Source organism: Pseudomonas sp. BP11-1-1, from assembly GCF_052112105.1.
GTDB classification, from domain to species: Bacteria; Pseudomonadota; Gammaproteobacteria; order Pseudomonadales; family Pseudomonadaceae; genus Aquipseudomonas; species Aquipseudomonas alvandae.
Genome location: NZ_JAUTYU010000018.1, coordinates 1 through 95,898, shown reverse-complemented (window position 1 = coordinate 95,898; position 95,898 = coordinate 1). Strand labels below are relative to the sequence as shown.

The 95,898-nt window shown below is 61.1% G+C and carries 75 protein-coding genes, 1 tRNA gene, 2 pseudogenes and 1 riboswitch; of the genes and pseudogenes, 55 read left to right on the top strand and 23 right to left on the bottom strand.

Going from position 1 to position 95,898, the window contains the following annotated elements; genetic code table 11:
• Window positions 1-324: 324 nt before the first annotated feature.
• Together Q7C33_RS24370 and Q7C33_RS24365 are read left to right on the top strand one after the other, a co-directional pair.
• Window positions 325-714 (top strand): hypothetical protein, encoded by a 390-nt coding sequence (locus Q7C33_RS24370; RefSeq protein WP_030140928.1) that lies wholly within the window; start codon window positions 325-327, stop codon window positions 712-714.
• A gap of 61 nt (window positions 715-775) precedes the next feature.
• On the top strand, window positions 776-988 hold the full coding sequence (locus tag Q7C33_RS24365) for a hypothetical protein (protein ID WP_198797241.1): 213 nt from the start codon (window positions 776-778) through the stop codon (window positions 986-988).
• A 1,072-nt stretch (window positions 989-2,060) separates the two neighbouring features.
• On the opposite strand, the gene Q7C33_RS24360 is transcribed toward Q7C33_RS24365, so the two are convergent.
• Complete coding sequence (locus Q7C33_RS24360) at window positions 2,061-2,414, bottom strand: DUF6124 family protein (RefSeq protein ID WP_030140925.1); 354 nt, start codon at window positions 2,412-2,414, stop codon at window positions 2,061-2,063.
• 508 nt (window positions 2,415-2,922) lie between these two features.
• Between Q7C33_RS24360 and Q7C33_RS24355 the strand changes: the two genes are divergently transcribed.
• On the top strand, window positions 2,923-3,762 hold the full coding sequence (locus Q7C33_RS24355) for a 23S rRNA (adenine(2030)-N(6))-methyltransferase RlmJ (RefSeq protein WP_217861100.1): 840 nt from the start codon (window positions 2,923-2,925) through the stop codon (window positions 3,760-3,762).
• A 284-nt stretch (window positions 3,763-4,046) separates the two neighbouring features.
• Here the strand turns inward: Q7C33_RS24355 and msrA are convergent, their stop codons facing one another.
• The 5 genes from msrA to aceE form a co-directional block, all read right to left on the bottom strand.
• Window positions 4,047-4,694 (bottom strand): peptide-methionine (S)-S-oxide reductase MsrA, encoded by a 648-nt coding sequence (gene msrA / locus Q7C33_RS24350; protein ID WP_030140923.1) that lies wholly within the window; start codon window positions 4,692-4,694, stop codon window positions 4,047-4,049.
• 84 nt (window positions 4,695-4,778) lie between these two features.
• Window positions 4,779-7,472: a putative bifunctional diguanylate cyclase/phosphodiesterase gene (locus Q7C33_RS24345; protein ID WP_030140922.1), complete on the bottom strand. Its 2,694-nt coding sequence runs from the start codon at window positions 7,470-7,472 to the stop codon at window positions 4,779-4,781.
• Between the two features lie 193 nt (window positions 7,473-7,665).
• Window positions 7,666-9,060, bottom strand: coding sequence for an alkaline phosphatase D family protein (locus tag Q7C33_RS24340; RefSeq protein WP_030140921.1), 1,395 nt, complete (start codon window positions 9,058-9,060; stop codon window positions 7,666-7,668).
• Between the two features lie 300 nt (window positions 9,061-9,360).
• Window positions 9,361-11,007 carry a dihydrolipoyllysine-residue acetyltransferase gene (aceF, locus tag Q7C33_RS24335; RefSeq protein WP_198797238.1) on the bottom strand — a complete coding sequence of 549 codons (1,647 nt, stop codon included), beginning with the start codon at window positions 11,005-11,007 and terminating at the stop codon, window positions 9,361-9,363.
• Between the two features lie 11 nt (window positions 11,008-11,018).
• Entirely contained in the window at window positions 11,019-13,664 is a 2,646-nt protein-coding gene (gene aceE / locus Q7C33_RS24330) for a pyruvate dehydrogenase (acetyl-transferring), homodimeric type (protein WP_030140218.1), read from the bottom strand.
• A gap of 382 nt (window positions 13,665-14,046) precedes the next feature.
• On the opposite strand from aceE, the gene glnE reads away from it, so the two are divergent.
• The 11 genes from glnE to Q7C33_RS24275 all read left to right on the top strand — a co-directional run bounded on the left by glnE (window position 14,047) and on the right by Q7C33_RS24275 (window position 28,563).
• Entirely contained in the window at window positions 14,047-16,986 is a 2,940-nt protein-coding gene (gene glnE, locus Q7C33_RS24325) for a bifunctional [glutamate--ammonia ligase]-adenylyl-L-tyrosine phosphorylase/[glutamate--ammonia-ligase] adenylyltransferase (RefSeq protein WP_198797237.1), read from the top strand.
• Window positions 16,987-17,331: 345 nt separating this feature from the next.
• Window positions 17,332-18,366, top strand: a complete 1,035-nt coding sequence (waaF, locus tag Q7C33_RS24320; protein WP_030140216.1) for a lipopolysaccharide heptosyltransferase II — start codon at window positions 17,332-17,334, stop codon at window positions 18,364-18,366.
• Between the two features lies 1 nt (window position 18,367).
• Window positions 18,368-19,426, top strand: a complete 1,059-nt coding sequence (gene waaC, locus Q7C33_RS24315) for a lipopolysaccharide heptosyltransferase I (RefSeq protein WP_030140215.1) — start codon at window positions 18,368-18,370, stop codon at window positions 19,424-19,426.
• Window positions 19,426-20,547, top strand: a complete 1,122-nt coding sequence (locus tag Q7C33_RS24310) for a glycosyltransferase family 4 protein (protein WP_030140214.1) — start codon at window positions 19,426-19,428, stop codon at window positions 20,545-20,547. Before waaC ends, Q7C33_RS24310 begins: the two co-directional genes overlap by 1 nt.
• Complete coding sequence (gene rfaP / locus Q7C33_RS24305; RefSeq protein ID WP_030140213.1) at window positions 20,547-21,353, top strand: lipopolysaccharide core heptose(I) kinase RfaP; 807 nt, start codon at window positions 20,547-20,549, stop codon at window positions 21,351-21,353. The genes Q7C33_RS24310 and rfaP overlap by 1 nt, the downstream gene beginning before the upstream one ends.
• Entirely contained in the window at window positions 21,353-22,087 is a 735-nt protein-coding gene (locus Q7C33_RS24300) for a lipopolysaccharide kinase InaA family protein (protein ID WP_030140212.1), read from the top strand. Before rfaP ends, Q7C33_RS24300 begins: the two co-directional genes overlap by 1 nt.
• On the top strand, window positions 22,084-22,836 hold the full coding sequence (locus Q7C33_RS24295; protein WP_030140211.1) for a lipopolysaccharide kinase InaA family protein: 753 nt from the start codon (window positions 22,084-22,086) through the stop codon (window positions 22,834-22,836). The genes Q7C33_RS24300 and Q7C33_RS24295 overlap by 4 nt, the downstream gene beginning before the upstream one ends.
• The gene (locus Q7C33_RS24290; RefSeq protein ID WP_407684283.1) at window positions 22,836-24,296 is read left to right on the top strand and encodes a lipopolysaccharide kinase InaA family protein; all 1,461 of its coding nucleotides are present in this window, start codon (window positions 22,836-22,838) and stop codon (window positions 24,294-24,296) included. Before Q7C33_RS24295 ends, Q7C33_RS24290 begins: the two co-directional genes overlap by 1 nt.
• Window positions 24,297-24,633: 337 nt before the next feature.
• Window positions 24,634-26,382 (top strand): carbamoyltransferase family protein, encoded by a 1,749-nt coding sequence (locus tag Q7C33_RS24285; RefSeq protein ID WP_407684282.1) that lies wholly within the window; start codon window positions 24,634-24,636, stop codon window positions 26,380-26,382.
• Window positions 26,375-27,280: a glycosyltransferase family 2 protein gene (locus Q7C33_RS24280; RefSeq protein ID WP_030140208.1), complete on the top strand. Its 906-nt coding sequence runs from the start codon at window positions 26,375-26,377 to the stop codon at window positions 27,278-27,280. Before Q7C33_RS24285 ends, Q7C33_RS24280 begins: the two co-directional genes overlap by 8 nt.
• A complete protein-coding gene (locus tag Q7C33_RS24275; RefSeq protein ID WP_407684281.1) occupies window positions 27,277-28,563 on the top strand; it encodes a capsule biosynthesis protein in 1,287 nt (428 codons plus the stop codon). Before Q7C33_RS24280 ends, Q7C33_RS24275 begins: the two co-directional genes overlap by 4 nt.
• Before the next feature lie 17 nt (window positions 28,564-28,580).
• Here the strand turns inward: Q7C33_RS24275 and Q7C33_RS24270 are convergent, their stop codons facing one another.
• A complete protein-coding gene (locus Q7C33_RS24270; protein ID WP_030140206.1) occupies window positions 28,581-29,213 on the bottom strand; it encodes a phosphotransferase in 633 nt (210 codons plus the stop codon).
• 152 nt (window positions 29,214-29,365) lie between these two features.
• Here Q7C33_RS24270 and Q7C33_RS24265 point away from each other — a divergent pair, with 152 nt between their 5' ends.
• From Q7C33_RS24265 to Q7C33_RS24220, 10 genes are all read left to right on the top strand, one after another.
• The gene (locus Q7C33_RS24265; protein WP_258648772.1) at window positions 29,366-30,478 is read left to right on the top strand and encodes a capsular polysaccharide export protein, LipB/KpsS family; all 1,113 of its coding nucleotides are present in this window, start codon (window positions 29,366-29,368) and stop codon (window positions 30,476-30,478) included.
• A 5-nt stretch (window positions 30,479-30,483) separates the two neighbouring features.
• Window positions 30,484-31,671 (top strand): O-antigen ligase family protein, encoded by a 1,188-nt coding sequence (locus Q7C33_RS24260; protein ID WP_187293325.1) that lies wholly within the window; start codon window positions 30,484-30,486, stop codon window positions 31,669-31,671.
• 127 nt (window positions 31,672-31,798) lie between these two features.
• Window positions 31,799-33,589: a lipid A export permease/ATP-binding protein MsbA gene (msbA, locus tag Q7C33_RS24255; protein ID WP_030140203.1), complete on the top strand. Its 1,791-nt coding sequence runs from the start codon at window positions 31,799-31,801 to the stop codon at window positions 33,587-33,589.
• On the top strand, window positions 33,589-34,485 hold the full coding sequence (locus Q7C33_RS24250) for a GNAT family N-acetyltransferase (RefSeq protein ID WP_030140202.1): 897 nt from the start codon (window positions 33,589-33,591) through the stop codon (window positions 34,483-34,485). Before msbA ends, Q7C33_RS24250 begins: the two co-directional genes overlap by 1 nt.
• A 35-nt stretch (window positions 34,486-34,520) precedes the next feature.
• The gene (locus Q7C33_RS24245; RefSeq protein ID WP_407684280.1) at window positions 34,521-35,954 is read left to right on the top strand and encodes a PIG-L deacetylase family protein; all 1,434 of its coding nucleotides are present in this window, start codon (window positions 34,521-34,523) and stop codon (window positions 35,952-35,954) included.
• Between the two features lie 80 nt (window positions 35,955-36,034).
• A complete protein-coding gene (gene cysC / locus Q7C33_RS24240; RefSeq protein ID WP_030140200.1) occupies window positions 36,035-36,634 on the top strand; it encodes an adenylyl-sulfate kinase in 600 nt (199 codons plus the stop codon).
• Window positions 36,635-36,731: 97 nt separating this feature from the next.
• Entirely contained in the window at window positions 36,732-38,153 is a 1,422-nt protein-coding gene (gene hldE, locus Q7C33_RS24235) for a bifunctional D-glycero-beta-D-manno-heptose-7-phosphate kinase/D-glycero-beta-D-manno-heptose 1-phosphate adenylyltransferase HldE (protein ID WP_030140199.1), read from the top strand.
• Window positions 38,154-38,254: 101 nt separating this feature from the next.
• The gene (locus tag Q7C33_RS24230) at window positions 38,255-39,229 is read left to right on the top strand and encodes a glycosyltransferase (RefSeq protein WP_407684279.1); all 975 of its coding nucleotides are present in this window, start codon (window positions 38,255-38,257) and stop codon (window positions 39,227-39,229) included.
• Between the two features lie 5 nt (window positions 39,230-39,234).
• Window positions 39,235-39,939 carry a hypothetical protein gene (locus Q7C33_RS24225; protein ID WP_030140197.1) on the top strand — a complete coding sequence of 235 codons (705 nt, stop codon included), beginning with the start codon at window positions 39,235-39,237 and terminating at the stop codon, window positions 39,937-39,939.
• Between the two features lie 72 nt (window positions 39,940-40,011).
• Window positions 40,012-40,818: a hypothetical protein gene (locus Q7C33_RS24220; protein WP_407684278.1), complete on the top strand. Its 807-nt coding sequence runs from the start codon at window positions 40,012-40,014 to the stop codon at window positions 40,816-40,818.
• A gap of 2 nt (window positions 40,819-40,820) precedes the next feature.
• On the opposite strand, the gene Q7C33_RS24215 is transcribed toward Q7C33_RS24220, so the two are convergent.
• The 4 genes from Q7C33_RS24215 to Q7C33_RS24200 all read right to left on the bottom strand — a co-directional run bounded on the left by Q7C33_RS24215 (window position 40,821) and on the right by Q7C33_RS24200 (window position 44,421).
• Window positions 40,821-41,786, bottom strand: coding sequence for a hypothetical protein (locus Q7C33_RS24215; protein ID WP_030140195.1), 966 nt, complete (start codon window positions 41,784-41,786; stop codon window positions 40,821-40,823).
• 33 nt (window positions 41,787-41,819) lie between these two features.
• The gene (locus tag Q7C33_RS24210) at window positions 41,820-42,632 is read right to left on the bottom strand and encodes an aldo/keto reductase (RefSeq protein WP_030140194.1); all 813 of its coding nucleotides are present in this window, start codon (window positions 42,630-42,632) and stop codon (window positions 41,820-41,822) included.
• Window positions 42,629-43,804, bottom strand: a complete 1,176-nt coding sequence (locus Q7C33_RS24205; RefSeq protein WP_030140193.1) for an NAD(P)/FAD-dependent oxidoreductase — start codon at window positions 43,802-43,804, stop codon at window positions 42,629-42,631. The genes Q7C33_RS24210 and Q7C33_RS24205 overlap by 4 nt, the downstream gene beginning before the upstream one ends.
• Before the next feature lie 284 nt (window positions 43,805-44,088).
• Entirely contained in the window at window positions 44,089-44,421 is a 333-nt protein-coding gene (locus Q7C33_RS24200; RefSeq protein ID WP_030140192.1) for a DMT family transporter, read from the bottom strand.
• 103 nt (window positions 44,422-44,524) lie between these two features.
• Between Q7C33_RS24200 and Q7C33_RS24195 the strand changes: the two genes are divergently transcribed.
• Both Q7C33_RS24195 and waaA read left to right on the top strand, forming a co-directional pair.
• A complete protein-coding gene (locus tag Q7C33_RS24195; RefSeq protein ID WP_030140191.1) occupies window positions 44,525-45,415 on the top strand; it encodes a LysR family transcriptional regulator in 891 nt (296 codons plus the stop codon).
• A 22-nt stretch (window positions 45,416-45,437) separates the two neighbouring features.
• Window positions 45,438-46,712, top strand: a complete 1,275-nt coding sequence (waaA, locus tag Q7C33_RS24190; protein ID WP_407684277.1) for a lipid IV(A) 3-deoxy-D-manno-octulosonic acid transferase — start codon at window positions 45,438-45,440, stop codon at window positions 46,710-46,712.
• Between the two features lie 190 nt (window positions 46,713-46,902).
• Here waaA and Q7C33_RS24185 read toward each other — a convergent pair whose 3' ends face one another.
• Window positions 46,903-48,342: a TolC family outer membrane protein gene (locus Q7C33_RS24185; RefSeq protein ID WP_030140189.1), complete on the bottom strand. Its 1,440-nt coding sequence runs from the start codon at window positions 48,340-48,342 to the stop codon at window positions 46,903-46,905.
• A 156-nt stretch (window positions 48,343-48,498) separates the two neighbouring features.
• Window positions 48,499-48,604: riboswitch (TPP riboswitch) on the top strand.
• A 161-nt stretch (window positions 48,605-48,765) separates the two neighbouring features.
• On the opposite strand from Q7C33_RS24185, the gene thiC reads away from it, so the two are divergent.
• Together thiC and cytX are read left to right on the top strand one after the other, a co-directional pair.
• Window positions 48,766-50,655 carry a phosphomethylpyrimidine synthase ThiC gene (gene thiC, locus Q7C33_RS24180; protein ID WP_407684276.1) on the top strand — a complete coding sequence of 630 codons (1,890 nt, stop codon included), beginning with the start codon at window positions 48,766-48,768 and terminating at the stop codon, window positions 50,653-50,655.
• A gap of 174 nt (window positions 50,656-50,829) precedes the next feature.
• Complete coding sequence (gene cytX, locus Q7C33_RS24175; RefSeq protein ID WP_407684285.1) at window positions 50,830-52,119, top strand: putative hydroxymethylpyrimidine transporter CytX; 1,290 nt, start codon at window positions 50,830-50,832, stop codon at window positions 52,117-52,119.
• On the opposite strand, the gene Q7C33_RS24170 is transcribed toward cytX, so the two are convergent.
• Window positions 52,088-52,831 carry a DUF3298 domain-containing protein gene (locus Q7C33_RS24170; RefSeq protein ID WP_217861110.1) on the bottom strand — a complete coding sequence of 248 codons (744 nt, stop codon included), beginning with the start codon at window positions 52,829-52,831 and terminating at the stop codon, window positions 52,088-52,090. The two genes, cytX and Q7C33_RS24170, sit on opposite strands and share 32 nt — an antisense overlap.
• Before the next feature lie 214 nt (window positions 52,832-53,045).
• Between Q7C33_RS24170 and Q7C33_RS24165 the strand changes: the two genes are divergently transcribed.
• The 9 genes and pseudogenes from Q7C33_RS24165 (at window position 53,046) to Q7C33_RS24125 (ending at window position 63,198) form a co-directional block, all read left to right on the top strand.
• Window positions 53,046-53,663, top strand: a complete 618-nt coding sequence (locus Q7C33_RS24165; RefSeq protein WP_030140185.1) for an NUDIX domain-containing protein — start codon at window positions 53,046-53,048, stop codon at window positions 53,661-53,663.
• Entirely contained in the window at window positions 53,654-54,106 is a 453-nt protein-coding gene (locus tag Q7C33_RS24160; protein ID WP_024618006.1) for a DUF1249 domain-containing protein, read from the top strand. The genes Q7C33_RS24165 and Q7C33_RS24160 overlap by 10 nt, the downstream gene beginning before the upstream one ends.
• Before the next feature lie 111 nt (window positions 54,107-54,217).
• Window positions 54,218-55,033 carry a 3',5'-cyclic-AMP phosphodiesterase gene (gene cpdA / locus Q7C33_RS24155; protein WP_030140184.1) on the top strand — a complete coding sequence of 272 codons (816 nt, stop codon included), beginning with the start codon at window positions 54,218-54,220 and terminating at the stop codon, window positions 55,031-55,033.
• Window positions 55,034-55,808: 775 nt separating this feature from the next.
• Window positions 55,809-56,164: pseudogene (locus tag Q7C33_RS24150) on the top strand (DUF6124 family protein).
• Window positions 56,165-56,408: 244 nt separating this feature from the next.
• Entirely contained in the window at window positions 56,409-57,017 is a 609-nt protein-coding gene (locus Q7C33_RS24145; protein WP_030140183.1) for a YqiA/YcfP family alpha/beta fold hydrolase, read from the top strand.
• Window positions 57,018-57,059: 42 nt separating this feature from the next.
• Entirely contained in the window at window positions 57,060-58,964 is a 1,905-nt protein-coding gene (parE, locus tag Q7C33_RS24140; protein ID WP_030140182.1) for a DNA topoisomerase IV subunit B, read from the top strand.
• Window positions 58,964-59,950, top strand: coding sequence for an esterase-like activity of phytase family protein (locus tag Q7C33_RS24135; RefSeq protein ID WP_030140181.1), 987 nt, complete (start codon window positions 58,964-58,966; stop codon window positions 59,948-59,950). Before parE ends, Q7C33_RS24135 begins: the two co-directional genes overlap by 1 nt.
• A gap of 100 nt (window positions 59,951-60,050) precedes the next feature.
• Window positions 60,051-62,315, top strand: coding sequence for a DNA topoisomerase IV subunit A (gene parC / locus Q7C33_RS24130; protein WP_030140180.1), 2,265 nt, complete (start codon window positions 60,051-60,053; stop codon window positions 62,313-62,315).
• A gap of 178 nt (window positions 62,316-62,493) precedes the next feature.
• Window positions 62,494-63,198, top strand: a complete 705-nt coding sequence (locus tag Q7C33_RS24125) for a PqiC family protein (RefSeq protein WP_030140179.1) — start codon at window positions 62,494-62,496, stop codon at window positions 63,196-63,198.
• A 236-nt stretch (window positions 63,199-63,434) separates the two neighbouring features.
• On the opposite strand, the gene Q7C33_RS24120 is transcribed toward Q7C33_RS24125, so the two are convergent.
• A complete protein-coding gene (locus Q7C33_RS24120; protein ID WP_407684275.1) occupies window positions 63,435-64,952 on the bottom strand; it encodes an AhpA/YtjB family protein in 1,518 nt (505 codons plus the stop codon).
• A 133-nt stretch (window positions 64,953-65,085) separates the two neighbouring features.
• On the opposite strand from Q7C33_RS24120, the gene serB reads away from it, so the two are divergent.
• Window positions 65,086-66,300 (top strand): phosphoserine phosphatase SerB, encoded by a 1,215-nt coding sequence (serB, locus tag Q7C33_RS24115; protein WP_217861115.1) that lies wholly within the window; start codon window positions 65,086-65,088, stop codon window positions 66,298-66,300.
• A gap of 168 nt (window positions 66,301-66,468) precedes the next feature.
• Here serB and Q7C33_RS24110 read toward each other — a convergent pair whose 3' ends face one another.
• From Q7C33_RS24110 to Q7C33_RS24095, 4 genes are all read right to left on the bottom strand, one after another.
• Entirely contained in the window at window positions 66,469-68,229 is a 1,761-nt protein-coding gene (locus Q7C33_RS24110; RefSeq protein ID WP_198797223.1) for a molecular chaperone, read from the bottom strand.
• 122 nt (window positions 68,230-68,351) lie between these two features.
• On the bottom strand, window positions 68,352-69,212 hold the full coding sequence (gene asd, locus Q7C33_RS24105; protein ID WP_258648776.1) for an archaetidylserine decarboxylase: 861 nt from the start codon (window positions 69,210-69,212) through the stop codon (window positions 68,352-68,354).
• Between the two features lie 17 nt (window positions 69,213-69,229).
• Entirely contained in the window at window positions 69,230-70,045 is an 816-nt protein-coding gene (gene rhdA / locus Q7C33_RS24100; protein WP_407684274.1) for a thiosulfate sulfurtransferase, read from the bottom strand.
• Between the two features lie 43 nt (window positions 70,046-70,088).
• Complete coding sequence (locus Q7C33_RS24095) at window positions 70,089-71,627, bottom strand: HDOD domain-containing protein (RefSeq protein WP_407684273.1); 1,539 nt, start codon at window positions 71,625-71,627, stop codon at window positions 70,089-70,091.
• Between the two features lie 166 nt (window positions 71,628-71,793).
• Between Q7C33_RS24095 and motA the strand changes: the two genes are divergently transcribed.
• Both motA and motB read left to right on the top strand, forming a co-directional pair.
• Window positions 71,794-72,645 (top strand): flagellar motor stator protein MotA, encoded by an 852-nt coding sequence (gene motA, locus Q7C33_RS24090; protein WP_198797221.1) that lies wholly within the window; start codon window positions 71,794-71,796, stop codon window positions 72,643-72,645.
• 162 nt (window positions 72,646-72,807) lie between these two features.
• The gene (gene motB / locus Q7C33_RS24085; protein WP_217861118.1) at window positions 72,808-73,848 is read left to right on the top strand and encodes a flagellar motor protein MotB; all 1,041 of its coding nucleotides are present in this window, start codon (window positions 72,808-72,810) and stop codon (window positions 73,846-73,848) included.
• Between the two features lie 178 nt (window positions 73,849-74,026).
• Here motB and rsgA read toward each other — a convergent pair whose 3' ends face one another.
• Window positions 74,027-75,058 carry a small ribosomal subunit biogenesis GTPase RsgA gene (gene rsgA / locus Q7C33_RS24080; RefSeq protein ID WP_053117887.1) on the bottom strand — a complete coding sequence of 344 codons (1,032 nt, stop codon included), beginning with the start codon at window positions 75,056-75,058 and terminating at the stop codon, window positions 74,027-74,029.
• Window positions 75,059-75,167: 109 nt separating this feature from the next.
• Here rsgA and orn point away from each other — a divergent pair, with 109 nt between their 5' ends.
• Complete coding sequence (gene orn / locus Q7C33_RS24075) at window positions 75,168-75,710, top strand: oligoribonuclease (protein WP_030140170.1); 543 nt, start codon at window positions 75,168-75,170, stop codon at window positions 75,708-75,710.
• 246 nt (window positions 75,711-75,956) lie between these two features.
• Window positions 75,957-76,571 (top strand): trimeric intracellular cation channel family protein, encoded by a 615-nt coding sequence (locus tag Q7C33_RS24070; RefSeq protein ID WP_170866829.1) that lies wholly within the window; start codon window positions 75,957-75,959, stop codon window positions 76,569-76,571.
• Here the strand turns inward: Q7C33_RS24070 and queG are convergent.
• Window positions 76,553-77,632: a tRNA epoxyqueuosine(34) reductase QueG gene (queG, locus tag Q7C33_RS24065; protein ID WP_407684272.1), complete on the bottom strand. Its 1,080-nt coding sequence runs from the start codon at window positions 77,630-77,632 to the stop codon at window positions 76,553-76,555. The genes Q7C33_RS24070 and queG overlap by 19 nt on opposite strands.
• Before the next feature lie 63 nt (window positions 77,633-77,695).
• On the opposite strand from queG, the gene Q7C33_RS24060 reads away from it, so the two are divergent.
• The 13 genes and pseudogenes from Q7C33_RS24060 to Q7C33_RS24000 all read left to right on the top strand — a co-directional run bounded on the left by Q7C33_RS24060 (window position 77,696) and on the right by Q7C33_RS24000 (window position 92,703).
• Window positions 77,696-79,195 carry an NAD(P)H-hydrate dehydratase gene (locus tag Q7C33_RS24060; protein ID WP_323155668.1) on the top strand — a complete coding sequence of 500 codons (1,500 nt, stop codon included), beginning with the start codon at window positions 77,696-77,698 and terminating at the stop codon, window positions 79,193-79,195.
• Window positions 79,183-79,650, top strand: coding sequence for a tRNA (adenosine(37)-N6)-threonylcarbamoyltransferase complex ATPase subunit type 1 TsaE (gene tsaE / locus Q7C33_RS24055; RefSeq protein WP_030140166.1), 468 nt, complete (start codon window positions 79,183-79,185; stop codon window positions 79,648-79,650). The genes Q7C33_RS24060 and tsaE overlap by 13 nt, the downstream gene beginning before the upstream one ends.
• A 4-nt stretch (window positions 79,651-79,654) precedes the next feature.
• Window positions 79,655-81,085 (top strand): N-acetylmuramoyl-L-alanine amidase, encoded by a 1,431-nt coding sequence (locus Q7C33_RS24050; RefSeq protein WP_323155669.1) that lies wholly within the window; start codon window positions 79,655-79,657, stop codon window positions 81,083-81,085.
• Window positions 81,082-82,995, top strand: a complete 1,914-nt coding sequence (gene mutL / locus Q7C33_RS24045; protein ID WP_407684271.1) for a DNA mismatch repair endonuclease MutL — start codon at window positions 81,082-81,084, stop codon at window positions 82,993-82,995. The genes Q7C33_RS24050 and mutL overlap by 4 nt, the downstream gene beginning before the upstream one ends.
• Window positions 82,995-83,966 carry a tRNA (adenosine(37)-N6)-dimethylallyltransferase MiaA gene (gene miaA / locus Q7C33_RS24040; protein WP_407684270.1) on the top strand — a complete coding sequence of 324 codons (972 nt, stop codon included), beginning with the start codon at window positions 82,995-82,997 and terminating at the stop codon, window positions 83,964-83,966. The genes mutL and miaA overlap by 1 nt, the downstream gene beginning before the upstream one ends.
• A gap of 91 nt (window positions 83,967-84,057) precedes the next feature.
• Entirely contained in the window at window positions 84,058-84,318 is a 261-nt protein-coding gene (gene hfq / locus Q7C33_RS24035) for an RNA chaperone Hfq (RefSeq protein ID WP_003186419.1), read from the top strand.
• Between the two features lie 12 nt (window positions 84,319-84,330).
• Complete coding sequence (gene hflX / locus Q7C33_RS24030; protein ID WP_030140162.1) at window positions 84,331-85,632, top strand: ribosome rescue GTPase HflX; 1,302 nt, start codon at window positions 84,331-84,333, stop codon at window positions 85,630-85,632.
• An 85-nt stretch (window positions 85,633-85,717) separates the two neighbouring features.
• Window positions 85,718-86,890, top strand: coding sequence for an FtsH protease activity modulator HflK (gene hflK / locus Q7C33_RS24025; RefSeq protein WP_030140161.1), 1,173 nt, complete (start codon window positions 85,718-85,720; stop codon window positions 86,888-86,890).
• Window positions 86,890-87,759, top strand: a complete 870-nt coding sequence (gene hflC / locus Q7C33_RS24020) for a protease modulator HflC (protein ID WP_030140160.1) — start codon at window positions 86,890-86,892, stop codon at window positions 87,757-87,759. The genes hflK and hflC overlap by 1 nt, the downstream gene beginning before the upstream one ends.
• A 323-nt stretch (window positions 87,760-88,082) precedes the next feature.
• Window positions 88,083-89,270 carry an ATP phosphoribosyltransferase regulatory subunit gene (locus tag Q7C33_RS24015; protein ID WP_198797214.1) on the top strand — a complete coding sequence of 396 codons (1,188 nt, stop codon included), beginning with the start codon at window positions 88,083-88,085 and terminating at the stop codon, window positions 89,268-89,270.
• 55 nt (window positions 89,271-89,325) lie between these two features.
• On the top strand, window positions 89,326-90,618 hold the full coding sequence (locus tag Q7C33_RS24010; RefSeq protein WP_030140158.1) for an adenylosuccinate synthase: 1,293 nt from the start codon (window positions 89,326-89,328) through the stop codon (window positions 90,616-90,618).
• A 486-nt stretch (window positions 90,619-91,104) separates the two neighbouring features.
• Window positions 91,105-91,797: pseudogene (locus Q7C33_RS24005) on the top strand (methyl-accepting chemotaxis protein); the annotation flags it as partial.
• A gap of 21 nt (window positions 91,798-91,818) precedes the next feature.
• A complete protein-coding gene (locus Q7C33_RS24000) occupies window positions 91,819-92,703 on the top strand; it encodes a methyl-accepting chemotaxis protein (RefSeq protein WP_407684284.1) in 885 nt (294 codons plus the stop codon).
• A gap of 49 nt (window positions 92,704-92,752) precedes the next feature.
• Here the strand turns inward: Q7C33_RS24000 and Q7C33_RS23995 are convergent, their stop codons facing one another.
• From Q7C33_RS23995 to Q7C33_RS23985, 3 genes are all read right to left on the bottom strand, one after another.
• A complete protein-coding gene (locus Q7C33_RS23995; RefSeq protein WP_407684269.1) occupies window positions 92,753-94,318 on the bottom strand; it encodes an ABC transporter permease in 1,566 nt (521 codons plus the stop codon).
• On the bottom strand, window positions 94,318-95,328 hold the full coding sequence (locus tag Q7C33_RS23990; RefSeq protein WP_407684268.1) for an extracellular solute-binding protein: 1,011 nt from the start codon (window positions 95,326-95,328) through the stop codon (window positions 94,318-94,320). Before Q7C33_RS23990 ends, Q7C33_RS23995 begins: the two co-directional genes overlap by 1 nt.
• Before the next feature lie 241 nt (window positions 95,329-95,569).
• A tRNA-Leu gene (locus Q7C33_RS23985) sits at window positions 95,570-95,656 on the bottom strand.
• Window positions 95,657-95,898 lie beyond the last annotated feature (242 nt).

The following is a 95,898-nucleotide window of genomic DNA, read 5'->3' as shown; positions in this document are numbered from 1 at the left end:
CATCAAGGCTGGGGGGTGGATTGGAATTGGGTTGGGGGCGGCGGCTTGGGGGTTGAAGGTGAAGGAGACGTGTCGGGTGGGCAGTGCGGAGGAATGTGAGCGGGTTAAGTTTACTGAGGCTGGGAAGTTTAGTGGTGCGCTTGGGGGTGGCGCTGTAGGCACTCTAGGTGGAGCCGGCGTTTGTGTTGCTATTGGGGCCGGCTCGCTTGGATGGGGAGGAGTTATTTGTGCCATCGTTGTTGGATCGTCAACATTAGTGGGCGGAGAAATAGGGGCGATGGCAGGAGAAGGAATTGGCGAAATAATATACGAGGCTAATAAGTAATGGCTCTTTGGGTTGATGCTTATAAGGTTGCACTCGTTTTGGTGGGTTTTATTATTCTGTTTGTTGCAGGTGTCTATTTTTATTTGGCTGCATTTCGACTGGCTGTTTTTATGTGTTTTTTTAAGCGGTCTAAAGCGATTAGTTCCATGCGCTGGCTTTTGGGGACGTTCTGGGGGGGCTTTTTAATACTGGCTATTATGTCTGCAATGGTGACGTTTCCGAGCGGACAGATAAAAAAGGGACTGTTAGACCAACAAGATTTCAATGAGTTGCCCAGAAAAATTGTTTGGCTGTTTAGGGGGGGTACGTTGGGTGCAATTTTCCTGTTGGGATTGATGTATCTATTAGTTGAGGTCGGGAAAAATATGGGTTGGATATTAAAGCCATAAACGTCCGCTGTTCAGTTATGGAAGCTGGAAAAAACTTGGAGACGTAGCGGGTGGAGGCTGGATGAGTGCGCAAAAAGAAATTTATGCATTGTTCTGGGTGTTTGTTTTGGCTTCAACTTTAGTCGTTGTGTTCTGTGGCTTGTATCTGATATTTTTTCGAATGAATGAGTTGCTAAGGAATTTAAGTCGTAGTTTGTATATTCAAAAGATCAAGTGGATGGCCGATGTCGGAGAAGGCGCCGGAGAGATTATTTACGATGGAATAACCAAATGAGAAGTGAGCAGGAAACTAATTTTTTGCTTGTCGCGGGAGGAGGGATTTTTTGCTGGGTGCGGTATTTTTCGTTGGGCAAATATATTTGGTTTTCTTTCGAAAGGATGAGGTGTTTGGGGCGCTGCACAGCTCAAGCGGTCTAAGGCGGAGGCGGACGGCGGTGGGTGAAGGAGTGCTTGGTGACTACTTTACGATGTTAAGTGTCGGTGCTTTCTTGCTGTTTCCTGAGCGAGCGATCAAACAAGGCGAGTTGAGTCGAGAGGATTTTATATATTTTCCAAAAAGCCTGCTCAGGGTGGTTAGGTTTCTTTACTCAGTGGGGTTGGTGGGAGCCGTATTTTTATTGGGTGTAGGTGTGGTTGGGGTAGTGGCAGGTTGGCTGAAATAATCCGATGCCAAGCGCGAGTAATGGAATAACGACATTGGGCCAGCCGGTGTGACTGGTATCTCAGGGTGAGGAAGGGGCTCGATGATGAAGCAGGCAGATCCCAGGGAGGTACTTACTGGTGAGAAGCGATATTGAATTACTGTATTTCCTGAGCGTCGGAATAATTATGTTGGTAGAGCTTATAGTCGTCGTCCTGTTATTGTATTTTTCATATTTTCGAATGGATGAGATCGTTTCTGGTTTTAGCCGGAGCAGGTTCTTTTTGTCGCGAAGGATATTTAATGGTAGAGATCCTTGCTCCCGGTTTTTTTTGATGATCAGCGTGGGTGCTACTCTTCTGTTCTCATCGCGCGCTTTGAAGAGTGGTGAGTTGGATTGCGAGGATTGCAAGGAGTTTTCAGCGCGATTGAGACGAAAGATACAGTTTATTTATTTAGTTGGGCTGGTTAATGGTTTTTTCCTGTTTTCCATGACCGGATTAGGCAAATGGGTAGGTTGGGTTCGGTGATAGTTCGGTTCGGTGGGAGGGGGCTTGCTGCCGTGTCGATCCGATTTCTATATCACGCGCGGGCTGGGTTTTTGTTGCTCCTGTCCGGGTACGTGTCGATTCACTGAATCCCACTCGCGCCATATAGCTGCCTGGGTTTGTCCATTTGTTATCGAGCAAACCCAGGACCGCAGACCCTATCTCGGGTCAACCACATCCAATGCCCGGTTCGCCAGCAACTGGCTCAACTCGATCATCTGTTGCACCCCCAGCGCGATATGTCGTCGGGAACCGTCCAGGTCGAAGGCCAGGTCGCTGACCATGGCGTTGGCCGAGGCCAGGGTTTCGCTGAGGTTGGCGAGCAGGCATTCGGCGTCGATGTCAGGGGCGATGACGAAAAGGGTATCAGGGGTGTTGGACATTTTTTTCTCAGCTTTTGGCTTCAGGTAATAGTCCAGGGCGCGGGTGGCGGCTTCGTCGAGTTTCTTGGCGTTGGTCGATTGAGTGCGGGAAATGTGGTCTTTCGGGGGATTCGGCGTTGGCTTGGACATAGTCTTGGATCCTTAAGTTGGAGCCACTGCCAATCCGCTACTAAACGAGATGGGCGGCAGCTGTACGCAGGTTAGTAGACCGGGGATCCAAGGAACCGGCGCGCCCGAGGGCGCCCTGCGCACAGCCACCATTGAGCACAGGTAAAAAACACCCAGCTGAATGGAGCGGTGAGCACCTTGGAATACCGAGCTACTAAACCCGATCACTGATGGGCAGTGACGGAATCAAAGTACCGGTGGCCTCCAAGGCGCACAAGCCGGCGGATTCTGGCTTAGTTGTAGGCAACGGCGCAAGGCACTGTAGCCTTCCGTTGTAGTTCCGATAGGGGATGAGTGTAGGACGGCGTAGGTTCGGATCGGTAGCGGGCGGCCGGATGGAAAAGGGGCTGCTGCGCAGCCCAGCGGGAGCAAGCTCCCTCGCCACGGCGGGCGGTTCTGCCGCTCGGCCGCGAACCCCTGACGTTCGACGCGCTTCAAGGTAAACTCGTCGCCCTTCGCAGGAGCCGCCATGAATTATCGCCACGCCTTCCACGCCGGCAATCACGCCGATGTGTTCAAACACCTGACCTTGACTCGCCTCATCGCCTTGATGTCGCGCAAGGAACAGCCCTTCGCCTATCTCGATACTCACGCGGGCATCGGGCTTTACGATTTGCAGGGCGACCAGGCCAATCGCACCGGTGAATACCTGGAAGGCATCGCGCGGTTATGGGATCAGGACGATCTGCCGCCCCTGACCGCCGATTACATGAAGGTGCTGCACGAGATGAACCCGGACGGCCAGTTGCGCTATTACCCGGGCTCACCGGAGCTGGCGCGGCGCCTGACCCGGTCGCAGGATCGGGTGTTGCTCAACGAGAAGCATCCGGAGGACGGCGTGCTGCTCAAGGACAACATGAAGGGTGATCGTCGCGTGGCGGTGCATCTGGGCGAAGGCTGGCACGTTCCTCGTGCGTTGCTGCCGGTGGCAGAGAAGCGCGCGCTGATGTTGATCGATCCGCCGTTTGAACAGCTGGATGAGATGCAGCGCTGCGCCGCCTCGCTCAAGGAGGCCGTCGGCCGGATGCGCCAGACGGTGGCGGCGATCTGGTATCCCGTGAAAGACCAACGCATGTTGCGTCGTTTCTATCAGGACCTGGCGGGCACAGGCGCGCCGAAGTTGTTGCGGGTGGAGTTGCTCGTGCATCCGTTGGCCACGCCCAACAGCCTGAACGGCTCCGGCCTGGCCATCGCCAACCCGCCATGGGGGCTTGAGGAAGAGTTGCGTGAGTTGCTGCCGTGGTTGTCGAAGAAGCTTGGGCAGACCCAGGGTGGCTGGCAGATGGATTGGTTGATCGCTGAAAGCTGATCGCTGAGCCGATGCATTCAGGTCGTCAGGCAGGACGCCTTCGCGAGCAAGCCCGCTCCCACATGGGGTGTCGAGGTGTACGCAACATCTGTGTCCGCCCCGGGCCCCTGTGGGAGCGAGCTTGCTCGCGATGGCGGCGGCACATCCAACATCACCGCCCCAGATCCACCGCTATCGCGAGCAAGCTCGCTCCCACATGGGGATCTGAGGCGTACGCAAGAGTTGTGTACGCCACCGGACCTGTGGGAGCGGGCTTGCTCGCGAAGCTTTTCAGGACCAGAACGTCAGATCGGGCAAGTCACGCCCGTGCCGCCAATCCCGCAATACCCCTCAGGGTTCTTGGCCAGGTATTGCTGGTGATACGCCTCGGCAAAGTAGAACGTCGGCGCTTCGTCGATTTCGGTAGTGATTTCGCCTTTACCGGCCTTGTTCAGCTCAGCCTGGAACACGTCTTTGCTGTTCTTCGCCGCTTCCAGTTGCTCGGGCGTGGTGCAATAGATCACCGAGCGATACTGGGTGCCAATGTCATTTCCCTGGCGCATGCCCTGGGTCGGGTTGTGCAGTTCCCAGAACATTTTCAGAAGCTGCTCGTAGCTGACCTTCGCCGGCTCGTAGACCACCAGCACCACTTCGCTGTGGCCGGTCAGGCCCGAGCAGACCTCCTCATACGTCGGGTTCGGCGTAAAGCCGCCCGCATAACCCACTGCGGTACTGACCACGCCTTCACGTTGCCAGAACTTGCGCTCCGCGCCCCAGAAGCAGCCGAGGCCGAAGATGGCGAAATCCACGTCCATGGCAAACGGGCCCAGCAGCGGCGCGTCGTGGACGAAGTGTTTTTCCGGCACGGCCATCGGGGTTTCACGGCCGGGAAGAGCTTGATCGGGAGTAGGGAGCACGTTTTTGTTCACCAGGATTTCCGAGCGCAAGACCATCATCAGTCCTCTCAGTCAGATTGAGTTGAGCGAAATAGACCGTCAGTGTGCCTCAGAAAAGCCGCCGCAAGCTATAAGCGACTGTCAGACCAGCGGGCCGCGCGGGTAGCGCTTGAGCTTCTCGATAAGCTCTGTGCCGGGGATCGGCCGGTCGAAGAGGTAGCCTTGGCCGACGTCGCAGCGATGGCGGCGCAGGAAGGCGAGCTGCTGGGCGGTTTCGATGCCTTCGGCCACGACCTTGAGTTTCAGGTTGTGGGCCATGGCGATCACCGCGGAGGTGATTTCCATGTCGTCCTGGTTGTCCGGGATCTCATGGATGAAGCTGCGATCGATCTTGATGATGTCGATCGGGAATTTCTTCAGATAGCTCAAGGACGAATAACCGGTGCCGAAGTCATCCATCGCCAGGGTCAGGCCCAGGCGCTTGAGCTGGTCGAGCTGCAGGTGGGTGTCTTCGGTCGCTTCGAGCAGCAGGCCTTCGGTCAGTTCCAGCTCCAGCAACCGCGCGGGCAATTGTTCTTCCTTGAGGATGCTGGCAATCGAGGCCACCAGGTCCGGATCGGAAAACTGCTTGGGTGACAAGTTGATCGCCACTTGCAGGTTGCCCAGGCCGGCGGCGGTCAGCTGTTTGCTCATACGGCAGGCCTGGCGGGCGATCCATTTGCCGATGGGGATGATCAGGCCGGTTTCTTCGGCCACGCTGATGAACTGGTCCGGGCGGATCATGCCCTTCTCTGGGTGGTTCCAGCGCAGCAGCGCCTCCATGCCCAGCAGGCGACCGCTGCGCAGGCAGAGCTTGGGCTGGTAGAAGACATCCAGTTCATTCTGAGTCAGGGCCCGGCGCAGGTTGTTTTCCACGAACAGCTTGTAACTGGCCTCGGCGTTCAGGGCCTCGGTGAACACCTGGACCTGATGCTTGCCGTTGGCCTTGGCCTTGTGCAGGGCGAGGCCGGCGTTGCGCATCAGCGTCTGCGGGTCGCGACCGTGCAGCGGCGCGCAGGCCAGGCCCACGGAGCCGGTCACGCTGATCAATTGGTTATCGACGAACATCGGCTTATCGAGTGTCATCAGCAACTGGCTGGCGATCTGTTGCCCGGCCTCGAGGTCGGTGTCGTCCAGCAGTACCGCGAATTCGTTACTGGCGAAGCGCGCCAGGCTGCCGCTGGGGCTCAGGCTGTTGCGCAGGCGCCGGGCCAGGCTGATCAGCAGTTTGTCGCCGGTCTGGTGGCCGAGGCTGTCGTTGATGCGCTTGAAGTTGTCGATGTCCACCAGCAGCAGGCTGATGGGCGAGTCGCTGTCCCGGGCGAAGCGTTCATCGAGGTTGCGAATGAACGCCGGTCGGTTGCCCAGGTTGGTCAGGTTGTCGGTATAGGCCAGGCGCTCGATGCGCTGCTGGGCCAGTTTGGTCTGGGTGATGTCTTCGTAGATGCCGATGTAGTGCGTCAGTTCGCGGTTGTCGCCATAGACCTTGGAAATCGACAGCTGGCCCCAGTAGGGTTCGAGGTTCTTGCGCCGACTCTTGAATTCGCCCTGCCAGCTATTGCTCTGGGCCAGGGCTGAGGGCGCATCGAACAGCAGCTCGCTGAGATTCTCCAAGGCTGGCAGCTCGGACAGCCGTTGGCCGTGGACCTCCTCGGTGGTGTACTGGGTGATGGCGGTGAAGCTCGGGTTGACGTATTCCACCACGCCGTCGCAGTTGACCAGCAGGAACGCATTGGCGCTCTGTTCCACGGCGCGCTGGAACAGATGCAGGGCGCTGGTGGCGGTGCGGCGGTTGTGGTTGTTGATGACCTGGGCGAATTGGTCTGCCAGTTCGCCGGCGAAGGCGATTTCGTCCGACTGCCAGGCGCGGGTGACGCCCACTTGTTCCAGGCATAGGACGCCGACCACCTGGCCATCGATCCGGATGCTGGCGTCGAGAATGGCGTTGACGTCGCGGGCCCGCAGGTTCTCGGCCATTTCCCGGGTGCGCGGGTCGCGCATCGCATTGTGCGCATCGATGGCTCGGCAGGTCTGCAGTGCCTCCATGTAATTTGGAAAGTCGTTGGCGTTGATGACATCCGGAAGGAAGTAGTCCTGGGAGGCGCGGTTATAGGCCGAGATCGGCACCAGTTTGCCGTCTTCCAGGTTCCAGATGCTTGCGCAGTCGATCTGGTAGATATCGCAGGCGCTGCGGGTAATCAGCTCGGCGGCCTCTTGCAGCGAGTTGTTGGCGCTGTAGCGCTGGCGGGTCAGCAGCAGGATCAAGTCTTGTTGGGCGCGGACCCGGTCCAGGTGCTGGAGCTGTTCCTGCTGGGCGCGCTGGTTCAGTTCCAGGGCAATCTGCAGTCGTGAGTTCTGGGTTTCCAGATCGACGGCCGGCAAGGACGGCTCGTCTTGCAGCAGGTCGTCGACGACCAACAGATAACCGCGCAGCAGGTGACGATTGTGCTGCCTGTAGGCCTCACCGGTCTCCAGCAGGTTCATCGGCCCCTTGGCGGTGTGCAGCGTATAGCGGATCAGGTAGTGGGACGCCTGGGCCAGTTGCTGCTGGATTGCGTCATGCAACTGATAGCGCGCTTCCGGCTCCATCAGGCTGGCGTATGGCGAACTGACCAGTGAGCACAGTTCCACGGCCGGCAGGCCGAAGTAGCGTTCGCAGTTGGGGTCGAGGAACAGCAGCGCCCAGCTTGCTTCATTCAGCCGTTCGAAACGCAGCATACCGAGCCGCGAGGGCACCGGTAACTGCGTCACTACCTCGGCCGCCATACGGCTGGCGGCATCGGGTTGGCTTTTCATGGGGAAACTCGCTTCGAAAATGCTGATCGCGCCGGGCTGACGCCCTCGTCATTACGGATTGCCGCAAGGTTGCATCATTGCGGCCCTGGCTGACAAGAGACATGAAGGCCAAGTGCTATAAACCTTTTATCGGCCGACAAAGGGATTTCTCCAGTTGCCAACCGATCAGAGGTATTCATTGGCCTGCCGCCAATCAGCGCAGCGGTATATCGACGACCTCCAACGGAGCGCCGTCACGGTCATGAAACGTTACCTGAACGCTCTGGGCCGTGACTTTCAGCTGAGCGAAGTTGTCCTGGCTGATCACCTTGCTGGTCAGTTCATATTGGTACTCACCGCTTGGAGCCCGGGCCATGGGTTTACCAAAAATAAAAGTCGAGGCCTTGGCGTAGGGCAGCAGCTTGCTGTTGCAAAACGGCGACGAAACGATGGTATGAACCTGGAAGTCAGGATCCTGGCTATGCGCCAACAGGCTCGTCAGGGAGCCATGCACGTCACCAGACACGAAAATCACGTTCTTGATTCGATGGCTGCGGATGGCCTCCAGCAGTCGCAGGCGCTGCGCCGGAAAGGTCTGCCAGGCGTCCCCGCCATTGAGTCGACGGTCGGGGTAGAACATGACGCTGGTGACGACGAACTTGACGCGGGCGGTGCTGTTGATCAGCCAGTCGAGCAGCGATTGTTCCTGTTCGGCATCCAGGATGCGCCGGTCTTCCATCGACAGGTTGCGGCGAGTCCGACTGTCGGTCACGAACCATTCGATATCGCCGTGGGCAAATAAATACCAATAACGGGGCAGGGCTTGGCTTAGCGTGCCGTCGCTTAAAAGTTCATGGGCCGGGCTATGGCTGGCTTGATAAGTCTCATAGGCGTCCAGGGCATTTGCATAAAGTGATTCATCGTTCTTGTTTCTGTTGGTCGGCCAGTTGTCTTCTATTTCATGATCGTCGAGCATCATGTAAGTGGGAACGCTGGACATCAACTTCTTTATGTGGGGTTGGGAAAACGCCGTGCGGTATTTGAATAACATGTCCTTGTGGCTGCGGTCCGGGGCAATGATGTTCAAGTCGTCGAGATAAACCTGGTCTCCGGTCATCAGCACGGCGCTGATTGGCGGATCGGCCTGTTCGACGATTCGGTTGATGCCGGCGAACGTGCGGTCCCCCAGCGCTGGTCGCGATGGGACGCCAGCGGTGATCCGAAGGTATCGGCAAGAGCCGACGATATAGCTGCGCGCTGCGTCGCTCTTGTCGGGTGGTGTGCGCAGTTGATAAACGTCCTTGGGCCATTGCAATGGTAATTCCAGGATGGTTTCGACGGTATGGGCCGGGCTCAAGGTGGATTTCCAGCCGGCCTGGTATTCATAAGCGGTATTGGACTGGAGACCTTTCAATACGATGACGGCGGAAAAGTCGCGGTAGGAAAACAGTCGGACAAACTTTCCTCTTGACCAGGCGATGTCGCCTTTTCGCCTGTAGCGAATGCCGGCGAAGACGGGATTGTTATTGTCTTTATCGCCTCGTAGAAATACACGCGCGTGATCGGTTGTTGTATGGCCAAGAAGAGGGCCGACAGTAGGCTTTAACATGTTCGAATCCATTCGAAGTTATAAGAAGTGTTTGGTGGTTGAGGGCTGTTAGTAGGCGGTCGGAACTATGCTAAAGCGTTGCGCGCGATAAAGAGTTAGAGGGGAGGGGGCGTCTGTTGTGGGCAATGGCTAATAGAAGAAGTAGGTCTTGTTGCGTAACGGAGTAGGAAAAGTCGTGGTTGGATAAGACAGTTTTATCCAACCCAAAAAAAGCCCCGCCAAATGGGCGGGGTTGAGGTACGAGCGTGGCGCTCGGAAAACGACTGCCGAACGGCCCTCCGCGAAGAGGGCCTTTCGGTGTTACAGCAGGATGGTACGGATATCGCCCAGCAAGTCGCTCAAGCGCTTGGTGAAGCGCGCGGCGGCGGCGCCGTTGATCACACGGTGATCGTAGGACAGCGACAGTGGCAGCATCAGCTTCGGCTGGAAGGCCTTGCCGTCCCAGACTGGCTGGATAGTTGCCTTGGAAACGCCCAGGATCGCCACTTCCGGCGCGTTGACGATCGGCGTGAAGCCGGTGCCGCCAATGTGGCCGAGGCTGGAGATGGTGAAGCAGGCGCCCTGCATGTCGTCGGCGGTGAGCTTCTTGCTCCGGGCTTTTTCGGCCAGGGCAGCGGCTTCGGCAGCCAGTTGCAGCAGGCTCTTCTGGTCGACGTTGCGGATGACCGGTACCAGCAGGCCTTCCGGGGTGTCGACGGCAAAGCCGATGTGCACGTATTTCTTGCGGATCACCGCCTTGCCGCTTGGGGCCAGGGAGGCGTTGAAGTCCGGCAGTTCCTTGAGCAGGTGCGCACAGGCCTTGAGCAGCAGCGGCAGTACGGTCAGCTTGACGCCGGCCTTTTCCGCCACGGCTTTCTGCGCGACGCGGAAAGCTTCCAGCTCGGTGATGTCAGCCTGGTCGAACTGAGTCACGTGCGGGATGTTCAGCCAGCTGCGATGCAGGCTCGACGCGCCGATCTGCATCAGGCGAGTCATGGCCACTTCTTCGGTTTCGCCGAAGCGGCTGAAGTCCACCGCCGGGATCGGCGGGATGCCCGCGCCGCCGGTGGCGCCTTCGGCTGGAGCGTTCTTGGCCTTCTGCATCATGGCCTTGACGTAGGCCTGCACGTCTTCCTTCAGCACGCGACCGTGAGGACCGCTTGGGCCGACGGCCGACAACTCGACACCGAATTCACGGGCCAGCTGACGCACCGCAGGGCCGGCGTGCACCTTGGCACCGCTAGGCGCAGGCGCGGCGGCGACAGGGGCAGGCGCAGGCGCTGCTTCGGCCTTGGCCGCAGGCGCGGCGGCTGGCGCTGGTGCTGCTTCAGCCTTGGCGGCCGGCGCAGCGGCCTGGGCTGGTGCGGCAGGTGCCGAGGCACCCGCTACTTTCAGCTTCAGGATCAGGTCGCCAGTGCCGACTTCGTCTTCCAGCTTGACCTCGACGCTTTCCACCACGCCGGCGGCTGGCGAAGGGATTTCCATGCTGGCCTTGTCGGATTCCAGGGTGATCAGCGACTGGTCGGCTTCGACGGTGTCGCCGGCCTTGACCAGGACTTCGATGATCTTGGCCTTGCCCGACGAGCCGATGTCCGGGACATGAATGTCCTGGACCGTGGCAGCGGCAGGCGCGGCGGCCGGAGCGGGAGCCGCTTCGGCAGCCGGTGCGGCGGCAGGTTTTTCAGCCGCGGCCGGGGCAGCCGCAGGGGCGGCCGCTTCAGGCGCCGCAGCGGCGCCCTCGACTTCCAGCTCCAGCAGTTCGTCGCCTTCTTTCAGGCGATCGCCCAGCTTCACTTTCAGGCTCTTGATCACACCGGCCTTCGGCGCAGGCACTTCCATGCTGGCCTTGTCCGACTCAAGCGTCAGGATGCTCTGGTCGGCTTCGATACGGTCGCCGACCTTCACAAACAGTTCAATTACTTCACCTTCACCGCTGCCGATGTCAGGTACGCGAATGAGTTCGCTCACGAAAATTCTCCTCAGCAGTCCAGTGGGTTGCGTTTTTCTGGATCGATGCCGAACTTGGCGATGGCTTCGGCCACCACTTTAGGTTCGATATCGCCACGGTCAGCCAGGGCTTCCAGGGCTGCCAACACAACGAACTTACGGTCGACTTCGAAGAAGTGACGCAGCTTCTTGCGGCTGTCGCTACGGCCGAAACCGTCGGTGCCCAGCACTTTGAATTCCTTGGAAGGAACCCACTGGCGGATCTGCTCGGCGAACAGCTTCATGTAGTCGGTGGAGGCGATGACCGGACCTTTGCGGCCGTTCAGGCACTCTTCGACGTAGCTCAGCTTTGGCTTCTGGCCAGGGTGCAGGCGGTTGCTGCGCTCTACGGCCAAGCCGTCGCGACGCAGCTCGTTGAAGCTGGTGACGCTCCAGACGTCGGCGCCAACGTTGAACTCTTCACGCAGGATCTTCGCTGCTTCACGCACTTCGCGCAGGATGGTGCCGGAGCCCATCAGCTGGACGTGGTGCGCCGCTTCGCGGGTGTCTTCCTCGAGCAGGTACATGCCCTTGACGATGCCTGCTTCCACGCCGGCCGGCATGGCTGGCTGCTGGTAGGACTCGTTCATCACGGTGATGTAGTAGAAGACGTCCTGCTGCTCTTCGGTCATCTTCTTCATGCCGTCCTGGATGATCACCGCCAGCTCGTAGCCGTAGGTCGGATCATAGGTGCGGCAGTTCGGGATGGTCCCGGCCAGCATGTGGCTGTGGCCGTCTTCGTGCTGCAGGCCTTCACCGTTGAGGGTGGTGCGGCCGGCAGTGCCGCCGATGAGGAAGCCACGGGTACGGCTGTCGCCAGCGGCCCAGGCCAGGTCGCCGATGCGCTGGAAGCCGAACATCGAGTAGAAGATGTAGAACGGCAGCATCGGCTGGTTGTGGCTGGAGTACGAAGTACCGGCCGCAATGAAGGAGCTCATGGCGCCCGCTTCGTTGATGCCTTCCTCGAGGATCTGGCCCTTCTTGTCTTCCTTGTAGAACATCACCTGGTCTTTATCGACTGGCTCGTAGAGCTGGCCGACGGACGAGTAGATGCCCAACTGGCGAAACATGCCTTCCATACCGAAGGTACGGGCTTCGTCCGGGATGATCGGGACGATGCGCTGGCCGATTTCCTTGTCCTTGACCAGTTGCGCGAGGATCCGCACGAAGGCCATGGTGGTGGAGATTTCACGGTCGCCCGAGCCGTCCAGGATCGCCTTGAGGGTTTCCAGTGGCGGGGTCGGGATGCTGAAGCTCTTGGCGCGGCGCTGTGGCACGAAACCGCCCAGGGCTGCGCGGCGCTCGGCCAGGTAGCGGGCTTCGGCGCTGCCTTCTTCGGGCTTGAAGAACGGCAGGTTTTCCAGCTCGCTGTCCTTGACCGGAATGTCGAAGCGGTCGCGGAACAGCTTCAGGCTCTCGACATCGACCTTCTTGGTGTTATGCGCGGTGTTCTTCGCTTCGCCGGCACCGGTGCCATAACCCTTGATGGTCTTGGCCAGGATGACAGTCGGTTGTTCTTTGTGGTTGACCGCCTGGTGGTACGCCGCGTAGACCTTGTACGGGTCGTGGCCACCACGGTTGAGCTTCCAGATCTCGTCGTCGGACAGGTCCGCAACCATGGCCTTGAGTTCAGGCGAGTTGAAGAAGTGCTCACGGACGAACGCGCCGTCCTTGGCCTTGTAGTTCTGGTATTCGCCGTCGATGACTTCGTCCATGCGGCGTTGCAGGATGCCGTCGACGTCCTTGGCCAACAGTGGGTCCCAGAAACGGCCCCAGATGACTTTGTTGACGTTCCACTGGGCACCACGGAACACGCCTTCGAGTTCCTGGATGATCTTGGCGTTGCCGCGAACCGGGCCGTCGAGGCGCTGCAGGTTGCAGTTGATGACGAAGATCAGGTTGTCCAGCTTCTCGCGGCCGGCCAGGGAGATCGCGCCCAGGGATTCCGGCTCGTCGCACTCGCCGTCGCCCATGAAGCACCAGACTTTCTGCTTGCCTGGCTGGATGAAGCCACGGGCTTCCAGGTACTTCATGAAGCGCGCCTGGTAGATCGCCTGGATCGGGCCCAGGCCCATGGAAACGGTCGGGAACTGCCAGAAATCAGGCATCAGCCAAGGGTGCGGGTACGAGGACAGGCCGTTGCCGTCCACTTCCTGGCGGAAGTTGTTCATCTGGTCTTCGGTGATGCGGCCTTCCATGAACGCACGGGCGTAGACGCCTGGCGATGCGTGACCCTGGAAGTAGATCAGGTCGCCGCCGTGCTCGTCGGTCGGGGCCTGGAAGAAATAGTTGAAGCCGATGTCATACAGCGTCGCGCTGGAGGCGAAGCTGGAGATGTGACCGCCCAGGTCAGAATCTTTCAGGTTGGTACGCATGACCATGGCCAACGCGTTCCAGCGCACCAGCGAGCGAATGCGGCGTTCCATGAACAGGTCGCCAGGCATGCGTGCTTCGTGGGTAACGGGGATCGTGTTGCGGTACGGCGTGGTGATGGCGTAGGGCAGTTGCGAACCGCTGCGGGTTGCGAGTTCACCCATACGGGTCATCAGATAATGAGCACGGTCTTCGCCTTCTTTGTCGAGAACCGATTCCAGGGCGTCCAGCCATTCCTGGGTTTCGACGGGATCGAGGTCTTGCATGGCTTGCTCCAGGGCGGAAAGGCTACCAGAATCGGTTGCCTGAGTTTGCGACTGGCCTTGTGGGCAGACGATATAAATTCTTGGATTGCCGAAGGTTGTTTCGGCGGCGTGTAGTTTTACTACAAATCGTCGGCCGTTTCAGCCTTTCGAATGTATAGACGAGTAGTAAAACTACACATGAGCGGCTGATGGCCCCTCGTTTCGTTGTGAGAATAATCGTTACTGTTGGTCATTTGCCAACTCGAACAGGTAAAAACTTGATGCCGGCTGCCAATAAAATCAGAAAATCAGCTATTTATCATCTTTGTTCGACAGTCGATCAGGTAGTGTCTTCTGTAAAAACACTACATCCAGCCTTTCCCGCGCCGATCAAGGATAGACCATGAGCCTGCCCTCGCTTGCCGAAATGCCGGCAATTCTCCAGTCATTGGTCAGTCGCGCCGAGCAGTCGTTCCGCGCGGCGGTCGCGCTCCTTGACGACGATCATGGATTGTCGACCTGGACGCCGCAGCGTTGGGCCGAGTTCAACCGCGTTACCGCCGCCAGTGACTTCGTCATCGAGCAAAGTGTACGAGATCCTTTGATGCTGTTGGCACTGGTGCGCAGCGGCGAACTGGACCGCAGCCTGGCGCCCGGTGAAATGTGCGCGCAGATTGGTGCCGCCGTACAGGCCGCCGAAACCGAAGACGAACTGGGCCGCGTCCTCCGTCGCCAGCGTACCCGCCAGCAGGTGCGGATCATCTGGCGTGACCTGACCCGCCAGGCCGATCTGGTCCAGACCTGCCGGGACCTCTCGGACATGGCCGACACCTGCATCGACCAAGCCTATCAATGGTTGTATCAGCGTCTCAGCCAACAGTTCGGCACACCCACCGGTCGACGCAGTGGCGAGCCGCAGCAGATGGTCATCCTGGGCATGGGCAAGCTCGGCGCGGTGGAGCTGAACCTGTCGTCGGACATCGACCTGATCTTCGCCTACCCCGAGGGCGGCGAAACCGTCGGCGCCAAGCGGCCGCTGGATAACCAGGAGTTTTTCATCCGCGTCGGCCAGCGCCTGATCAAGGCCCTCGACCCGATGACCGTCGATGGCTTTGTGTTCCGCGTCGACATGCGCCTGCGTCCCTACGGCTCGGCCGGTGCGCTGGTGCTGAGCTTCAACGCGCTGGAGCAGTATTACCAGGACCAGGGGCGCGACTGGGAACGCTACGCCATGATCAAGGCGCGGGTGGTGGCGGGCGACCAGGTGGCCGGCGCGCAACTGCTCGACATGCTGCGCCCGTTCGTCTATCGCCGTTACCTGGATTTTTCCGCCATCGAAGCGCTGCGCACCATGAAGCAGTTGATCCAGCAAGAAGTGCGGCGCAAGGGCATGGCCGACAACATCAAGCTGGGTTCGGGCGGCATTCGCGAGGTGGAGTTCATTGCCCAGGCGTTCCAGTTGATCCACGGCGGTCGCGACTTGAGCTTGCAGCAGCGGCCGCTGCTCAAAGTGTTAAGCACGCTGGAGGGGCAGGGGTACTTGCCGGCCAAGGTGATTGATGAGCTGCGCCAAGGTTATGAGTTCCTGCGTTATACCGAACATGCGATCCAGGCCATCGCCGACCGCCAGACCCAGATGCTGCCGGACAGTGCCCAGGATCAGGCGCGCATTGCGTTCATGCTGGGCTTTGCTGATTGGAGTGCGTTTCACGAACAACTGATGTACTGGCGCGGGCGCGTGGCCTGGCATTTTGGCCAGGTCATCGCCGATCCCGATGAAGAAGAGGGCAGCGAAGGCGAAGTGGCGGTGGGGGGCGAATGGTTGCCGCTGTGGGAAGACAGCCAGGATGAGGAAGCGGCGTGTCGCCAGTTGGAAGAAGGCGGTTTCGCCGATGCGTCCAAGGCACTGAAGGCCCTTGCGGCGCTGCGCTCGAGTCCGCAGTTACGCGCCATGCAGCGCCTGGGACGTGAGCGCCTGGACGCCTTCATTCCGCGCCTGCTGGCCCAGGCGGTGGAACATGCTGATCCGGACCTGGTGCTGGAGCGGGTATTGCCGTTGGTGGAGGCCGTGGCTCGTCGCTCGGCTTATCTGGTGTTGCTGACAGAAAACCCCGGTGCACTGCGTCGCTTGCTGACGCTGTGCGCGGCGAGTCCGTGGATCGCTGAACAAATCACCCGTTTCCCCTTGCTGCTCGATGAATTGCTCAACGAAGGTCGCTTGTTCAAGCCGCCCTTGGCGCCAGAGTTGGCGGCGGAGCTTCGTGAACGCCTGACGCGTATTCCCGAGGATGATCTGGAGCAACAGATGGAGGCGTTGCGGCACTTCAAGCTGGCCCACCGTCTGCGGGTGGCGGCTTCGGAAATCGCCGGCAGCCTGCCTTTGATGAAAGTCAGCGATTACCTGACCTGGCTGGCCGAGGCGATTCTCGAACAAGTGCTGGCGCTCGCCTGGCGCCAGACCGCGGCCAAGCATGGCGTGCCGTTGCGTACCGACGGCAGCTTGTGCGATCCGGGGTTCATTATTGTCGGTTATGGGAAGGTCGGCGGTTTGGAGTTGGGGCATGGTTCCGACCTGGACCTGGTGTTTATCCACGATGGCGATCCGCAGGCGGAAACCGATGGCCCGAAACCCATCGACGGTGCCCAGTTCTTTACCCGGCTCGGCCAGCGGATCATCCACCTGCTGACGGCCCAGACCAACTCCGGGCAGCTATATGAAGTGGACATGCGTTTGCGACCATCCGGCGCATCGGGTTTGCTGGTCAGCTCCTTGGGGGCGTTTGCCCGCTACCAGGAGAACGAAGCCTGGACTTGGGAGCATCAGGCGTTGGTGCGCGCGCGGGTGCTGGTGGGTAGCCAGGATGTGGGCCAGGCCTTCGAGAAAGTTCGCGTCCAGGTGTTGGGACGCAAGCGGGACCTGCCGACGCTGCGCCAGGAGGTGAGCGAAATGCGCGCCAAGATGCGCGACAACCTTGGCAGCAAGGCCACCGCCGCCGGGACCGCGCCGAATGCCTTCGAAGCCACGGCACCCTTCGACCTCAAGCAAGATGCCGGAGGTATCGTCGATATTGAATTTATGGTGCAATACGCGGCTCTGGCGTGGTCCGAGGAGCATCCTTCGCTGGTGCGCTACACCGATAACATCCGCATCCTGGACGGGCTGCAGGAGGTCGGGTTGATGCCTGCCGAAGATGCCACGCTGTTGCGCGAGGCCTACAAGGCCTACCGCTCCGCCGCCCATCGCCAGGCCTTGCAGAAAGACGCCGGGGTGATCGCAGGCGACCAGTTCGTGGACGAGCGCCGGCAGGTGATGCGGATCTGGCGGGAGCTGGGACTGAGCTGAGTATTGAATAAATGTGGGAGCGGGCTTGCTCGCGATAGCGGAGCGTCAGGCAACATTGATGTTGGATGTACAGGCCTCATCGCGAGCAAGCTCGCTCCCACAGTGGATTGGCGGTGTTGCACCGTGCTGAGGACAGATGCAGGTCCCTTGTGGGAGCGAGCTTGCCCGCGATAGCGGTGGGTCAGGCGACATAGGTGTTGAATGGGCTGGCTCCGTCGCAAGTAAGTCGCCCCCCACAGTTGATTGGCGGTGTGTTGTAGATTAGGGCCACAGGCAACGACCTAAGCCACAGTGATTCTCGAGGCGGGGAGGCGTAGGCCTCCCCGTATCGTTTTTGGAAGCCACATGAATATTCTGATCGTTGGGCCCAGTTGGGTCGGTGACATGGTGATGGCGCAGACACTGTTCCAGTGCCTCAAGCAGCGTCACCCGCAGTGCGAAATCGACGTCCTGGCCCCGGAGTGGAGCCGGCCGATCCTTGAGCGCATGCCCGAGGTGCGCAAGGCCTTGAGCTTCCCGCTCGGCCATGGCGTGCTGGAGCTGGCGACCCGCCGGCGTATCGGCAAATCCCTGGTCGGCCAGTACGACCAGGCGATCCTGCTGCCCAATTCGTTGAAATCGGCGCTGGTGCCGTTTTTTGCCGATATTCCCAAGCGCACCGGCTGGCGTGGCGAATTTCGCTACGGCCTGCTCAATGACGTGCGCGCCCTGGACAAAGACCGCTACCCGCTGATGATCGAGCGCTTCATGGCCCTGGCCTACGAGCCGGGCGCCGAGTTGCCCAAGCCGTATCCTCGGCCGAGTCTGCAGATCGACCCGGTGACGCGTGAAGCGGCCCTGGCCAAGTTCGGCCTGACCCTGGATCGCCCGGTATTGGCCCTGTGCCCTGGCGCCGAGTTCGGCGAGTCGAAGCGTTGGCCGGCGGAGCATTACGCCCAAGTCGCCGAGGCGAAGATTCGCGAAGGCTGGCAAGTCTGGCTGTTCGGTTCGAAAAACGACCACTCGGTGGGCGAAGACATCCGCTCGCGGCTGATCCCCGGCCTGCGGGAAGAGTCGGTCAATCTCAGCGGTGACACTTCCCTGGCCGAGGCCATCGACCTGCTGTCCTGCGCTGATTCGGTGGTGTCCAACGACTCCGGCCTGATGCACGTGGCCGCCGCGCTGAACCGTCCGTTGGTGGCGGTCTACGGCTCCACTTCCCCAGGCTTCACCCCGCCGTTGGCGGACAAGGTCGAAGTCGTGCGCCTGGGCATCGAATGCAGTCCATGCTTCGATCGCACCTGCCGCTTCGGTCACTACAACTGCCTGCGCCAGCTCATGCCGCCATCGGTGAATGAAGCCCTGGAGCGTTTGCAGGGCACACCCGTGGAGGTCCGGTAACTTGCGGGTATTGCTGATCAAGACTTCTTCGTTGGGGGACGTGGTCCATACGTTGCCAGCGCTGAGCGATGCGGCGCGGGCTATTCCGGGCATCAAGTTCGATTGGGTGGTGGAAGAAGGCTTCGCCGAAATTCCCACCTGGCACCCGGCCGTGGGCAAGGTCATTCCAGTGGCGATACGGCGCTGGCGCAAGAACCTCTGGCAAACCATCAAGAGTGGCGAATGGCGGCGTTTCAAGCAGAGCATGCGCGCCGACAAATACGACCTGGTGATCGATGCCCAGGGCCTGTTGAAAAGCGCCTGGCTGACTCGCTACGTCAAGGCGCCGGTCGCCGGCCTGGATAAAGACTCGGCTCGCGAACCCTTGGCGGCGCGTTTCTATTCGCGGCGCCTGGCAGTGGCTCGCGGTCAGCATGCGGTCGAGCGCGTGCGTCAGTTATTCGCCCTGGCGCTGGGCTATGACTTGCCGCAAACCCAGGGTAACTATGGCCTCGACATCGACCGCCTGGTGGAATTGCCACGGCCCTATCCCTACGTGGTATTCCTGCACGGCACGACGTGGGAGTCCAAGCACTGGCCCGAGCTTTACTGGCGCCAGCTCACCGAGCGCATGGGCCAGTTCGGCGTCGTGGTGAAACTGCCCTGGGGCAGCCCGGCCGAGAAGGCCCGGGCCGAGCGCATTGCAAATGGGCTGCGCAATGCCCTGGTATTGCCGAAGTTGAACCTCGGCGGCATGGGCAAGGTGCTCGCCGGCGCCCAGGCTTGCGTGGCGGTGGACACCGGTCTTGGCCATCTGGCCGCGGCCCTCGACGTGCCGACCATTTCTCTGCTTGGCCCGACCAATCCGGTGCTCACCGGCGCCTATGGCAAGGGCCAGATTCACCTCGCCAGTGATTTCCCTTGCGCGCCCTGCATGCAGAAGCAATGCACTTATCCACCCACCGCCGAGGATGCCCGGCGGTTCGACCTGAAACGCGAGCAGCCCCTGTGCTTCACGCGTCTGAATCCCGAGCGTGTCGCCAGCCACCTGAGCACGTTATTGGCTGAGGAGCCGCGCTGATGCAATTGGCTTTTGTCCTTTACAAATATTTCCCTTTCGGCGGCCTGCAGCGTGACTTCATGCGCATCGCCCTGGAGTGCCAGCGGCGCGGTCACCAGATCCGCGTCTACACGCTGATCTGGGAAGGCGACGTGCCGCCCGGCTTCGAAGTGCTGGTGGCGCCGGTCAAGGCGTTGTTCAATCATCGCCGCAACGAGAAACTCAGCGCGTGGATGGAAGCGGACCTGGCCAAGCGCCCGGTGGACCGCTTGATCGGCTTCAACAAGATGCCCGGCCTGGACGTGTACTACGCCGCCGATGGCTGCTTCGAAGACAAGGCGCAAAACCTGCGCAATTCGCTGTACCGGCGCTGGGGCCGCTACCGGCATTTCGCCGAGTACGAGCGGGCGGTGTTCGCCAAGGACGCCAAGACCGACGTGCTGATGATCTCCGAAGTCCAGCAACCGCTGTTCATCAAGCACTACGGCACGCCACTGGAACGTTTTCACCTGCTGCCGCCGGGCATCGCCCAGGACCGCCGCCGGCCTGCCGACGCTGACGAAATCCGTGCCGCGTTCCGGGCCGAATTCGAGCTGGCCGACGACGATCTGTTGCTGGTGCAGATCGGTTCCGGGTTCAAGACCAAGGGCGTGGATCGCAGCCTCAAGGCCCTGGCCGCGTTGCCCGCGCAATTGAGAAAACGCACCCGACTGTTTGTAATTGGCCAGGACGACCCCAAAGTATTCCAACTGCAGAGCGCCGCGCTGGGTCTGGGTGACAACGTGCGGTTCCTCAAGGGGCGCAGTGACATCCCGCGTTTCCTGCTGGGCGCCGACCTGTTGATCCATCCGGCGTACAACGAAAACACCGGCACTGTCTTGCTTGAAGCGCTGGTGGCCGGATTGCCGGTGCTGGTCAGCGCGGTGTGTGGGTACGCCCACTACATCGCCGAGGCCGACAGTGGCCTGGTGCTGGACGAGCCGTTCGAACAAGCGCAGCTCACCGAGTACCTGGGGCGGATGTTGAGTGATGCCGATGCCCGGGCAACCTGGAGTCGCAACGGTCTGGCCTTCGCCGAGACGGCCGACCTCTACAGCATGCCGCAGCACGCGGCCGATGTGATATTGGCGGAGCACGCTTGATGAAATTGATGCTGGCCGAACCGTTCAAGAGCCTTTGGGCCGGACGCGATGCGTTCGCCGAAGTCGAAGCGCTCCAGGGCGAGGTCTACCGTGAGCTCGAAGCCCGGCGCACCCTGCGCACGGAGGTGGACGGTCGCGGCTTTTTCGTGAAGATCCACCGTGGCATTGGCTGGGGCGAGATCTTCAAGAACTTGCTGACCGCCAAGCTGCCGGTGCTCGGTGCGGGCCAGGAATGGAAGGCCATCCAGCGCCTGCAAGAAGTCGGCGTGCCGACCATGACGGCCGTCGCCTACGGCGAGAAGGGCAGCAATCCGGCGGACCAGCATTCATTTATCATCACCGAAGAGCTGGCGCCGACCATCAGCCTTGAAGATTTCAGCATCGAGTGGGTCAAGCAAGCGCCGCCGCCCAAGCTCAAGCGCGCCCTGATCGCCGAAGTGGCGCGCATGACCGGCATGATGCACCGCGCCGGCGTTAACCACCGTGACTGCTATATCTGCCACTTCCTGCTCCACACCGACAAGCCGGTGACGCCCGAGGATTTCAAGCTCTCGGTGATCGACTTGCACCGCGCCCAGACCCGCCCGGCCATTACCACCCGCTGGCGTAACAAGGACCTGGCGGCCCTGTATTTCTCGGCGTTGGACATCGGCCTGACCCGTCGTGACAAGCTGCGCTTCCTCAAGGGTTACTTTCAGCAGCCGCTGCGCCAGGTCCTGGCTGAAGAGGCTTCGTTGCTGGCGTGGCTCGAAGGCAAGGCCAACAAGCTGTATGACCGCAAGCAGCGGTACGGGGATGCGCTCTGATGTCGGGTTGGAACCTGGAGCCGGCCTACGCTGAACTGGCGCAGGATTTCGGCAGCCTCGATGCGGTATTTGCCCTGCAGGGAGAGCGTCTGACCCGCGATCCACTGTCGGAGGTGATCCGCATACAGCGCAACGGCGTGAACTATTACGTCAAGCGCTACGTTGGTGCCGGCAAAGGCTTGCGGCGCTACTTGGGCAAGCCCCGGGTCAAGTCCGAGTGGCAGAACCTCAAGCGATTCGCCAAGTGGGGGATTCCCACGGCCGAGATTGTTGCCTGGGGCCTGGAGCGACGTGGCGCGGCGTACGATCGCGGGGCAATGATCACCCGTGAGCTGCCTCGAACCGAAGATCTTTCAGCGCTGGCTAATCGGCGCGATCCGCGCCTGGGCGACCGCGCCTGGGTCGATGGTGTCAGCCGTCAACTGGCCGGTTATACCCGGATCATGCACGATCACCGCTTCACCCATAACGACCTGAAGTGGCGCAATCTGCTGATAGACGACCAGTCGCGGCTGTTCCTGATCGATTGCCCGAACGGCGATTTCTGGCGCGGCTTCTGGCTCAAGTACCGGATTACCAAAGACCTGGCCTGCCTTGACAAGGTTGCCAAGCGCCACCTGTCGAGCACCCAGCGCCTGCGCTTCTACCTGCAGTACCGCCAGCGTGACCGGCTCGATGCGTGTGACAAAAAACGCATCCGCCATGTAGTGAGATTTTTTGAGGGACGTGAATGACTGATTTCCTGGCCGCTGAAGACCGGGCGTTGCTTGCACGTCATGGCCTGGACAGCTTCGAGGCCCTTTGGTCGCGAGAACTGGACGCCGTCGATGAGCCCAATACCGCAGGCGGCGGCTGGAGCAGTGTGTTCCGGCTGGAGCTCGAAGGGCAGGGCTATTACCTCAAGCGCCAGAGCAATTACCTGACCCGGACCTTTTCGCACCCTTTTGGCGAGCCCAGTTTTTCCAGGGAGTTTCGCAACATCAGCCGGTATCGCCAGTTGGGGATTCCGGCCCTGCAAGCGGTGTTCTATGGCCAGCGCAAGGTACATGGCGAAGTGCGAGCGGTCTTGCTGACCCGTGCCCTGGATGGCTGGGACGACCTGGACTCGCTGTTGCAACGCTGGCCAAGCCTGACGGCAGAGCAGCGCTCCACAGTCCTCAACGCTTGCGGGCAGTTGGCGCGGCGCCTACACGGCATGCATCAGGTGCATGGCTGCTTCTATCCCAAGCACATCTTCCTGCAAGCCACTGCCGACGGTTATCAGGCGCAATTGATCGACCTCGAAAAGACTCGGCCGCTGCTGTTTGGCCAGCGTGATCGAGTCAAGGACCTGGAGCCTTTGCTGCGCCGGGCCAGGATCTGGAGCGAAGAAGATGTCCGCCAGTTGCTGTCTACGTATCTGGACCAGCCCCTTGGCGGTGCGCTGGTGGATCAATGGATGACCCGGTTGAGGGCTCGACGCACCCATAAGGAGGCCCGCTGATGCATTTGTCGGAATTGAAAAGCGCCGGTCGCAGCCCTAGCCTGCCCCTGAGCGTGGAGCTGGCCGATGCCGCCGGTCCGGCGCGTTTGCAATTGCTTTCACTGTTGCGAGTGTTGCCGGGCCAACGTTACGTCGGTGCCGGTATCTGGCGTGGTCGGCCGGTGCTGGCCAAGTTGCTGGTGGGCAGCAAGGCGCCCCGGCACTTCCAGCGTGAACTGCAAGGCGTTCGCCTCCTGGCGGAGCAGGGACTGACGACGCCGCTGCTGCTGGCCGATGGCTTGAAGGAGGGCGAGGGTGGCTGGCTGCTGTTCGAGCTGCTGGAGGACGCCGAAAGCCTCGGTGACGCCTGGAAACAGGTCGAGCACCTGCCAATGTTGGCGGACGAGCAAACGGCAGTGTTGGCCGAGGCCCTGGGTGCGATTGCGCAACTCCACGGCAAGGGCCTGTGGCAAGAAGACTTGCATCTGGACAACCTGCTGCGCCACGGCGGCAAGCTCTATCTGATCGATGGCGCCGGTATTCGCGCCGAAACCCCGGGGCAGCCGTTGTCGCGGCAGAAGGTATTGGAGAACCTCGGGGTGTTCTTCGCCCAGCTTCCCAAATCCATCGAGCCGTTCAATGAAGAACTGCTGGTGTATTACCTGTTGGGCAACGCCGAACACGCCTTGCCCATGGAGGCGCTGCAAAAACAGATCGATAAAGTGCACACATGGCGGCTGAAAGATTTTCTCGAAAAGGTCGGGCGCGAGTGCAGCCTGTTCAGCGTACAGCGCGGACCGTTCGGGCTGCGAGCGATCCGTCGTGATGAAGAGGCCGCGATGGTCCCGGTGCTGGAACAGGCCGATGCACTGCTCGATCAGGGCCATCTGTACAAGACGGGCGGCGCGGCCAGTGTCGGCAAGGTCGAGTCGAATGGTCGCACCCTGGTGATCAAGCGCTACAACATCAAGAACTTCGCCCATTGGCTCAAGCGCTTCTGGCGTCCAAGTCGCGCCTGGCATTCCTGGCGCGAGGGGCATCGACTGGCATTCCTCGGCATCGCCACGCCCAAGCCGCTGGCGCTGCTGGAAAAGCGTTTCCTCTGGCTGCGCCGAGGGGCTTACCTGGTGACCGAGCACCTGTCGGGCCCGGACATCATCGAACGCTTCGCCCCTTACGTCGAGAGCGGCGAGGCTCCCGAGACTGAGCTGCTGGCGCTGGATCGCTTGTTCGCTGATCTGATCCGCGAGCGCATCAGTCACGGCGACTTCAAGGGGCACAACCTGTTCTGGCAAGACGATCGTTGGGCGTTGATCGACCTCGACTCGATGTGCCAACACCGCAGCCAGTCCAGCTTCGCCCAGGCCTATGCCCGGGATCGGGCGCGGTTTATGCGCAATTGGCCGCAGGACAGTGCGTTGTATCGCGTGATCGATGAGCGCTTGCCCAAGGCAGTCGATAACACGTCGGCTATCGTGTAACCGATCACTGTGGCGAGGGAGCTTGCTCCCGCTGGGCTGCGCCTGTAGGAGCTGTCGAGCGAAGCTAGGCTGCGATCTTTCCCCAGGCACTTGAGTCTCAAGCGAAAGATCAAAAGATCGTCCGAACGCGGCCCGAGCCTTCGCCAGCTCCTACAGAGCCGAGCGGGAGCAAGCTCCCTCGCCACGGACCGTGTAAACCCTACGACTCATCGCTAGAGGCTTAAGGCCGCATTTACGCTATAATCCCGCCCTTTAGCTGCCCCGCACCCCTAGGTGCGCGGCACATTCATTTTCGCGGCGCTTGTCGCCCGTATGCAGACATAAGAGGCTAGACCCTGTGGCATTGACGATTCTTGGCCTGTCCGGCGCCCTTAGCCATGATCCTTCCGCAGCGCTGTACATTGACGGCAAGCTGATCGCGGCGGCCGAGGAAGAGCGCTTCGTACGCGATAAACATGCAAAGAACCGCATGCCCTACGAGTCGGCGAAGTTCTGTCTGGAACAGGCCGGCATCAAGCCTTCCGATGTCGATGTGGTGGCGATCCCGTTTGCCCCGATCAGTCTGTTCGGCGAAGCTCGCTGGCACTACGCCAAGCGTTACTGGTACGCACCGGACCGCGCCCTCGATGCGATCCTGATGGGCAACCGTCGCTACAAGCGCTATCGCCGCAAGATCGTCTGGTGCCTGGAGCAACTGGGCTTCGATCCGAAAAAGATCAAGATCGAGCCGGTCGAGCACCACCTGGCCCACGCCTCCAGTGCCTATCATTGCTCGGGCTTCCAGGAAAAAACCGCGATCCTGGGCATCGATGGCAAGGGCGAATACGCCACGACCTTCTTTGGCTACGGTGAAAACGGCAAGATCCACAAGATCAAGGAATTCTTCGATCCGGACTCCCTGGGTGGCCTGTACGGCGCGATCACTGAGTTCCTCGGTTTTGAAATGCTCGACGGCGAATTCAAGGTCATGGGCATGGCGCCTTATGGCGACGCCAGCAAGTACGATTTCTCGCGCCTGGCTTCGTTCGAAAACGGCGAATTGGTGATCAACACCGACTACGCCAACGTGATCGGCCTGCGCCGCTATAAAGAGAAAGGCAAGGGCTTCTACTTCTCGCCGAAGCTGATCGAATGGCTCGGCCCGAAACGTGAAGGCGACATCGCCGACGAGCCGTACATTCACTACGCGGCGAGCATGCAGGCGCTGTTCGAGAAGCTCGCATTGCAGATGATCGACCACTACCTGGGCGACGTGCTCAAGGAAACCGGCAAGCTGGCCTTCGCCGGTGGCTGTGCGTTGAACGTCAAGCTGAACCAGAAAATCATCGCCCGTGATGACGTCAAGGAGCTGTTCGTGCAACCGGCTTCCGGCGACGCCGGTACGGCGGTAGGCGCGGCGGCTTATGTGTCCCATGCCCGTGGCGTGCCGGTGGAGAAGATGGAACACGTCTACCTCGGCCCGGCCTACAGCAACGAAGACGTGATCGCGGCGTGCGCCCGCCATCCGAGCAAGCCTGAGTGGCGCAAGATCGACAACACCCCCGAGCGCATCGCCAAGATCATGGTCGACGGTAACCCGGTGGCCTGGTTCCAGGGCCGCATGGAGTTTGGCCCGCGTGCCTTGGGCGGTCGTTCGATCATCGGTTGCCCGAGCGCCAGCGGCGTGGCCGATCGTATCAACGAGCAGATCAAGTTCCGCGAGCGCTGGAGGCCTTTCTGCCCGTCGATGCTCGACACCGTTGCACCGCAGATGATCAAGGTCGATCACCCGGCACCGTTCATGACCTTCACCTTCGAAGTCGCCGAAGAATGGAAGACCCGCGTGCCGGAAGTCGTCCACGAAGACGGCACCTCCCGGGCCCAGGTGCTCAAGCGCGAATACAACCCGCGCTACTACGACATGATGAAGGCCCTGGAAGTCCTGACCGGCAACGGCGTGTCGCTGAACACCTCGCTCAACCGTCGCGGCGAACCGATGATCTGCTCGCCGACCGACGCGCTGAACATGTTCTTCGGTTCGGACCTGCAGTACCTGATCATGGAAGACATTCTGGTGGTCAAAGACGGCGTGGATGTTTATGACTGAGATGTTGGTCAGTGTCATCATTCCAGCTTACAACTACGCCGAGACATTGCCGCGAGCGGTGAATTCTGTCATTGCGCAGTTGGGCGAAGCCCAGGCAGAGCTGCTGGTGATCGACGATGGCTCCACTGATGCGACGCCTCAAGTTGTAGAGCAGTTGCTGGTCGAGCATGCCGGGGCCTTTCGAGCCCTGCGCAAACCCAACGGTGGTCTGTCGTCGGTGCGGAACCGTGGGATCGAGGAAGCCCGGGGCCAGTACCTGATCTTCCTTGATGCGGATGATGAGATGGCGCCGGGCGCGCTGGCGGCTGTGGCCCGGCATGTCGCCGATAATCCCGAGAGTCGTTTGATTATTGGCGGCCACTGGTCGGTGTTCTCCGACGGTCGTCGCGTCCAGCACAGCGCCACGCCCTTGCCGGTGACGCCGCGTGAACGTGTTCGTGGCTATCTGCTGGAAAAGACGGTGTCGCTGTCCAACGGAGCCTGCGTCATGCACCGCGAGGTGTTCGGGCCAGGCAATTACCCTTTGCACCTGCGTAACGTCGAAGATATACCTGTATTTGCCCAAGTGCTGGCGCGCTTTCCATGTTCCACATTGGATCAGCCGCTCGCGCTGATCCACAAGCATGATGACAGCATGCGACATGACCTCAAGCAAAGCCTGGCTGCGGGGGTGGAGATGGTGGACGAGGTGTTTGCTCCTGCGCGGATGCCGGCGGAGTTGCAGGACCTGCGTCAGGCCTTTACCGCCCAGCGCTGCCTGTCCTTGTTCCGCGACTGCTATAGCGCTGGGGACTACGTTCGCGCAAAGGCTTTTTATGCCCGGGCCGTACGTACCAACTTTTTTTCGATCATGCGCTGGTCCTACACGCGTAAGGCCGTCCGGTTGTTGTTCAAGTGAGCGCTTCGAGTCCTGATCACGCTGCCTTCCAGGCCGACGACAGCTGGGCTCGAAAGGCTCGTGAGCTGGACCTCTATCGCTGGAAATTGTTGCGTCAGCGTCATGGTCGCCTTGGCAGTTTGTTGCGGCTGTCTCGTGATGTGATGGTCGACACGGTGGTCGGACTGCGTGCGAAGGCATGCTTGAGAGATTCGGTAGACGCCACGCCCTGTGAAGTGCTGCTGCTGCATTCGGCGCCAAAATCCATGGCGTTGCAGCGCAAGAATATCCTGATCGATGCACTGCGCAAGCGAGGATGTCGGTTGATGGAGGCTGCGCTTCGATCGCCCTCGCATGCTTGTAGCGAACGCATGCTTTTGGCTCCGCCACAGTCCGTGCCGCTACGTTATCTGGTCTATGCCGCCCACGCCCAGTGGCTGGTGACGACGTATCAACCAAAAGTGCTGATCAACGAGCGCAATGGCAGTCTCCATGCGCCGTTCCTGCGTCTTGCATTGGCTGCGCGTGGCGCCCGGTTGCTGCATCTGGCCCACGCGACGACGCTGGAATCCTCTCGTCGCCTGGGAATGAATGACTACGATTACTACGGGGTCTTTGGCCGTAGTTCATTGGTGGCGTTGCAAGAGCGGACGTTGCGGTTTGGCGAGTCGACGGTGGTGCTGCTCGGTTCGTACCTTGCCGATGAAACTTATGATTTGCCTGTTGCGGATCCAGCGATCAAGACGTTATTGATCCTGGGGGTCGGGCCGGACCGCGAGAAGGAGTCCGGTTATCAAGAAACCTATCGGCTACTGCGTGAGTGGGCTGGGCGCAATCCTCACTACCGTGTGCTGTTCAAGCGCCATCCGCGCAGCAAGGCTCAATTCTGGAGCGATGCAGCTACACGTTTCTCCAATATCGAGCTACTGGATATCAATCAATCATTGGCCCAGGCTCTGGCGCGGGCTAGCGTTGTGGTCAATATCATGTCCAATGCCGGCATAGAAGCCGGTTTGGCTGGTCGGCCGGTCATCTACGTAAATGCGGGCAGTGATGAGGATATTTTTGCTCACGCCTTGTTTTTCGGACCGCAGGTGCGTGACGAGGGGGCTTTCTCTCATCAGTTGCAAGCGCTCGAGCGCAATTATCCAGAGTCCGTGGAAAAGGCCCGAGGTTTCGCCGATTACCATTTGGTCTACGGCTCCCAAGGGCTGGCAAAAACCGTCGAGCTGATCGAAGGCTTGCTGCAAGGCGTGAATCCCGAGCGAAAGTTCGAAACCTTCAGATTGCCCGCTGCCGGTTGACATCGATTTTCGGCAAATCAGATGTTGAGCGCCGTTCTAAGCTCCAGTTCACTGCACGTCTGTTGGTGACTAAGGTAGTGCTGCAGAAACTGGTCGTCGCGCAGTAGCCATTCGCGGTCTTGGCGATAGCGCAGCATATGCTTGAAATTGCGTAGGCGCAGGCCTTTGCGCAATGGTCTGCCATAGCTGCGCAGGTCAGCTATATCAATCAAACCCAAAGAGTTTTCCGGCGTCAGCACGACGTTCCCCAGGTGCGCCGAGCGAAAATAGATACCGCTCTGATGCAGGCGTGCCATGAACTCACCAAGTTGTGCGCGAAGATTGCCAAGGTCGTCGCTGCCCAGCAACTGACGAAGCGTGCTGCCGGGCAGAGGGTCGTAATGGACTGCGTCACGCTCAATTGAGGGAATGCGATAGACGTGGCGAATTTGCGGACATTCGATGCCGCGCCCCTGCAAAATCTGGCAGTTGTCGGCGAAGCGCTTGGCGTAGGGCGACCACAGTGCGGAGGTCAGCAGCCGCTTGCGGCGAAACAGCTTGAACATCGAACCATCAGCCAAGCGCAGCACTTTATCCCCCTGGCGGTCAGCTTCGAGGACATCGGCACCTTCACGCAGGCTGAGGTAAACAGTATGGTCGAGCGTTTGCATCAAGGCTCCGGGGCTTGGCCCGAGGGGATGGGCAGCCGCATATGTTAACGCAGTGTGCGGGCTGCAAAAACCGCTGTGGTATAGTCGCGCCAATTTTCCAAGATGCTCGCTCTGTGTAAGGGCCTGCATGGCGCCGTCTTTCTGGAAATTCCATGACAAAAACGCTGTTCATTTCCTTGGCCAAGCATCAAGGCCTCTATTTCAATCGCTTGCTCAGCGAAACCGAATTACAGGGTAAAGTCGTCACTCCCCAACAAATGCCTTGGCCAAGGTCTCTGCTGATCTCCAGGGTCGTTTCGCGCATCGATTGGTCGAGCTTGATCCAGGAAAAATGCGAGGAGCGTCGAGTCAAGAACAAGTACGACGGCCTTCTGTATCGCTTGCTGTTACGCCTCGAACTTTTTTGGATGGCACTGCGCGCCCAGGCTTTGCTTGATCAGGAACGTCCTGATGTATTGGCGTTCTGGAACGGTTCTCATCGTTATTGCCGATTGTTGGTGGCGCTCGCGCCGACGGGCTGCAGGACGTTTTTTTTCGAGAATGGTTTGTTGCCCGATACAACGACGGTGGACCCGCGTGGCGTGAACTATCTGAATGCGGTTCCGCGCGAAGCCGATTTCTACCTCAATTACCCGCATTCGGTACCAGAGGACCAGGCGCCAGCGGTGCTGATTCCCCGTGCGCCTCGTACTACCGGCCCGGCACCGATTGCGCTACCTGGGCAGTTTATATTCATTCCCTTCCAGGATGATCGAGACAGCCAGGTTCGACTGTTCTCTCCGTGGATCAGGAATATGCGCGAGATGTTTGCGCTGGGCGAGCGCCTGGTCAAAGAGACTGGCCTGACGGTAGTTTTCAAGGAGCATCCGTCCAGCCGCGAGACGTATCCCGAGCTGCACGAGCGCTGTCATGAGCGCCTGCTCTTCGCCAATGGCAATGCCACACAGCAACTGATCGAAGCCTGCCAGTTCGTGATTACCATCAATTCGACCGTGGGGCTGGAAAGCTTGTTGTTGGGCAAGCCCGTGCTCACGCTGGGCCAGGCTTTTTTCAACATCGAGGGCCTGGTGATGCATGCCGACAACGCTGAGCGGGTGTTGGAACTGTCTCGTGCATTTCCCAAGTGGCCGCTCGATGAGCGTTTGCGGCGCAACTTTCTCCACTACCTTTCCGAGCACTACTGTATCAAGGGTGGTTGGAAGAATGCGGATAGAGCCCAGCTTCAACGAGTTACGGATCGGATATTGAGTAAAGTTGGATGCTGAGGAATATGAAAAGATTGATCGATAAGGATGTCTTGGTGGCATGGGCATCCATTGGTTTTCTGGTTCTGCTCTGTGGGGCGTGGGTCCTGCCGAGCAATAAAATGTATCACCAGATGTTGATTGTCCTGCTGTGGCTGCCCGCCTTGCTGGCGTTGTTCCATCGGGATTTCAGGCTGCTGTTCAAGCAGCCGGAGTGGGCGCTTTTTGCATTATTCATGGCTTGGACGTTATTGGTCTTGTTGGTTGAGGGCGGTGACAGCGGTTTCGGCAAGGCGAAAGTTACGCTCTACGTGACGCTGACGCTGTTCGGCATTTTGCTGGCGGCACAGAACAGTAAATGGCGGCTCGAATCGATGTTGTTGTATGCGTCGATCCTGGGCGGTTTTTTTGCTTTGGCCTCCTGGATCTATTTCTATGAGTTTGCCGCTCAGCCTTTTAGCGCACGAGTGCTTGCCATTGGCGTATGGAACACCGCCATTCCGGCCGCGCATGCGGTGGGGGCGCTCGCAATCATTGGCATTTTTACGATGCAGACCAAACGTTTCAGTCCTTTGGCAATGATGCTGTTGGTCATTCCTTTCCTGGGATATGCGATGTTTTTGGGCTTCAATCAGACACGCGGTGTATGGGTAGGCTTGGCCGCCGGTTTGTTGGTAACAGGCGTGGCCAGGCCGTCGAGGCTGACCGGAGCGTTGATCTTTCTAGGCATTGCCGGGGTCGCATTCATCGCTGTATTCAAACCCGAGATTCTATTGCAACGCGGAATTTCCTATCGGCCACAACTGTGGGGCGCTGGTGTTCGATTGATAGTGGAGCATTGGGCGACAGGGTTGGGCTTCCATGAATATTTAATTCCAATTCCTGAAATCTCGCAGTCATTCAAGCATCCCCACAACCTTTTTCTGGATACCGGTGTACGTCTCGGTGTTCCTGGGCTGATATTGTTTTGTTCGCTCTGGCTGGCTGCTGGCTGGCGTGGTTGGGTTTCACGCGCGCAGCCGCTGGGTCAAGTGTTGCTGATACTCTGGGTTTTCTCCGGCACGTCATTGCTGACAGATGGCATTGGCCTATGGCTCAAACCTAACGCGGATTGGTTCATCACGTGGCTGCCAATTGCGTTGAGCATTGTATTGGCTGCTCGTGGTACTCCCGAAATCAGCAGTTCCACCCGGAGCATTCCTGCTGCTGGCTGACGGGGCGGCGCGGTGAAGAAGTCCCTCCGCATGTTCTGCCCTTCGTCCTGTGCGGGCCGATTTAGTCGTTGGTTCGCTGTTACAATCCGCAGCCTGTCTGTCTTTTCAAACGTGCGAGGCGCACCGAATGGCCAATTCCGACCAGCAATCGAGCATGAAGATCTACCTGCGATTGCTGAAATACGTACTCCCGTATTGGGGCGCTTTCGCTGTCAGTATCGTTGGCTTCGTGTTGTTCGCATCCAGCCAGCCGATGCTGGCGGACATGCTCAAGCATTTTCTCGATGCGCTACAAAAGCCAAATGACACCCAGTTCATGGGGGTCTCGCTAGTACTGGGTGTTCCGCTATTGATAGTGCTGATTGCGGTCTACCAGGGCGTCGGTTCATTTCTTGGCAATTACTACCTCGCCAAGGTCGCCCGGGGCGTGGTCCATGACTTGCGTTGTGCGTTGTTCGACAACCTGCTGACTTTGCCCAATCGTTATTTTGACAACCATAACTCTGGCCATCTGATTTCCCGCATTACCTACAACGTGACCATGGTCACCGGTGCCGCTACCGATGCCATCAAGGTAGTCATCCGAGAAGGCCTGACCGTGGTGTTTCTGTTCGGCTACCTGCTCTACAGCAACTGGAAAATGACTTTGGTGTTGTTGGCGATATTGCCGGTCATTGCCGTCCTGGTGAGCAGTGCCAGCAAAAAATTCCGCAAGCAAAGCAAGAAAATCCAGGTGGCGATGGGCGATGTGACACACGTGGCTTCGGAAACCATTCAAGGCTATCGGGTGGTACGCAGCTTCGGCGGCGAACACTACGAAATCGAACGGTTTCATAAGGCCAGCGCGGATAACATGAACCGCAGCCTGGGCATGACCCGTACTCAATCGATCTACACGCCGATGTTGCAGTTGGTGATCTACATCGGCATGGCGGTATTGATGTACCTGGTGCTTTACCTGCGTGGCGATGCCTCGGCGGGAGAACTGGTTGCCTACATAACTGCCGCCGGGTTGCTGCCTAAGCCTATCCGTCAATTATCGGAGGTCAGCGCCACGATTCAAAAAGGGCTGGCGGCGGCGGAGAGCATTTTCGAGCAACTCGACGAAGAACCGGAAGTCGATACGGGTACCCAGGAAATAGCCAGGATCAATGGCCGCTTGGAAGTACGCAACCTGAGCTTCCAATACCCTGGCACGGAAAAGCTTGTGCTCGACGATGTTTCCTTTACTGCCGAAGAGGGCCAGATGGTCGCATTGGTTGGGCGCTCGGGCAGCGGCAAATCGACACTTGCCAATCTGATCCCGCGCTTCTACCACCATGACAAGGGCCAGATACTGCTGGACGGAGTGGATGTCGAGCAATACAGACTGACCAACCTGCGCCGCCATATCGCCCTGGTAAATCAACAGGTGACGCTGTTCAACGACACTGTTACCAATAATATCGCCTATGGCGACCTGGCCGGCGCACCGTTTGAAGACGTATGCAAGGCAGCTGAAGACGCTTATGCGGCCGAGTTCATCGTGCAGATGCCTCAGGGGTATGACACTTTGGTGGGTGAGAACGGAGTCTTGCTTTCGGGTGGCCAGCGCCAACGTCTGGCGATTGCCCGGGCTTTGCTCAAGAATGCTCCGCTGCTGATTCTTGATGAGGCGACGTCGGCCCTGGACACTGAGTCCGAGCGCCATATCCAGGCAGCCCTGGACCAGGTGATGAAGGGCCGTACCACCCTGGTAATTGCCCACCGGTTGTCCACCATTGAAAAGGCCGATCTTATTCTCCTGATGGATAAAGGCCGTATTGTCGAGCGAGGCACACATGCCGAGCTGTTGGCATTGAACGGCTTTTACGCACGCCTGCACGAAAAGGATTTTGTCGAGGAAACTGACGAGGCGGCGAAGGAGTCCTTCGTTTGATCCTGAGTCATTGGCGGACCTGGCGAGAAAGCGGTTGGACACCCATAGACGCTGCGGCTTACGCCCGAGCCTGGCATGAGTTCGGCGGCAGCGTGGCGACACACCCTGATGTGGTCGAACGCCTGGCCGGGTTGGTGGGTATCGCGGTGCGTTACCTTGGATGGTTTGCCAACGGCCAACTGTGTGCCGCCATGCCAACGTGGGGCCGTCATGTTGCGCTATCAAAGGATGTGCTCAAGCGTGAAGGCAAGCGGGGCATGCTCGATCTTGGCAATGCCGAGGTCATCCTGCCCATCCGTGAAGACGCCCAGATTCGCCTGCGGCACCGCATGCGCTATGTATCGGAACTCAATGCCCCACTGGTTCTCGGCCTCGCTGAGCAGTCCGAAGGCCTGGCACTGGCGCGGGAGCCTGAGGAGTACAGCAAGAAGTTCCGTTATAACCAGCGTCGTGAGCAGCGCTTGCTTGAGGATGCCGGTGGCATTATCCGGTCGATACTGGAGTTGTCCGCCAGTGAACAGGCCGCCGTTTATGCCGACTTGTTCCAGCGTCGATGGAATTTCGAGGCGCCTGGCAAGACGCATCTGGCCGAGGTGTTTAGCCTGATGCGTGAGTTCATGACCGGATCGCTGATCTACCTGAATGACGAGCCGGTGGCCATCCAGATTCTCTATAGGGTCGAGGCGCCCAAGTGGGTCAGCCTTGAATATATCAACGGCGGGGTTGACCCGCAGAGTCGCGAGTTCAGCCCTGGCAGCGTACTCAGTTACGTCAATACCCAGGCCGAGTGGGAGCATGCCCGGGCGCTTGGGAAGCCGTTGCGTTACTCGTTCGGCCGTGCCGATCGTGAATACAAGGACCGATGGTGCAAGCGGGTTCCGGTCTATCAGGTTTGACCAAAGACACAACCCATGAGCGAGAGAGACAAACCGTGAGCGCACGCAAGCAGCAATTGCTAAAACGTCATCGTCAACGCAAGCGCCTGCTGCTGGTTGGCGTATTGTTGGCAGCGTTGCTGCTTGGCTATACGGTGTCGTGGTGGTCGCTCGTGGTGTTTCTTGCGGTGGGCTGGGTTGCGCACGAGGCCTGGCTCTCCGACCATCTGTTCTATGCCCCCGGTGATGACTATCGCTATGAGTTTCCGGCGGGCACTCCGCAATTTCCTGTCACGCTGAGGGAAGGTTGCCTGCAAGTCGCGGGGGCGTTCGATACTCATCAGACACTGGTCTTGCAGGTACGGGTAAAAAGCAGCTGGTTGGGGCATTTTCTTGATCCCCAGGTTCTGATCGGTGATGACCGTCAGGACTTGGAGAGGGGGGTTGGCGCAGAGCGCTTTCTCAACCTGACCGGGCAAGGGCAGGCACTGGCGTCCGGAACCCTGGCGCTACGCGGTCGTTTTTGCAAAGTTGCGCCACAGGCTACGTTGCATGTCCTGAGCAACCCGGATTTCGCCCAGCAGCGTTTGCTGATCGTCGCACCACATGCCGACGATGCCGAACTGGCGGCCTTCGGGCTATACAGCCGCGCGCCAGAGGTCGCTATCGTTACACTCACCCAAGGAGAGATCGAGGCTGAGCGTTATCGCGATATGGGCCTGGACCCTGCGCAAGCCGCTCGTCTCAAGGGGCGCTTGCGCAGTTGGGACAGCCTGGCGGTGCCTTTATGGGGCGGGGTGGCACAACAGCAATGTGTTCAGTTGGGCTACTACTGCCTGCAATTGGATGCCATGGCGAAGGCACCGGCCCAGAGCTTCGGTTCGCTGGAGTCGGGCGAGAACGATATCCGCGAAGTCCGTCGATTCAATGCCCTGAGCCTGCCGGGTGACGTTGATGGCATGCCCACATGGCGTAACCTGGTGGCCGACCTGACTCACCTGCTCGAACATCATCGACCCGAGGTGGTACTCACGCCGCATCCAGAGCTGGACCCCCACAGCGACCACATCGCGGGCACGCGGGCGTTGATGGAGGCGATCGAACTCAGCGCCTGGCGGCCGCAGACATTACTGCTCTATGCCAACCACCTGCACGACAACGACCGTTGGCCAATGGGCCCGGCGGGTTATGGCATCGCGCTGCCACCCGCCATCGAGCCTTTGCCGGCCGATGGGTTGTGGAGCCCTTTGCTGGATGCTTCCGTGCGCATGGACAAGGCTATGGCACTGGGGATGCAACATGACCTGCAGGGCCGTCCTCCGTTCAAGCGCCGCTTGCGCCGCACCATCCAGCGGTTGCTAGCCGGGCGCCACTGGCCTCGTACCGGAGAGGACGAGTTCTTTCGAAAGTCGGTTCGCCGGCACGAACTCTTCTGGGTTCGGCGTTTGGGTATGTCACCGCAGGACGACGGCCAGACCCGCCGCCCTTGATTCGTTGAGCTGGCTGAATCAGCCTGTGCTTTACTTCTGAGCAATCGGTAAGTACGGGAGGTGCTTGATTCATGGAACGAATGTCAAAAACGGCGTCCATTCAAAAACAGAATCCGGCTCACGCGTTGACGATCTCCCCGCAGGCTCGGGCCGCGATCAAATTCCAACAACCGCGATGCATCTGGTTGACTGGCCTTTCCGGGGCAGGGAAGTCGACCCTGGCCAATGCATTGGATGTGCGGTTGCACGAGCAGGGCTTTCACACCTGCCTGCTTGACGGTGACAACCTGCGCCAGGGGTTGTGCAGCGACCTCGGCATGACGCCTGAAGCGCGCAAGGAAAATATCCGACGCATCGCCGAAGTCGCGCGGCTGATGGTGGACGCCGGGCTGGTTGTTATTGTCGCGGCCATTTCGCCCTATCGAGCCGATCGTGAGGCCGCGCGACATTTGTTTCCTGAGGGATCCTTCTTTGAAGTCTATGTCAGCACCCCCTTCGAGGTGTGTGCTCGGCGTGACCCCAAGGGCCTCTATCGAGAGGCGCGTGCCGGACGGCTGAAAAATTTCACTGGCCTCGACAGCCCATATGAAGCTCCGGTGGCACCTGATTGCGATATCGACACCGGCGACCTGGAACTGAGCGAGGCTTGCGAGCGGTTATGGGCATCGGTACAGCCCTGACCCAACAATCTGTCACATCCGGCTACAGCCATGGACGAGCCTTCTCCAGCCCTGTGCTAATATCCCCGCCCTGTTCATTTTGTATGTGGAATGCTCCATGAAGTTGTCCATGCCGCGATTCGATCAAGCCCCTGTATTGGTGGTCGGCGATGTCATGCTCGACCGCTACTGGCATGGCGGTACATCACGGATTTCCCCCGAGGCCCCGGTACCGGTGGTCAGGGTCGAGCACATCGAGGATCGCCCCGGCGGTGCCGCCAACGTTGCCCTGAACATCGCCGCACTCGGTGCGCCGGCGTCGTTGGTGGGCGTGACCGGTGATGACGAGGCTGCCGAGAGCCTGGCCAACAGCCTCAAGGGCGCGGGTGTTCGGGCGATTTTCCAGCGCATTGCGCATCAGCCAACCATCGTCAAGCTCCGAGTCATCAGTCGTCACCAGCAATTGCTGCGCATCGATTTCGAAGAACCGTTCGCCACCGATCCGCTGTCCCTCGGTGCCGAGGTCGATAGCCTGCTCGAAGGGATCAAGGTCCTGGTGTTGTCGGACTACGGCAAAGGTGCGTTGAAGAACCATCAGGTGCTGATCCAGGCTGCTCGTGCCCGTGGCATTCCGGTGTTGGCCGATCCCAAGGGCAAGGACTTTTCCATTTATCGTGGCGCCAGCCTGATCACGCCGAACCTCAGCGAGTTCGAGGCCATCGTCGGCGGTTGCGCTGATGAACACGAGTTGGTGAGCAAGGGCGCGCAGTTGATGCACGACCTCGAACTGGGGGCGTTGCTGGTCACCCGAGGCGAGCATGGCATGACGCTGCTACGGCCTGATCACCCGGCTCTGCACTTGCCGGCCCGAGCCCGTGAAGTGTTTGACGTGACGGGCGCCGGCGACACCGTGATTTCCACGCTCGCGGCCGCCATCGCTGCCGGCGAAGAACTGCCCCATGCAGTAGCCCTGGCGAACCTGGCCGCCGGTATCGTTGTCGGTAAACTCGGTACGGCTGCTATCAGCGCGCCTGAGCTGCGTCGCGCCATTCAACGTGAAGAAGGGTCCGAGCGGGGTGTGTTGGGTCTTGAGCAACTGCTGCTGGCGGTTGACGACGCCCGTGCCCACAACGAAAGAATCGTGTTCACCAACGGTTGCTTCGATATTCTCCATGCAGGCCACGTGACCTATCTCGAACAAGCCAGGGCACAGGGCGATCGCTTGATCGTCGCGGTCAATGACGATGCATCCGTGAGTCGCCTGAAGGGACCGGGGCGCCCAATCAACAGCGTCGACCGACGCATGGCGGTCCTGGCCGGCCTTGGCGCGGTGGACTGGGTGATCAGCTTCAGCGAAGGCACGCCGGAAAACCTGCTGTCCCAGGTCAAGCCGGATGTGCTGGTCAAGGGCGGTGACTATGGGATTGATCAGGTCGTGGGTGCGAACATCGTCACGGCCTACGGTGGCACCGTGAAGGTATTGGGACTGGTGGAAAACAGTTCGACAACGGCTATTGTCGAGAAGATTCGCAGCCACTGAATCTTCTTGCCTTCCGGGAGGTCCTACATGGCAAGTTTCGACCATTGGGGTCGAGCTTGCCCCCCCGGCTCTGGTTGTTTCAGTCTTTGGCTTATTAACTTATGAAAGTCATGCTTCTGGTGATGGCTGAACAGCGTGTGATTCTCGACCGCCTGTATCAGGTCGTGCAGGAAAACTGCAACGACTGCTCCCTCTATCGCTTGACCAAGCAGCAGCAAAAGAAGCTTGGCCGATTCCTTGTCTCGGCCAATTATCAGGATTTCGACCGGGTGGTGATCTTTTCGCGGGTCAAACGCCTCGCCCCGCAACTTAGCGTATTGAAGTGCATTCCGGGACTGATCTTCCTCGAACACGACGCTTATCAGAACTACATGCGCGAAAGTAAATACTACGGCGTTTATTCGCGCCTATACCGCCGCTTGCCCAGTTGCCGTGCCTTGGTGTCAGGGGCGCTGGTGGCGCGACGGATGCAAGCCGAGAACATCGATGCTGTGTTCGTTTCCAAAGGTTATGACGAACAGATGCTGCACAACACCGGCAGCGTACGGGATATTCCCATTGGTTTTCTCGGCAGCCTCAAAAGCACTGAATATGCGCGACGCCGAGCGTTGCTTGAAGCCTTGGCTCAACGCACCGGTATGCTGGTGACGCGTACTCAGTCAGGCCGCGAGTATCTGGAGACACTCAATCGCATCAAGATTTTTGTCAGCGCCGACCTGGGCATGGGGGAGTTCATGATCAAGAACTTCGAGGCCATGGCCTGTGGTTGCGTGCTGTTGGCTTGGAGCCAGGGCGAGGAAGACAGATTGCTGGGCTTCGAGGACATGGAAAACACCGTCTTCTATCGCTCCGAAGCTGAGGCGGTGGAGAAACTCGAAATGCTGCAGCGTGATCCGGAACTGGCCGCGCGAATCGCCCGCAATGGCCAAGCCTTCGCCGAGCGTCGCTATTCGTTTGCGCGCGTCGGGCAGGCCTTGGCCGAGGAAATCCAGCGTGATATGCGTCCCTGGCAAGCCCCATCGGCGCTCACTCGCGGATGGGTCAAGCTGCGCTATGGCATGAAGGTGCCGGGGTAAGCGACATGGCGGATCGGGTTCCTCGAATCAATGACGAAATGGCGCTCGACAAATTGCCTGGCGGTCATCAATCACTGATGGGGGCCTTGCCCCAGGCGTTGAAGAATTGCTTGGAAAGGGCCGCGCGGGTGGTGCTGGTGGCGAATAACCCAGCCATCACCGCGGCTGACTTCCAGGCACTCGACATCGGCAGTGACGACGTGGTCGTGACGTTCAATACCTGCGTGAAGTCGGCACTGCTCCGTCCGCACAGCGTTAATGTGTTCGTCCATGGCTTCAATGCCCCCGACGCTTATTTCTTCGGCCTGCCCTACAACGCCGAGGTGCAGCGATTGTTCGGCTTGCCCGACGCACGTTGTTTCACAATGTTGGTGGGGTGCACCGGGAATATGTCGCCACTACCGGGCGTGACCTTGTATTGGGAGCGCATGCCATTACCCCCTTTGTGGAACTACCCGGTCGACCGGGAGGGTGGCAAGCGCTATGTAGGCCCTTCGACGGGCTTCAACGCGCTGGTGCTGTTCGATTGGTTGCGCGGCCATGCGGGTTATAACTATCAAATCTTCACCTTGGGTTTCTCCAACGAAGCGGGAAAGTTCTGGAGCGGGCACGCTTGGGAGTACGAGCGACAGTGGCTGCTCGGGGCCGATGTAACCGTTGTGCCGTTGCAACGCTGCCGTTGGTGGCAAAGGTGGTTTCGTCGGCCTTGAGTCGCATTGGCATGACGAGTCGCTTGATGCGATGCCGCCGGGCAATTCTTTTTAACGACAAGGGCAGGACGCGTGTTGAAAGTTGCGCTGGCTTTTTTTGGTATTCCGAGAAACTCGGAAATCTGTTTCCCCTCCATTCAAGAAAACGCCCTGGCACAGATTCCTGCCGGGAGCGAAGTGCGGTGTTTTTATCACCTGTACAAAATTGATGAAGTCCGCAATCCGCGCTCGGGGGAGCAAGGTGAACTGAAAGCGGACAACTACGCACCGTTCACCACCATGACCGGTCGCCTGGAGTCCACCGAAGGTGTCCTGGAGCGTTGGGACTTCGAGCGGGTCAAGGCCTTGGGCGATACCTGGGGAGATGAGCATGCGTCGCTCAGGAATCTGATCTACCAGCTCAATTCCTTGAATACCGTGACTGCCATGATGGAGCCGTTCGATCCGGATTTCGTCGTGTTTGTGCGTCCCGACAACTTCTACCATACAGCGCTGCCCGCTTATATTTTTGCCCACCCCGACGCGCGCCGATTGAATGCCTACATACCGGATTGGCAATGGTGGGGAGGCTTGAATGACCGCTTTGCTGTGTGTGGGCGCGATGCCTACCGGGCCTATGGCAAGCGGATCGAACGCATTTTCGATTTTTGCAAGGCTACGGGCAGGAAACTGCATTCCGAACGGCTGCTCAAATACGCGTTGCAACAAGCACAGGTGAAAGTCTGCACACTGGCGACCACGGCATCACGGGTACGAATCGATGGGACCTTCGCCGAAGAATCATTCTCGCCCAAGCGCGGCATGGGGAAGCGAGAGAACCGTTATTTCCACCTGTTTGCGCAGTGGCGGACGTATTGGGATAAACGACGCTCCGCTTGACGTTATTTATGCAGCGTCCCGCGAACCATGCGCATCAGGCCCATGGCCTTCTTGTGCAAGTTGGTCAGGCCTTGGCGACGAGGCGTGTGTACTTCCAAGCCCTGTTTCACGAGCCAATCCTTCCAGCGGATGCGTTCGTCGCGTACCACCCAACCCTCCTGGCTGGCGAAGCTTTCGGCCAAGTGCAGGCCCCGGGTGCTTGCCGCAACCAGACGATCACGTTTAAGGGTGTAGAGCTCACCGATCGGCTTGCCGTTTTCAAGTGGCATCAGGTACAGATCGGGGCGCTTGCGGTCCAGGCGCGCCACCAGTTGATCGCCTTCCAATCGTTCATCGACATGAAACAGGCTCAGGGACTTGGCTTCCTTGGGCACGTCCAGGCGCAAGTCATAAATCAGTTGCAGCGATGCCGTCGGCAAATGCACATAGGCCCGTGGGCGTTCGATCAGTTGCAGGTTGGCGCAGCGCACCGGGCGGGCCGAGCCGGATAGCGGAGCCAGGCGAAACGGCAAGGCTTCGCGATAATGCAGCGCACTCGAATAAGGCGCGGGCAGCCAGGTGTCGTTGAAGCGTCCGCCGAGCCAACCTTCCGGTGTTTCCAGCAGGCATTCTTCGGCTATTTCGTTGATGGCGGTGAGCAGCGGCAGGTTCAACTCATGGGCGGGGACGTAACCGGAGATCAGCTTGAGTACCACGTCGCCGCGATCTTGGCGACGCTGGCGCACCAGTACCCAATATTCGCGGTTCTGCCAATGCAAGGTCAGGCGCACCGAGACGCCCAGGTTCGCCAGTTCGAGGGAAAAACGTTCCGCATCGGCCACCGCTACAGGGCGGCGACGCTGTAAGGTCTGGGCGAAATTCAACGGCATTCCGATGCTCTGGTAGGTCAGGCCTTCGGGTGTCGCTTCGACGAACAGGGGCAGGGTCTTGAAGTTGCTTGGATTTTTCCTGATGAGCGTACGCGGCATGTCAGCTCCTGCTTGATGCCGCGCAGGGCGGCTTCAGTTTTGACGTAGGACGTTGGCTACGGTCGCAACGTTATGGGCGAGGTGCAGCGGATCAATGGTGCCGACAATAGCACTGGCAACCCCTGGATGCTCGAACAACAGTTCGAAGCTGGCACGGACCGGGTCCTCTCCGGGGCTCAGGCAGACGTGACCGCTGGCCAGGGCTTTTTTCACCAGGATCGCCTTGCCGTGCTCGCTTGCGTAGTCAATGACAGCCTTTTCGCTTCGTTCGTTCAGATTGTAGGTGACCATCGCGCAGTCGCCTTGCTCCAGGGCTTTCAAGCCGCCGTCGACGGTCTTGCCGGAAAAACCGAAACCACCGATCTTGCCCTCGCGCTTGAGTGCCGCCAGGGTCGGATAGACATCGCTGTCGTTGAGGATCGACAGATCATTGCCGTCCGAATGCACCAGCACCAGGTCGATGTAGTCCGTTTCCAGGCGCTTGAGGCTGCGTTCCACCGAGAACCGCGTATGGCTGGCGCTGAAGTCATGGCGCGACTGGCCGTCGCTGAACTCCTCGCCGACCTTGCTGACAATCACCCAGTCCTGACGCTGGCCGCGCAGCAGCGGGCCGAGGCGCTCTTCGCTGCGGCCATAGGCCGGCGCGGTGTCGATCAGGTTGATGCCCAGGTCGCGCGCCAACTTGAGCAACATGCGTGCTTCGTCGTCATCGGGAATGCGAAAACCGTTGGGGTATTTGACGCCCTGGTCGCGGCCGAGCTTGACCGTGCCCAGGCCCAGGGGCGACACCTTCGGGCCGTTGTGGCCCAGCGGGCGATGCAAGTCATGCAGGGTCGGTTGGCTCATGGCAACAGTTGCTCCCAGGCTGGTATGCCCATGGGCGGTTTGGGCAGGTCCGGCAGCGGGGCGGCGTGGCTTGGCTGGATGCCGTCGCGTTGCAGTGCTGCGATCACTCGATCGGAAAAGTCCGGAGCCAGTGCCAACTTGGTTGGCCAGCCCACCAAGAGGCGATCCTGTTCGGCGACGAAAGCATTGTCGGGGCGGGTCAGGCCCGATTGCAGCGGTTCGGCGCGAGCGACTCGCAACGTGGCCCATTGCGCGGTGCTGAGGTCGATCCACGGCAGCAGTTGGCCGAGTTCCTTCTGGGCGACGGCAATCTGCGCGGCCGGTTCACGGGCGACGGCGTCGCCTTCGGCGAGGTCGCCGCCCATGTACCAGACCCATTGGCCGTCAGCGGCGGGATGGGTGGTCACGGTGACGCGCGGCTTCGGTCCGCCGCCCAGGCAATGGGCATACAGCGGCTTGAGGCCTGGTCCCTTGGCCAGGACCATGTGCAGCGGTCGGGTCTGCATGGCCGGCTGGTCCAGGCCCAGGGCCTTGAGGAGGTCAGCGGTGCCACCGCCGGCACTGAGGACAATACGCTGGGCGCGGATTTCACGACCGTCGACCTTCAGTCCGATCAGTTTGCCTTCTTCATGCAGCGGCTCGATATGCTGGCCGGCCAGCAGGCTGTCACCGGCCAGTTCCGCCAGGCGGGCGATCAGGCTGGGGACGTCCACGACCAATTCGGACAGGCGATAGACCTTGCCCTTGAAACGCTTGTCTTGCAGGGCGGGCGGCAGTTGCTCGCCCTTGACCTGGTCAACGCGTCCGCGCACAGCCTTGCTGGCGAAGAAGCTGGTGAGGTTGCCTGCCAGGGTTCCGGGGGACCAGAGGTAATGGGCATCGGACAGCATGCGTACGCCCGCCAGGTCCAGCTCGCCATCACCCTTCAAGGCCTCGCGCCAGCGGCGTGGCATGTCGGCAATGGCTTCCGAGGCGCCGGTCAGGGCGCCATGCAAGGCGTACTTGGCGCCGCCGTGGATGATGCCCTGGGATTTGACACTCTGCCCGCCGCCGAGGCTGGCGCTTTCCACCAGCACGGTTGAAAACCCCTGGCGGCGCAAGCGCGCATTCAGCCAGAGGCCGGCGACTCCGGCGCCGACAATCAGGATGTCGGTGGAAATAACGGATGGCATGCAGCGACCTCAGAATTCAAGACGAGGGCGCAGTATACAGACTCGACGAAGAGGGCATTTGTTGGCGATCAATGTCGGAACCTTGCGAGCAACGCTATTGTGGCGAGGGGATTTATCCCCGTTGGGCTGCGCAGCAGCCCCCCAAACCAGACAACTCGGTGTGCCAGTCAGATTGAGCTCGTTGCTTTTGGGGCGGCTGCGCAGCCCAGCGGGGATAAATCCCCTCGCCACAAGTGCATTCCAACTCAATAATAATGCGTTTGAGTTTGAAGAACCGTGTGGTTTCAGTGCCCGGCGGTTTTGGAAAAAAGCTGGATCACCACCACCCCCAACACGATCAACGCCATCCCCAGCATCGCCGGCGCGTCCAGTTTCTGCCCGTAGATGAACAGCGCCGCGACGCTGACCATGACGATCCCCAGGCCGGCCCAGACCGCATAGGCCACGCCCACCGGAACAGTGCGCACCACCAGCGTCAGCATCCAGAATGCAGTGCCGTAGCCGACGATGACCAGCAGCAAGGGCAGTGGCGCGCTGAGGCCCTTGATCGCTTTCATCGACACGGTGGCGATGACTTCGGCGCAGATGGCAATGGCGAGGTAGTAGTAGGCGTTCATGGGCGAATCCTCTGTGACTGTTGCGTCGTTCGATGGCCCCATTCTAGGGATTGGGCAGATGCGGTAAAGTCATTACCTATCTGCAATGGAGATAGGTTGCGCCATGAATACTCAATGGAATCTGGAACAACTGCGGCTGTTCGTCGGCGTCGCCGAGAAGCGTTCGTTCTCCGCCGTGGCCCGGGATCAGCGCAAGGCCCAGTCAGCCATCAGCAGCGCGATTGCGATGTTGGAAGAAGACTTGGGGGTGAGCCTGTTCGAACGCAGCAGCGGTCGTCAGCCCAAGCTCACCGACGCGGGCGTGGCGCTGCTTGAGGAGGCCCGGGAAGTGTTGCGCCAATGCGAGCGCCTCAACGGCCGGGCCTTGGCCCTGATGCGTGGGCAGGAGGCGTCGCTGCGCCTGGCCCAGGACGAAGCCATGCCTTATCAGCCCGTCATCGACAGCCTGGCGGCGCTGGCCGAACGATTCCCCACGCTTGAAGTACAGCTGGCCAGCGCCGCCCAAGGCGATGTGGCGCGCAAGCTGGTGGAACGTCGCGCCGACCTTGGGTTGTTGTTCTATCACGACCAGATCCCCGAGGCGTTGGAGCGCCGGGTACTGGGCAGCGTGGAGATGGTCACGGTGTGCGGCCGGAATCATCCGCTGGCGCACCATGAATATGTGTCATGCCTGGAAATGGCCCGGCATCGCCAGTTGCTGATGGCGACCCAATCCAGCGTCTATCCCGGCAGCGAACAGGCCAGCCCGCAAGTCTGGCGCGCTGACAGCTTCTACGTGCTGGCCGAGTGGTTGAGGAGTGGCCTGGGCTGGGCCTGGTTGCCGCGGCATGTCGTGCAATACCCGGCGTACCTGGGGGATATGGTCGAACTCAACAGCGAATGGACCCCGCCGGCCCTGGTGGTGGAGCTGGTCTGGCGCCGCGATGAACCCCTTGGCCCCGCCGCCCGGTGGCTGGCGGAACGTTTTGCCGTGCAGTTGCAGGCGATCGGCTGAAAAACCGATAAACTCCGCCGCCATGAACAGAACTCTCTATAGCGCGTTGTTTTACTTGGGGCTGCCACTGGTAGCGATTCGACTGTGGCTGCGGGCTCGCAAGGCGCCGGCGTATGCGCGGCGTATCGGCGAGCGGTTCTCGTGGGGCTTGCCGACGATGGCGCCGGGCGGCATCTGGGTCCACGCGGTGTCGGTGGGCGAAAGCATCGCCGCCGCGCCGATGATTCGCGCGTTGTTGCAGCGTTATCCACAGCTCCCGATCACCGTGACGTGCATGACGCCCACCGGTTCGGAGCGGATCAAGGCGTTGTTCGCCAATGAACCGCGCGTCCAGCATTGCTATCTGCCTTATGACTTGCCGTGCGCGGCCAAGCGTTTCCTCGACCGGGCCCGGCCGAAACTGGCGGTGATCATGGAAACCGAACTGTGGCCCAATCACATCCATCAATGCGCCCGGCGCGGCATTCCCGTGGCGTTGGCGAACGCGCGGTTGTCGGAGCGTTCGGCGCGCGGTTATGCGCGTTTTCCCAAGTTGACCCGGCCGATGCTCGCCGAGATGAACCTGTTCTCGGTGCAGACCGAAGCCGAGGCCGAGCGCTTTCGCCAGCTCGGTGCCAGGGCGGAAACCGTCGAAGTCACGGGCTCCATCAAGTTCGACCTGACCATCGACCCGCAACTGCTCGAAAGCGCCAGCGCCTTGCGCCGTCAATGGCAAGCGGTGGAGCGCCCGGTGTGGATCGCCGCCAGCACCCATGAGGGCGAGGACGAAGTGGTATTGACCGCCCACCGGCGATTGCTCGACAGCTATCCCGATGCGCTGCTGATCCTGGTGCCGCGTCATCCGGAGCGATTCGATTCAGTGGCGCAATTGTGCGAGCGCGAGGGTTTTGCCACGGTCCGGCGTTCCAGTGCTCAGCCGGTCGGCCCGCAGACCTCGGTATTGCTGGGCGATACCATGGGCGAGCTGCTGTTTCTCTATGCGTTGGCCGACAGCGCATTTGTCGGCGGCAGCCTGGTGCCCAACGGCGGGCACAACCTGCTCGAACCGGCGGCACTGGCAAAACCGGTGCTCAGCGGGCCGCACTTGTTCAACTTTCTCGAAATCGCCGCGCAACTGCGTGTGGCCGGGGCTCTGGCGGAGGTGGAAGATGCTGAAAGCCTGGCCCTGGCGGTTCAGCGCCTGTTCGAGTTGCCTCGGGACGCCCAGCGCATGGCCGAGGCGGGATTGGTGGTGATGCGCCGCAACCAGGGTGCGTTGCAGCGATTGCTGGATGGGTTGGGGCGGTTGCTCGACTGAGCGCGAGTCCTGCATCTATGGCAGGGATTTATCTGTGGCGAGGGGATTTATCCCCGCTGGGCTGCGCAGCAGCCCCAAAACCTGACGGCACATTTGTGTCAGGCCGTTTGAATGGGGGGTGCTTCGCACCCCAGCGGGGATAAATCCCCTCGCCACAAAAGGTGAGCTGTCGTTAGCGGGTGGCGGTAGATTATTGCGTCGGCCGCGAACGCAACTGCTCTGCCGCAGCCTGTGCCAGGTCCGGCGGCAGGAAGTCCTTGTCCGGGTTGTAATCGGGCTTGAGGTAACGGGACAGGGCTTGCAGATCTTCCGGGCTCAACGTCCCGGCGGCTTGCTTGAGGCGCAGGTTATCCAGGATGTAGTCATAGCGGGCGTTGTTGTAGTCGCGCACCGAGGTGTACAGCTGGCGCTGGGCGTCGAGCACATCGACGATGTTGCGAGTGCCCACCTGATAGCCGATCTCCGTGGCATCCACCGCGCTCTGGTTGGAGATGATCGACTGGCGCCGGGCCTGGACTTGTTCCACATCGGTGTTCACCGCGCGGTGCAGGTTGCGGGTGTTTTCCACCACCTGGCGGCGCAGGCCTTCGCGTTGCTGCTCGGTCTGGGTGAGTTGCGAATAGGACTCGCGCACCTGGGAGCTGGTCAGTCCGCCGCTGTAGATCGGGATGCTCAATTGCAGGCCGATGGTGCGTTGCTCGGCATCGCCACCGTAGCGCTGGCCGGTGGGGCTCGGGTTGGTGAAACCGAGGCCGTCGTTGTCACCTTTCCTGTATTGGGCGATTGCGTCGAGGGTCGGCGCGTGGCCGGCCTTGCGCTGGCGCAAGGTGTCTTCGGCAGCATCGACGGCATAGTTGCTCGCCAGCAGATTGAGGTTCTGCTTGGCGGCGGTGTCGACCCAGGCCTTGGCGTCGTTCGGCGCCGGCGGCAGGATCGGCAGGGTGTGGACGACGCCCTGGATCGAATTGTACTGGCGGTTGGTCAGGGTGATCAGCGCTTCGAAGGCATCTTCGACCTGGCGCTGGGCGATGATCCGGTTGGCCCGCGCGGTGTCGTAGCTGGCCTGGGATTGCAGCACGTCGGTCTTGTCCGACAGGCCCACGTCGAAACGTTCGTTGGACTGGTCGAGCTGGCGCTTGAACGCGGCTTCCTCGGCCTTGGTCGAGGCCAGGTTGTCCTGGCTGCGCAGCACGTTGAAATAGGCTTCGGCGCTTTGCAGGATCAGGTTCTGTTCGGTGGCGGACAGTTGCAGCGACGCTTGTTCGTTGACTGATTTGGCCGCCTGCAGCTGGAACCAGCGGTCGGCGCGGAAGATCGGCTGGGACAGCGTGGCCTGGTAGACCGTGGAGCTGCGCGTGGCGGTCATCGCCGGTTGGTCGAGCTCGGTGCGGGTGTTGTTCAGGTCGGCGCCGGCCGACAGGTTGGGCAGCAGCCCGGCGCGGGCCTGGGGCACCACTTCCTTCTGGGCGCCATATTGGGCGCGGGCGGCGGCCAGGTCAGCGTTGTTGTCCACCGCTTCCTGGTACACGCTGACCAGGTCGGTCTTGTTGGATAACGGTGCTTCGGCGGCCCAGGCCATTCCATTGGACGCACAAGACACGGCAAGGGCCAGTGAGAGTTTGCGCAGCATGAGGCGATCCCTACGTTCAAATTGAATGCGCATAACAGGCGCGCGGCGTAGCGAGTGTAGTTGCGCCTACGCACGGCAACAATCCTGTATTTGTGCCATTCATCACGGCTTTTGCCCGGGCGATGGCGTTCTGCGCCGGTTGTGTCTAGACTGGCCGGGTTCTTGTCGGGGTGCCTTGCTATGAGGCTGAGATCGAATAATTTCGGATCCCGTTGAACCTGATCAGGTTAGCGCCTGCGTAGGGAACAAGATTTCTCGTCACCCGGCGAGTCCTCTTGTGCTTCGTCCGGGATGTCGTTCGATCATTGAACGCACTCGAGCAGCAAGCACAGCGTCCGCACTTTCGTGCAGGGACGCGTCCATTCGTTACAGGTTCGCTCCGACAAAAATCCACTGCCTGGATGTGTGTCTGGAGAGCCCGTGATGACGACAAAATCAAAAAACGCGACCAACCTCAGTGAATCGGCCCAGGTCGATCAACAATCGGTCCAGCCCTTTACCCGCTCGCAAAAAATCTATGTCCAGGGCAGCCGTCCGGATATCCGCGTGCCCATGCGCGAAATCAGCCTCGACGTGACCCCCACCGACTTCGGCGGCGAGATCAACGCGCCGGTAATGGTCTATGACACCTCGGGCCCGTACACCGACCCGAACGTGATCATTGACGTGCGCAAAGGCTTGGCCGATGTGCGCTCGCCGTGGATCGAAGCCCGTGGCGACACCGAGCGCCTGGCGGGCCTGAGCTCCAACTTCGGCCAGGAGCGCCTGGCTGATCCCGAGCTGACCCAGCTGCGCTTCGCCCACGTGAACAACCCGCGTCGCGCCAAGCCGGGCGCCAACGTCAGCCAGATGCACTACGCGCGCAAAGGCATCATCACCGCCGAGATGGAATACGTCGCCATCCGCGAAAACATGAAGCTGGAAGTCGCCCGCGCCGCTGGCCTGCTGGACCAGCAACACGCCGGCCACAGCTTCGGCGCCAGCGTGCCGAAAGTCATCACCCCGGAATTCGTGCGTGATGAAATCGCCCGTGGTCGCGCGATCATCCCGGCCAACATCAACCACACCGAACTGGAACCGATGATCATCGGCCGTAACTTCCTGGTGAAGATCAACGGCAACATCGGCAACAGTGCGCTGGGTTCGTCCATCGAAGAAGAAGTGGCGAAGTTGACTTGGGGCATTCGCTGGGGTTCGGACACGGTCATGGACCTGTCCACCGGCAAGCACATCCATGAAACCCGCGAGTGGATCATCCGCAACTCGCCGGTACCGATCGGCACCGTGCCGATCTACCAGGCCCTGGAAAAAGTCGGCGGCGTGGCTGAAGACCTGACCTGGGAGCTGTTTCGCGACACGCTGATCGAACAGGCCGAGCAGGGCGTCGACTACTTCACCATCCACGCCGGCGTGTTGCTGCGCTATGTGCCGATGACCGCCAAGCGCGTCACCGGTATCGTCAGCCGTGGCGGTTCGATCATGGCCAAGTGGTGCCTGGCGCACCACAAAGAGAACTTCCTCTACACCCACTTCGAAGACATCTGCGAAATCATGAAGGCCTACGACGTCAGCTTCTCGCTGGGCGATGGCCTGCGTCCGGGCTCGATTGCCGACGCCAACGACGAAGCGCAGTTCGGTGAGCTGGAAACCCTCGGCGAGCTGACCAAGATCGCCTGGAAGCACGACGTGCAATGCATGATCGAAGGCCCCGGCCACGTGCCGATGCAACTGATCAAAGAGAACATGGACAAGCAGCTCGAGTGCTGCGACGAGGCGCCGTTCTACACCCTCGGTCCACTGACCACCGACATTGCGCCGGGCTACGACCACATCACCTCCGGCATCGGTGCGGCGATGATCGGCTGGTTCGGTTGCGCCATGCTCTGCTACGTCACGCCGAAGGAGCACCTCGGCTTGCCGAACAAGGATGACGTGAAGACCGGGATCATCACCTACAAGATCGCCGCGCATGCTGCCGATCTGGCCAAAGGGCACCCGGGCGCGCAGATCCGCGACAACGCCTTGAGCAAGGCGCGTTTCGAGTTCCGTTGGGAAGACCAGTTCAACCTCGGCCTCGACCCGGACACCGCCCGCTCGTACCACGACGAAACCCTGCCGAAGGACTCGGCCAAGGTGGCGCATTTCTGCTCGATGTGCGGGCCGAAATTCTGCTCGATGAAAATCACCCAGGAAGTGCGCGAGTACGCGGCGAACCAGCGCATTGAAGCGGTGGATGTCGATGTCGCCCAGGGCTTGGCGGAGCAGGCTGAGCGGTTCAAGAAGGAAGGTAGTCAGCTTTATAGGAAAGTTTAAGCGGCAAGCTTCAAGCGGCAAGCTGCAAGTTAGAAGCAAAAGCGCGACCTGCTTTTTCTTGAAACTTGCAGCTCGCAACCTTTTTAAGCGGCAAGCTGCAAGTTAGAGGCAAAAGCGCGATCCGCTTTTTCTTGAGGCTTGCAGCTCGAAGCTTGCAACCCTTTTCCCACCGAGATCCTTCTCTTGAATAGCTACTCCCCCGACATCGCGGTCCCCACCGACAAACGCGTCTTCGGCGCCCGCGATCTGTTTTCCCTGTGGTTCTCCCTCGGCATCGGCCTGATGGTCCTGCAAGTCGGCGCCTTGCTCGCGCCGGGCCTGGGCCTGAGCGGTTCGTTGCTGGCGATTTTCCTTGGCACGCTGGTGGGCGTCCTGCTGCTGGCGGCGGTCGGGGTGATCGGCAGCGACACCGGCCTGTCGGCCATGGCTGCCCTCAAGCTCAGCCTCGGCAGCAAGGGCGCGAGCGTGCCGGCGGTGTTGAACCTGCTGCAGTTGATTGGCTGGGGTTCGTTCGAAATCATCGTCATGCGCGACGCCGCCAGCCTGCTTGGCGCCCGGGCTTTCAGTGAAGGCAGCTTGGGCACGAACCCTTTGCTGTGGACATTGTTCTTCGGCGCGTTGGCGACCTTGCTCGCTGTGAGTGGGCCGTTGACCTTCGTGCGCAAGGTCCTGCGCAAATGGGGCATCTGGTTGCTGCTGGCGGCTTGCATCTGGTTGACCTGGAACCTGTTCGCCAAGTCTGACCTGGCCGCACTGTGGGCGCAGGCCGGCGATGGCTCGATGCCGCTGGCGGTGGGTTTTGATATCGCCATTGCGATGCCGTTGTCCTGGCTGCCGCTGATCGCCGACTACTCGCGTTTCGGCAAGCGCGCCAAGAATGTCTTCGGCGGCACTGCCGTGGGCTTCTTCATTGGTAATTTCTGGCTGATGAGCCTGGGCGTGGCCTACACCCTGGCGTTCGCACCGAGTGGCGAAGTCAACGCGTTGCTGCTGGCCCTGGCCGGTGCCGGGTTGGGTATCCCGCTGCTGCTGATCCTGCTCGACGAGTCGGAAAACGCCTTCGCCGACATCCACTCGGCAGCGGTGTCCAGCGGCATGCTTTCAGGATTTAAGGTTGAGCACCTGGCCTTGGCGATTGGTGTCATCTGCACATTGATCGCCTGCTTTGCACCGTTGGCGCAATACCAGAACTTCCTGTTGCTGATCGGTTCGGTGTTCGCGCCGTTGTTCGGCGTGGTGCTGGTGGACCACTTCATCCTGCGCAAACGCAGCGGCCAAGTGCAGTCGGCCGCGTTGCGCTGGCCGGCCCTGTTGGCCTGGTTGGGCGGGGTAAGCACTTATCACCTGCTGGCCAATTTCTACCCGGACATCGGCGCAACCCTGCCGTCGCTGATCCTGGCAGGGTTGCTGCAACTGCTGCTGGGCCGGGCCTTCAGCTACGGCCGGGAAACAGCTCGGGCTTGAGGATGCCGTTGAGGCGTGGATAGGCGATCTTCAGTTCGATGTGGCCCAGGGCGTACGGCGCGATGGTGCTCACTTCGTACTTGAGGATCACCCCGCCGTAGGTCAGCGCGATGTGCGGGGTTTTCTGGAAGGACCACTGTTTCAGGAAGTCCGGTTCCTGATCCAGCTTCGTGCTGATCAGCCAACTGTTGTGGGCGACCTGGGCGGCTTTCCAGAACGCTTCTTCCTGGCCCGGCAGCAGCATGTCCGACAGCTCAAGCACCTTGTGTTGCTGGCGCGAATAATTGATGAAGCCGCGACCCGGCGTGCCGTGGGCACCGCCGGTGTCCAGGTAGCTGGACAACTCGATGATCACCAAGCCGTCATGCTGCTCGCGTACCTTGGCTTGCAAATAGCTGCTGTTGCGCGGCGCGGCGTTGCGCAGGAACTGCTCGCGGTAGGCCGCCAGCGTCGGCGCCACCGGAGCGCCCGGGGTGCGGGTCAGTTGTAGCAAGCGTTTCTCGACGATGCCGTCCAGCACGGGCTCGGTGGGAAAGTGCAGGGTGTCGATGTTCACCAGTGGGCAGTCGGCACTGGCGCAGCCGGGTTGCAATTGCTCCGAGGCATCGCGAGTGGTCTCCAGCGGCGCTCGATAATTGGGTTGGAACAGGCTTTGGCACGCACCCAGGGTCAGGGCAATGGCGGCCAGGGAAGCAATTTTGTAAAGCGACATGGGCGTCCTTCGTGGAACAGGGAAAGGCGAAAAGTTACCCGCTTCGACTGTCAGCAGGGCAATCAGTTCGCCACTAAGCTCATTAGAGTAATTTTAAGGGCAGCCGTCCATCCCGATCACCGGAAAGGGGCTGCATCAAACGGTACGGGCGCGTTAGGATGGCGCGAAGTCGAGGTTGGAACCTCGTATTGATCCATTGCACACGAGGATTGTCATGACTGATTTCGCCAACGCCACACCGAGCACCGTGGAAATCGTCGAGCGCGAGAGCTGCTACAAGGGCTTCTACAAACTTGATCGCGTGCGCCTGCGCCACGAACTGTTCGCCGGTGGCATGAGCCGTGAAATCAGCCGTGAGCTGTTCGTCCGCCATGACGCGGTGTGCGTGTTGCCCTACGACCCGCAGCGCGATGAAGTGGTGCTCATCGAGCAGTTTCGCGTCGGTGCCATGGGTAAAAGCGCTAATCCCTGGCTGGTGGAACTGGTGGCCGGCCTGATCGACAAGGACGAGCAGCCGGAAGAAGTTGCTCATCGTGAAGCGCAGGAGGAAGCTGGGCTTGTCTTCGCCGCGCTCTGGCCGATGACCAAATATTTTCCATCGCCGGGCGGCAGTGACGAATTCGTGCATCTTTTCCTGGGGCGTTGCGACAGCACGGGGGCGGGCGGCCTGCATGGCCTGCTGGAAGAAGCTGAAGATATTCGCGTGAAGGTCTGGGCTTTCGAAGACGCGCTGCAAGCAGTGCGCGACGGGCGTATCTGCAACGCGGCCAGCATCATTGCCTTGCAATGGCTGGCCTTGAACCGTGATGAAGTGAGGGGGCTATGGTCCTGAACAAGCTGCGCGATCGTTATCGCGTCGATCTGGTGGGGTTGCAGGCTGCCTGCGAGGCCAACTACGCCCGCTTGATGCGCTTGTTGCCGGACATGCGCAACGACCCATTGCCGCGTCGCATCGCCGTGACCCACGGTGACCAGATGCTCGGCGTGCTGGCCCTCGAAGTGCTGCAGACTTGCCCGTACACCACGACTTTGCAGGTCCGCCAGGAACACAGCCTGCCATGGCTGCCGGTGCCGCAGCTGGAAGTTCAGGTCTATCACGATGCGCGCATGGCCGAGGTTGTCAGCGCCGAACATGCACGACGCTTTCGTGGCATCTATCCTTACCCCAATGCGTCAATGCACCAGCCGGATGAAAAAGCCCAGTTGAACCTGTTCCTGGGCGAGTGGCTGAGTCATTGCCTGGCGCTGGGCCACGAGTTCGAAGTCGTTCGGTAGTCGTGAACGCTGGTTGTGAACCGGTTCCGGTTCGCGGGTTTCCCCTTTCGATCTTCCCCAGCATAATTGCCGCTTCATGCAACGGCGTGACTGCGCCTGGGAGAGAGCGATTTGCCGAGCGTATCCAGCTTGACCACGGCCGATGCGGCGCTGTTGGTCCAACTGTCCGACAGCCATCTGTTCGCCGAGGCCGATGCCTCGTTGCTGGGCATGAATACGCGTGACAGCTTGCGGGCGGTCGTTGACCTGGTGCTCCAGCAACAACCGAATATTGACCTGATGCTCGCCACGGGCGATCTGTCCCAGGACGGCACGCTGGAATCCTACGAAGCGTTTCGACAACTGACCGCGCGAATCGATGCGCCGGCGCGGTGGATTCCGGGTAACCACGATGAGCCGCAGGTGATGCTCGGGGCGGCGGTCAAGAGTACGTTGCTCGATCCGGTGGTGGACATCGGCAATTGGCGGGTGACGATGCTCGATTCCGCCGTGCCAGGTTCGGTGCCGGGTTTTTTGGCCGAGGAGCAGTTGATTCTGTTGGCCAATGCCTTGAGCGAGGCGCCGGAGCGGCATCATCTGGTGTGTCTGCATCATCATCCGGTGTCGATTGGGTGTACGTGGATGGAGCCGATCGGGTTGCGTAATCCTGAGGCGCTGTTTGCGGTGCTGGATCGGTTTCCCCAGGTTAGGGCGGTTTTGTGGGGGCATGTGCATCAGGAGATAGACCAGGTACGCGAGGGGGTTCGTTTGTTGGCTTCGCCTTCGACCTGTATTCAGTTTGAGCCGGGGAGTGAGGATTTTGCGGTGGGCTCGCAGGCGCCGGGGTATCGGTGGTTGCGGTTGTTGCCGGATGGGCGGTTGGAAACGGGGGTTGAGCGGGTGGTTGGGTTTGCGTTTACCCCTGACTATGGTTCCAACGGGTATTGAGGACGACGCGGCCTGGCAGCTTGCCTATTTCTCACTGCTGTACGCCGATCCAATTGTGGGAGCTTGCTCGCGATGGCGGCTTGACGGAGTACATATCCATTTCTGCGGTAACGGCGACTTAGGGTTCCGCCCTTACGGCGGCTCACTTTTTTTCAGACGCCAAAAAAAGTAAGCAAAAAAGGCTTGCCCCACCACTCGGTGCCTCGCCAAGGCTCGGCATGCCCTCACTCCGGCATTGCTCCGTGGGCCCGCCGCGAAGGACCATCCATGGTCCAGCGCGGCTATCCCGGCATCCATGCCGGGATGCCCACTCCACAATGCCTGCGTTCGGCCATCGTGGTTAACGGGGCCTCAAGATCAAAAGCCAAGCCGAGGCGGCCTTAGGGCCGACCTGGCTCTCGGTGGGACCGCGTTTCCCCTGTGGGAGCGAGCCTGCTCGCGAAGACGACGGCACATTCAATACTGATGCAAGCTGACCCACCGCTTTCGCGAGCAGGCTCGCTCCCACAGGGGATCGGCGGTGGACACTGATCTTATAAACGACCCAAAACCTGTGTGGGAGCGAGCTTGCTCGCGATGACTGCCTGACAGCCGACCTGGATTGTGGGAATGGTCGGACAACCCTCCGGGCTGCAGCAGATTTTTCCGACGAGCTCTGGCGGTTGCCGGGTGGGAAGGGCTGTCGCTAGTCTTTTCCCGTCGCTGCAAATTCAGCGGCCGGGCCTGGAAACCCGAAAGTAGAAGGGCGTTATTTCAATCCTAGTGGAGCGCCAACATGTCTGAAGATAACTCTGGGCCAACAAAAAAAGATTCCATTTCTCCCGAAGCCAGCCAGATTCCTCCAATGCTTGATGAAGCCGCCAAGCGTGCCATCGATCTTATCTCGACCCCAAACCTCAAGCCAAAAAGAAAAAGCCCTCAGGTCAATTGTTCACTGTCGCAAAGAGCGCAGACACCGAAACCCTCCTGGCCAACCTCAGCGAAACCCTGGCCTCGGCCAGCGCCATGCTCGGCGACCTGGCTTTCGATCTGGAGGGCTCGTGCCGGCATTTCGCCTTGGGAGTGCAGCAGATGATCGAACTCGGTGAATTGCTGGCGAATCGGGCGTTGGACATCGTCGATCCACGCTAGGGCTGAGTAGGTTTTCGTGGCGAGGGGATTTATCCCCGCTGGGGTGCGAAGCAGCCCTAAGGCCAATCACCTCGGGGCGTCAGACTGTCCTGCATTCGGCTTTTTGGGCGCGCTTCGCGCCCCAGCGGGGATAAATCCCCTCGCCACAGGTTTTGTGTTTGTCCTAATAACCATCAGATCATCCGCCAATCCCCACAAACTCCCTGTAAACTCCGGCCTTTGCCCAACACCCAGGGAGTCGGCAATGTCGGGTTCGATCCTTTATATCCATGGCTTCAACAGTGCCCCAGCATCGACCAAAGCCTGCCAATTGGTTGAAGTGATGGCACGCCTTGGCCTCAGCGACCAGCTCCAAGTGCCCGCTTTGCATCACCACCCCCGCCAGGCCATCGGTCAGCTGGAACAGGCGATTACAGAACTGGGCCGGCCACTGCTGGTCGGCAGCTCGCTCGGCGGCTACTATGCGACTCACTTGGCCGAGCGCCACGGCCTCAAGGCCCTGTTGATCAACCCGGCCGTCAGCCCGCATCGGATGTTCGACGGCTACCTGGGCACGCAGAAGAATTTATACACCGACGAAACCTGGGAATTGACCCACGACCACGTGACGGCCCTGGCCGAGCTGGAAGTGCCGGCGCCCCGGGATCCGCAGCGGTTTCAGGTATGGTTGCAAACCGGTGACGAAACGCTGGATTATCGCCACGCCCAACAGTATTACCGCGCCTGTGCCTTGCGCATCCAGGCCGGCGGCGACCACAGTTTCCAAGGGTTTGCCCAGCAGTTACCGGCATTGTTGAGTTTTGCCGGCATTGGCGCCGATTTGTACCAGGCGATCGACTTCACGTCGCTGTGAGCCATCGCCCCTTTTTCATTTGAACACTGACGACGAGACCCCATGGCCACTCCCAGCGCTAGCTCTTATAACGCAGACGCCATCGAAGTCCTCTCGGGCCTCGACCCGGTGCGCAAGCGCCCCGGTATGTACACCGACACCAGTCGGCCGAACCACCTCGCCCAGGAAGTCATCGACAACAGTGTCGACGAAGCCTTGGCCGGGCATGCGAAGTCGGTGCAGGTCATCCTGCACGCCGATCATTCGCTGGAAGTCAGCGATGACGGTCGCGGCATGCCGGTGGACATTCACCCGGAAGAGGGCGTGTCGGGCGTCGAGCTGATCCTCACCAAGCTCCACGCCGGCGGCAAGTTTTCCAACAAGAACTACCAGTTTTCCGGCGGTCTGCACGGGGTGGGTATTTCCGTGGTCAACGCTTTGTCGACCCAGGTGCGAGTACGGGTCAAGCGTGACGGCAATGAGTACCAGATGACCTTCGCCGATGGCTACAAGGCCACCGAGCTGGAAGTGGTAGGTACCGTCGGCAAGCGCAACACCGGAACCAGCGTGTATTTCGCCCCGGACCCGAAGTATTTCGATTCACCGAAGTTTTCGGTCAGCCGCCTCAAGCACGTGCTCAAGGCCAAGGCTGTGTTGTGCCCGGGGCTGCTGGTCAGTTTCGAAGACAAGGCCACCGGCGAGAAAGTCGAATGGCATTACGAAGACGGCCTGCGCTCCTATCTGGTGGACGCGGTCAGCGGTTTCGAACGCCTGCCCGACGAGCCGTTCTGTGGCAGCCTGGCCGGTAACAAGGAAGCGGTGGACTGGGCGCTGTTGTGGCTGCCCGAAGGCGGCGAAAGCGTCCAGGAAAGCTACGTCAACCTGATCCCCACGGCCCAGGGCGGTACGCACGTCAACGGCTTGCGCCAAGGCCTGCTCGACGCCATGCGCGAGTTCTGCGAGTTCCGCAACCTGCTGCCCCGTGGCGTGAAGCTGGCGCCGGAAGACGTCTGGGAGCGCATCGCCTTCGTCCTGTCGATGAAGATGCAGGAACCGCAATTCTCCGGCCAGACCAAGGAGCGCCTGTCGTCTCGCGAGGCGGCGGCGTTCGTCTCCGGCGTGGTCAAGGACGCCTTCAGCCTCTGGCTCAATGCCAACCCGGAAACCGGCCTGGCCCTGGCGGAGCTGGCAATCAACAACGCCGGCCGTCGTCTCAAGGCCAGCAAGAAAGTCGAGCGCAAGCGCATCACCCAAGGGCCGGCATTGCCGGGCAAGCTCGCCGATTGCGCCGGGCAGGACCCGATGCGTTCCGAGTTGTTCCTGGTGGAAGGTGACTCCGCCGGTGGTTCGGCCAAGCAGGCGCGGGACAAGGAGTTCCAGGCCATCCTGCCGCTGCGGGGCAAGATCCTCAACACCTGGGAAGTGGACGGCAGCGAAGTGCTGGCCAGCCAGGAAGTGCATAACATCGCGGTGGCCATCGGCGTCGATCCGGGCGCCGAGGACATGACCCAGTTGCGCTACGGCAAGATCTGCATCCTCGCCGACGCCGACTCCGACGGCCTGCACATCGCCACCTTGCTCTGCGCGCTGTTCGTCCAGCATTTCCGTCCGCTGGTGGACGCCGGCCACGTCTACGTGGCGATGCCGCCGCTGTACCGCATCGACCTGGGCAAGGAAATCTACTACGCCCTGGACGAAGCCGAGCGCGACGGCATTCTCGATCGCCTGGTGGCCGAGAAGAAGCGCGGCAAACCGCAGGTCACCCGATTCAAAGGCCTGGGCGAGATGAACCCGCCGCAGTTGCGCGAAACCACCATGGACCCGAACACCCGTCGCCTGGTGCAGCTGACCCTGGATGATTTCGCCGCGACGACGGAAATGATGGACATGCTGCTGGCGAAGAAACGCGCGGGCGACCGCAAGTCCTGGCTTGAATCCAAGGGTGACTTGGCCGAGGTCCTGGCCTGATGCGCAAGGGTTTCGCCCTGGCGTTGTTGCTGTGGGCGGGGGTAGCAGTCGCAGGACCCGCGCCGGAATTGAAGCTGTTGGCCGAGCATGCCGTCGATGGCATGCGTGGCGGCAACCTCTCCGGCTTGGCGTTGTGCGGCAACGAGATGTGGACGGTGTCCGACCGCGACGACGACCGGATCTATCGCCTCAAACCCAACGATGTAGCGGTCTGGCAGGCTGAAACAGTCGACATCCAGGTGCCGACCGTGCCGGATAACGATTTGCCGTGGGGCCTGAGGTCGCGCACCTGGGCGGCGTCGTTCCTGCGCGGGGGCGAGCTGGATTTCGAAGGCATCAGTTGCGACAGCGCCGGTAATCGCTATGTGGTCAGCGAGTCCAATGCCGCCGTGCTGCAAATACCGACGACAGGCGCTGCATCGTGGTTGAAAATCGCTCCGACGATGATCCGCCAGGCGCGTGGCAGCGGCATGTTGTTGCACTTCAACGCCTTGTTCGAAGGGCTTGCGGTCAACCCGGCCGGCGACCAGCTCTGGCTGGCGGCCGAGCGTGAGCGTCGTGGCTTGCTGTTGATCAAGCGCCAGCAAACGGTATGGGACTGCGACGGCAATTGCGTACTGCTCAGCGAAGCGGGGCAGGAGATGCAGCCGCCGCAGTTTCCCAAGGCCAAGGCCGTATCGCGGGATTTTGCCGACCTGTCATTGTTTGAGGGCAAGCTGTTCACCCTGGAGCGAAATGCCTATCAGATCTGCCGGCGCGACCCGCAGACCGCTCAAGTCGAGCGCTGCTGGTCGTTCGCTGCCGAGGCGCTGCAGGATAATCGTCGTTACTCGCAAGCCTATGGCCTGGCCGAAGCGCTGGTGGTGGACGCCCAAGGTGCCTGGATTGGCCTGGACAACAACGACGGTGCCCGTGCCGATGGCGAGCGGCGGCCCATCATCTGGCGCTTCGCCGCGCCGGACGGTGGCTGGGGCGCCTCGCCATGAGTGGGCTACCGCTGGGCACGAATGCCCCGGAAGAATTTGAATTTACCCAGCGCGATGGCACCACGCCGTTGCGCCAGACAACGAACTTGATGAGGCCCGCATGAGCGACATTCTTGCAGACAGCTTGGACGGCGTAGAGCGCCGATCGCTGGCTGACTTCACCGAAAATGCCTACCTCAATTACTCCATGTACGTGATCATGGACCGCGCCTTGCCGCACATCGGCGATGGCTTGAAGCCGGTCCAGCGGCGGATCGTCTACGCCATGAGCGAGTTGGGGCTGGATGCCGATTCCAAGCACAAGAAATCGGCGCGTACCGTCGGCGACGTGCTCGGCAAGTTCCATCCCCACGGCGACTCGGCCTGCTACGAAGCCATGGTGCTGATGGCCCAGCCGTTCAGCTATCGCTACACGCTGGTGGACGGCCAGGGCAACTGGGGTGCGCCGGATGATCCCAAGTCCTTCGCGGCCATGCGCTACACCGAGGCGCGGTTGTCGCGCTATTCCGAGGTGCTGCTCAGCGAACTGGGCCAGGGCACCGCGGACTGGGGGCCGAATTTCGACGGCACCCTCGACGAACCCCTGGTTTTGCCAGCACGTTTGCCGAATATCCTTCTCAATGGCACCACCGGTATCGCCGTGGGCATGGCCACCGACGTGCCGCCGCACAACCTGCGGGAAGTGGCGACGGCGTGCGTGCGTTTGCTGGACGAGCCGAAAGCCACGGTGGAGCAGCTCTGCGAGCATATCCAGGGCCCGGACTATCCGACCGAAGCCGAGATCATCACGCCGCGCGCCGATCTGCTGAAAATCTACGAGACCGGTCGTGGTTCGGTGCGCATGCGCGCTGTGTACCACGTCGAAGACGGCGACATCATTGTCACGGCGCTGCCGCATCAGGTTTCCGGGGCCAAGGTCCTGGAGCAGATTGCGGCGATGATGCAGGCAAAGCCGTCGAAAGCGCCGCAAGTGGCCGACTTGCGCGACGAGTCCGACCACGAGAACCCCTGCCGCATCGTGATCATCCCGGTCAACAGCCGGGTCGATCACGACGCGCTGATGCAGCACCTGTTCGCCAGCACCGACCTGGAGTCGAGCTATCGGGTGAACATCAACATCATCGGCCTGGACGGCAAGCCACAACTGAAAAACCTGCGGGCGTTGTTGGTGGAGTGGCTGGAATTCCGGGTCAAGACCGTACGCCGACGCCTGCAATTCCGTCTGGACAAGGTCGAGCGCCGCCTGCACCTGTTGGACGGCTTGTTGATCGCCTACCTCAACCTGGATGAAGTGATTCACATCATCCGCACCGAGGAGCACCCCAAGGCCAAGCTGATCGAGCGTTTTGCCCTGAGCGAAATCCAGGCCGACTACATCCTCGATACCCGCCTGCGCCAGTTGGCACGCCTGGAAGAGATGAAGCTGCGCGCCGAGCAGGACGAGTTGCTCAAGGAGCAGGCCAAGCTGCAAGCCTTGTTGGGCAGCGAAGCCAAGCTCAAGAAACTGGTGCGCACCGAGCTGCTGAAGGATGCCGAAACCTACGGCGACGACCGTCGCTCGCCGATTGTCGAGCGCGCCGAAGCCAAGGCGTTGAGCGAACACGACCTGCTGCCGAACGAGAAAGTCACCGTCGTGCTCTCGGAAAAAGGCTGGGTACGCTCCGCCAAAGGTCACGATATTGACGCCGCCGGGCTTTCCTATAAGGCCGGGGATGGTTTCAAGGCCTTGGCGCCTGGGCGCTCGAACCAGTTCGCGGTGTTCATCGACTCCACCGGGCGCAGTTATTCGGTGCCGGCCCACACCTTGCCATCGGCCCGTGGCCAGGGCGAACCGCTCACCGGTCGTCTGACGCCACCGCCGGGTGCAACTTTTGAGTGCGTGCTGATGCCTGATGATGACGGGCTGTACGTAATTGCGTCGGACGCCGGTTACGGGTTCGTCGTCAAGGGTGAGGACCTGCAAGCCAAGAACAAGGCGGGCAAGGCGCTGTTGAGTCTGCCGAACAACGCCAAGGTCATCGCACCGCGTCCGGTCATCGATCGCGAGAACAATTGGTTGGCGTCGGTGACGACAGAAGGGCGGTTGCTGGTGTTCAAGATCAGTGACCTGCCACAGCTCGGCAAAGGGAAAGGCAACAAGATCATCGGGATTTCCGGCGAACGGGTGGCGAGTCGCGAGGAATATGTCACGGATATTGCAGTGATACCGGAGGGTGCCACGCTTGTGCTGCAGGCTGGAAAGCGTACGCTTTCACTGAAAGCGGACGATCTTGAGCATTACAAAGGTGAACGCGGTCGGCGGGGCAACAAGCTTCCAAGGGGTTTTCAGCGGGTGGATGCGCTGCTCGTCGAAAACCTCAATTGAGCGTGCTAGAGGGCTCGGTCTGCGATTAAATGCCGCAGATCGGAGTTTTGGCGCTGGAGTCGGGACGCATATTCACGGATGATAGGCCCTTTCAAGCGCCGGCGTGGCCGAGCGTTCTTCATAATGACCGAGTATTTTTCACTGTGGTAAGCCTTGTGGCCGCCACCTGGACGAGACGATGACTGCTCTGCGCCTTCCTATTTTGTGGCTCGCCGGCCTGCTTGGCCTGGCGGGCTGCAGCATGAACCAGCCGGTGTCGCTGTACCAGCTGGACAGCGGTACCCCGGCCCAGCCTGCGCAAAGCACAGGCATGGCCGTATTGCTTGGCCCGGTTCTGATCGCTGACTACCTGCAGCGTGAAACCCTGTTGCAACGCCAACCCGACGGCAGCCTGCAAGCCGCCACTGATGGTCGTTGGGCTGGTAGCCTGTCTTCCGATATCGATCAATTGCTGTTGCGCCAGGTGGCCGGACACCTGGACAGCCAGCGCGTGGTGCTGGCCCCGGCCAACCAGGGGTTCACCCCGGATGTGCAAGTGCTGTTGTCGATCACCCGGCTGGATTCAGGGAAATCCCAACCCGCGGTGCTCGATGCCCAATGGCGCCTGATCGACCGTCGCGGCACGGTTCGCGAGAACCGCATCGTTCACCTGCAAGAACAACATGCAGGTACGACCGCTGCACAGGTCCAGGCACAAGGCGTGCTCTTGCAGCGCCTGGCCGAGCAATTGTCCGTGTCCCTCAAGCCTTTGGCCAACCAGCCACCTATCGCGGAAGTGCCGCGCAAGGCAGCTCCGGCCCCGGCCAAGCCGGTGGAAAAGGAAAAGGACAAGATCCCGATGGCCCTGCCGATTCGTACCGACATGGAAGTGTTCCGGTTCTGATGACTGGAACGGATATAAAACAAAGCCCGCGTTGATGCGGGCTTTGTTGTTTCTGGCTCCAAGGATTTCAGTGCCTGTCCTGGCCCTATCGCGAGCAAGCTCGCTCCCACAGGGGATCTACAGTCGCATGAAGATCCCTGTGGGAGCGAGCTTGCTCGCGATAAGGCCAGTGAAGGCAATAAAAAGCCCGCAGATGATCACTCATCTGCGGGCTTGATTATTTCAGGGCCCGGGCCTCAGGCCTGACGCTCGTGCATCCGCGCCAGCTGCCGCTCCAGCATCGACGGATAAGGCTCCATCAACCGTTCCACGCAGCAAGCGCCTTCGGGGCTGGCGATGGGGCGGATGCGCGCGCGTTGGCGGATCAGCGCGTCATCATTGATCTTGCGCTCCACCAGCAGCAGATTGCGGCTGTGCTGGGAGAGCGCCAATGCGTCCTGGGCGGTTTCGGTCAGCAGCAGGTCGATCTGGCTCAAGCCGTACAGCCCATCGCCCAAGGTCAGGCCCAGTTGCAATTGCAGGGTAATGCCACTGTCGGCGACTTCGATTTGCAACTGGTGACCCAGCGCCCGCAGCAGTTCACCGCAGCAAATGGCATTGGTCAGGTAGTCGTCGCCGCTGTCCTCGGTGTGGAACAGCATCAGCGTGCTGCCATCATTCAAGGTGTGCAGTTCGCCTTGATAAAGCGATGCGGCCTGATCGAGGCAATCGCGATAGCGTTCGAGCAGCTCCTTCAGGCGCGCCTGGGGCAGGCGGCGCAGTTGATCCTGGGCGCCCAGTTGCACGGCCAGCACGGCGCTGTGCTGGGGCAGGTTCGAGGCGACAGGGCGGACCGCCGGTTGAGGGGCGCCGGCCACCGAGTCGTCTCGCAAGTCGGCAAAGGCGTCGTCGTCTTCCTCATCTTCGACAGCACGCACCACATGGCGCGGCGCAGGGCGGGAGGCAGGCATCGGCGTGCTTTCGTCGAAGCCCGGGTCACGCAAGTTGCGGACCTCGAAGCCTGGCTCGGCATCGTCTTCGTCGACGTAATCGATGTCTTCAGGTTCCGGCACAGGCTCCGGTTCCGGTGCGAAGCTGGCGTGAAGCTGCCGGGCCAGGTCGCCGATTTCGTCCTGGCGCTGGGTGGCCGGCGTGTGTTCGTCGATGTCCCGCAGCCAGACGCGCAGTTGCAGTAGCGGCGTGGAGATGTGCCGTCCCAGGCGCAGGCTCAAGGCCAGCGCCAGCGCCAGCAAGATTGCGCTGAGGATGCCCATGCTCTGCAGGCTGATGGTCATCGGTTGCTGGAACTGGTCCATGTCCAGGCTGATGCGCAGTTGCCCGGCAGTCACGTCCTGGAAAGTGATCTTGCTCTGGTACATGCCACCGGTCTCGCCCAGCAGGCCAGGCTTGGGACGTTGGCCGGCCTCGGCGAGGATGCGGTTGTCCACGCTGTAGATGGCAGCGTGGGCGACCAGTTTGTTCTTGGTCAGGTTGTTGAGCAGCACGTTGAGGCTGAGGATGTCGTTGGACACCAGCAGCTCGGTGGCAGACGTGGCGGTCTGGGTGGTCAGGCTTTCGCCCAAGGCATCCGCCTGCTCATGCATGGCCTGCTTGAATTGCAGGCCCATCACGCAGGCATAGATGACCAGGGCCAGGGCGACCAGGATCACGTTATGGCTGGCGATGCGCAATGCAATCGGCACGCGACGATGGCGCAATGCACGGAAGATCAGCAGGAAGAAATTGTCGGTTTTGACTGGCGTGGGCCGGTTCACTGAGCTCGGCTCTTTGTCCGTGAAATTGACGCGCAGTATAGCGACAGGCCCATGACCGGCAAAGCACTGGCGGTGCCCGATGGTCACTGAATGTGGGTAGAATGCGGTTTTTTTCCACCTGCGGGGGTGCGCCTTGCGCGAAATCGTCCTGATAAACATCACTGGCAGCGACCGTCCGGGTCTGACTGCGGCCATTACCGGCGTTCTGGCCCAGGGTGGTGTGAACATTCTCGACATCGGTCAGGCGGTAATCCATGACACGCTGTCGTTCGGCATCCTGGTTGAAATCCCGGACGCCGAACAGAGCAAGTCAGTGCTCAAGGACATCCTGTTCACGGCCTACAAGCTCGACCAGCAGGTGCGTTTCACGCCGGTGTCCGAAGCCGATTACCAGCATTGGGTGGCCGGCCAGGGCAAGAAGCGCCATATCGTGACGCTGCTGACCCGCAAGGTGACTGCCGAGCAGTTGCAGCGCGTCAGCTCGATCACCGCCCAATACGGGCTGAATATCGACCACATCGACCGGCTGTCCGGGCGCATGCCGTTGGACACTCCGGCCGACAAGGGCAAGGGCTGCATCGAATTTTCCGTGCGCGGCGAACCGGCCGATCCCCAGGCGCTGCGTGCCGAATTCCTCAGCGTCGCTCAGGAACTGAACGTCGACATCGCTTTCCAGGAAGACTCTCTGTTCCGTCGTAATCGCCGCCTGGCGGTGTTCGATATGGATTCGACGCTGATCGAAGCCGAAGTCATCGACGAGCTGGCCAAGGCGGCGGGCGTGGGCGACAAGGTTTCGGCTATCACCGAGCGGGCCATGGCCGGGGAGCTGGATTTTCGCGCCAGCTTCAAGGAACGCCTCGCATTGCTCAAGGGGCTGGACGTCGGCGTGCTCGATTCCATCGGCGCCTCCCTGCGCCTGACCGAGGGCGCCGAAACCCTGTTTGCCGAACTCAAGCGCCTGGGCTACAAGACCGCCATCCTGTCCGGCGGCTTCACTTATTTCGCCAAGCAACTGCAGGCCAAGCTCGGTATCGACTATGTGTTCGCCAACGAACTGGAAGTGGTGGACGGCAAGGTCACCGGGGTTGCCGTCGAGCCGATCGTCGATGCCCAGCGCAAGGCAGACTTGTTGCGCGAATTGGCCGAGAAGGAAGGTCTTCGCCTGGAGCAGACCATTGCCGTGGGTGACGGCGCCAACGACCTGCCGATGCTGGCCATCGCCGGCCTGGGCGTGGCGTTCCGGGCCAAGCCATTGGTCAAGCAGTCGGCCCGGCAGGCGATTTCGACCTTGGGGTTGGATGGGGTGTTGTACTTGCTGGGTTTCCGCGATCGCGACGGGCAGGTTTGAGCAAACGCCGATCTGTGAGTTTCGCATACTCGTGGCGAGGGAGCTTGCTCCCGTTGGCCTGCGCAGCAGGCCTAATGCGGCCAACCTGAAACACCTGTGTGTCAGATTTCAGGGCCGCTTCGCGGCCCAGCGGGAGCAAGCTCCCTCGCCACGTGATCCTGCCGTATTTTAAAGCGACTTCCACAACGAATCGAAATCCCCGTCCTGCGTACCGTCCTCCCCGCTGGTGCCTGAATCCTCCTGCCGATAAGCAAACTGGTTGAAACTGTGGGTGCTGGTCACCCGGCGATCCAGGCCGGCGCGGCGTTCCTGGCCGTTGGTGTTGATCAACACCTTCTGGCCTTCCTGGAAGGGCAGGCGCGGTGCGATCACGGTGGGTGGCAGGTCGATGGCGCTTATCTCGGGAAGCAGCAGCCCACGCAGATAGTGCCCTTGTTCGTTCTGCTCGCGAAGCAATTGCAGGCCGCAAGGCTGGGCATGCGGTGCGACCAGCTCAATGCCCATCTGCATGGCGCCATTGCGCACCTGGCGGATCCAGCGCACCACGGCGATGCTCCAGCTCTGATCATTGGTGTCCCGGATGCCGACCATTTCGCCGGCCTGCAATTGTTCCGGCACCTCTTTCGGCCAGCCAAGGCAATAGCCGCCGGGGCTGTGGTTGATGATCGGCAGATCGTAAGTAGGGAAATGATGCCGGTTGTCGGAGCTGGCGCCATCGTCGTCGGCCGGGTTGACCGGATACTCGATTTCTTCGTAGGGCAAAAGCTCGCTGTCACCGGTGGGCGCGGCGTCGAAGGCCTGGTCCCAGGTGTCATTTTTCTTTGTCGGCGAGGCTTCGAAGTGCGCCTTGCGTGGGCCGGGCGTCTTGAGTATCTCGTTGAACGAGCGCTCTCCCCCAAGATAATAGTGCAGCGCGCTCATGCCCACGCACAGCGTCAACGTACCGTTGCCCTCGGTGCGTTGGAAGCTGCGTTCGGCGGCCTCGCCCCAGGCGGCTTGCAAGTGATGCAGCGTATCGGCGCTCATGCCGGCGGGGACCGTCAGGGTCGACTCGACAGGTTGTGCCAGGTGGGCGGTGATGGCGCGCACCAACGGCTGGGGGTCGAAACCCAGCAGGGTGGGTTGCTGTTCGGCGCGGAATTTCGACCGATAACGCGGCCCGACGTCCAGTGCCGGTGCGACGGCGAACAGGCTGGCGGCGGTGACGGCTGGGTCCAGCTTGACCCAATGGCTCCACGGTTCCAGGACCTCGGCCAGCCGCGCGATCTGGCTCTGGCGCAATTGGTTGCTGCGCGAAGCGCCCAACAGCAGGGCAACCACGTAGGTCTGCTCGATATTCAATTCGTGAATCTGGCTGGCCAGTTCGTCGCTGACGCTCAGGTGCTGCAATTTGTGTTGGCAAGCGATCCGGTACAGTTGGTGCAAATCGAGCCAGAGCCCCTCCGGCACCGGGCTGTAGAGCTGGCTGGCGCGCAACAGGGTTCCATCAAGGGCGTGCGTGGCCCGCTGCAATGCCGTGGCCAGCAGGCGCGCCCGGTCCTTGGAGAATTTTGCCGAGATTCGCCCGACGATTTGCTTGTAGCCCATTGCCAGGTGGGCTTGCAGGGCCTGGCACAGGTTGACGATCTTGCGTGAGCGGTCATCCAGTACGATGGCTTGTTGCAGGAAGTGTCGCTCAAGATGCTTGCAGACGTAATAAACCTCAGGCCGCAGCAGCTCCAGCAATTGCAGGCGGTTATCGCTGGGCGTGAGCAGTTGGTTCAGCTCGCCGAGCGCCTGGTATAGCAGGCGGGCGGTTTCGCCGATGTTGGCCTTGGGCAGGTTGGCGATCCAACGCTTGAGGTCGCGTGGCGTGGCATCGCAAAAGGACAGGCGCGACTGGGTCGGTGTCGATATGCGCAGTAGCTGGAGAGGGCTGGTCTCATTCATGCCGTGGACGGGCTCCGGCGGGAAATGAAAGGGATGTTTCCAACTCTAGCAGCTGTAGGCGGGGTATGTAGTTTGAGAATGGTCATTCCTGCCCAAGGGCAGGAATGACTATTCTGGATGACTCAGGCGTTCGGCAGTGCCAGGGCCTGGCCCATCTGGACTGGCGAGCCGGCCACCAGGTCTTCGGCCCATTTCACCTGCTCTGGACCAAACAGCACGATGGCCGTCGAACCCAACTTGAAACGGCCCAGCTCGGCGCCTTTTTCCAAGTGGATCGGCGCACGAGCGGCTTCGTCGTAGCGGAAGGTCTTCAGCTCGCGCTTGGGCGGCGTCACCAGCCCGGCCCAGACGGTCTCGATGGACGCGACGATCATCGCACCCACCAGCACCACGGCCATCGGCCCGCGCTCGGTGTCGAAAATGCACGCGACGCGTTCGTTGCGGGCAAACAGCTCCGGGACGTTTTCGGCGGTGGTCTGGTTGACCGAGAAAATCCGGCCCGGGATGTAGACCATTTCCCGCAGGGTGCCGGCCAGCGGCATGTGCACGCGGTGGTAATCCTTGGGTGACAGGTAAATGGTGGCGAAATCGCCGCCCATGAACGGCGCGGCATTGGCCGCATCACCGCCCAGCAGTTCCAGCACGCTGAAGCTGTGGCCCTTGGCCTGGAACACCCGGCCGTGCTCGATCGGGCCGAGCTGGCTGACGGCGCCGTCGGCGGGGCTGAGGATTGCGCCGGGGGTCTGATCCAGAGGTCGCGCACCGTCTTTCAGTGCACGGGTGAAAAACGCGTTGAAGTGCTCGTAGGCGGTGAGGTCTTCCACCAGCGCCTGGGACATGTCCACTTGGTAGCGCTTGGCGAACCAGGCCGTGAAGGCGTTCTTGAACCAGCGCACGCGGCATTCGGCGATGCAGCCGGCCAGCCGCGACAGCAGGTGGTGCGGCAGCAGGTACTGGGAAAGGATGAACAAGCGGTTTTTCATTAACTGTCCTTAAATCTTCAAAGCTCGATGGGGGTGTCGGGGTGGTTGCCCCATTCACCCCAGGAACCGGCATAGCCTTTGACCCGTGGATAACCGAGCGCCTTGGCCACCAGGTAGGTGAAGCCAGAACGGTGGTGGGTCTGGCAGTGTGTGATGACTTCTTTGTCGGGCGTGATGCCCAGCTGTTCGAGGATCTGCGGCATGTCTTTGCGGATGCGCAGGCTGCGCGCCGGGTCCATGCCGGCCGTCCATTCGAAATTGACCGCGCCGGGGATGTGTCCGCCCCGGGCAGCGACGACCTTCTCGCCAGAATATTCCAACGGGCCACGGGCGTCCCAGATCGCCAGGTCGCTGGCGCCGAGACGGCTTTGCAGGTACTCGCGAGTGGCGGTGGGCTCTTCATGCAGCACCAGGCTGACTGGACCCCCGACCGGCGCCGGGACCTCGGTCGACACTGGCAGGCCGAGGTCCAGCCAGGACAGCAGGCCACCGTCGAGATAGTGATAATTCGAATGCCCGATCACATCGAGCAACCAGATAAAACGCCCGGCCCAGCCACCGCCTTCGTCGTCATACACCACGTAGACCGCGCCGGGGTCATGCCCGAGTTCGCCGAACAGCGCTTCCAGGTCGGCCTTTGCCGGCAACAGGCCCGGCGCCGGGGGCTGGCCCAGTTGCGTGCGTTTCGGATCGACGAATCGTGCGCCGGGAATATGGCCATTGCTGTAGCGCGCGGCGCTGGTCAGGTCCACCAGAATCAGATTGGGCGTATCGAGGCGCGGCAAGAGCTCGCTCGGCTCGATTACCAGCGGCAAGCCAGAGAAGTCAGGCATGTGAGGTCTCCTGGGGGCGCAAAGGGAAAGGATTGTAGCAAGTTCAGCGGCCGCGGTTGGTAAAGGTGTGCAGGGCCCTTTCGATGCATTGCACGGTTTTGCCGAAGGCCTGCACGGTCACGTCCGAGAACGGCCCGCCGCCCTGGTCCACGACCACCAACATGATCACCCGCCCATTGCAGGTCAGTGAGCGCAACAGCAGGTGCTCGCCCCGGAACAAGGCGCGCAGGCCCGGAGGCAGCAAGGCGGAAAATTGAGCGTTGTTCTCGGGGTTCAAGCGAACCTGGGCTTGCTGGGCCAACAAGCGCTGCAAGACTTTGCTTTGGCTGATGGAAAAGCTCATCGCCGCTGCTTCCTTGGGCAGGCCGGCGGTCTGATGCACGCGTACGCTGGTCTGGCTGCGGTCGGCCATCAAAATCATCACCCGGCGCATGCCGCACGCCACCAACGCATTTCGGGCCGAGGTGGTCAGGTGCATGGCGTTGCTGAACGGGCTCGGCTCCAGCAGCAGCTCGGCGCATTGCTTGCGCCATTGGGACAGGTCCTGGGCACTGGGCGGGGCGGCGGGCAACAAGCCGGGGTGCACGCGGCGGCTGCCCGAGGGCCAGATCAATGCTACGGCGGGGTGCCACAGGTCTGGCATGGCGTGCTGGCGGGCACTGTTGGCGGCTTGTTGGTGCAGTTGCTGTTGAAGCTCATCCATCGGCATTTGCAGATACAGGCTCGTGAGGTATTGCCAGCGAGCGCTGTGCGGACTGTTCCAGGCCTGTTGCGCCGACAGTGCCAGGCCGTTGGCCAGCAGCACCGTGTTGGCGGGTTGGTTGAGCCAGCGCCGCAGCGTTGGGTCGTCATCCAGTCGATTTTGTTGGCGCAGCGGATGTTCGCTGTCGCGGGCAATGCGCAACACTTTAATCAGCTCGCGGCGTTCATTCAGCAACAGGCGATAGCCTTGCACCACCCAGATGGGCAGGCGCCATGCCTCCACCAGCGCGAGGCAGATTTTCAGCAGGCTGACGCCGAACAGTTCGCGCTCGACCTTGCGTGCGGGCTCGCCTTTGTGGATCACCCGCAGTTCCCACTCCCCCAGCAGTCGCGGATGAGTCAGCGCCAACGGCCAGAGCGGCGAGAGAAACAACAGGCTGCCCCAATGGATGTCCTGCCACAGACGCGCCAGGCGGCTGGCAAAAAAACCATTGGCCTGTTGGCTAGCGTGCTGGCTGATCAGTTGCACCTGGCGCAGGGCAACCGGTATCTCGTGTTCCGGCAGCGAGGGCAGGCGCGCCAGCAGCTCCTCGGTGCGCTTGAGGCCGAGGCGGTTGATCGCCACTTCGAGATTTTCCGCCGGCTCCGCCAGGGTGCCATGGGTGTGATGATTGGCTTCGCGGATGACGCTCAGGGCCAGGGCGGGGCTGTCCTGCATCAGTTCGGCGATGTCGCGCAATGAGCGACGACTGTCTGCGATCGCCTTGCAGACGAGGTCGTGACTGGCCTGGGGCACCGGCAGATGAACGCCCTGGAGCAGTTTCAGCCAGCCTTCGAGCGTGGTCGGTCTTGGTGTCGGAACGTTCGTTTCGTTAGCCATGGTTGGACGTGATCATCGCATGGGTATCTGCGCCCGGAGCGGGGCAAAATTGGCTTTTCGCCGGAACTGGCTATAGTCTGGCGCAGTTTTGCCGATAAGTAGAAGAAGAGATTTTTCAGCTTCCGAATATGACCTTGAACCCGACTTAAATAAGTACTTTCTATCTATGGCTAAAATTATCGGCATCATTGTCGTGTTCGCGAGCGTGCTCGGCGGATACGTGCTTTCCCATGGCAAGATCGCAGCCCTGATCCAACCTTTCGAGGTGATGATCATCGGCGGCGCCGCCCTTGGCGCATTCCTCCAGGCGAACCCTGGCTACATGACCATGCATGTCCTCAAGAAATCCTTGAGCATGTTTGGCTCGCGCTTCAGCCACACCTTCTATCTGGAGGTGCTGGGGCTGGTCTACGAGATCCTCAACAAGAGTCGTCGCGAAGGCATGATGGCGATCGAGGGCGATATCGAAGACGCCGCTGCCAGCCCGATCTTCGCCAAGTACCCTTCGGTGCTGAAGGACGAGCGCATGACGGCGTTCATCTGCGATTACCTGCGCATCATGTCGTCCGGCAATATGGCGCCCCACGAACTGGAAGGCTTGTTCGACATGGAGCTGTACAGCCTCAAGGAAGACTTGGAGCACCCATCCCACGCGGTCAACGGCATCGCCGACGGCATGCCCGGCTTCGGTATCGTTGCGGCGGTATTGGGTATCGTGGTGACCATGGCGTCCCTGGGCGAGGGCGACCAGGCCTCCATCGGCCTGCACGTGGGTGCCGCACTGGTGGGTACCTTCTTCGGTATCTTGGCGGCGTACGGTTTCTTCGGTCCGCTGGCCCATTCCCTGGCCCATGACGCCAAGGAAGAGCTCAATGTGTATGAGGCCATCAAGGCCTCGCTCGTGGCCTCGGCCTCGGGCATGCCGCCATCCCTGGCGGTGGAGTTCGGTCGCAAGGTCCTCTACCCGGCGCACCGTCCAAGCTTTGCCGAGCTGGAACAAGCGGTTCGCGGTCGCTAGTGCTTTGCTTTACAAATACGTTCCTTTTTTGGCGAGTGACTGTTGCTGCCAGACAAGGCGCCGCGACGAGTCATAGCCCGCTATGGCGAGGAGCGGCAACGCAGTATGGCAGCAACAGGCACCGTCAAAATGGAACAGTATTTGTGAAGCAGAGCACTCGTTATGGAAAATAACCAGCCGATCATCGTCAAGCGCGTCAAGCGCATTGCCGGCGGGCACCATGGCGGCGCCTGGAAAATCGCCTTCGCCGACTTCGCCACGGCGATGATGGCGTTCTTCCTGGTGTTGTGGCTGCTGTCCACTGCGACGCCGGAACAGAAGATCGCCATCGCCGGTTACTTCAAGGACCCGGTCGGTTTTTCCGAGAGCGGTACGCCGTACATCATTGATCTGGGCGGTTCGCCCGTCCTGGCGCCGGAAAATACCCTCAACCCCGAGGTCAAGTCCCAGCCCCAGCCCGACAAGGCGACCGTCGACGCCAATGAGGCCGAGGGCATGGCCGAGCAGGTCGAGCGCGAGCGCCTGGAATTGCTCCTGCAAGAGTTGCAGAACAAGGTCGAAGAGAATCCCGAGCTGCAGAAGTTCAAGGACCAGATCCTGTTCGAGATCACGCCGAACGGCCTGCGTATCCAGATCATGGACGCCGACAACCGTCCGATGTTCGACTCTGGCAGCGCGCGGCTCAAACCGTATTTCGAAGACATCCTGCTGGCCATGGCCGACACCATCAAGGCGGTGCCGAACAAGATCAGTATCAGCGGTCACACCGATGCCAAGCCTTACGTGGGCAAAGGTGATTTCGGTAACTGGGAGTTGTCGGCCAACCGCGCCAACGCGGCACGACGTGCCTTGGTGGCGGGCAGCTATCCGGATGAGCAAGTGGCTCGGGTGGTCGGTTATGCATCTTCGGCGCTGTTCGATCGCAAAGACCCGTTCAACCCGGTCAACCGGCGTATCGATATCGTGGTGTTGACCAAGAAGGCGCAGAAAGCCATCGAAGGCTCGCAGACCGACGATCCAGCGCCAGACCCTGCCCAGGGCCAAGGCGCTCCAGGCGAGGCGCCGGCGACAACACCCGGCGCGGCGGCGGATCCGAACGCACTGCCGGCGGACCAACAGCCCGTGCCGGCCCATGAATTGCGCGAACGCCTGAACCTGTTCGATGACGCCGCGCCAAAGCCGGCGGAGCCGCCAGCGCAGTGACCCACAAAAAAGCCGACATCGATGTCGGCTTTTTTGTGGGTATCGGTTTGCTTGAGACTTGCTTGCCTTTGTGGCGAGGGAGCTTGCTCCCGCTGGGTTGTGAAGCAGCCCCATCCAAGGTGAGTGCTTCGCACTCAAGCGGGAGCAAGCTCCCTCGCCACAAAGGCGTCCAGCCAACTCAGTAACTGCTCTCCGGCAAGCTGGCGATGATCGAGCGGTAGCTGTTCATCCGTTGCTGGTGCACACGGCCTTCTTCCAAGGCCTTGAGCAAGGCGCAACCGGGCTCGCGGTCGTGCTTGCAGTCGCGGAAGCGGCAGGTGCCGATCAGCTCGTTGAACTCGATGAACCCGGCTTCGACATCGGCCCGGCTGACATGGCCCAGGCCGAATTCGCGGATACCGGGTGAGTCGATCAATTCACCGCCGCCAGGGAAGTGGAACAACCGCGCGGTGGTGGTGGTGTGGGTGCCCTGGCCGGACAGTTCGGACAACGGCCCGACGCGGGTCTCGACCTCCGGCAGCAGGCTGTTGACCAGGGAAGACTTGCCGACCCCGGACTGGCCGACGAACACGCTGATGCGCCCGTCCAGCTGCCGTTGCAATTGCTCCATGCCGTTGCCGTGATGGGCCGAGACCTCCAGCACCGGATAACCGAGGTCCCGATAGACCGACAGCAAGGCGTTCAGCGCCGGGGCGTTGTGCTCGTCGATCAGGTCGAATTTGTTGAGCAGCAGCAGCGGGCGGATGCCGGCGTGTTCGGCCGCCACCAGGTAGCGGTCGATCAGGTTGGCGTGAGGCTCGGGCAACGGGGCGAACACGATGACGATCATGTCGACGTTGGCCGCCACCGGCTTGAGCTGGCCCCGGCTGTCCGGACGGCACAGCTCGGTGTGACGCGGCAATTGCGCGACGATCACGCCGATGCCCTGGTTGCCGGCACGCCAGACCACTTGGTCGCCGGTCACCAGCGCCGGCAGGTTGGCACGCAAGTGGCAACGGAATACCTGGCCGGCCAGTTCGCCTTCCTGGGCCTCGACTTCGACTTGCACACCAAAGTGAGCGATCACCAGGCCGGTCTGTTCAGGACCCAGGTCGCCACCCTCCAGGGCTTCGACCGCACTGGATTCGCGTTTGGCGGCACGGGCGGCGCGCTCGCCCTGGATCTTTTCGATGCGCCAGTTCTGACGACGATTGAGTTGGCGTTTGGCCATGGGTGTTCCGTATGAAGAAATGCAGCGAATAGGGTAAAACGGCCGCGAGTTTAGCACGCCCGAGACGCTGCCTAGGCTAAACTGCGCAGCTAAGCCGAGGAGCTCCCCCATGCAAAACCCGCAGAACCTGATCTGGATCGACCTGGAAATGACCGGTCTGAACCCTGACACCGATGTCATCATCGAGATGGCCACCATCGTCACTGACAGCGACCTCAACACCCTGGCCGAAGGGCCGGTGATCGCGATTCATCACAGCGACGAAATCCTCGCCGGCATGGACGAGTGGAACACGCGCCAGCACGGCGGCTCGGGCCTGACCCAGCGCGTTCGCGAGAGCAAGATCAGCATGGCCGAAGCCGAAGCCCAGACCATCGCCTTCCTGGAGCAGTGGGTGCCAAGAGGCAAGTCGCCGATCTGTGGCAACAGCATCTGCCAGGACCGTCGCTTTCTGTATACCCACATGAAATCCCTGGAAAGCTATTTCCATTACCGCAACCTCGACGTCTCGACCCTGAAGGAGTTGGCTGCCCGCTGGGCCCCTGAGGTTCGCGACAGTTTCCAGAAAGGCAGCACGCACCTGGCCCTGGACGACATCCGTGAATCCATCGCCGAGCTGCAGCATTACCGCAAGCACTTCATCAAGTTCTGAGCTAACCCCAAGCGACTGGCGGGCAAGCTTTTGTGGCGAGGGGATTTATCCCCGTTGGGCTGCGGAGCAGCCCCTCGATCTGATGTTTGGTTGTGTCAGGCCGGTCGGTGTTGATTGTATTTGGGGCTGCTTTGCAGCCCAGCGGGGATAAATCCCCTCGCCACGCTCAGGCAGGAGGCGGGACCTTGCCCTCTTTTGGTGCCGGCCCAAACTGGCTAGACTGCGCGCCTTCTTGTAAGGACCGCCATCATGTTGCTGATGCTGTATCTGATCGCCATTACCGCCGAAGCCATGACCGGCGCGCTATCCGCCGGGCGGCGGGGCATGGATTGGTTCGGCGTGGTGCTGATCGCCTGTGTCACGGCGCTGGGTGGTGGCTCGGTTCGCGACGTGCTGCTCGGTCACTACCCGCTGACGTGGGTCAAGCATCCGGAATACCTGGTGCTGACCACCGCAGCGGCGATGCTGACGGTGTTCCTGGCGCGCTGGATGCGCCATCTGCGCTCGTTGTTCCTGGTGCTCGATGCCGTGGGCCTGGTGGCATTTACCCTGATCGGCTGCATGACGGCCCTGGAAATGGGCCATGGCATGTTGGTGGCCTCGGTCAGCGGGGTCATTACCGGGGTGTTCGGCGGCATCTTGCGGGATATCTTCTGCAACGACATTCCCTTGATCTTCCGCCGCGAACTCTACGCCAGCGTCTCGTTCGCCGCGGCGTGGTGTTATCTATTGTGTGTCTTCCTGCAACTGCCGAACGAACAGGCGATCCTCATCACCTTGTTCGGCGGTTTCCTGCTGCGGCTCCTGGCAATCCGCTTCCACTGGGAAATGCCGAAGTTCGTCTACAACGACGAAGTCTGACGCTCGGCGTGCTGGCGCAACGCCCATTCCACATGCTCGCGCACCAGTTCCGATGGATAGTCGCGCCGCGCCTCCAGTGCTTGCAGCACGGGAATCGTTGACGGCGCATTGCCCAGGCCCACCGCCAGGTTGCGCAACCAGCGTTCGTAACCGGCGCGACGCAGGGGCGAGCCTTCGGTGCTGCTGAGGAATTTTTCCTCGTCCCACAGGAACAGCTCGGCGAGTCCGGCATTGTCCAGGTTATGGCGCGGCTTGAAGTCGCTCTCGCCGGACGGCCGGGCGAAGCGGTTCCAGGGGCAGACGATCTGGCAGTCATCGCAGCCGAACACCCGGTTGCCGATCAACGGCCGCAGCTCTTCCGGGATGGCATTCTTCAATTCGATGGTGAGGTAGGAAATGCACCGCCGGGCGTCCAATACGTAAGGGCCGACGAAAGCATTGGTAGGGCAGATGTTCAGGCAGGCGGTGCATTTTCCGCAATGCTCGGTGCCGTGGGGCGGATCCACCGGCAGCGGCAGGTCGACAAACAGCTCGCTCAAGAAAAAATAACTGCCGGCCTTGCGGTTCAACACCAGGGTGTTTTTGCCGATCCAGCCCAGTCCGGCTTGCTCGGCAATGGCTTTTTCCAGTACCGGTGCGCTGTCGACGAAGGCGCGGTAGCCGAAAGGGCCGATGACCGCCTGGATTTTTTCCGCCAGTTGTTGCACGCGTTTACGGATCAATTTGTGGTAATCGCGGCCCAACGCATAACGCGAGACGTAGGCTTTTTCCGGTTCGGCGAGCAGTTGGGCCATTTGGGTGTCGCCCGGCAGGTAATCCATGCGCAGGGACACCACGCGCAATGTGCCGGGCACCAGTTCCTCAGGGTGCGACCGCTTGCTGCCGTGGGCGCCCATGTAATCCATTTCGCCGTGGTAGCCGGCCTCGAGCCAGCGTTGCAGATGTTGCTCGTGCTCGGCGAGGTCCAGGCCGCTGATGCCGACCTGCTGGAAACCCAGTTCGCGGCCCCAGTCCTTGATGGATTGGGCGAGGGTGGCAAGGTCTGTGGGAATGGCAGGCATGAGGCGAGAGAAACCGGAGCTGAGATGCGTATAATTCTGCCAGACATCGGAGCCCGAAGACGCATGCCGCACACTAAAGATGATTTTCCCGACGCGCTGTACAGCGCCGCGCAGGTCCGGGCCCTCGATGCACAACTGGTCGCGGCAGGTACCAGCGGCTTTGAATTGATGCAGCGTGCCGCTCGCGCCACCTGGCGAGCGATCGTCCGGCGCTGGCCCGAAGCGACCGAACTGACCGTGTTGGCCGGCCACGGCAACAATGCCGGTGATGGTTATCTGGTGGCCGCCTTGGCCCGCCGCGCCGGCTGGTCGGTGCGGGTGCTGGCGGTGGGCGAGCCCCGGCGCTTGCTGGGAGACGCCGCCAATGCCCATGCCGAGGCGGTGGCGGTTGGTGTGCCGGTGGAGCCCTGGGCGGACGATTCCGAATTGCGTGGTGTGTTGCTCGACGCGTTGCTTGGCACCGGGACGACTGGCGAAGTGCGCGAACCTTATGTCCGCGCGATCGATACGATCAATGTCAGCGGCTTGCCGGTGGCGGCGGTGGATATCCCCTCTGGCTTGTGTGCCGACACCGGTCGCGTGCTGGGAACTGCGGTAGCGGCTGACCTGACCGTGACGTTCATTGGCCTCAAGCTTGGCCTGTTCACCGGGGATGCAGCGGATCGAGTGGGTGAGTGGGTGTTCAACGACCTGCACGCGGACCCTGACCTCGTCGAGTCGGCGCCTGCCAGTGCTCGATTACTCTTGCCGCATAATCTGCCGCGGCTGGCGCCTCGAGTCCCCACATCCCACAAAGGCAAGTTCGGTCATGTGCTGTTGATTGGCGGCGACCGAGGTTTCGGCGGCGCGATCCAGATGAGCGCTGAAAGCGCCCTGCGCTGTGGCGCGGGCATGGTTTCGATGGCAACGCGCAGCGAGCACGTCGCCTCGGCGCTGGTGCGTCTGCCGGAAGTGATGGTGCAAGGCACCCATTCGGCGAACCAATTGATGGGCTTGCTCAAGCAGGCCAGCGTGTTGGTGGTCGGCCCGGGCCTGGGTCAGGCCGCTTGGGGGCGTAGCCTGTTGTCGGCGGCGGCCAATGCGTCGCTGCCCCAGGTGTGGGATGCCGACGCGCTGAACTTGCTGAGCGGCGGCGCGGTCAGCCTGCCCGAGCAATGCGTCATCACCCCGCATCCGGGCGAAGCCGCGCGGTTGCTGGGAATATCCACCGCCCAAGTGCAGGCCGATCGCCCGGCGGCGGCCCATGCATTGAGCAAAAAATACGCAGCCACCGTGATCCTCAAGGGCGCCGGCAGCCTCATCGCCAGCCCGGACGGCCGCCTGGCGGTCTGCGGCGAGGGGCATCCGGCCATGGCCACTGCCGGCCTGGGGGATGTGCTCGCCGGGATGGTCGGCGCCTTGCTGGCCCAGGGAATGGAAGGATTCGAAGCCGCCTGCCTGGCGGTCTGGCTGCATGCCAATGCCGGCGTCCAGGTCGGTCGCGCGGGCCGAGGATTGGCGGCGACCGATCTGATCCCGGCCATTCGTCAGTTGTTGGAGGAGCAATCACCGTGTCTGAAGTAATCCTGTACGTGGCGGACGAACAAGCCATGACACAATTTGGCGCCCGCATCGCGCAGATCACCGCAGGCCGTGGCCTGATCTTCCTCGAAGGCGACCTGGGCGCGGGGAAGACCACCCTGTCCCGCGGCGTCATTCGCGGCCTCGGACACGTCGGTTCGGTCAAGAGTCCTACGTTCACCTTGGTCGAGCCCTACGAGATTGGCGACGTCCGGGCCTTCCATTTCGACCTGTACCGACTGGTGGATCCCGAAGAGCTGGAGTTCCTCGGCATCCGCGACTATTTCGAGGACGACGCCTTGTGCCTGATCGAATGGCCCCAGAAGGGTGCAGGCTTTTTGCCAAAGCCCGACCTGACCATTACCATTGGCGCGCAGAACGGCGGGCGTTCATTGAAACTGACACCGCAAGGCTCGCGTGGCGAGTCGTGGTGTGCCGCCTTGGCTTTGGAAAACTAATTAGATGATGGGGTTTGGTATGCGCTTTCGCGCGGTGGTTGCTGTCGTAGGACTGTTGCTTACGGCACTGGCCGTCGATGCTGTGGCTGAGACAAAGGTCAACAGCGTTCGCCTGTGGCGGGCGCCGGACAATACCCGGCTGGTGTTCGACCTGACAGGCCCGGTCCAGCACAGCGTATTCACCCTGAGCGCCCCGGATCGCCTGGTGATCGACATCAACGGTGCGTCCCTGGGCGCACCGCTGAACGTGCCCACCGCCAACACGCCGATTACCGCAATGCGCTCGGCCCAGCGTACGCCGACCGACCTGCGGGTGGTCATCGACCTGAAAAAAGCCGTGACGCCCAAAAGCTTCACCCTGGCCCCGAACGCCCAGTACGGCAACCGGCTGGTGGTCGATCTGTTCGACAACCCGGCCGACGCCGCACCGCCGCCACCGCCGCCGACCAATGTCGCCACGGTGCCTGCGGTTCCGGTGACGTCGACCGAACCTGCGATCAAGCTGCCACCGGCTCCGGCCGGCAAGCGCGACATCATTGTCGTGATCGACGCCGGCCACGGTGGCGAAGACCCGGGCGCCTCGGGCTCGCGTGGGCAGCGCGAAAAAGACGTGGTGCTGTCCATCGCCCGTGAGTTGCAGCGCCAGGTCAACGGCATGAAAGGCTTCCGCGCCGAATTGACCCGCACGGGGGACTATTTCATCCCGTTGCGCGGCCGTACCGAAATCGCCCGCAAGAAAGGCGCCGACCTGTTCGTTTCCATTCACGCCGACGCCGCGCCTTCCGCCGCCGCGTTCGGCGCCTCGGTGTTTGCCCTGTCCGACCGTGGCGCGACTTCCGAGACTGCCCGTTGGCTGGCCGACAGCGAAAACCGTTCCGACCTGATCGGCGGTGCCGGCAACGTCAGCCTCGACGACAAGGACCGGATGCTCGCCGGTGTCCTGCTCGACCTGTCGATGACGGCCTCGTTGACGTCCAGCCTGAACGTCGGCCAGAAAGTACTGAGCAACATCGGCCGCGTCACACCGTTGCACAAGCAACGCGTGGAGCAGGCCGGGTTCATGGTACTGAAGTCGCCGGACATCCCATCGATCCTGGTGGAAACCGGGTTCATCTCCAACGCCAACGAAGCCTCGAAGCTGTCCTCTTCGAGCCACCAACAGGCCTTGGCCCGCTCCATCAGCAGCGGCGTGCGGCAGTTCTTCCAGCAGAATCCACCGCCGGGCACCTACATTGCCTGGCTGCGCGATTCCGGCAAGATCGCCCAGGGGCCGCGGGACCACCGGGTCAGTCCGGGCGAAACCCTGGCGATGATCGCCGTGCGCTACCAGGTGTCGCCCGCCACCTTGCGCAGCGCCAACAATCTCAAGAGCGATGAGCTCAAGATTGGCCAGACCCTGACCATTCCGGGTAATGAAGTGGCGGTCAAGCAATGAGCGACGAAGCGAACGGCAGCAACGCCCGTATCGAGCTGCTCAGCCCCCGGCTGGCAAACCAGATCGCCGCCGGCGAGGTGGTCGAACGTCCGGCGTCGGTGATCAAGGAGTTGCTGGAAAACAGCCTCGACTCCGGGGCCAAGCGCATCGACGTGGATGTCGAGCAGGGCGGAGTCAAGCTGTTGCGGGTGCGCGACGACGGTCGCGGCATTCCGGCTGACGACCTGCCCTTGGCCCTGGCGCGTCACGCCACCAGCAAGATCCGTGACCTGGAAGACCTCGAACGGGTCATGAGCCTGGGGTTTCGTGGCGAGGCGCTTGCATCGATCAGCTCGGTGTCGCGCCTGACACTCACGTCCCGCACCCGCGACGCCGACCAGGCCTGGCAGGTCGAGACCGAAGGCCGCGACATGGCCTCGCGCGTACAGCCCGCTGCCCATCCGGTGGGGACTTCGGTGGAAGTGCGCGACCTGTTCTTCAACACTCCGGCCCGGCGTAAATTTCTCAAGGCCGAGAAAACCGAATTCGATCACCTGCAAGAAGTCATCAAACGCCTGGCCCTGGCGCGTTTTGATGTGGCCTTCCATCTGCGCCACAACGGCAAGACCATCCTCAGCCTGCACGAAGCCCGCGACGATGCGGCCCGCGCCCGGCGCGTGGGGGCGGTGTGCGGCGCGGGGTTCCTGGAGCAGGCGTTGCCCATCGAGGTGGAGCGCAATGGCCTGCACCTGTGGGGTTGGGTCGGCTTGCCGACGTTCTCCCGCAGCCAGGCGGACTTGCAATATTTCTACGTGAATGGCCGGGCGGTGCGCGACAAACTGGTGGCCCACGCGGTGCGCCAGGCTTATCGCGATGTGCTGTTCAACGGTCGGCACCCGACCTTCGTGCTGTTTTTCGAGGTCGATCCTTCGGTGGTGGACGTCAACGTGCACCCGACCAAGCATGAAGTACGTTTCCGTGATGGGCGCATGGTCCACGATTTCCTCTATGGCACCTTGCACCGTGCCTTGGGCGATGTGCGCCCCGAGGACCAGTTGGCGGCCCCGGCGGCGGTGGCCGGCATGGTCCGCCCAACCGGGCTGGAGGCTGGCGAATTCGGCCCCCAGGGTGAAATGCGCCTGGCCGCCCATGCACTGCTGGAACAACCTCAGCCTCAACCGAGCTTCAATACGGCCGGAAGCGGCGCCGGCAGCGGTTATCAATATCAATACACCCCGCGTCCCCAGTCGAATGTGCCGGCGGCCGAGGCCCAGGCGGCGTATCGCGAATTCTTCAAGCCTTTGCCTGAAACCGCGGCGACGGCGTTGCCCGACGGCCAGGGCGATATCCCGCCGCTGGGTTATGCCCTGGCGCAGCTCAAGGGCATCTACATCCTTTCCGAGAACGCCCAAGGCCTGGTCCTGGTGGACATGCACGCCGCCCACGAGCGGATCATGTACGAGCGATTGAAGGTCGCCATGGCCAGCGAAGGCTTGAGCGGCCAGCCGCTGCTCGTCCCCGAGTCCCTGGCCGTCAGCCAGCGTGAAGCCGATTGCGCCGAAGAACACGTGAGCTGGTTCCAGCGCCTGGGCTTTGAATTGCAGCGCCTGGGCCCGGAAACCCTGGCGATCCGGCAGATCCCGGCCTTGTTGAAACAGGCCGAGGCCAATCGCTTGGTCAGCGACGTGCTGGCGGACCTGATGGAGTACGGCACCAGCGACCGGATCCAGGCGCACTTGAATGAATTGCTCGGCACCATGGCCTGCCACGGCGCGATCCGCGCGAATCGGCGCTTGGCCTTGCCGGAAATGAACGGCCTGCTGCGGGATATGGAAAACACCGAGCGCAGCGGTCAATGCAACCATGGCCGGCCGACCTGGACCCAATTGGGCCTGGACGACCTGGACAAACTGTTCCTGCGCGGTCGTTGATGAACCCGTTGCCACCCGCGATTTTCCTGATGGGCCCGACCGCCGCCGGCAAGACCGACCTGGCCATCGAGTTGACCAAGGTCCTGCCTTGCGAGTTGATCAGCGTCGATTCGGCGCTGGTCTACCGGGGCATGGACATCGGCACCGCCAAACCATCGAAAGAACTGCTGGCTGAGTTCCCTCATCGGCTGATCGATATCCTCGACCCGGCCGAAGCCTATTCGGCGGCTGATTTTCGGCGTGATGCGCTGAAGGCCATGGCCGAAATCACCGCACGGGGCAAGATTCCGCTGCTGGTGGGCGGCACGATGCTGTATTACAAGGCACTGGTCGATGGATTGGCGGACATGCCGGCGGCCGATCCCGAGGTGCGCGCGCAGATCGAAGAAGAGGCCGCGCGCCTTGGCTGGCAAGCGCTTCACGAGCAATTGGCGGCCATCGACCCGGAGTCCGCAGCGCGCATTCACCCCAACGACCCGCAACGACTCAGCCGGGCCCTGGAGGTTTATCGGGTCAGCGGCCAGAGCATGACGGCGTTGCGGCAACGGCAATCTGCGCAAAGTACTGAAGCAGCCGCTTCGGGACTGCAACAATTGCCCTATACTGTCGCGAATCTGGCCATCGCTCCGGCGGACCGGCAAGTGCTGCATCGGCGAATTGAACAAAGATTCACATTAATGTTGGAACAGGGATTCATAGACGAGGTCGTAGCCCTGCGTGAGCGAAGTGACCTGCATGCCGGGTTGCCGTCTATACGTGCGGTGGGTTATCGACAAGTCTGGGACTACCTGGACGGCAAGCTGACGTCAGCCGAGATGCGCGAGCGGGGGATTATCGCCACGCGTCAATTGGCGAAGCGCCAGTTCACCTGGCTGCGCAGCTGGACTGACCTGCATTGGCTCGACAGTCTTGATTGCGACAATCTGCCACGCGCCTTGAAATACCTCGGGACCATCTCCATATTGAGCTGAGTCCTTGCAATTGCCGTCTATCCTTGGGGGTGTGACGGCCCAAGCCATCTGATTCCGAATTTTATAATTGATCCTTAAAGGAGTGCGGCACATGTCAAAAGGGCATTCGCTACAAGACCCTTACTTGAACACTTTACGTAAAGAGAAAGTTGGGGTGTCCATCTATCTGGTCAACGGGATCAAACTGCAAGGCACGATCGAGTCTTTCGACCAATTCGTCATCCTGCTGAAAAATACCGTCAGCCAAATGGTCTACAAGCACGCTATCTCGACAGTGGTGCCGGTTCGTCCGATTCGTCTGCCTAGCGCAACCGAATCCGAAGGCGGTGACGCTGAACCGGGTAACGCCTGATAGGAGCCTCCTTTGTTCTTTGAGCGCCACAGTGGTGGTGAGCGGACTATTCTCGTTCACTTGGAAGGACAGGACCCTGAGGCGCGCGAAGATCCGCAGGAGTTTCAGGAACTGGCAATTTCGGCCGGCGCCGAGACCGTCGCGTTTTTCAACGTGCCGCGTCATCGGCCAACCGCCAAATTCCTGATCGGCAGCGGCAAGGTCGAGGAGTTGCGCGACCTGGTCAAGGCCGAGCATATCGATCTGGTGATCTTCAACCACATCCTTACGCCCAGCCAGGAACGTAACCTCGAGCGCGTCTTCGAGTGTCGCGTGATCGACCGCACCGGGCTGATTCTCGATATCTTCGCCCAACGTGCCCGTACCCATGAAGGCAAGCTACAGGTCGAATTGGCCCAGCTTGAACACATGAGCACGCGGCTGGTTCGCGGCTGGACTCACCTTGAGCGGCAGAAGGGCGGTATCGGCCTGCGCGGCCCGGGTGAAACCCAGCTGGAAACCGACCGGCGTCTGCTGCGGGTTCGCCTGCGCCAGATCAAGGGGCGCTTGGAGAAGGTCCGCAGCCAGCGCGAGCAGTCGCGACGCGGCCGCAAGCGCGCCGACATCCCGACGGTTTCACTGGTGGGTTATACCAACGCCGGCAAATCGACCCTGTTCAACAACGTCACCCAATCCGACGTGTACGCCGCCGACCAATTGTTCGCCACCCTCGACCCGACCCTGCGCCGGCTCGAGCTGAACGACCTCGGGCCGATCGTGCTGGCCGATACCGTGGGTTTCATCCGGCATTTGCCACACAAGCTGGTCGAGGCTTTCCGAGCTACGCTCGAAGAGTCGAGCAACTCCGACCTGCTGTTGCATGTGATCGATGCCGCCGAACCGGATCGGATGCTGCAGATCGAGCAGGTCATGGTGGTGCTGGGCGAGATCGGGGCCCAGGACTTGCCGATCCTCGAGGTATACAACAAACTCGATTTGCTCGAAGGGGTCGAGCCGCAGATCCAGCGCGATGCCGATGGCAAGCCGCAACGGGTCTGGCTCTCGGCCCGCGATGGCAGCGGCCTGGACCTGCTCAAGCAGGCCGTGGCGGAGCTGCTGGGCGATGACCTGTTTGTTGGCACCCTGAAGCTGCCGCAGCGTTTTGCCCGGCTGCGTGCGCAGTTTTTCGAGCTGGGTGCGGTACAGAAAGAAGAACACGACGAAGAAGGCGCTTGCCTGCTTGCCGTTCGCCTGCCACGGTCGGAACTGAACCGACTGGTCAGTCGTGAAGGGCTGCAACCGATGGAATTCATCGAGCAACACACTTTGCAATAAAAGCCTGAGAAAGCTGTGTCAGGCATTCTGTAGCATTGGCCGGCGCGCCGTGGGTGCGTCTTTGCTTTATCAGATGGAGAGCGCTATGGCTTGGAATGAGCCGGGTGGCAACTCGAATAACCAGGATCCCTGGGGCGGCAAGCGTCGTAACAACGGCGACCGCAAGGGACCACCGGATCTCGACGAGGCCTTCCGCAAGCTGCAGGAAAGCCTGAACGGTTTGTTCGGTGGTGGTAAGAAACGCGGTGACGATGGCGGCAGCCGTCCGGGCAAGGGCGGCGGTTTCGGCCTGCTCGGCATCGGTCTTGTCGTGCTCGCGGCTGTCTGGCTGTACAGTGCGGTTTATGTCGTGGACGAGCAGGAGCAGGCCGTTGTGCTGCGCTTCGGCAAATACTACGAAACCGTCGGCCCGGGCCTGAACATCTATTTCCCGCCGATCGACCAGAAGTACATGGAGAACGTCACGCGTGAGCGTGCCTACACCAAGCAGGGCCAGATGCTGACCGAAGACGAGAACATCGTCGAAGTGCCGCTGACCGTGCAGTACAAGATCACCAACCTGCAGGACTTCGTGCTGAACGTCGACCAGCCGGAAATCAGCCTGCAACACGCGACTGAAAGTGCCTTGCGCCATGTGGTGGGCTCCACTGCCATGGACCAGGTGCTGACCGAAGGCCGTGAGCTGATGGCCAGCGAAATCAAGGAACGCCTGCAGCGCTTCCTCGATACCTATCGCACCGGTATCACCGTCACCCAGGTCAACGTCCAGAGCGCAGCGGCACCGCGCGAAGTACAGGAAGCCTTCGACGACGTGATCCGCGCCCGTGAAGACGAACAGCGTTCGCGCAACCAGGCCGAAACCTATGCCAACGGCGTCGTGCCGGAAGCCCGTGGCCAGGCCCAGCGCATCATCGAGGATGCCAACGGTTATCGCGACGAAGTGGTTTCCCGTGCGAAGGGTGAGGCTGATCGCTTCACCAAGCTGGTGGCCGAGTATCGCAAGGCCCCTGAAGTGACCCGTCAGCGTCTGTACCTGGACACCATGCAGGAAGTCTTCAGCAACACCAGCAAGGTCCTCGTGACCGGCAACAAGAACGGCCAGAGCAATCTGCTGTACCTGCCGCTGGACAAGATGGTCGAGGGCAGCCGCAATACCGGTACGCCACCCACCAGCGCGGCAGCCGCGAGCAATGAAGCCAATGCCCGTGCGGCGGCGGATCTGCAGCAACAGCAAGCACGTACCAGGGAGAGTCGCTGATGAGCAATAAATCGCTGATCGCCCTTATTGTCGGTGTCGTCGTGGCGATCGCTGCCTGGAACTGCTTCTACATCGTGGCTCAGACCGAGCGTGCGGTGTTGCTGCAATTCGGTCGCGTGGTCCAGGCTGATGTCCAGCCAGGGCTGCATGTGAAGGTGCCGTACGTCAACAAGGTGCGCAAGTTCGACGGCCGCCTGATGACCCTCGATGCACCGACGCAACGCTTCCTGACGCTGGAAAAGAAAGCCGTGATGGTCGATGCCTACGCCAAGTGGCGCGTGAAGGATGCCGAGCGCTTCTACACCGCGACTTCCGGCCTCAAGCAGATCGCCGACGAACGCCTGTCCCGTCGCCTGGAGTCGGGCCTGCGTGACCAGTTCGGTAAGCGTACCTTGCATGAAGTGGTGTCCGGCGAGCGTGATGCGCTCATGGCCGACATCACCCGTTCGCTGAACGCAATGGCGGAAAAAGAGCTGGGTATCGAAGTGGTCGATGTCCGGGTCAAGGCCATCGACCTGCCGAAGGAAGTGAACCGCAGCGTGTTCGAACGCATGAGCACCGAGCGCGAGCGTGAAGCCCGCGAGCACCGCGCCAAGGGTAACGAGCTGGCCGAAGGCATCCGTGCCGACGCCGACCGTCAACGCCGCGTGCTGCTGGCCGAAGCCTACCGTGAATCGGAAGAGGTCCGCGGTGATGGTGATGCCCAGGCCGCGGCGATCTACGCCAAGGCGTACGGCCAGGATCAGGAGTTCTACGGGTTCTACCGTAGCCTGCGCGCCTACCGTGAAAGCTTTGCGAACAAATCCGACGTCATGGTCCTGGACCCAAGCAGCGACTTTTTCCACTACCTGGAAAAGGCCAAGCCTTGATACGACGTTGACCTGAAGCACTCCGCCCGGCGGCTAAAACGTCGGGCGGGGTGATCCTTTGGGAAAACGTGTGTATGATGCGGCAGCCGGGAAATTCCCGGCTTTTTTGCGTCTGCGCGTTCGATTGTGGTTTATGCGGTGCAGGCGTCGGGTTGAACGACCCGACAGGTTTTTCGAGGAAAGTGCTTGGCGAGGCCGATCCAGGGCCATTCGTCACGTCGCCCTTGCGCGTTGTTTGCGGTTTTTCGCATGACGCGGGCATTTTCTGCTTCACTCAAGGCCAGCCCGAAAGCTGGCCGCCCGGACCATAGGGGAATGGCGTAATGGCAACGGTAGACCGCTGGCTGCTGCCAGATGGCATCGAAGAAGTACTGCCACCGGAAGCCGCGCGTATCGAAGTAGCGCGTCGGCAGGTGTTGGATCTGTTCCAGAGCTGGGGTTACGAGTTCGTCGTGACCCCGCATATCGAGTACCTGGAATCCCTGCTGACCGGTGCGGGCCAGGACCTGGATCTGCGCACCTTCAAGGTCATCGACCCGCAATCGGGGCGGCAGATGGGCTTTCGGGCTGACATCACGCCTCAAGTGGCGCGCATCGACGCCCACACCCTGCGTCGCGAAGGCCCGAGCCGCCTGTGCTACGCCGGCAGCGTCCTGCATGCCCAGCCGCGCGCCTTGTCATCCTCGCGCAGCCCGATTCAGCTGGGTGCCGAACTGTACGGCGATGCCAGCCCAAGCAGCGACGTTGAAGTCATCAGCCTGATGCTGGCCATGCTGCAACTGGCTGATGTGCCGGATGTCCACATGGACCTTGGCCATGTCGGTATCTACCGTGGCCTCGCCCGTGCGGCCGGTTTGTCCGGTGAAGTGGAGCAACGGTTGTTCGACGCCTTGCAGCGCAAGGCCATCGATGAAGTCATCAGCCTGACCGAAGGCCTGCCGAGCGATCTGTCTGGCATGTTGCGGGCGTTGGTGGATCTCTGTGGTGGCCGTGAAGTGCTGGACGCTGCCCGCGAGCGCCTGGCCGGCGCGCCGGCCCCGGTGTTGGCGGCGCTGGACGATCTGTTGGCGATTGCCGAGCGCCTGTCGGTGCGTTTCCCGGAATTGCCGCTGTATTTCGACCTGGGCGAGCTGCGCGGTTATCACTACCACACCGGCGTGGTGTTCGCGGTGTTCGTCCCGGGTGTTGGCCAGTCCATCGCCCAGGGCGGTCGCTACGACGACATCGGCGCTGACTTCGGTCGCGCTCGTCCGGCGACCGGTTTTTCCACCGATTTGAAAACCCTGGTGACCCTGGGGCGTGCTGAAGTCGAGCTACCGTCTGGCGGTATCTGGATGCCTGACAGTACGGATGCGGCACTCTGGCAGGCGGTCTGCCAGTTGCGCAGTGAGGGTCAGCGTGTCGTCCAGGCCTTGCCTGGACAACCTTTGGCCGCCGCCCGTGAAGCGGACTGCGACCGGCAATTGATTCAGCAGAACGGGCTTTGGCAAGTATTGCCGCTGGCTTCTTGAGTTTTCCTGCCGGCCTGGAGCCGGCACCAAGTTTGCGCGAATGAGGACAAGTGTTATGGGTAAGAATGTCGTAGTCCTGGGCACCCAATGGGGTGATGAGGGCAAAGGCAAGATCGTCGATCTGCTGACCGAACATGCTGCCGCCGTAGTGCGCTACCAAGGTGGCCACAACGCCGGTCACACCCTGGTGATCGACGGTGAAAAAACCGTCCTGCACCTGATTCCATCTGGCGTGCTGCGCGAAGGCGTGCAATGCCTGATCGGCAACGGTGTGGTGGTGGCGCCCGACGCCCTGCTGCGGGAAATCATCAAGCTGGAAGAGAAAGGCGTACCGGTGCGCGAGCGCCTGCGTATCAGCCCGTCCTGCCCGCTGATCCTGTCCTATCACGTGGCGCTGGACCAGGCCCGTGAAAAGGCCCGCGGCGAGCTGAAGATCGGCACCACCGGTCGCGGCATCGGCCCGGCCTACGAAGACAAGGTGGCCCGTCGCGGCCTGCGTATCGGTGACCTGTTCCACCGTGAGCGTTTCGCCGCCAAGCTGGGGGAGTTGCTGGACTACCACAACTTTGTCCTGGTCAATTACTACAAAGAGCCGGCCATCGACTTCCAGAAGACCCTGGATGAGTGCATGGAATACGCCGAGCTGCTCAAGCCGATGATGCTCGACGTCACTGCCGAGCTGCACGAGCTGCGCCGCGCCGGCAAGGACATCATGTTCGAAGGCGCCCAGGGTTCGCTGCTGGACATCGACCACGGCACCTACCCGTACGTCACCAGCTCCAACACCACTGCGGGCGGTATCGCCACCGGTTCGGGCTTTGGCCCGATGTACCTGGACTACATCCTGGGTATCACCAAGGCCTACACCACCCGCGTCGGCTCGGGTCCGTTCCCGACTGAGCTGTTCGACGACGTCGGTGCCTTCCTAGCCAAGCGCGGCCACGAGTTCGGTGCTACCACCGGTCGTGCTCGTCGTTGCGGCTGGTTCGATGCCGTGATCCTGCGTCGCGCCATCGACGTCAACAGCATCTCGGGCCTGTGCCTGACCAAGCTGGACGTGCTGGACGGCCTGGAAACCATCAATATCTGCGTGGGCTACAAGAACCAGGACGGCGCCGTCATCGACGCACCGACCGACGCCGACAGCTACATCGGCCTGGAGCCGGTGTACGAGCAGATGCCAGGCTGGACCGAGTCGACCGTGGGCGCCAAGACCCTGGAAGAGCTGCCGTTGGCCGCGCGCAACTACATCAAGCGCGTCGAAGAGCTGGTCGGTGCGCCGATCGACATTATTTCGACGGGTCCGGACCGCAACGAAACCATCGTCCTGCGTCATCCGTTTGGCTGATAAGTCGTTGATGTAAAAAACAAAGGGCTCCTTAGGGAGCCCTTTGTCGTTTCTGTCTGGCCGACGGCACGACACTTGCTATGCCTCACCATTAAGGCACCGCTTTCACGAGTGCCATCAAATTAATGGCGTTTGGTAGAGGGATTTCAAGTGTCGGCCGTTCTCTCACTGTTACAAAGCCGTTTGTTGCGGCCTGTGTTCGTTACGCTCGGTATCGCCCTTTTGGTGCAAGTACTGGTTGCGGTTGCGCTGACCCGAAGCACGGTCACGGCGTTGGAGTCCGATCTGGGCGCGCGCCTGGGCGCCGACAGCCAGAAGCTGGCCGGTGAATTGGAGCAGGCTGGGCGTGAAGTCACCTCGAGCCTGGATAGCTTGTCTGCCAGTACACGCCAGCGCTTGACCGCAGGGTTGTCCTCGCGTCTGAAGGAAGAGCAGGCCCAACTGCGGGCGACCCTGGAAAAAGACTTGCGTGATTCCGCCAATGATATGGCGCAGCTTCTGGCCTCGGTCGCGCCTCGCGCCATGTGGGACAGTGACGTGCCGACCTTGTCCGAATTCGCCCGTCGGGCCCAGCGTAATCCCAATGTGCTGTTTGTCATCTACGACGACGCCGCTGGCGAACACCTGACCCGTTATCTGAACCGGGAAAATCCGATCAACAAGGCCCTGTTGGAAAAGGGCAAGGGCGAACGGGCACTGGACAAAGTGCTGGACGCGGCGAAGAACGATCCATCGGTTTTTTACCTCGAAGCCTCGATCAACCCCAATGGGGTGGAAATCGGCAAGGTGCTGATGGGCGTTTCCACTGCTTCGGTGGAAACCGACCTGAAGGCGCTGGACCAGCGTTTCTCCGCGTTGATTGCCAGCAGCGATCAACTGGTGGGCGACAGCCTGAAGGGCGCGGCTGCCGACAGCGCCGCCGCGATGCGCGGCCGGCTGGGCTCGGCGCAGGCCACCGCCACCGAAATGCAGACCAATACCGCTGCGACCGTGCAGGAGGCTGCGGGGACGTTGCGCTGGCGCATCGGCCTGGGCCTGGCGCTGGTGGGGTTGGGCGTGTTGGTGTTGCTGGCCGTGGTGCTGGGGCGTCGGGTGGTCAATCGCTTGAAGCTGTTGATCGCTGCGATGAACGACCTGGCGGCGGGCGAGGGCGATTTGACCAAGCGCGTGCAGATCAACAGCAAGGACGAAATCGGCGACATGGCCTCGGCGGTCAATCGCTTTGTGGATAAGTTGCAACCCATCGTGCGCGAGGCGGGGGACGTGGCCCAGCGTACTGGTCAGGAAATTGGCGCGATGACCTTGCGCAACTCCGGTGCCGACGCGGCGGCCGGCATGCAGCGCGATGAAGTGGCCGAGAGCCTGCGTGCCCTGTCGCAGATGGCCGATGAGGCGCAGTCGGAAAGCCAGGCGATGCAGGCGGCCTTGCAGCAGGTCGTGGAGATCCGTCAGGCCACTGATGAAACCACTCGAACGTCGGCCAAGGTCGGCAGTTTGATCGAGGCGCTGGCCGGGCAGGTGGACACGGGGGCGAAGGTCATCGAGCGACTGGCCCAGCAGAGCGAGCAGATCGAAGTGGTGCTGACGGTGATCCACGGCATCGCCGAGCAAACCAACCTGCTGGCCTTGAATGCGGCCATCGAGGCAGCGCGTGCCGGGGAGACCGGGCGCGGGTTTGCGGTAGTGGCGGATGAGGTGAGGGCGCTGGCGAGCAAGACCCAGAGTTCAACCGGCGACATTCAGGCCCATATCGTAGCCTTGCAGCAGGGGGCTCGGGAGGCAGTGGCTGCGATTGGCCAGGCCGGGCGCCAGGCCAGTGAGGGGCTGTCGGTATTGCGTGACAGTGCGCGGCTGCAGCAGTCGGTGCAGGCGTCGGTCGAGCAGGTGCATGCGGCCATCGGTCTGGCGACCCAGGCAGCGGCGCATCAGGCCCAGGGTGCGCAAGCGGTGCGTGGTCGGGTCGAGACCATTCATGCCCAAGCCGAGAAAGCTGCCCAGGCGGTGGTTGAGACGACGGCCAGTGGCAAGGTGTTGGATAATCTGGCGGCGCAGTTGAAGGCTAGCCTGGGGCAGTTCAGGGCCTGATTCGAGATTCAATGGCTGTCTCTTCGCGAGCCTGCTCGCGAAAGCTCTCTCAGCGGCTCAGATACATTCGCGTCGTCAGTAAATACACCGGCAACCCCGACACCACTATCAACAGCGCCGCATACGGCGCTGCCGCCGCGAATTCCACATTCGACGTATGTGCCCACACCGCTGTCGCCAACGTATTGAGCCCGGTCGGGCTCAGCAACAGCGTGGCGGTCAATTCCTTCATCGCATCCAGGAACACCAACGCGAACGCCGCGCCCAGCGCCGGGAAGATGATCGGCAGGGTCACGCGGCAAAACGCGCTGAACGACGACGCTCCCAGCGTGCGCGCCGCTTCTTCCAGCTGCGGCGCGGCCTTGTTCAGCGCGGTACGCACCGGGGCCTGGGCCAGTGGCAGGAACAGCAGCGCATAGGCAATCAACAGCAGGCCTGAAGTCTGGTACAGCGCCGGCACGTAGTGCAGGGCGAAATACACCAGGCTCAGGGCGATCACCAATCCGGGCAGCGCATGCAGCAGGTAAGGCAGGCGTTCGGCCCATATCGCCAGCCGCCCCTTGTGGCGCACTACCAGCAGGCCGACCGGCACGGCCAGCACAAGGCAGAGCGCGGCGCCGCCCAGCGAAAGTGCCAGGGACGACAGTAACGCTTCGCCAATTTCGCTCGCAGGAAACGCGGCGGACGTGCCCACTGCGAGCCAATACGCCAACATCCCCAGCGGAATTCCGCTGCCGATGACCGCAAGGGCCAGGCAATACAGTTGCCCAAGAAGCGCCCATGGGCCGAGCCGTACCTGTCCGGCCTGGCGCGCCGCGCCTTGGCCGGTGCGCACATGGCGGCCCTTGCCGCGTACTCGAAGTTCCAGCCACAACAGCGCCATGCACAGCACCAGCAACACCGCTGACAGCATGGCGGCATTGGCGTTGCTGAATTCCAGTTCGAACTGTTGATAAATGGCAGTGGTAAACGTCTGCAGGCCGATGATCGACAGCGCACCGAACTCCACCAGCATGTGCAGGGCAATCAGCAGGGAGCCGGCCAGCAGCGAAGGCCAGAGCAAGGGCAGGGTGACGCGAAAAAACACGCCCCAGCGGTTGTGGCCCAGGGTGCGGGCGGACTCTTCAAGGGACGGGTCGAGGTTGCGCAGCGTTGCCGCCACGGGAAGAAAGATCAACGGATATTTGGACAGTGTCATCACCAGGATTGCCCCGCCCAGCCCTTCGAACTGAGCGCTCAGGGAAACCCAGGTGAAGCTGCTGATAAACGCCGGCACCGCGAACGGCAGGCACAGGATAACGCCCCAGACGCGCCGCCCCGGCAGGTTGCTGCGCTCCAGCAGCCAGGCCAGGGACAGACCGATGATGCCGCAGGCCAACGTGACGCCGGTCATCAGCATCAGCGTGTTGCGCAGCAAGCCGAATACATAAGGCCGCCACAACAAATGCAATGCCTCTGCCCAGCCTGCCTGCCATGCCTTTGTAACCACGTAGGCCAATGGCAGCAGGCTCAGCAGGACGAGCAGCAGCACTGGCAGCAGCAACCCGATCGAAGGGCGCTTGCGCCGGGGAGCGTAAGCCCCGGCTGCGGGAGAGGCACTTGGCGACGGCGTCATCAGTTCAGGCCGACTTCACGTTCCAGTTCCAAGGCTTCTTCGGCATTGCCGAGGTCGGCCGGGGTGACGTTCGGTGGCTCCAGCTCATTGAACGGCTTGAGGCCGCGATCCGATGTCATGCCCTTGTGCAGCGGGTATTCGGCGGACGTCTGGGTAATCACCCGCTGGCCTTCTTCGCTGGCCATGTAGGCCAGCAACTGTTGGGCTTCCTTGGGGTGTTTGCTGGATTTCAGTGCGGCGGCGCTGGAGACGGTGACCAGGCCACCGGCATCGCCGCCGGTGAAGTAATGCAGTTTGGAATCGAGCTGTCCCTTTTCCCGCTGCAGGGCGAACCAGTAGTAATTGTTCACCAGGACCGTCGCCACTTCGCCGTTCTCCACGGCTTTGAGGGCGACCATGTTGTTGCTGTAGACCTTGCCGAAGGCGCGTAGCCCGGTGAGCCATTCTTCGGCGGCTTCCTTGCCGTGCAATTTGATGATCGCTACCGCTTGCTCCTGGAACGCGCCGCTGGTCGGTACGAAGCCGACCTTCCCTTGCCATTGTGGCTGGGCGAAATCGAGGACGGTTTTCGGCAGGTCCTTTTCATCGACCAGCTTGGGGTTGTAGGCGACCACGCGAACGCGAGCGGTCACACCCATCCAGGTGCCGTTGTTGGCGACATAGTCTTTGGGAAGCACATTGAGGGTCGCATCATCGATCTTCGCCAGCAGGCCTTGTTCGCCGAGCTTGTTCAGCGGCGGCGACTCTTCGGTGTAGATCACATCGGCGGGGGAGCGGTCGCCTTCTTCGACGACTTGGCTGGCGAGCTGGTTGCTGCTGCCCTTGCGCACGTTGACGTGAATGCCGGTCTTGGCCTCGAAGGCCTTGGCGAGTTCGTCGCCGACTTCTTTGTGTTGGCCGTTATAGAGTGTCAGTTCCACTTTGTCGGCGGCTTGGGTGAGGGGCGTTGCGAGGGTCAGGCCGAGCAGGGTGAAGGTCAGGGCGCGGCGCAGGGTGGATCGAAACATCATTCGCGGGGTTCCTCACTGTCGTGTAGCAAAAACTTGTAACAATGATAAACGATATTGTTTCTCATGTGCGTCTTGACGATAAGTGGGGAGTTGGGCTTGTCTGGCAGATGGCCGGGGAGGGCTTCGCCCTCCAGCGGGAGCAAGCTCCCTCGCCACGGAGGGAGTATTAAACCCGGAAACGCAAAAACCCGCTTTCGCGGGTTTTTGTGAGGTTCAAGGCGTATAACCTTGAAGCTTGAATTGGTGCCCAGAAGAAGACTCGAACTTCCACGACCTTGCGGTCACCAGCACCTGAAGCTGGCGTGTCTACCAATTTCACCATCTGGGCAGCATCTTCAGCGTTGCCGCTGTTGATGGGGCGCACTATACGGAGCGCGCTTTGATCTGTAAACCCCTGTTTTTGTTTTAGTAATTGCTGAAACGCATTTGCAGGGGGCAGAAATGCAAAAACCCGCTTTCGCGGGTTTTTGTGAGGTTCAAGGCGTATAACCTTGAAGCTTGAATTGGTGCCCAGAAGAAGACTCGAACTTCCACGACCTTGCGGTCACCAGCACCTGAAGCTGGCGTGTC

What these genes read in the sequence shown, in the direction of transcription:
- Q7C33_RS24370 (WP_030140928.1), top strand. Translation starts at nt 325, where the DNA reads ATGGCTCTTTGGGTTGATGCTTATAAGGTTGCACTCGTTTTGGTGGGT.
- Q7C33_RS24365 (WP_198797241.1), top strand. Translation starts at nt 776, where the DNA reads ATGAGTGCGCAAAAAGAAATTTATGCATTGTTCTGGGTGTTTGTTTTG.
- Q7C33_RS24360 (WP_030140925.1), bottom strand. Translation starts at nt 2,414, where the DNA reads ATGTCCAAGCCAACGCCGAATCCCCCGAAAGACCACATTTCCCGCACT.
- Q7C33_RS24355 (WP_217861100.1), top strand. Translation starts at nt 2,923, where the DNA reads ATGAATTATCGCCACGCCTTCCACGCCGGCAATCACGCCGATGTGTTC.
- msrA (WP_030140923.1), bottom strand. Translation starts at nt 4,694, where the DNA reads ATGGTCTTGCGCTCGGAAATCCTGGTGAACAAAAACGTGCTCCCTACT.
- Q7C33_RS24345 (WP_030140922.1), bottom strand. Translation starts at nt 7,472, where the DNA reads ATGAAAAGCCAACCCGATGCCGCCAGCCGTATGGCGGCCGAGGTAGTG.
- Q7C33_RS24340 (WP_030140921.1), bottom strand. Translation starts at nt 9,060, where the DNA reads ATGTTAAAGCCTACTGTCGGCCCTCTTCTTGGCCATACAACAACCGAT.
- aceE (WP_030140218.1), bottom strand. Translation starts at nt 13,664, where the DNA reads ATGCAAGACCTCGATCCCGTCGAAACCCAGGAATGGCTGGACGCCCTG.
- glnE (WP_198797237.1), top strand. Translation starts at nt 14,047, where the DNA reads ATGAGCCTGCCCTCGCTTGCCGAAATGCCGGCAATTCTCCAGTCATTG.
- waaF (WP_030140216.1), top strand. Translation starts at nt 17,332, where the DNA reads ATGAATATTCTGATCGTTGGGCCCAGTTGGGTCGGTGACATGGTGATG.
- Q7C33_RS24310 (WP_030140214.1), top strand. Translation starts at nt 19,426, where the DNA reads ATGCAATTGGCTTTTGTCCTTTACAAATATTTCCCTTTCGGCGGCCTG.
- rfaP (WP_030140213.1), top strand. Translation starts at nt 20,547, where the DNA reads ATGAAATTGATGCTGGCCGAACCGTTCAAGAGCCTTTGGGCCGGACGC.
- Q7C33_RS24300 (WP_030140212.1), top strand. Translation starts at nt 21,353, where the DNA reads ATGTCGGGTTGGAACCTGGAGCCGGCCTACGCTGAACTGGCGCAGGAT.
- Q7C33_RS24295 (WP_030140211.1), top strand. Translation starts at nt 22,084, where the DNA reads ATGACTGATTTCCTGGCCGCTGAAGACCGGGCGTTGCTTGCACGTCAT.
- Q7C33_RS24290 (WP_407684283.1), top strand. Translation starts at nt 22,836, where the DNA reads ATGCATTTGTCGGAATTGAAAAGCGCCGGTCGCAGCCCTAGCCTGCCC.
- Q7C33_RS24280 (WP_030140208.1), top strand. Translation starts at nt 26,375, where the DNA reads ATGACTGAGATGTTGGTCAGTGTCATCATTCCAGCTTACAACTACGCC.
- Q7C33_RS24270 (WP_030140206.1), bottom strand. Translation starts at nt 29,213, where the DNA reads ATGCAAACGCTCGACCATACTGTTTACCTCAGCCTGCGTGAAGGTGCC.
- Q7C33_RS24265 (WP_258648772.1), top strand. Translation starts at nt 29,366, where the DNA reads ATGACAAAAACGCTGTTCATTTCCTTGGCCAAGCATCAAGGCCTCTAT.
- Q7C33_RS24260 (WP_187293325.1), top strand. Translation starts at nt 30,484, where the DNA reads ATGAAAAGATTGATCGATAAGGATGTCTTGGTGGCATGGGCATCCATT.
- msbA (WP_030140203.1), top strand. Translation starts at nt 31,799, where the DNA reads ATGGCCAATTCCGACCAGCAATCGAGCATGAAGATCTACCTGCGATTG.
- cysC (WP_030140200.1), top strand. Translation starts at nt 36,035, where the DNA reads ATGTCAAAAACGGCGTCCATTCAAAAACAGAATCCGGCTCACGCGTTG.
- hldE (WP_030140199.1), top strand. Translation starts at nt 36,732, where the DNA reads ATGAAGTTGTCCATGCCGCGATTCGATCAAGCCCCTGTATTGGTGGTC.
- Q7C33_RS24230 (WP_407684279.1), top strand. Translation starts at nt 38,255, where the DNA reads ATGAAAGTCATGCTTCTGGTGATGGCTGAACAGCGTGTGATTCTCGAC.
- Q7C33_RS24225 (WP_030140197.1), top strand. Translation starts at nt 39,235, where the DNA reads ATGGCGGATCGGGTTCCTCGAATCAATGACGAAATGGCGCTCGACAAA.
- Q7C33_RS24215 (WP_030140195.1), bottom strand. Translation starts at nt 41,786, where the DNA reads ATGCCGCGTACGCTCATCAGGAAAAATCCAAGCAACTTCAAGACCCTG.
- Q7C33_RS24210 (WP_030140194.1), bottom strand. Translation starts at nt 42,632, where the DNA reads ATGAGCCAACCGACCCTGCATGACTTGCATCGCCCGCTGGGCCACAAC.
- Q7C33_RS24205 (WP_030140193.1), bottom strand. Translation starts at nt 43,804, where the DNA reads ATGCCATCCGTTATTTCCACCGACATCCTGATTGTCGGCGCCGGAGTC.
- Q7C33_RS24200 (WP_030140192.1), bottom strand. Translation starts at nt 44,421, where the DNA reads ATGAACGCCTACTACTACCTCGCCATTGCCATCTGCGCCGAAGTCATC.
- Q7C33_RS24195 (WP_030140191.1), top strand. Translation starts at nt 44,525, where the DNA reads ATGAATACTCAATGGAATCTGGAACAACTGCGGCTGTTCGTCGGCGTC.
- waaA (WP_407684277.1), top strand. Translation starts at nt 45,438, where the DNA reads ATGAACAGAACTCTCTATAGCGCGTTGTTTTACTTGGGGCTGCCACTG.
- Q7C33_RS24185 (WP_030140189.1), bottom strand. Translation starts at nt 48,342, where the DNA reads ATGCTGCGCAAACTCTCACTGGCCCTTGCCGTGTCTTGTGCGTCCAAT.
- thiC (WP_407684276.1), top strand. Translation starts at nt 48,766, where the DNA reads ATGACGACAAAATCAAAAAACGCGACCAACCTCAGTGAATCGGCCCAG.
- Q7C33_RS24170 (WP_217861110.1), bottom strand. Translation starts at nt 52,831, where the DNA reads ATGTCGCTTTACAAAATTGCTTCCCTGGCCGCCATTGCCCTGACCCTG.
- Q7C33_RS24165 (WP_030140185.1), top strand. Translation starts at nt 53,046, where the DNA reads ATGACTGATTTCGCCAACGCCACACCGAGCACCGTGGAAATCGTCGAG.
- Q7C33_RS24160 (WP_024618006.1), top strand. Translation starts at nt 53,654, where the DNA reads ATGGTCCTGAACAAGCTGCGCGATCGTTATCGCGTCGATCTGGTGGGG.
- Q7C33_RS24145 (WP_030140183.1), top strand. Translation starts at nt 56,409, where the DNA reads ATGTCGGGTTCGATCCTTTATATCCATGGCTTCAACAGTGCCCCAGCA.
- parE (WP_030140182.1), top strand. Translation starts at nt 57,060, where the DNA reads ATGGCCACTCCCAGCGCTAGCTCTTATAACGCAGACGCCATCGAAGTC.
- Q7C33_RS24135 (WP_030140181.1), top strand. Translation starts at nt 58,964, where the DNA reads ATGCGCAAGGGTTTCGCCCTGGCGTTGTTGCTGTGGGCGGGGGTAGCA.
- parC (WP_030140180.1), top strand. Translation starts at nt 60,051, where the DNA reads ATGAGCGACATTCTTGCAGACAGCTTGGACGGCGTAGAGCGCCGATCG.
- Q7C33_RS24125 (WP_030140179.1), top strand. Translation starts at nt 62,494, where the DNA reads ATGACTGCTCTGCGCCTTCCTATTTTGTGGCTCGCCGGCCTGCTTGGC.
- Q7C33_RS24110 (WP_198797223.1), bottom strand. Translation starts at nt 68,229, where the DNA reads ATGAATGAGACCAGCCCTCTCCAGCTACTGCGCATATCGACACCGACC.
- asd (WP_258648776.1), bottom strand. Translation starts at nt 69,212, where the DNA reads ATGAAAAACCGCTTGTTCATCCTTTCCCAGTACCTGCTGCCGCACCAC.
- rhdA (WP_407684274.1), bottom strand. Translation starts at nt 70,045, where the DNA reads ATGCCTGACTTCTCTGGCTTGCCGCTGGTAATCGAGCCGAGCGAGCTC.
- Q7C33_RS24095 (WP_407684273.1), bottom strand. Translation starts at nt 71,627, where the DNA reads ATGGCTAACGAAACGAACGTTCCGACACCAAGACCGACCACGCTCGAA.
- motA (WP_198797221.1), top strand. Translation starts at nt 71,794, where the DNA reads ATGGCTAAAATTATCGGCATCATTGTCGTGTTCGCGAGCGTGCTCGGC.
- motB (WP_217861118.1), top strand. Translation starts at nt 72,808, where the DNA reads ATGGAAAATAACCAGCCGATCATCGTCAAGCGCGTCAAGCGCATTGCC.
- rsgA (WP_053117887.1), bottom strand. Translation starts at nt 75,058, where the DNA reads ATGGCCAAACGCCAACTCAATCGTCGTCAGAACTGGCGCATCGAAAAG.
- orn (WP_030140170.1), top strand. Translation starts at nt 75,168, where the DNA reads ATGCAAAACCCGCAGAACCTGATCTGGATCGACCTGGAAATGACCGGT.
- queG (WP_407684272.1), bottom strand. Translation starts at nt 77,632, where the DNA reads ATGCCTGCCATTCCCACAGACCTTGCCACCCTCGCCCAATCCATCAAG.
- Q7C33_RS24060 (WP_323155668.1), top strand. Translation starts at nt 77,696, where the DNA reads ATGCCGCACACTAAAGATGATTTTCCCGACGCGCTGTACAGCGCCGCG.
- Q7C33_RS24050 (WP_323155669.1), top strand. Translation starts at nt 79,655, where the DNA reads ATGATGGGGTTTGGTATGCGCTTTCGCGCGGTGGTTGCTGTCGTAGGA.
- mutL (WP_407684271.1), top strand. Translation starts at nt 81,082, where the DNA reads ATGAGCGACGAAGCGAACGGCAGCAACGCCCGTATCGAGCTGCTCAGC.
- miaA (WP_407684270.1), top strand. Translation starts at nt 82,995, where the DNA reads ATGAACCCGTTGCCACCCGCGATTTTCCTGATGGGCCCGACCGCCGCC.
- hfq (WP_003186419.1), top strand. Translation starts at nt 84,058, where the DNA reads ATGTCAAAAGGGCATTCGCTACAAGACCCTTACTTGAACACTTTACGT.
- hflK (WP_030140161.1), top strand. Translation starts at nt 85,718, where the DNA reads ATGGCTTGGAATGAGCCGGGTGGCAACTCGAATAACCAGGATCCCTGG.
- hflC (WP_030140160.1), top strand. Translation starts at nt 86,890, where the DNA reads ATGAGCAATAAATCGCTGATCGCCCTTATTGTCGGTGTCGTCGTGGCG.
- Q7C33_RS24015 (WP_198797214.1), top strand. Translation starts at nt 88,083, where the DNA reads ATGGCAACGGTAGACCGCTGGCTGCTGCCAGATGGCATCGAAGAAGTA.
- Q7C33_RS24010 (WP_030140158.1), top strand. Translation starts at nt 89,326, where the DNA reads ATGGGTAAGAATGTCGTAGTCCTGGGCACCCAATGGGGTGATGAGGGC.
- Q7C33_RS24000 (WP_407684284.1), top strand. Translation starts at nt 91,819, where the DNA reads ATGGCCTCGGCGGTCAATCGCTTTGTGGATAAGTTGCAACCCATCGTG.
- Q7C33_RS23995 (WP_407684269.1), bottom strand. Translation starts at nt 94,318, where the DNA reads ATGACGCCGTCGCCAAGTGCCTCTCCCGCAGCCGGGGCTTACGCTCCC.
- Q7C33_RS23990 (WP_407684268.1), bottom strand. Translation starts at nt 95,328, where the DNA reads ATGATGTTTCGATCCACCCTGCGCCGCGCCCTGACCTTCACCCTGCTC.